Below are 115,029 nucleotides of genomic sequence, written 5' to 3'. Positions count from 1 at the left end.
AAAGCGGGTTGCCCGTCGGATCCAATCCCAGGAACCGGTGACCCACAGGCATACGTACGACCGTGCTTGGGGAATGCCCCATCCCGAGGCGCGGTTGCGCCTTATCGACCGTGGAATCGCCGCCGGATGCCCGACGAGCCCTTGTCGGGGGCAACGACGACGACACGCGGCGACCCCACGAGAAGGCGCGAGAACACGCCGCTCGGCAGGCCGATTTCGGCCGGCCTGCCGATGTCGGCTCTTCTCATGAGTGCCGGAGGAGGTTAAAACTGTCCGGTGTGACGGATGTTGTCATTGGGTTCTGCTGAGCACACCACTGACGTTGAGGACTTCATGGCACCCGGCCGCCTGCTGTCCCGTGGCGGGTGTCCCGGGCTTGGCGCAGGTCACGGCTGCCGTGACGGTCGCGTTCGCGGGAATCTGGATGGGGGTCACCCAGTGGTAGTCCTGATTGCGGAATGTCTCCAGTGCAATCGTGGTGATCTTCTGCTCGCCGAAGGAAATCGTCACCAGGCCCTCGTCGCCCTGGAAGTTCGAGACCACGATGTCCGTGATGGCAAAGACGTTTCCGTCCGGGACGCGGTATGTGCCCGCCTTGTCGGCTCCGCCGTCCGTCTGCACGTCGATGGTCGCCGAACTCTGCCGCCCGGCCCCGCCGCTCGTGCCCGTTCCGGTGCCCGAGCCGCCACTCGCGCCGGGTTTCGCCGGGCCGTTCGCGGGGGCCGTCGACTCGCCTTGGCCGACGCCCTGGCCCTCGGCGGCATTCGGCGCGGCGTTCGCCTGCTGCTCCCGGGCGTCTCGCGCCACCTCCTTCTCGGCGGCCTTGGTTCCGGCCTGTTTCGCGGTACTTCGCACCGAAGGCCGAACCAATGCGAACCAGGCGACCAGCAGGGCCAACAGCACCGCCAACAGGATCAACAGCCACTTCGGCAGCACCGGGAGCTGCACGAACTCCCCCGGCAGGGCCACCGGTTGCGCGGTGATCGCATCCCGGGAAGGCTGCTCGACGACGGCCACGCCCCCGGGCTTCGCGGCGGGCTCGGGGGAGGCTGCGGAGGCGGTTCCCGACGCGGTCGCGGACGTTCCGTCGGGGCCTGCCGGGCCGACGCCCGCCACCGCTTCGACAGCCTCGACGGTCCCGGCCTCGGCCTCGAACGCCCACGTGACCGACGCCCCGAACCAGATCAACTTCCGGGCCCGGACCCGCAATCGCGCCTCGGCGGACTCGCCGGGCGCCAACCGCAGTCGCTCTGGCGTACACGCGAGAGCGAGTTCCTCTCCGGCCTGTCGCCCCACCAGGGCGACGTCGACGGCGGTGTTCCCCTGGTTCCGCACCGCGACGCGATACCGCCCCTCGAGCCAGCCGCGCCGGCGCCGGGGATCCAGCTCCGCGCGCAATTCCCGGAACGCCTCGACGACGACGGTGGTCTCCGGTACCACCACCGACTCCGGGTGTTCCGCCGGCAGGACGCGGACGCCCAGAGGTATCTCCCCGGCCCGCACCTCGGGCGACCTGGGCGGCGCGAGGCGGATCGTCACCTCCTCGGACGTGCCCGGGTACAGCGAGACGCGCGCGGGTTCGACGGTGCTCCACGCGGCGCAGTCGCCGACCACCTCCAGCGCGTACGCCTCGACGATGTCGCTGTCGTTGCGCACGGTCAGGGTCGTCGTCGCCTCACCGCCGGGCGACACCGTCACCGGTGGGATTTCGATTTCGGCAGGTGTGGTCACGACCCGAACGTAGGTCGCCGACCCCTCCCCACCGCAGAGACGGGAGGGCAACGGGCGGGCAGACGCGCTGCCCCCGGCGCGCACGGCCGCACTGCGCCCACCTGTCCGGCACGCGCCCACGACCGCTGACCGACGGCAGTTCGACGGGACGCCCCAACGCCCCCCACCCAGCGGCAGAACTCCAACGAACGGACACCGAGCGATGACATTCCAGGCCTCGACGTCGGAGCCACAGACCCCTCGCCCACCGCACGGCCCCGCGACGACCACGAAGATCGTGCGCGACCCCGCGCCGGCCGAGGCGCCCGGCCGCGTCTCCGTCGCCGTGTACGCGGAGGACCTCATCCTGCACACCGGCGTCGTGCAACAGCTCCGCCGGCGCCCGGAGATCAAGCTGCTCACGGACGCCGAGGCGGAGGGGGCGCAGACCTCCATCGTCGTCGTGGACACCGTCGACGACGCCACCGTGCAGCTCCTGCGCCGTCTGCAACGCAACACCTCCACCCGCACCGGACTGGTGGTCGGCGTGTTCGAGACGAGCTCGCTGCAGACGATGATCGAGTGCGGAGTAGCCGCCGTCTTACGCCGCTCCGAGGCCGACCAGGACCGGCTGGTCCACCTGGTGACGGCCATGGCGAACGGGGAGGGAGTCCTGCCGGGCGACCTACTCGGCAAGCTCCTCGACTACGTCGGCAGCCTCCAGCGCACCGTGCTCGACCCCCGAGGACTCACCCTCTCCACCCTCACCGCCCGCGAGGCCGACATGCTCCGGCTGGTCTCGGAGGGCTACGACACCGCCGAGATAGCCCGCAAGACCTCGTACTCCGAGCGCACCGTCAAGAACGTGCTGCACGACGTCTCGACCCGCCTGCAATTGCGCAACCGGGCCCACGCCGTCGGCTACGCCATGCGCCAGGGACTGATCTGACCCCGCGTCGGTGAACGGGCCCCGGGGTCGGGAGCGAACCCCGGGGCTCGTACGACGACCGCACGAGCAGCACGACGACCCGGCGAGCAGGTCGACCGGCGCGAGCGAGACGAGCACCGGGGACGGGTGCAATGAGCCGGCGCGGGTGCGATGGCCGCAAAGGGCAGCGGTACTTCCCCCGCCCCGGGTACTCCCGGCCTGTTCCACACCGGCCCGCGACCGCAAGGCTGGCCTGCGCGGACCTGTGGACGCCGGCCCGCGCGAATCCATGAGGGCCCCGGCTCGGCCCGACTGTGAGGTGGAGCGTGATCGGCACCGTTGGCTCGACCCCCGGGCGCGGCCGATTGGGTGGACTGACCGGTGTCGCCCTGCTGTTGGTCCCGTTCGCGGTGCTGGGCGTCACCTCCGCCGCGCTGCTCGCGCCGAACGCGGCGCCCCCGCCCCGGGCCGCGCGGGCCGATCTCGCGGACCCGCCGGGCACCGGGCGAATCACCTTCGCCGGCACCGAACACCGCAGCATGGGCCGGGTATCGACCACGGAGCGCAGCGAGCCGCTCTTCGGCCCCGGCCCCGCGCACTTCGACGCGCAGTCCTCCGCACGCGGCGATCAGCTCGTCTTCACGAGCCTGCGCGACGAAGCCCGTCCGCAGGTGTACCTGCGCGACGCCGCGGGCGGCATCCGCAGGCTGACCACCGGACGCGACGCCGCACACCCCGAACTCGCCCCGGACGGACGGTCCGTGGTCTTCGAATCGGCGGAGCCCGGCGGCCCCGGCGGGGGCACCCAACACGATCTGTGGCTGGTGGGCACGGACGGAAACAACCTCCGCCGCCTCACCGACGGCCCCGCCGACGAGACCTCCCCGACCTTCTCCCCCGACGGCACCCGGCTCGCCTACTCCAGCAACGCCGACCCCGCCGCCGGCCGGCAGATCCTCGCCCGCGCCATAACCGGCGGCCCGGAGACCCGACTCAGCCACGCCCCGCCCGGCGACGCGACCGAACCGGCCTGGAATCCGGTGGACGACCCCGCGCATCGCGACCGAATCGTCTTCACCCTGGACACCGGACCGCAGACCGGACCACGCCTGTGGGAAACCACCGGAAACGGCACCGACCGCCCCCTCCTCACCGGCGGCCCGGCCGGCTGGCGCACCGAGTCGGCCGCGTGGCTGCCGGGGGGCGACGGCCTGCTCTTCCTCAGCCCCGACCAGACCTGCGGCTGCGACCCGTTCGCCAACGTCTACCGGGTCCAGGACGCCCCCGACGCCGTCCCGGACCTGGTCCTGAAGGAGAACCGCGCGGTCGACGCGCCGACCTGGCTCGGCTCGCCGACGAGCGGAACGGTCCTCGTCACCCGGACCACCGCCGACGCCTCGCACGTCGCGACCCTCCAGGACGCCAGGCCCGACGGCTCGGATCCGCGCGACCTCGGATTCGCCATCCTCGAGGAGGATCCGGAGGCCGACACCAACACCGACCCGGCGCGCGACCCGCTGTTCAACCCCCGAGCGGGCTTCGACCCCTGGACCGAACGGCAGAACTACACCCCCGACGGTCGGCGGATCGTGGCGACCCGCTTCGAGGACGGCGGCAACGGCCGACGGATCGAACGCATCTGGCTCACCGACGCCGACGGCGCGAACGCCGGCGCACTGCCGCTCGCCGGACGCGGCTCCGACGATTGGGACACCGACCCCACCTTCTCCCCCGACGGCACCCTGCTCGCGTTCACCCGCACCTCCCCCGGCGGTGTCGGACCGGCCTCCGGCCCCGGCCGGATCCTGGTGGCCAACGTCGCGACCGGCGCGATCGTCGCCCGGATCGACCCGCCCGCCGGACAACCGGCCGGCTCCGACGCCCAGCCCACCTGGTCCTCGGACGGCACGACGATCGCCTTCACCCGCACTGCCGTGATCGACGGCAACGGCGGCAACAAGCACATCTGGACCGTGCCGGTGGGCGCCCTGGACCGGCAGCGCGACCTGAGCGCGACCATCTGCCCCGCCGGTTGCCAGGTCATCGACGACAGCCCCGCCTTCTCCCCCGACGGCCGTTCTCTCGCGTTCAACCGCAAGGACGGCGGCGGCCGCGTCAACGAACGCGCCGGCATCCTCCTGACCACGCCGACCGGCGCCGACTGCCGTGTCGTACTCCCGCTCGGACTGCGCGAGGACCCCACCGCCTGCGGCCGGAACCTCCCCGACACCTCCGCCACCGGTCCCTTCCAACCCCGCGACGTCGCCTGGTCGCCCGACGCGAGCCGACTGGTCCTCAGCTCCCGCCGCGCCCTCGCACCCAACTCCCCCGAGGGCCTGTCCACCCTCGACCTCGCGTCCGGCGTGCTGACCCCGTTCGCCAACGGCCTGCCCGGCCGACAGAAGGAACCGGGCTACCAGCAGTCCGTCGACCTCACCGTCGGCGCCCCACCCACCGCCCCACCGGTCGAGATCGGCGCCACCGTCCCGCTGACCGTCACCGTGACCAACCACGGCCCCGCGGCCTCCCCGGGCACCGTCTTCACCGTCGACGCCCCACCCGGCCTCCGGCTGGACACCCTGACCTCCACGGCCGGCACCTGCGCCCCCGGCTCCCCCCAGTGCGACCTGGGCGTACTCGCGCCCGGCGCGAGCGTACGGGTGACCGCCCGACTGACCGGTGTGACCAGGGGCGACCAGCAGGTCGGCTGGTCCGTCGCCGGCGCGGTCGTGGACCCCAACCCGGGGGACAACGCGGCGCGGACCGTCGTCCCGGTGGTACCGGTGACCCCGCCCTCGTCACCACCCCCGTCCACGCCGCCCCCCTCCACCCCTCCACCCACCTCGCCGCCCCCCGCGTCTTCTCCGGCACCGCCGCCCACCACCCCGCCCGCCCCACGGCCGCCCGCGCCGCCGGCGCCCCTGGCCGGCCCCGGCGTCACGGTCACCGCGCAGCCGAATCCCGGCTTCGTCGGCGGCCGGGTCGTGGTCACCTACGTCGTGCGCAACGGAAGAAACGCCCTGGCAACCGGACTTCGGCTCACCCTCGGCCTCCCCGGCGACATCCCGACCGGTCCGCTGCCGGCCGGCTGCCGCGCCGGAGTGTGCGCCCTGGGCGACCTCGCGCCCGGCGCCTCCTCCGTCCTACGCGTGGTCCTGGCACCGGATCGGGCCCTGCACACCGTCATCGACACGACGCTGACCACCACCGGTACCGACGCCGACCGCGCCGACAACACCGCCCACCTTCCGCTGGACATCCTCCAGCCGCGCATCATCGCCGTACCCCGCATCGGGAAGCCGGGATTCGTCACCTCCGTCCGCGGCGTCGATTTCCCGCCCGGCGCACCGGTCACGCTCACCTGGAAACCCGGAATCACCGCCGCCGCGACACCCGCGGCCGCCGGGACCGACTTCAGGTTCATCGCCCAACTGCTGATCCTGCCCAAGGACTCCACCGGACCGCGCGTCATCACCGCCACCGGCCCCGGATTCTCCCCGGTCAGCACACCGTTCCTGGTGGTGGCCGGCAGCATCGGCCCGCCCGACGAAGTGAGCCGCCGATGATCCACGAAGTCGACGAGGCACTAAGGCTGTTGCTCGCCGAGGCCGGACTGGGCGAGAACGGCGTCGACCTCGTCTTCGACGCCCCGACCAGCGACTGGGCCGCCCGGCGCAACGCCCCGACGATCAGCGTTTTCCTGTACGACATCCGCGAGGACATCGGCCGGCGCAGGACCGGTGAGACGGAGGAACACGACGACGCCGGCCTGGTCGTCGGCCGACGTGCCCAGCCGCGCTGGTTCGACCTGACCTACCTGGTCACCGCCTGGACCAACCGCCCTCAGGACGAACACCGCCTGCTGTCCGAAGTGCTCCGCTGCCTGATCCACTCGGACATTCTGCCCACCCGCCTGCACACCGGCACCCTCGCCGAACTCGGCCTCGCCGTCCGCCTCGAGGCCGCCGGCCCCGGCGGCAACGGCCCCTCCGCCTCGGATCTGTGGTCCGCCCTCGGCGGCGACCTCAAGGCCTCCATCAACCTGCGCGTGTCCGCCCCGCTCGCCGGCGAACGTGTCCCGACGGGCCCACCGGTGACCGAGGGCCTGGTGGTGCGCACCGCCGCCGGCGCGCGGGACGTCGAGACGGGATCCGGCCGTCGGCTGCGCTACCAGGGCGTGTCCGACCCCGGCCCCGACGGCTTCACCGCCGAACGCGAACGGCCCCTGCCCGCGGCCCGCCGGCGTCGCGGCGGTACCAGCGGATGACCCCCGACCTGCACACCCGCCCCAACGACACCGACGTCGGCCTCCGCGACCTGTGGGAACGGCTGGCCCGCGTCGAGGACCGGGTCCGACACGCCGTGGCCGCCCGCCGGGCGGTCGACCCCGATCCGGACGACCCCTACCGAGGCCAGTACCTGACCCCCGAGGCGGTCGAACGTATCCTGGACGACCCGCCGGCCATCCTGCCCGCCGCCGGCAACGGTGCCCGGTCGTCGGCGCGGCATCGGCCCACCGGCGGTCGACTCGGCCGCCTCGCCGCCGACTTCGCCCTCACCGCGCTCGACGTCGAACTGCTCCTGGTGGCGATGGCGCCGGACATCGACCCGCGCTTCGAGCGCCTGTACGGCTACCTCAACGACGACCTCACCCGCCGCCGTCCGACCATCGGCCTTGCCCTGGAACTGTGCGACCTGCCGCTCGCGGGAGCGGGGCGCTTCCGCCTCTCCCCGTCCGCGCCCCTGGTCGCCGCCGGACTCGTGGAGATCGGCGACGCCGAATCACCGCTGCCGTCAAGGGTGTTGCGCGTTCCCGATCGCATCACCGCGCACCTGCTCGGCGACGACACGATCGACAGCCGACTCCTCGGCCTGGTCCACGTCGGGCGAGCCGGACCCGACCCCGATCCCGAACACACTCTCCGGGTCGGCCACGCCGTGGGCACCGGCAACGGGCTGGTCCACCTGCTCGACCGCGGCGGCGACCCGGGCCGCCTGGCCGTCGACGCGCTCGCCGCCGTCGGTCGACGCCCCTTGGTCGTGGACGTACTCGCCCTGGTCGCCACCCCGGCACCGGCACGGCTGGCCCGCGCCCTGGCCACCGAGGCCAGGCTCGACGGATCCGGCGTGGTACTGGGCCCGTTGGAAGCACTCGGCCTCGAACGAACCGGACACGGCCGACTCCTGCACGAGGTGTGCACGGCGTCCGGCGGAATGCCGCTGATCACCCACGGCAGCAAGGTCTGGGATCCCCTGTGGTCGCCGGAGAGCCCCCTGCAGTTCACCGTCACCCCGCCCTCGCCCGCACGCCGGGCCCGGCAGTGGCGGCGTGCCCTCGCCGACGCCACCGCAACCCCCGCCACTCCCGACGGACCCGACCCATCCGACCCATCCGACCCATCCAATCCGCCCGACCTGCCCGACGACGAACTCACCGATGCCGTGGTCTCGTACCGGCTCGACACCGACCAGGTCCGCAAGGCCGCCACCGTCGCCACCCGGATGGCCGAACTGGACGGACGTGCGATACGTTCGAACGATCTGCGCGCCGCCGTCCGGGCGCAGAACGGCGCGGGGCTGGAACGACTCGCCCGCCGCGTGCAACCCGCGGTCGGCTGGGACGATCTCGTCCTGCCGACCACCACCCGCCGCCAACTCGGCGAACTCGCGCTCCGCGCGCGGCACCGCGAACAGGTCCTCGGGCAATGGCGGATGCGCCCCGGCGGCGGCCGGGGGCGCGGCGTGATCGCGCTGTTCGCCGGCGAGTCCGGCACAGGCAAGACCATGTCCGCCGAGGTGGTCGCCGCCGCGCTCGGGATGGACCTGTACGTGGTGGACCTGTCCACCGTCGTGGACAAGTACATCGGCGAGACCGAGAAGAATCTCGAACGCATCTTCGTCGAGGCCGCCGAGGTGAACGGAATCCTGCTCTTCGACGAGGCGGATGCGATCTTCGGGAAACGCTCCCAGGTCAAGGACGCCCACGACCGCCACGCCAACGTCGAATCCGCCTATCTGCTACAGCGCATGGAGTCCTTCGACGGCATCGCGGTCCTGACCACCAATCTGCGCGCCAATCTCGACGAGGCGTTCACCCGACGACTCGACGTCGTCGCGGATTTCCCCATGCCCGACGCCCGGCAGCGACTCGCCCTGTGGGATCGCTGCCTGGGCCCGGAGCTGCCCCGCGACCCGGAACTCGACCTCGAATTCTGCGCGCGGCGCTTCGAGTTGGCGGGCGGTTCGATCCGCGCATGCGCGGTGACCGCCGCCTACTTGGCGGCGGAGACGGGCCGGCCGCTCACGATGGAACAGGTCGTGGCGGCGATCCTGCAGGAGTACCACAAGCTCGGCCGACTGGTCCTGGAAAGCGAGTTCGGCCCCTGGCTGGCCGGCGGTCCCGGCGGGCGGGATCCGGACGTCGCACACCGCGACGCGGGCGACCCCGTCCCGGGTCCGACCGGCCGCCCCCGCCGCTGAACCCACCCCCGGGCACGGCTCGGGCCCCCGCATGCCCCGGCCGAGTGCCCTGAAAGGCAGTGTGGTTGCCCCGGGTGCGGGACCTTGGGGCCTACGTGCAGCGGGACTTCGAGGGCAAGACTCGGCTTCGACCGAGATCCGACCCAGTGGGCCAGCCGAAGGAGCGAGCATGCCGACGTACCTCACCCCGGGCGTATACGTGGAGGAGGTGCAGTCCGGAGCGCGGCCCATCGAAGGCGTCGGAACCGCCGTGGCCGCCTTCGTAGGCTTCGCGGAGACCGGCCCCTTCCACCAGCCCACCCTGGTGACCAACTGGGACCAGTACGTCCAGACCTTCGGCACCTTCACCCCGGACACCTATCTGGCGCACGCCGTCTACGGCTACTTCGCCAACGGCGGCGGCACCGCCTACGTCGTCCGCGTCGGCGGCCCCGCCGAGGGGCCCGACAACGAACCCCAGGCCCTTCCGCCGGCACCCGTTCCCACCGCGATCGGCGGATTCCTCGTCTCGGCTCGCCCCGGAGCCGGCACCGACCTCTCCGTCGAAGTCGCCGACGTGGACGGCGAGAATCCCCCGGAGGACCGCTTCAAGCTGCTGGTCCGGCAGGACGGCACGGTGGTGGAGACCTACGAGGCCTCCACCCGCAAGAGCGTCCGGGGATACCTGGTCAACCAGGTCCGCGAGTCCAAGCTCATCGAGGTCACCGAACAGCCGGGCACGGCCCAGACCCGCCCGGAACGCCAGACCGTCGCCCTCCCGACCGCGCCCGCCGCCGCCCCGGACACCGGCGTGGCCCGCCACGACGCGGCCGAGTACGTCGGCGACGCGTCGGCCCGCACCGGATTCTCCGGCCTGGAGGCGATCGACGAGATCACCATGGTCGCCGTCCCGGATCTGATGAGCGCACACCGACGCGGCGACCTGGACGCCGAGGCCGTCAAGACCGTGCAGCTCGCGGTGATCTCGCACTGCGAGCAGATGGGCGACCGAGTCGCGATCCTGGACCCGCCGCCCGCGCTCAACGCGCAGCGGGTGCGCACGTGGCGCAACGACGACGCCGGCTTCGACTCGCGCTACGCCACCGTGTACTACCCCTGGATCAAAGTCTTCGACCCGGCCACCGGCCGCAACACACTGGTGCCGCCCAGCGGCCACGTCGCCGGCGTCTGGGCCCGCAGCGACGGCGAGCGTGGCGTGCACAAGGCCCCGGCCAACGAGGTCGTCCGCGGTGCGGTGGACCTGGAGATCCGCCTCAGCAAAGGCGAACAGGACCTGCTCAACCCGATCGGCGTCAACTGCGTCCGAGCCTTCCCCGGACGCGGCATCCGCATCTGGGGGGCACGTACCCTCTCCTCCGACCCGGCCTGGCGCTACCTCAACGTGCGGCGCCTGTTCAACTACCTGGAGGAGTCCATCCTCCTGGGCACCCAGTGGGTGGTCTTCGAACCGAACGACGACCGCCTCTGGTCGAGCATCCGACGCAACGTCACCGCGTTCCTCACCGAGGAATGGCGCCGGGGCGCGCTGTTCGGCCGCACGGCGGAGGAGGCCTTCTACGTCAGGTGCGACCGGCAGAACAACCCGCAGGAGTCGATCGACCTGGGCCGGGTCGTCTGCGAGATCGGCGTCGCACCCGTGAAACCCGCCGAGTTCGTGATCTTCCGCCTCGCCCAGTTCTCCGACAGCACCAGCCTCGTCGACGAGTGACCCGCACGACTTCCCCACCGGAAAGGTGACACAAGGCCATGGCAGAGGGCGATGCTCTTTCCACCCACGTCTTCGGCGTGCAACTGGGCGGCTATCTCGTCGAATCCATCCAGGAGATCAGCGGCTTGACCGTCGAGGAGGAGGTCGTCGAGGTCCGCCAGGTGACCGCCGAGGGCAAGCAGATCATCCGCAAACAGCCGGGCGCGCGCCAGGCCGGCGAGGTGACCATCACCCGCGGGCTCGACAAGAGCAGCGAATTCACCACCTGGATCAAGGAGACGCTGAACAACGGCGCCGTCGACACCGCCCGCCAGAACCTCACCATCGAGATCAAGGACTCCACGGGCGAGACGGTTCGACGCATCCAGCTCATGCAGGGATGGGCCAGCAAATGGGAGGGCCCCTCGCTCAAGGCGGGCGAATCCAGCGCCGCCACCGAGGCCGTCACCATCACCTTCGAGGAGATCGTGGTCGAATGAGGCGCAGAACGGTCACCGCCGGCGGCCTGGACGACATCCTCGAGGCCACCGCGCCCACCGAGTCGCATGCCGCGCCCGCACCCGTGCCGAGCCGCGAACGCCACGAACTGCGCACCGAGTTCGAGTTCGAGCTGCCGCGCGGCTACCTCGACGACGACGGCACGCTGCACCGGAACGGCTCGATGCGGCTGGCCACCGCACGGGACGAACTGCGCCCGCAGATCGACCTGCGGGTGAAGGAGAACCCGGCGTACCTGAGCGTTGTGCTGCTCAGCCAGGTGATCACCCGACTGGGCACGGTCACCGACGTGCACGCCGGCGTCGTAGAGCGCATGTACGCCACCGACGTGGCCTTCCTCCAGGACTTCTACCGACGGATCAACAGCGAGGGCCACACTCACGCGGCGGTGACCTGCCCGCTGTGCCACGGTTCGTTCGAGGTGGACCTCTCGGGTGGGCGCCTGGGGGAATCGTGACGTACGCGCTTCCTCGACTGCGAGAGGAAATCGCGTACATCGCCTACCACTTCCACTGGCAACGCGAGGACATCCTCGACCTCACCCACGGCGAACGACAGCAGTGGGTCCGGGAGATCGCGCGGATCAACACCCGCGTCAACGAAGGCGGGTGAACACGTGGGGTTGGCGGATCGACTCCGGCGGCGGGAACGCCGTGCGGCCCGGGCGGCTCTGCCGGACGCGGTCGGCGTCCCGACGGACGACGAACCGGTGGAAGGCCCGTCAGCGGAGCTGCACTCGGCCGCCGGCGACTGGGACGGTGGTTGGCGGCGGGTCACACCACCGGTGGTGACCACGGCGCGCTCCTCGATCGCGGTCAGCGACGGGCTCCGATTCCGGTCACGGCTCGCCTCCTGGCAGAACCCGGCGTCGGCCGGCGAACTGGGGCACGCGGTACTGCCGTCGGCACCGGCGGGGCTCATTCACGGGGTGGTCCGACCGGGCGTGGCATCGCGGACGATGTCCGAGGGTGGCCCCCTGCTGCTGCGGGTTGCCCGACCGGAGGCGGAAGCGGAGCCCGGGCCCAACACCGGGCCTGGGCCTGGGCATGGGCCTGGGCGGACGGCAACCGGCACGGGCGGCCGTAGGACCGAAGTCCCGCCAGGGTCCGTTCGGAAACCGACCTCCACCGCCTCGGGCGGCGGATCGCCCGTGCAGCGACTGGTCTTGGATCCCGCGACGCCGGAGAACGGCCCTGACGGGCCGAACAGCTCGAACGGTTCGAACGACGTTGAGGCAACCGGTGGGCTCTCGCCCGAGGTTTCCCCGCTCGCTCGGCCCGCCGCCGTACGCCCGCATCGGGTACGCCCGTCCTTGGTCGTGGCCCGGCGGCCGGCAATGACCCTGCGTCGGGTGGCGGCGATCCCCATGCAGGCCGGCAATACACCCGACGCAGGTGTGGCGGTGCCGGGAAAGGCGGACGTCGCGCCGCCGGCCACCCCGGACAGCGGAACGGCCACCAACGCGAGGGGCGACGGGTCGGGAGAATCACCCCGTCCGCCCGGACGCGCCTCCGCGCGACGGCCCGCGACCGTACGCCCGGCACTGGGCACACCGATGCACGAACTTCCCACCGGGGCCGCGCTGTTCCCAGCGGCGAGCGAACCGATCGGACCCCGCCCCGGGGCGTCCGGACAGGGTGGCGCCGCGATGCCCATGGTGCAGCGGCAGGCAACCCACGACGCCCCGACGCCAACCACTGCGCCAAAGCCGGCGCAGCACGCCCACCGGTCACGCGTACGTCCGCCACAGTCGTCACCGGATCGGGAACCGGCACCACATCAGCCGTCGGATAAGCCATCGCCATCGCCCGCCCTCACCCAGGACCGGAGCGGCGAATCAGCCCCCGTCCGACCCGCGGCCGGCTCGCGGCGGCCCGACACCGACGCGACCTCGCCCCGGTCCCGGACCCGAATGGGAATCGGCGCCCCGCTCACAGCACTTCCGCCTACGGCCGGATCCACACTGCCGGGGGCCGCGCCACTGCTCGGTGCCGGCCGAAGCGCACAGATCCCGGCGAAACCCGTCGGCCACCGGAATCCGGTACCTCCGCAGGAGTCGCACACCGCGGCCGGGCCGATGTCGACCCGGGCCGGCGCATCGCCGCCGATGCCGGTGCGTACGCCCGACATCGCCTCGGAGCCCGGGAAATCCACCTCGTCGGTCCCGAGCATGCAACGCGCCGTCGAATCGGGACCAGCGACCCGCAGCGCTCCCGCCGATCGTCTCCCGGCCGGCAGCACGACCGTCGCACCGCCACGCTCGGCCGGCGGAGCCCCCGGGCCAGGAACGGACCCGAAGGCGGGGGAAGGCGTCACGACTTCGCCCACCGCGTCACGACCGCCCGTGGTGGTCGCCCGTCGCCTCCCCTCGGCGCACCGCTCCCTCCCGAAGTCCGCGGCCGACAACGACAGCGGCCACGGCCGCGCTCACGGCTCCCCCTCGGTCACCGGCCGGCGCTTCCGGTCGCTGCTCTCCGGTCGACCCTTGAGCGTCAACACCGGTGCGGGCAGCGGCTTTTCCGCGCCTCAGCCGACGTCCGGCGGCGGCCGGCCGGCAGTGCCGGTCACCTGGCGACGCGACGTCGACGCCGTACCGACAACGACGTCGCGGCAACCGTCGTCCGAGCGCGGCGACACGGCCGGGAGCGGCGGCCTGTTCGCCGATGCCGAGTCGGGCCGACCGGCAGACGCGCGCAGGAACCCCGCGTCCGGAAGCAAACCGCGTCGACGCTTCGCAATCCGGCCACGGACGATCCCGACGCCGCCCGGCGCCTCCGACCCGACGTTCCGGGTGCTCCCGGCGGCTCGTACAGACACCGGCGGGCGCACCGGCCCCACCGCGCCGACGACGAACACAGACACCCGTACCGGCATGGCAGGCCGTCGATCCACACACACCGCCGGTGCAACAGGTCGCCCGCACACCACGCGCAACACACCGAGCACGCCACTCCCCACGGTTCAACGCGCGACCGATACCCGGGCGACCCATACCGCTTCGGACCCCTCCACCCACATCGTCCCGACCGTCCGTCCGCATCCCCCGGCCCTGCCGGGCCCGCTCACCGGCGCGCCCCTCTCGCCCCACCCCTCCCCGCCCCTGGCCGCCGACGTCGTGCGCCCGCCATCGACCGCGCCCACACCGTCCCTGTTCGCGCACCCGCAACCCTTGGCGGTCCGCACCGTCCAGCGCACCCCGCCCGCAGGCAACGCCGCGGTCCTGCCCACGACACCATCCCCGACGCCCGGCACCGCACCCACACCACGGTCCCTCGCCGAGCGAACCGCCGCCGAACCGGGCGTCACCGGTATCCCGGTCACCACCACCCCCGCCCGATCCCGAACCGCCTCCGCCACGACCACCTCCACCGGTACCCGGGCCTCGGCGGAGGAGGCAAAGCCCAAACCGCTCCCCACCCCGGATCTGGAGGACCTGGCCCGACGCCTCGTCGAACCGCTGAGCCGACTCCTCCGTGCCGACCTTCGCCGAGGGCGCGAACGCGCCGGGCGCCCCTACGACAACCGACGCTGACCTCACAGGGCACGAACGAACCCGGTTCCCGCGTCGCGAGAAAGGCATGGAAACGAACGCATGGCGGACAACATCTTCGCGACGAGCGTGTTCTTCAAGCTCGCCATCGGCGGCAACGACCTGGGCGCCTTCCACACCTGTTCGGGTCTGGGCGCCGAGGTGGAGATGGAGCAGTACGCCGAGGGCGGCAACAACGGCTTCGCGTGGCAACTACCGGGACGAATCACCTGGTCCAACATCACGCTGACCCGCCCGGTCACCACCGATACCACCAAGATCGCGCGGTGGTTGAGCGAGATCATCCAACGGGTGGAACCCAAGGATGGCGAGATCGTGGCGCTCAAACCGGACCTGGGGCGAATCATCAGCTGGCAGGTGCTGGGCATCGTGCCGGTGCGCTGGCAGGGTCCGTCGTTCGATCCGGCGAACTCCCAGGCGGCGGTGGAAACCCTGGAAATCGCCCATGAGGGTCTGCGCCCGTCCTGACCGAAAGAGGCCCGACCCCGACCGAGCAACCCGCTCCGACCGACATTGGGGGAAGACAGCGTGTCACCCGCTGCCCGTACCAGCCGGGCCCGCGCCCAGTTGACCATCATGGAGCCGCCGGCCACGGTGGGCGCCCGGCCCGGCGGCCGCATCGCCCGCATCACGCTGCAATTCAATCCCGCGAAGTTGTCGCTGACCAAGAGCACAGAGTGGCGGCGGTCGCCGTCGCGGATGGCCGAGCAGTCGTCCCTGCCGGAATTCGTCGGCAGCGGGCCGCGCTCGTTGTCCCTGGAGGTCTTCCTCGACGCGACGGCCACCCACGACAACTCGGTGGAGAAGGCCGTGGAGCAGCTCATGCTGGCGTGCGTGCCCACCCCCGCCAGCCTGGCCGCCAAGAAGCCGGCGAGTCCGTGGGTGCGGTTCGACTGGGGCACGGCGAAGACCACGTCCTTCGACGGGGTGCTGTCCAACTTCTCCGTGTCGTACACGCTGTTCGACGTCGACGGGAAACCGTTGCGCGCCACGTGCTCGTTGTCCATCGAGGAGGCCGGCTCCGCACCGGCGGGCCAAAACCCCACCTCGGGCTCGCCGGAGGCGCGCCGCACCCACCGCGTGGTGGCCGGGGACAGTCTGGCCCTGCTGGCCTGGCACGAGTACGGCGACGCCACGCTGTGGCGCACGATCGCGGAGGCCAACGACATCGACGATCCGATGACCCTCGCCCCCGGCACCGAACTGCTCGTCCCCGCCCTGGGCGAGCCGGAGCGGGACGAGCCGACGTGGAAGGACCCCGCATGACGCCCCCAGGCCGGTCGTTCGCGGCCGATCCGATCGTCGAGGCGCCCGGCGAGTTGCCCGCGGCGTGGGTGGCGCAGCTCGTCGCGTGCGAGGTCGACGAGAGCGTCGGCCTGCCCGACACCGCACTGTTGTCCTACCGCGACCCCGACCACCAATTGCTCTCCGCCACCGGGATCGGCATCGGCACGCCCGTGAAGATCTCCGTGGAGACGGCACGGGACCGCACCCGCGAGCGCCTGTTCACCGGCGAGGTGACCGCCATCGAGTTGGACTCGGACACCACCGGTTCGTTCACCGTGATCCGCGCCTCCTCCAAGGCGCACCGCCTGCAACGCGGCCGCAAGGTGGTCGCGTTCCGCAACATGCGCACCGCGGACATCGTGCGCAAGGTCGCCGCCGGCGCCGGGCTCGCCTGCGGCCGCATCGAGGCCGCGCCGATCATGCACAAGCAGCTGACCCAGGCCAACGTCTCGGACTGGGAATTCCTCCGCCACCTCGCCGCCGAGAGCGGTGCCCAGGTCGGCGTCGACGACAAGGGCCTGCTGCAATTCGTCAAACCCAGGGCCGCCTCGACGGCGCCACCCCCGTCCACACCGGCCGGCCGAAGTCCCGTCGTCCTTGAATACGGCCGCAACCTCCTCGCCTTGCGCGCCGTGCTCACCGGCGCCGACGGGGCGGCCGACGTCGAGGTACGGGGCTGGAACGTCACCACCAAGACCCCGCTCGTGGCCAAGAGCCCATCCGTGACCAGCACCACGGTCGCCCCGGGGATGAGCCCCAGGGTGGTCGGGCGCGTCTTCGGCACGGCCACCCGAACCACCATCGCGGACACCCCCTACCGCACCCAGGCCGAGACCCGCGCCGTGGCGAGCGCAACGGCGGCCACGGTGAGTTCCGGCTTCGGTGAGGTCGAGGCGGTCGCCGAGGGCAACCCCAAACTCCGCGCCGGCGAACCCGTCACGCTCGGCAACGTCGGGCCCGCCTTCTCCGGCCGCTACACCGCGACCGCCGCGCACCACGTCCTCGAACCACACCGTGGCTACCGCACCACCGTCGTGGTCAGCCCCGTCTCCGACCGCTCCCTCGCCGGACTGGCCACCGGGGCCAACGCACCCTCGCGCGGACCCCGCATGCCCGGATTGGCGATCGGCATCGTCACCGACGTCCGCGAGGAGGGCAACGCCCAACGCGGCTGGGTGCGGCTGAAGTTCCCCTGGCTCGACGACACCTACGTCACCGACTGGGTCCGCTCCGTGCAGTGGGGCGGCCGAGGCGGCGGTGGGGTGTTCGCCCCCGAGGTCAACGACGAAGTACTCGTCGGCTTCGAACAGGGCCTGCTGGACTGCCCGTACGTGCTGGGCGGTTTGTACAACGGCGTCGACAAGCCATCCCCGCACGACGTCCCGCTGATCGACCGCACCAGCGGCAAGGTCAACCGCCGTTCCCTCGTCTCGCGTTCGGGCCACCGACTCGAACTCCTGGACACCGCGCGCGGGCAGTCCGGCGTGCGGTTGGCCAGCGGCAACAAGCGTCTGGAGGTCCGCCTGAACGAACGGGCCAACACCATCGAACTGACCGTGTACGCGCCGACCGGCCGCCGCCCCGCAACGTCCGTGACCCTGTCCCCCACCGGCATCACCCTCGACGCGGGCACCGGCGACGTCACCATCAACGGCCGCTCGGTCGACATCAACGGCAAGACCGGCGTCACCATCGACGGCGGCCTGCTCGGCGTGCTCAAGGCCCGGCTCATCCGGATCAACTGAGCGCCGCATACCCGTGGTTCATCCACCCACAGCCAAGGAGCAGCGACGATGCCCCCCGCAGCCCGCACGGGCGACACCACCGACCACGGCGGCGCCCTGACCACCCCGCCACCGGGTGCCGCAGCCGCCGTCGCCACCGTCCTGATCGGCGGCCGCCCCGCCGCCGTCACCGGCACCCTGCACGTGTGCGTGGTCGTACCGCATGTCGCACTCGGCCCGGCCAACGTCGTCCTGCCCAACCCGGCCGCCGCCGGCACCGGCGCCGTCCTGATCGGCGGCCTGCCCGCGGCCCGCGTGCGCGACACCACCGCGTGCGGCGCGCACATCGTCACCGGCGCGCTCGACGTCCTGATCGGAGGGCCGATGTGAGCGGACGATTCATCGGCCGCGGCTGGGGGTTCCCGCTGCGGGTCGGCCCCACCGGCGGCATCGGCATGGTCGAGCGTGACCGGGAGATCGAGGAGGCGATCCGACTCGTCCTGGGCACCGCACCCGGCGAGCGACCGATGCGACCGGAATTCGGCTGCGGCATCCACGACTACGTCTTCGCCCCCGGCGACGGAGCCACCGCCGGACGGATCGCGCACGAGACCCGGATCGCGCTGGAGCGCTGGGAGCCGCGGATCGAGGTCGGCGACGTGCTGATCGCCTTCGACACGGTCGACGAAGGCGTGCTCTACATCGACATCCACTACACCGTGCGCGCGACCAACGACACCCGCAACCTGGTCTTCCCCTTCTACACCATCCCGTCGTCGGAGAGTCCGGCCGACCCACAGGCCGCACCGAACGCGGGGGGGCGCTGATGGCCCTGCCCTCACCCAACCTCGACGATCGGCGCTTCCAGCAACTGGTCGACGAGGCAAAACGATACGTGCAGCAACGCGCGCCCGAATGGACCGACCACAACGTCTCCGACCCCGGCGTCACCCTCATCGAGACGTTCGCCTACATGGTCGACCAACTCCTCTACCGCCTCAACCGCGTCCCGGAGAAGAACTACGCCGCGTTCCTCGACCTGCTCGGCATCACCCTGTTCCCACCCGCCGCGGCCACCGCCGACGTCGACTTCTGGCTGTCCGCGCCGCAACCGGAAACGGTGCACCTGCGTGCGGGCACCGAAGTGGCCACCACCGGCAACGAGACCCGCGAACCCGTGGTGTTCGCCACCACCGACGACCTGGCCATCGTGCCCAGCAGCCTGATCCGCCTGGTCACCGCGCCCGTCTCCGGCGGACAACACGACCGCACCACCGCGCTCGCCGCCGGCACCGACATCCCCTGCTTCCAACCCCGCCCCGCCCCCGGCGACGCCATGCTCCTCGGCCTGCCCACCGCCGTACCCCGATGCATCGTCGCGGTCCGCCTCGACAGCCGCGTCGAGGGCGTCGGCGTCGACCCCCGCCAACCACCCCTGGTCTGGGAGGCATGGGACGGAGCGCGCTGGATCGGCTGCCAGCTCGGCTCCGACAGCACCGGCGGACTCAACCGACCCGGCGAGATCATCCTCTTCGTCCCCGCCGTCCACACCGCCTCCGTCGTCGCCGGCACCCGCGCCGGATGGCTGCGCTGCCGCGTAGTCCCCGCCGAGGCCGGCCAACCCTTCTACGCCGAGACCCCCACCATCCGCGAAGCCGAGGTGTTCACCATCGGCGGCACCGCGGTCGTCGAACACGCGGAGACAGTCACCGACACCCACCTCGGCGTCTCCGAGGGCGTCGCCGGACAACGCTTCGCCCTCAGCCGGTCACCCCTGCTGCTCGACCGCGAACCGCCCGTCGTCGAGGAGTCCTCTCCCGACGGTTGGCGCACCTGGACGGCCGTCGAACACTTCGGCGCCTCCGCCCCCGACGACCGACACGTCCGCGTCGACGCCACCACCGGCGAGTTCGCCTTCCCGCCCGCCGTCCGCGAACCCGACGGCACGATGCGCCACTACGGCGCAGTCCCCGCTCAAGGCGCCCACCTGCGCGTGCCCCGCTACCGCACCGGCGGTGGCACCGCCGGCAACGTCGCCCGCGGCGCCATCCGCGTGCTGCGCAGCTCCGTTCCGTACGTCTCCGACGTCGACAACCGCGAAGCCGCGCACGGCGGCGTCGACGGCGAGACCGTGGACAACGCCAAGACCCGCGCCCCCACCGTCCTGCGCGTGCAGGAACGCGCGGTCACCGCCCGCGACTACGAGATCATCGCCTGCCAGGCGGCCCCCTCCGTACGCCGCGTGCGCTGCCTCCCGGCCGTCCCCGACGAACCCGGCGCCGTGCGCGTCCTGATCGTCCCCGACGCCGTCGCCGAGGAGGGCGACCGCCTGCGCTTCGAGCAACTGATCCCGTCCGAGCACGTCCTGTCCACGATCACCGAACGCCTGGACGAACGCCGCCTCGTCGGCACCCGCCTGATCGTCGAACCCCCCGCCTACCAGGGCGTCACCGTGGTCGCCCGGCTGATCGCCGCGCGCCCCGGCGACGTCGACCGGGTCCGCGAAGCCGCACTCGCCGCCCTGTTCCACCGGCTCGACCCCTTGCACGGCGGACCCGACGGAGACGGCTGGCCGTTCGGCCGACCCGTTCAGTACGGCGAGGTGTTCGCCGTCCTCCAACAAGTCGACGGTGCGGAACTCGTCGAAGAGGTACGCCTGTTCCCGGCCGACCCGATCACCGGACGCCGCGGCGGGGCCGCCGAGCGCATCGAAGTCGCGGCCAACGCCCTGGTGTTCTCCTACCAGCACCAGGTCGTCGTCACCGCCCGCCAAGCGGCCCGCAGCGACGGACCCGCATGACCAGAGCCGCCGTACCCGGCCTGCCCACCCCCCACCCCATCGGCGAACTGCTGCCCGCCCTCTACGCCGACGACGACCTGGCCCAACGTTTCACCGCTGGTCTCGACACCGTCCTCGCCCCCGTCTTCGCCACCCTCGACAACCTCCCCGCGTACCTCGACCCCACCCTCGCCCCCACCGACTTCCTGCCCTGGCTGGCCGGCTGGGTCGGCATCGACCTCACTCCCGCATGGCCCGACGGTCTGCGCCGGGCAGTCGTCGCCCGCGCGGTCGAACTGCACCGATGGCGCGGCACCCGCCGCGGCCTGACCGAACGCCTGTGGTTGTGCTGCGGCGTACACGCCGACATCACCGACGGCGGCGGCGCGACCTGGTCGGCCGAACCGAACTCCGCGCTACCGGCCGCCCCGACCGGCGAACTCCTCGTCCGCGTCCGGCCGGCCCGCACCCCCGACGTCGACGAGGCCCGCGTCCACGACGTCGTCCGGGCCTCCTGCCCCGTCCACCTCATCTACCGGATCGAAATCCTGCCCGGCCCACCCCACCCGAGTGAGGACTGAAGAACCCATGCGCTCATGTCCGACGTGCGGGGCAGCCAACGAAGAAAACGACGACTTCTGCGGCAACTGCGGGTCGTACCTGGGCTGGTCACAGGAGCCGAACGAACCACCGGCAACGCCGCCCGGCGACACCCCCGTGTCGATGCCACACACCGCCGAGAGTCCCGCACCGCCGGAGCCGACGACCGCGCCCCCCGCACCGCCGCCGGCGACGCCGCCCCCACCCACCACCGAGCCCTCGGCCGGTCCCGCGCCGGTCCGACCGACCGCCCCGCCAACGCCCCCCACAGCGCCCCCGTCCCCCACGCATCCCACCGCGCCGGCTCCCCGCACACCCCCCGAGCCGGCCCCGGTACTGCCGGTGCAGCCCGCGAAACCCGTGGCACCACGCCCCGTCGTCCGAGCGATCGGCACCGACGACGCCCAGGACGGCCCACCCTGCCCGGTCTGCGGCACCCGCAATCGCCCCGACCGTCGCTTCTGCCGCCGCTGCGCCGCCTCGCTCCACACGCCCCCACCCACACCGACCCTGCCCTGGTGGCGCACTGTTTGGCCGTTCCGCCGCCGCGTCCGCACGGGGTCGGGGCAGCTGGTGCGGCGCCTGATTGCCCTCCTGGTCGTCATCGCCCTGGTGATCGCCGGCTTCCTTCTCGTCCCGGCCGCCCGCTCGCTCTTCGAGGACACCAGAGACAAGCTCGGCAAGGCGGCGCAGATCACTCCGACCACCGTGACCGCCGACGCCGAAGCCCCCGGACATCCCGCCGGCAACGCCACCGACGGCCTCACCAACGAGTATTGGGGAGCCCCGGCCCTCGGCGACACCCTCACCTGCGCCTTCGCCGCCCCCTTCCGGCTGGTGGGCGTCGTGGTCAACAGTGGGGTCTCCACCGCAGCCGAGGAATTCCGCCGCGCGCCACGGCCGACCCGAGTCGACCTGCTCATCACCACCACGGACGGCCGAACGACCACCCGCGCCATGACCCTCGACGACCGGCCGGGCCCACAGACCCTCCGCATGGGCATCGGCAACGTGACGTCGGTCCGGGTGACCATCCGCGCCGCAACCGGCGCGACCCCCGAACAACCCATCGCCCTCGGCGAAATCGAGTTCTTCCGCCGCACCTGAGCCCCGGCCGGCCCTGATCGGGTCCCCGTTCTTTCGCGGGGCTCCTCGCTCCGAGGAGAAACGCACCGACCGAGCGACGAGCCGACGTTTTCGCCCCCTCCGCCAACGGCCGGTCGGCACGGTGAAGGGTTCACGCTCGACGCCGTCGGCCGGGCCGTGCCCACGCGGCCGTCCGCTCCCGCAAGGTGTCTGCCGCCGCCACGTTGCCCGGGTGTCGGGGCCCAGCGATCGCGCACGCACGTTCGTGGGCAGCTACGACCGGGTCATCGGCGTCGACAGCATGTCCAAGTCGTACGGGCTCTCGGGCCTGCGGATCGGTTGGGCGGTCGGCCCCTCGCAGGTGATCCGCGACCTGTGGCGGCGACACGAGTACGCCGCCATCGCCACCGGCCGACTCGACAACATCGTCGCGGGCATCGCGCTGGAGGAGGCCACGTCGACGCGGATCCTGGCCCGCAACAGGGCGGCGATGAGAGAGGGTTGGGCCCTGTTCGAGGACTGGCAGCGATCGCTCGGCGGGCTCGTCCGGGCCCATCGCCCGATGGCCACCCCACTGGTGTTCCTGCGCTTCGCCACCTCGCTCGACTCGGTGCGGGCCGGACACCGGATCCGTACGGGCGCGTCCACACTGATCTGCCCCGGCGAGTACTTCGGCTTCGACGGCTACCTGCGGATGAACTTCGGCTTCGGCCGGGACCCGGTTCGTCGGTCGACGGGCCGGGTTCCGCATCGCGTCTTCGCCGCAGGAGTCTGCGGGCGGGCGCGGCGCGACGTCGGGCGCGGATCGGCGACCGCGTCCACGCGGTGATCCGCGGCGTCGGAACCTCCTCCGACGGGGCATGTGATGATCGTCGGATGACAACGGGGCGGCGTGGCCGGTGGGCGTGGGGTTACGGGCTGCTCATGGCGGCGGTCGTGGCGGGTGTGAACGGGTGCGCGGACCAGTCGGGGTCGAGGACGCGCAATGCCGGCGGAAGCGGTTCGTCGTCCATACCCACGCTCTCCGAGGGCAGCGGAACGTCCTCCGCGCCCAGGGACCGCGACGCGTCGACGACGTCGAACACCGGGGCCCCGCCCGCCCGTTGCCCGGAATCCGGGCTTCGGATCACGGCGGAGGAGCCGGAGGCCGCGATGGGGCTGCGGGCGATGGGTCTGACGATGGTCAACTGCGGCGATACGACCCGCACCGTGACCGGGTATCCCGCCATTCGCGTCCTCGCCGCCGACGACACCGAACTCGACGTCGCGATCGAGCCGGGGGCTGCCTCGATCGCCACCATCGACACCCTCCGGGCCGAGCCGCGACCGGTGACGCTGCGTCCCGGCGAGCGGGCGATCTCCGGGGTGGCGTGGCGCAACACCGTCACGAGCGCGGCGGGCGCCGATCCGAGCGGGCACCGGCTCGACGTCGCGCCGTTGCCGGGGCAGGCCCGGCAGCGGCTACCGATCCCGGGTGGGATCGACCTCGGCGACACGCGACGCCTGGGCGTCGGCCCCTGGCACACCGCCGGTTGACCGGTCGGGCCCTGCCCCGCCCGCCCTCCCCGCGGCGAACGGGCGCGCTACGGCCGAAGGGAGTCGTCCGGATCGAAGTCGCCAGGCGCGGGAACGAAGTCGATCCGCACCGCCACCGGCGCGCCCGTGGCGTCGAGATCCACGAACAGCGGGAAGAACCCGTCCCCCCGACTCGTCATCGCGCACAGGATCCTGGCCCCGTCGACCTCCACCGTTCCGGCCTCGACGTCGGAGGCACGGAATGCCCGTCAACGCCGTTCAGGGCCCGGAGCCTCAGCCGTTGCCCAGGGTGCTTCCGAGGAGGGGCAGCAGGCGGTCCCAGTGGAGCTGCATCGCGGCGGGGTCGAAGGCGTCGGTGTCGGCCATGGTGAAGCCGTGGACGGTGCCGGGGTAGATCTCGGAGGTGTGGTCGACGCCCGCGGCGTCCAGGGCCTGGTTGAGCTCGCCCAGGGCCTCCGGCGTCAGGTCGGATTCGGCGTGGCCGAAGAGGACCCGGGCGGTGAGCTTGGCGAAGCTGTCGGGCCCGTCGGCACCCACGGGACCGTGGAATCCGGCGACGGCGGCCACCCGGCCGGGATGTGCCGCGGCGGTGCGTACCGCCAGGAGACCACCGATGCAGTAGCCGGTCACGGCGACCGGTCCGGCGCCGACCTCGGGTTGGGCGGCGAGGAACCCGAGGTAGGCGTCGGCGTCGCTCAGGACACGTTCGGTGGTGTGCGCCTGGATCAAGGGCATCAACCGGGCGATGATCGCGGGCCGGACCTCTTCGCCGATGTACTCGGGAAGTTCGACCACCGGTGCCGGGCCGTGCCGGTAGAAGAGGTTGGGCACGAGCACGTAGTACCCGTGCCCGGCCAGTTCGCGGGCGATCTCCCGCAGCACGGGCCGGATGCCGAACCCGTCCGCGTACATCAGCACCCCCGGGTGCCGCCCGCCACCTTCGGGGAAGGCGGCGAATGCGTCGGCTCGGCCGTCCGCGGTGGGGATCTGCACTGTCTTGATGGGCAAGGTCGTCCTTCCTTGGAGTTCGCTCCATTAACGTTAGTCTCACTATCGTTTTGGGCGTGAGCGAACCTATACCGTTAGTTGGACTAATGCAACGGGTAGCATGGGTGCCATGATCAGCGCCGAATCCGCAGACATGCCCGACGGCGGCGGGCTCAGGACACCCGACCGGCTGCGCCGGCGGGCGAGTCGGCTCCTGTCGCAGCTCGGCGTGCCGTCGGACCGGCTGATCACCGAGGGGCTGGCCCGGGTCGAAGCCCGCAAGTGGCACTATGCCGTGCTTGCCTCGCTACAGGATTACGGGCCGGGCAGCCAGGCGGAGCTGAGCACACGCTCCGGCATCTACCGCAGCGACATGGTCGGCGTGCTCAACGAACTGGCCGAGCGTGACCTCGTCGAGCGCGCACCGGACCCCGACGACCGGCGCCGCAACATCATCACCATCTCCGCCCGGGGCCGCCGCCGGCTACGCCTCCTCGACCAGGTCCTGGACGACCTGCAGGACGAACTGCTCGCCCCGCTGAGCCCGGCCGAACGCGACCAGTTCGTCCGGTTGCTCACCCGCCTGCTGGACCACCACACCCGCGACAGCCAGAGCGCGACCCGCACCGAACCCGCACGGAGGCCACATCCGGAACCTCCGGGCGGGGGCGCCCGCGCCAGGTGACCGGTGCTCGAATACGCCCGGAGGAATGGAACGGCCGGGCCGCCTCAAGAAGTTGTCATGGCCCACCACCAAATATTCCCGGCCAACCCGCAACATCCCGACCCACACCACGGCCCACCACCCACCGCCCCCGGAACCACCGCGGATTCCGCGCCCCGTCGGCCGGCAGGGGTCCGGGTGCTACGGGGTGTGCGGACGAGCGAATCCGGCCCGGTGACTCGGATCGTCCCGGACCTCCGGCCCACGCGCGGTGGTGGCCTCGCCCCGAGGTCGCCGGCGGCCTCGGGGCCGGGTGTCGGTGAGGAGGGCGTCGAGCGCGTCCCGGGACGCCTCCAACGCCGCCATCGACGCACTGATCCGCGCACGCTGTCGGTTGAGCTGCTCAACCAATCCCGGACAGCCCGAGGGGACGGGGTGTCCCCCGTCGTCGTGCACACAGTGCAGGACACGGCCTATGACCGCGGTCGGCAGGCCGGCCGCCAAGAGCAGGCGGATATGGCGCACCGCGGCGACGTCGGAGGCCGTGTACTCCCGGAAGCCGTTCGCCGACCGCAGCGGCCGCAGCAGGCCCTGTTCCTCGTAGTAGCGCAGCAACCTGCGACTCACACCGGCCTCTTCGGCCAGATCCCCGATACGCATGAGACTCCCCGACGCTGTCGATGACGCCACCACGCCCGCCCTCGCCATCGGGCGTCGCGGACGATGGGGAAACGGCCCGAAGCGCTTGCCGATTCCCGACCGCGCCGCCTCGACTCGGTCCGAGTCGCGCGCGCGTCCGACTCCGATGGGCCGGGACGCATTCGGGGTGGGCTGCCCGCACGCGGCGCGTCGACCCGGCGCACGACTTGACCCTCACATCGGTGTGACGATCTACCGTCCCGCGCTACGAACCCCCGCGATCGCGAGGGAACACGAAGGGAGACGGCAATGCCGGGAGTGATCATCATCGGGGCGGGACCGGGGATCGGTGCCGCCGTCGCACGGAGGTTCGCGGCCGAGGGGATGCCGATCGCGCTCGTCGCGCGCACGCACGCGTCACTGGACACGGTCGCCGCGTCGATCGCCGGTCACGACGTGCCCGTGACGCGGCTGTCGGCCGACAGCGCGGACGAGAGCGCGCTGCGCGCTGCACTCGACGCGGCGGTCGACGCCATGGGGACGCCCGATGTGGTCGTCTACAACGCCGCGATCGTCCGCTCGGACACACCCGGGCAACTCACGACGCTCGAACACGGCCGCACCTGGGCGGTCAACGTCCTCGGCGCGCTCACCGCCGCCTCCCACACCGCCTCCGCCCTCGCCGAACGCGGCGGTACCTTCATCGTCACCGGCGGCATGCCCGAACCCAAGGCCGACTACGTCAGTCTCTCCCTCGGCAAGGCCGGGCTGCGGGCCCTGGTCACGATGCTGGACCAGACCTACGGCCCCGACGGCGTACACGTCGCCGCCGTCACCGTCGCCGGACCGGTCGCCCCCGGCACCGACTTCGACCCCGACGACATCGCCGAACACTATTGGCGACTGCACCGCCAGCCCCGGTCCGCGTGGCAGCGCGAGGTCGTCCACGACGGACGCACCGGCGCGGACCAACGCGTCGGCGACGATCCGGCCGAAGGAACCGCCACCCCACCCGACACCGACCGCGACGCGCCCGCACAGGTCGTCGCCGACTGGCTGGACCGCTTCCGCACCGCCTTCGACGCACACCGCGTCGGCGACATCATCGACCTGTTCCATCCGCAAGCCCTGTTCCAAGGCATCGGCACCGAACCGGCTTCCGGCCGAGAGGCCATCGGTGCCTACTACACGGCCGTCGCCCCCGGGACCACGGCGACGACACGGCTCCTGCACGCGCGCCGCCTGGGCGACCGGACCGTGACGGCCCTGGCCGACGTGGACTTCTCCCCACCCACCGGGGACACAGTCCCGGTACGCGTGTCCATCGTCGCCCGCCGCGACTCCGACGGCTGGACCGCGCGGCATTACCACGCGGCCCGGCGGGTCACGCCGGAATCACATCCTTCCTGACACAGGCGCCCCCGACCGTCCTCGGACGCCAAGTCGGTCCACCCGGAGGTGTCGTCACGCTGCACTCCTCGGAGCCTCCGGCTCGCATCCCGCCCGGACGATGGCGCTGCATCGGGCAACCAGCGGCGCGACCGCGTCGGGATCGGTCCGGGGCCCGGGGAAGCGCGTGATGGCCAACCCGACACAGGCGAAAGGCAGCGGCCACACGCCGAGCGTGCAGAAACCCGCCATGGCCCACGGCAACCAGCCGCCGACCCCGCAGGCCACCGCGATCGCCCAGGCCGTCAACCCGGGAAACAGCGCCGCCGACGCCATGGCCAGGCGCAGCATGCGCCGGTGCCGGCCGCCGTGCGTCGGTGGGAGACGCGCCAACACCGGTGGCGCGTGCTCGTGCAGCACGGCCTTGAAAGCATCGCTGCGGTCGATCTCCTCGAAGGTGAGCCCCTCGTGGAAGTCTTCGACAAGCAACGCGTAGAGCGCGACCTGCACGGGATCGTCGGTCGGCCTGCGGTGTCGGTCCAAGGCCCGGACGACGCGTCGCCGCGAGACGAAGACCAGACCCGCCTCGCGGAGCCCGTCGACGGCAAGCTCGCGCGCCGACACCTTGGGAACCGCGAACTCCGCGGCCTGGTAGAGGTTGATCGGCAGCGCCGCAGCCGCTTTCGCCGCGGCGAACTCCGCAGGTGAGGCAGGCCGCTTGGACAACGCCCCCAGCACGAAGTAAACCGCCACCAACCCCACGGGCACCAGCAGCGCAAGATCGTTGTTCACGTACCCCCCACCCCGTCGCGACAGCTGCCTGAACTACGGACGGCACAGGCGACGGACGAGCCGTACACACCCGGCGGCGCGGCCACCTCCCCCATCCCCCATTCCCCGCTCCCTTGCCTCATGCCTCGCGCGGGCCGCCGCGAGCGCGGCGCGCCCGCCGCCGAACCGGGCCCGCGCAACAAGGAATTCGAGGGCTCGCCTGCCCCCTCCGCCGGCCGCGCCGTTGTGCGGGCGTGGCCTCGCACGCCGAAGGCGGCCACGTCACCACGCAAATGCTCGACCGCCGCCCCCGGGGCGCCGCCGACCGCGGCTCCGGCGCCGCCTGATGACGTTCAGCAGCGGGATCACGGCCACTTTCCCGGCGGTCGTCCATGCCGCAGCTTCTCTCTCCCGTCCGCGGCAAGCATCTCAACCGGCCGCTGCCCGGTCAGAGGGAGCTCCCTCCGGCCGGGTGCAGCGTGGCGGCGCGGGTGCGGTTCATCCGGTGCTGGAACGGATCGAACGTGAGAGCCGCCCGTCGGCCGCCCGCCGCCCGCCGCCTGCCGCCCGCCGCCTGCCGCTGTGCACGCCGGGGGCCGTTTCCGGACCGGGGTGTCCGTGTCGCAGACACACCGAAACTCGGCCCGAAAGTCCACGCCGGAGTCCTCCGCGCATCCACCTGTTTAGGCCATCCGGGTTGTCATCGGCAAAGAACCGTCTCCCCGGCGATCGGGCGGCCGATCGTGGAGGAGGACGGCCGACGGGTCGTCCAGGGGCGGGAAGGAGTGCGAATGTCTCCTGGAACGGTTGTGTTCGCGATATCCGAGGCGGTCGACGGCGACGGCGTCCGGGCCGAGCAACTACGACGCATCCGAGCGGTACTTCAGGCCGATGGCTTCGATGTGCGGTGTGTGACCCGAGCGCGGGACGCGGCGGGCGTACTGGGATCCGACCCACGTGTGGTGGCGGCCGTGATCGATTGGGAACTCGAAGCGGCGGACGCCCATTCGGACGCGGCCGCCGTGTTGCGCGCGGTCGCCGAGCGTTTTCGGGACCTGCCGACGTTTCTGGTTCTCGACCACCACGATCCGGCGGAACTGCCGTTGTTCGTCGCGGAGACCGTGGTCGGCTACGTGTGGTTGTCGGAGGACACGCCCGGCTTCATCGCGGGTCGGATCGCGCACGCCGCCCGCACGTATCGGGACGCGCTGCTCCCGCCGTTCTTCGCGGCGTTGCGTCGGTTCGACGACTCGTTCGAGTACTCGTGGCACACCCCGGCCCACGCGGGCGGGGTGGCGTTTCTGAAGTCCCCGATCGGCAGCGCGTTCCACGAATACTTCGGCGAGCAGCTCTTTCGTAGTGATCTGTCCGTGTCGGTCGCCGAGTTGGGATCGCTGTTCGAGCACACCGGGCCGATCGGCGCGGCGGAGCGCAACGCGGCGCGGGTGTTCGGCGCGGATCGCACCTACTTCGTACTCGGTGGCGACTCGGCCGCCGACCGCCTCGTGGGTCACGCCTCGATCGGGTTCGACGAGATCGCGTTGATCGATCGCAACTGCCACAAGTCGGTCCTGCACGGCCTGGTGATGTCCGGGGCGCGGCCGGTGTATCTGGTCCCGACCCGCAACGGCTACGGACTCGCCGGCCCGGTCCCGCCGAGCGCGCTCACCCCGCAGGCACTGCGGGCACGGATCGCGGATCATCCGTTGACCACGGACGCCGTCTCGCCCGTGCCGGTGTACTCCGTGTTGACCAACTCGACCTACGACGGCCTGTGTTACGACGCGGTACGAGCGGCCGGCACGCTCGGGCAGAGCGTCGCGCGGGTGCACTTCGACGAGGCGTGGTTCGCGTACGCGCGCTTTCACCCGCTGTACGCGCATCGCTTCGGGATGTCGGTGGGCCCGGAGACATTGCCCGGGCCGGAGCGGCCGACGGTCTTCTCGACCCAGTCCACGCACAAATTGCTGGCCGCGCTCTCGCTGAGCGCGATGGTGCATGTGCGGGACACCCCTCGGGCGCCGGTGACCCACGACCGATTCAACGAGGCGTACATGATGCACGGTTCGACCTCGCCGCTCTACCCGATGATCGCCTCACTCGACGTGGCCACCGCGATGATGGACGGCCCACAGGGTCGCTGCCTGATCGACGAGGCGGTGACCGAGGCGGTGCGCTTTCGCCGGGCGATGGTGCACCTGGGACGCAGAATCGCCGCCGCCGGGGACCGCCCCGCCTGGTTCTTCGGAGTGTGGCAGCCCGAGGAGGTGGTCGACCCGGCCACCGGCGAGGCCGTGCCGTTCGCGGACGCCCCACCGGATCTGCTGCGCACCGATCCCTCCTGCTGGCAACTCGCTCCCGGCGCCGCGTGGCACGGCTTCCCGGACCTGGAAGAGGGCTGGTGCCTCCTGGATCCGGTGAAGGTGACGATCACCTGCCCGGGCACCACGGCCGGCGGCACGATGACCGACTGGGGCATCCCCGCTCGTGTCCTGACCGCCTATCTGGAGACCCGGCGCGTCATGGTCGAGAAGACCGACACCTACAGCACGCTGATCCTGTTCTCCCTGGGCATCACCAAGGGCAAGTGGGGCACGCTGCTCGACGCGCTCACCGACTTCAAGGCCCGATACGACGAGGGCGCGCCCCTGGCGGAGGTGCTGCCCGAGATCGTGGCCGCACATCCGCACCGCTACCGGGACCTGACGCTGCGCGACCTGTGCACGTCGATGCACGAACACTTGCGTGACGCGGGCCTGGTCGGACTTCTCGACGACGCCTTCCGCATCCTGCCCCGGGCCGCCGCTCCGCCACAGGCGTCCTTCCGCCGGCTCATGCGGGGCGACACCGAACGCGTCCCGCTCACCGCCGCTGCCGACCGTGCCGCGGCGGCCATGGTGTGCGTCACCCCGCCCGGCATCCCGGTCCTGCTGCCGGGCGAGGAAATCGGCGCGGCCGACGGCCCGTTGCTGCGCTACCTGCGCGCGCTGGAAGCCTTCGACCGACGCTTCCCCGCCTTCGGCAGCGAAACCCACGGCGTGACCATCGACGACGACGGCAGCTACCTGATCGAGGTCGCGGGCCGCAGCCAACCCTCGAAGCGATGAACACCCGCCCGGTTCCCCGGCCTGGGTGTCGCCCGGGCCACGGTCTCACTACAGGCGGCCCTCCGGCGGTGGGAATCGCATGCGGGGAACCCCGGACGGCCGGCCGGGCGTTGCGTGTGTGAACCGACTCGTGCCCACATCGGCGTGGGAACGGCGCAGACCCAGGAGGGCGCGATGACCCGGCGACACGTCGCCGCCAGTCGTCGCTTCGTCGGCTCCGCGGCCACGCGCCGCCGCCACGCGGATCCCCGCACTCGCCGGGGTTTCCGGCGCGGCGGATGGCTCCGGGTGCTGATCGCGGTCGTCCTCGCGCTGCTCGGCGCGGTGACTTCCCCCGCGTCCGCGCGCGCGGTCGCGATACCCGATCCCGACCATGTCTCGGTCTCCGCGCACACCACCGCCGATCCGGGGCACGTGCGCGACATCGCCGACGAGGCGACCCGCGACGTGCGACGCGGCCCGCCGGCACCGTTCGCCACCCGCGACCTGCCCAACGAGCGGCACCACCTCCACCACTCCCACGACGCGGCGCTCGTGGGGCACGTTTTCGCGCTCCTGTGCCCCGCAGGGCATCGAACCGGCGCGCCGGCCGCCGACGCCGACCCTTCACCCCGCCGTTTCGCGCTCCCGACGGGTCGCGCTCCACCGTCTCCCCGGGCTCCAGAGCAGCGTCCCTGAGTCCGATCGCCGCGCGCCGACCACCGGCCGCGGCGTATCCGTGGAGACCATCCTTGCCACGTGCCACCAAGGTGCGGGCGTTTTTCGCCCTCGCCATCCTCGTCATGTCCACCTACATCGCCGCGACCGTACCGCCGCGCCTCGGCCTCGACCTGCGCGGCGGCACCCAGATCGTCCTGGAAACCCGGGACTCGCCCACCGCGAAGGCCGACCGCGACGCCACCGATCGAGCCCTGGAGGTGCTGCGTCGTCGAGTCGACGCGCTCGGCGTCTCCGAACCCGACCTGGTCCGCTCGGGCGACCGACGAATCATCGTCCAACTACCCGGCGTGCAGGAGCCGCGCCGGGCCGCCGAGGTGCTCGGCCGAACCGCACAACTCACCTTCCATCCCGTTCTCGAGGTCGCCGACACCACGGAAGCCACGACCTCACCCGACGCCGGCGGGCGACGGATACTGCCGGACGAGTCCGGCCGGATGCTGACGCTGGACGCGGCACGGATGACCGGAGCCGACGTAGACAGGGCCGAAGCCCTCCTGGAGCCGGCTGGCGGCGGCTGGCACGTGACGCTCGACCTGCGCGGTCGGGGCGAACGGGCCTGGGCCGAGTTGACCGGGGACGCCGCGTGCGCGCCTCCGGGCACGCCCGCGCGGCGCGTGGCGATCGTCCTGGACGGCAAGGTCGTCTCGTCGCCTCAGGTCGACCCGTCGGTGGGCTGCGACACCGGAATCCTCGGCGGATCCACCCGCATCACCGGCGACTTCGACAAACGCGAGGCCCGCGAGTTGGCGCTGCTGATCAACGGCGGCGCGCTGCCGGTCCCGGTCGAGACGGTCGAGCACCGCACCGTGGGACCCACGCTGGGCGAACAGGCCATCGAGGCCGGCATGTGGGCCGCGATCATCGGCGCCGCGCTGACCGCGCTGTTCATCGCGTGCGTGTACCGCCTGCTCGGCATCCTCGCCGCGGTGGCCCTGGCCGGCTACGGGCTGATCGCGTACGCCGCCCTGGTCGGCCTGGGCGCCACCCTCACACTGCCCGGACTCGCGGGATTCGTACTGGCCGTCGGCATGGCGGTCGACGCCAACGTGCTGGTGTTCGAACGGGCCCGCGAGGAGTACCTCGCGCGAACCGCACCGGCCCTGCGTCCGTCGCTGACCCGAGGCTTTCGCAACGCGTTCGGTGCCGTCGCCGACTCGAACGTCACCACCCTGATCGCGGCCGGCCTGCTGTTCTTCCTGGCCACCGGTCCGGTGCGCGGATTCGGGGTGACGCTGGGCATCGGCGTGCTCGCGTCGATGGTCAGCGCGCTGGTGGTCACCCGGGTCCTGGCCGAGTTCGCCGTGAGCCGGGCGGCGGTACGACGCCGGCCTCGGATCAGCGGCATCGCGCACGCGGGCCCGGTGCGCGAGTGGCTCGCCCGACGCGATCCGCACCTCATGCGGCACCGCCGGCGCGTGCTCGCCGTCTCCGGCGTGCTCGCGCTGGGCCTGGCGGTGTCCGGCGTGGCGGTACGCGGCGTCGACTTCGGCGTGGAGTTCACCGGCGGCCGGCTCGTGGAGTACTCGACCGCCCAGTCGGTCGATCCGGACCGGGCCCGGTCCGCACTCGCCGACGCCGGGTTCCCCAAGGCCGTCGTGCAGACCTCGGGCGATCGCGAACTCACCGTACGCACGGGAAAGCCGACCGATGCCGAGGAGGCGCGGATCACCGCGACGGTCGGCGAACTCGGCGGCGGAGCGGAGAAGGTGCGCGACGAGTTCATCGGTCCGAGTCTGGGCAAGGAATTGCGGCTCAAGGCCGTGATCGCCCTCGGAATCGCGCTCGCCGCGCAACTGGCATACCTCGCGGTGCGGTTCCGCTGGACCTTCGGGGTGGCCGCGGTCGTCTCCATGGCACACGACGTGCTGATCCTGGTGGGCGCCTTCGCGTGGCTGGGGCGCACCGTCGACGCGGTGTTCCTGGCCGCGCTGCTCACCGTGATCGGCTACTCGGTCAACGACTCCGTCGTCGTCTTCGACCGAATCCGCGAACTGCGCCGCACGCCCGCGCACGGCAAGCGCTCGCTCGCCCGGATCACCGACACCGCGGTGCTCCAGACCCTGCCGCGCACCGTCAACACCGGTTCCGGCGCGTTGTTCGTCCTGGTCACGCTGGCGGTGTTGGGCGGCGACTCACTGGCCGACTTCGCGCTGGCGTTGCTGATCGGTGTGGTGGCCGGCACCGCCTCCACGGTGAGCGTCGCCGCGCCTCTGGCCGTCGTGTTGGAGTCGCGCGCGGCCCCTTCGCCGCCACGCGCGGCCCGATCCCGAACCTTGCCCGACCATCGCGGCCACGGCCCCCGCCGTCCCGGTCGCGCGCCCCGCGACAACGGCGCACGCGTCTGATCCCACCCACCAACGCACCGACCGATCTCCTGAACAGGCCCGGCCCCTGCCGCCGAACCGGTTCGTTCGCCGACGAGGACCTCGGCCTCGTCACCCCGACAACAGTCCGCCCACTCCGCTCCACCACGGGGCACCGCCGTCGTGCACGCGCCGAGAGCAACGGGGAGCTCTCGGCCGACGTGCTGAGCACAGCCGCGAACTCGGCGTTCCGCCGAGCGATCGACATCGCCGAGTTCGCGGGCCCGGTCCGAGCAGGCGGCAGTTCCGCGTACTCACCGGCACAGCGCCGAGCTGCACCCCGCGGCGGGGGTTCGGGACGGCGGCTCGCCCACCCGGTTCTCACCAAGCGGGCGGAACGGGCTTACGACGGAACCTGCGCGACACAACGCCCATCATCACAATATGAATAAACTTCGCAACTGCCCTGTACTGCACCGAACTTGCGCACAATACGACCGCTCCGCCGTCGCAACGGGGCCACATTCGAAATTCGGAATTCGGAATTCCGATTGGCCCGAACCTCAGATGTTGCTCAAGTGCGATTCCCAGGCCACATTCGCCGCCGGTAGCTTCGCTCCCGAGCCGCAGGGCTGATCATTGGGATGTCCTGTGGGTGTCTACCCGCGATCCCCACTGATCGTTTCCCCGCACACATGGCGCGACGGCGGTCGAAGCAGAGGATTTCCGACAGCAGCCGAGTCCGTGGGCAAACGACCGGGTGGTCCCGACCTCGTTGTCGAAAGGACACCAATCATGGCATCTGGCATATCTGACAAAAATCCGAAGCGCCGACCCGTCAAAGGGACCCGGATCGCGGCCGGGCTCGTTTTGGCCGTGACCGGGGTCCAAGTGCTGGAGGCGGCCACCGCAGTGCGGGCCCACGCCGACGAACCGAACCTGCCGGAACCCGGTAACAACCGAGGGCCCAGTTTGTCCTGGCGCGTCATGGACGCGCTTCAGCGGAATGTCCCCATTACGCCGGACATGGTGCCACGTGATGCCAAGTTCTTCATGTCGAAGCTTTTCGTGGCTTCGATCATCCAAACGACCATCACCGAAGCCCGGCTCGGCGGTCCTTTCGTCAACCCACATCTGCACAGTTGGCTTGTTACCGCCAAGGACGTCGCCGCCGGTGTCAACTTGTTCATGGCAGAGCGCGCAAAGACCATTCAGGGGGCCGAGAACGAAGCCCGCACGATTCTCCGGGAGCGAAGCGCGGCGGTAGCGGACTACGTCGCCGAGCTGCGAAACGGACCGGTGAAAAACCCCGATGTCTTGCGGAATCTCGCCCTGACGGAGGCCGCCTACCAGGGGCTCGACGACAAGTACAAGCATGTGGAGATCAACGAATTCGCCAAGAACATCGTCGACGAGCGGGAGCGGGTGAAACTCAGCCCGATCCGCGACGTGCGGAGCGACCCGGTGCTCCGCAGCCTCGCCGAGGAGACTTCGCGAGGTCCAGGGTGGCCCCCGCGTTGACCGACGCATTGGAGTACGAGGCCATCAAGGCCGTCGAAGCCACGGACCCGAACAAGTCGGTGAAGGAGTTGCGGGGCCGGAGCTTCCTGGACTACCAACTCTCCAAGTACAGCGACCGACTTCCCAAGCCCGGAACCACCTCCGGCTACCCGGACGGACCCGAGAAGCCCGGCGGCGACCCGGCGGGCAAGGGAACGAACAACCCCAAACCGGTGACGAACGGGCCCTCGGGCGGAGCGGCCGAACTGCCGCGCGGGGAGACGCCGGAGGCGGGCAAACCCTCGACCGGCCAGGGCAACGGCACCCCTGAAACGGGTCGTGGAGGCGCGACCGAACCGTCCGGGCGCGGCGGTACCACGGGGAGTACGACAACCCGCCCCGGTGCGGGGAAGCCGGCGGCAGGCGAAGGCAAGTCGGCCGCGGGCGAGCCCGCGCGCGGGTCGGGCGGCACGCAGACCGACCCCCTCCGCGCACCCGGAGGAACCACCGCCGGCGAGCCCGAAGCCAAGCCCGCACCTGCCGCGGAGCCCAAGGCCAAGCCCGGGACCGCGGCGGAGCCCGAGGCCAAGCCCGCAGGCGAGCCCGAGGCCAAACCCGCGCCCGCGGCGGAGCCCGAGGCCAAGCCCGGGACCTGGGACGAGACGAGGCCGACCGTGCCGCGGGAGGCTCCCGTCGAACCCGCGGCGAAGCCTCGCACCGCCACGGCCGAGAAGCCGGCAGCACCGGAGTACACGCCGAAGACCGCCAGGTCGGCCACCGAGGACGCCTTCACCCGCAACGTCAACATCGCCGTGAAGCAGAACGCCGCGTTCGAGGTGGCGGCGTTCGCACTCGAGCAGGTTCAGGGCCGGCTGACGTCGGACTACCTCAACTGGATGGTGCGCCGAGCACAGCAGGACCCGCAGTTCGTGGACCGGTACCTGACCCAGTACGGGAACTGGCAAAGCATGAGCTGGGCCGAACGGCGCCGGTACGAGGTCGACCACTTCTTCGACGACGGCCTCGACTTCATCAACTCGGTGGCCTTCTTTCCGGAGATGGCGAAGTACATGCAGGCGATGCAGAACTTCTACCGGCCGGCTTCGCCGGGTGACCCGGGCATGACCTCGACCGAGGTGACCGTCGAGCCGTACACCGGCGGCGGGCAGACCACGGACGCGGCCAACCGCATAACCCTGGGCCCTGACGGCCAATGGCACGACCGGTCGCGCATCTACATGCTCACCGACCGCGACAAAAAGGCCGCGCCCCCGCCGGCCCGGACGCCCGCCGAAAAGCAGGCCCCACCGCAGACGCAGAGCCGGCCTCCGGCCAAGGCGCCTGCCAAGTCGGGTCCGCAAGCCAAGTCGGGGGCCCAGCAGAGCGTCGACGCCAAGATGCGCGAGAAGAGCAACCGCACACCGGGCAAGTCGGGCACCAGCGGCAACAGTGTCAACCCCGACCGCTCCAACGGCAGTTCGTCCGAGTCCCACAACAACCGGCTCGGAGAGGGCGGTGGCCACAAGCCTTCCGGTGGCGGCGCGCCGGGACCGTCCGGTGGCGGCTCGTCCGGGCCCTCCAACGGCGGGTCGGGTACGAGTCCCGGAACCGGTGGCAGCAGCAACAGCAGCGGCTACGGCGACAACGGCGGTGGCGGCAGCGGCAACGGCGGCGGTGGGGGACAGTCCAGCGACCCCGGCCCCGACTCCGGGAACAAGGGCCCCGGCTTCGGCGGCAAGTCCTCGGGAGGCGGCGGCTCGGACGCGTCCAAGCGCGTGTGACCGACGGTCCGCCGTCCGGCTCCGGCAGGCCGGACCGGGCGGCGGACCGTGACGGCCGAACGTACGAGAACGGGCGCCTGACCGTCGCCTGCGACGGCCGGCGACGCCCGACCGCCACCGGCCGACCCGGGCGAACCACCTGCTGCGTAAGGTGCGTTCGCGGAAAATGAAAACCCGGGCCCGGCTGCTCCCCAAGCCTTGGGGGCCGGGGTCGGGCGTTCCCGCCATCGGCAGGCGCGGACCGGATACTGCGGTCCTCCGGTGGTCTTCCGGTGGTCTTCCGGATCGTCCGACCTTCGAGGCTTTACGGGGAGCGCGGTATGTGGGCACCAGGGACGGTCTTCGGCGACCGATACACCTTGGCCGAACAATTGATCGACGGCAGCGCTGCGGAGGTGTGGTCGGCGGACGACGCCGTGCTCGGCCGGCGAGTCGTGATGAAGATCCTGCATCCGGAACTCGGCGCGCACGCCGTGGCCGTGGAACGGTTCCGCAGCGAGGCCCGCCTCGCGGCGACCCTGGATCCCCCCGGAGTCGTCGGCGTCCACCGCAGCGACGGGACCGAGGACTTCCCAGAAATACCCTACGTCGTGGTGCAGTTCGTGGACCGCAGTGCGCTGAGCGGAAGAGCCGCCGCGAACGGCTCGATAGCGTACGAACAAATCCCCGACGTCGTGGCGCAGACGCTGGAGGCGTTGCATGCGCAACATCGCCACGCGATCGTGCACCGCGACGTCGAGCAATCCGGCCCCACGCCCCGAACACTCAACCCTGCCGCGAGCCGGCCCGCCCGCAGGCGTAGCCGAAAACACCGCACGGCCGTCGCCGCGTTGCCGGCCGCCGCCGTCATTGCGGCGGTCGCCACCGCTCTGTTCGTGCTCCACTCGCCTGCGGACACCACCCCCGAGGCACGAAACGGCGGGCCGACGAACGCGCAGACGCCGGTCGCCCCGGGCACCGCATCACCGGAGGCGACACCGCAGGCCGACACCGGAGCACCGACAGGACCCGGCGCCGCACCGTCCAGCGCGCCCGGGGATCCGACGACCGCGCCGGCGACGGGCCCACTCTCCACCCCGGACGGGCCTGCTGTGACCGGGAGTTCGGCCCCGGTTGCGCCGCCCCCGGCGGATCCTGTCAGGCCGACACCGGCCGGAGCGACAAAGCGAACCGCCGCCGGAAGTAGCTCCACGCAGGCCGGCGGCACCTCCGCGAACAGCGGCGCGCGGCAACCGAGCCGCCCTGTCGCCAAGCCCGCCGCCGCGGCCCCGGCAGCCGCGCCCGCGGTGCCCGCCGGATGCGGCGGCTCGGGCTGGGCAGCCATCACCAACGTCGGCGACGGCACGAGGGTCGGCATCGACACCGCGAGCCCCGGCGTCGGCAGCAGGCTGGTCATGGGGGGACACACCGAATACGGCTGGGTCACCGCGCAGGTCGGCCCCTGGAAGAACATCCGGGCCTGCAACACGAGCGGCCTGACGATCGTCCCGACGTCCGGTGGCGGGTCCCCGTCCCTCGGCACCGCCGTCTTCACCGACGGACTGCTGAACATCAGCGCGGCGCCCACGTCGGGCGCTTCCCTGATCACCGGTTTCACGGGCACGCAGTGCCTGACCGACAACGGCCCGGGTCGCCAACTGACCTTCGCCTACTGCGTTCCGGGAAACAAGGCCCAGCAGTGGTACATCCGGTAGTCGGCGTGCCGACGTGGATTCGAACCCGGTGCGTCCGCGACCTGGTTGCGCGTCCAGGACTTGGCCGAACACGACCTGCACGACGTGTTCTCGAACGGCGCGGGGTCGCCGTTCGTCCTCCCGCCGCGCGGGTCGCCGGCCGCCCTTCCCGGGACGGCGGCCTCGGTATCGACGTACCGTTGCGCCCATGACTTGCGCGACGCGCTGAACGAGGTGGACCCGGCACCCACCGATGCGCGAAATCCCCGCAACCGGAAGCACGTCGAGGCCGACGTCCGGTCCACGCCGTGACCGGACGCCTCGGCGCTACATCCCCTGGTCGCGGGAGGCGGCGGATCGCCTCCCGTTTTGTGATCCGAGGTTGTGCACCGGAGTCTTGGCTGTAGGCACCATGAAGTCGACGCCGACTGCGGGCCCGAACGAAAGGCTCGCCGGCGACCTTGCCACCGTCATCTTCCCCCCGATGATCCCGGAGTGGCGGGTGGGGGCGGCCTTGGCGGTACGGGACCTCTGGGGGGCGGGAGCCGCGCGGATGATCTTGGCTTCCGCCTCTTGCTTCGCCTTGTCGAAGGCCGCCCAGGTGTCCGCTTCATTGTGCGGGACGGGCCTCATGTCCTCGGCGAGCGATTGGAGAAAATCACCGTTGCTCTTCGCGCGATCCAGCCTCTCTCTCCTATCCATCAGCTTGTCGTGCGAAGGAACATCGTTCATGTCGTCCGCTATGCGCGCGTCCCACAAGGCCTGGTCGCGTTCTCGCTCCCGGGCCTGTTCTCGCTCGGCCTCCACGGATCGGGCAGCCCAGCGTTCCGCGGCGCGTTCCGGGGCGTTGCGAATCGCCTCGACTCCTCGCCTGACCGCGGTTCGCAAGCCGGGAGCGCGTGGCCCGACGCTCGGCGCGACCGTGGGCATTGGGGGTATGACCATGGGTGCGGGTGCGGGTGCGGGCGCGGGCGCGTGTGTCGGTTTCGGCGGCATCTCCTTCGCGCTCTCCCGCGTCGATCCGGACGGTCGCGCAGGCGGTTCGAGGGGCTGGGACATGTCGGACCTCCAAGGGATCGTCGGTCGAAGGACGCGACCCACAGGCGCTCGATCAAACGCCCTGGCGCGACGCGGACCTGATCATTTAAGCACTTTGCCTCGATCGGGGATCCGGTCAAGACCCGTGCTGCGGAATTCGGATGATCCACGAGGCGAACACAAAGCCCTCGTCGCCGCTGCCGCACGAGTGCGATGGCGTCGCGCAGTTCCTCACCATTCGCGCTGTGTTGGGGCGCGCCGGGGCCCACGTCACCGGAGCCTCGTTCACAGCTGCGAGGGCACGCGTCTGCCTAGTTCCCGATGGCGGGGATGATCGACGCGGTCGAGGCGCTCGCCAGTCCGATCACCAGGAACAGGGCGATCAGACCCCGCCCGAGCCCGCTGATCAGCAGCGGGCGCGTCGCGGAGCGATCCGTGCCCGCCTCCCACGTAGCGGCGTCGCCGAACAGACCCTTCGGGTAGGCCGACGTCACGAGCAGGCCGTACGCCATGAAACGCATCCGATAGCGCACGATCGCCGCGGTGGCCTCGAACAGCGGATCCGGCATCCGGCCGGCGATCAACACGATCAACCACAGCACGAAGGACACCGCGAACCACCCTGCCCACGCCAGGGCCTGGACGACGAGGGCGGGAATGATCAGGATGATGCGGAAGAACACGGCGAGCCGGTTCAACCGCCCCGGCCGCAGCCCCACCCGAACCGGATAGTCGGCCGGGGTCGTCAGGGCGAAGGGCGGATACCGGTCGACCAGCAGCATCTGACTCGCCGTCACCCGCGTTTCGTAGCCGATGAACCCGCACAGGTACGACGCGATCGGCCCGGGCAGTCGACCCATGACGAGCGCGGCGAACCAGCCCACGAACACCAGGACGGTCGCCACCAGGCCCAACACCCACACGACGATGAACTGCGGGATCAGCAGGAGGTAGCGGAACAGCACGGTGAGCCGGCGTTGCCGCCCGGGAGCGGGCATGTCGAGAACGGGCAACCACTCCCCCCGCTCGGCCACCGATGTGCTGCCCCAGGTCCCGGTCGTCATGGTGTGCTCCAGACTCGGCCGACGGTCACCGTCCCCACGCTGACAGCGGGTGACCGGGAGGGCATCCGGGCCGACCCGGACGAGTGAACCCCTCACCCATCCGCCGGCACTCACGCCGAGGCCAGGCACAACACCGGCACCGCGGCGGCCATCAAGCCGAGGACCACTGCCGGTGCCACGGCGTGGTCCGGCGGATCGGTTGACCTCGCGGTGGCGGTCGGGGGGCGGCAGAGCGGGTCGGTAGAAGCCGCCCGCCGATGTGTGGCGCCATCGTCCTCGGCAGTCGCCGGGGGCGCGGTCGCCGTCGCATTCTTCCGCACCGGTTCCGTGGGCCGCCGGAGGTGTTACCCGAGTACCGGGCGCCCGGTCAGCGTTTCGGGCGGCGTCTGCGTGTCGTGGTTTCGGGCTCGGACTTGCGGGGCCAGTCGGCGCCGAGGTCTTCGGTGGTCCAGTCCCAGAGGCGGAGCATCTTGTCCAGGTCGGAAAGCGGGCGGGGCCACGTCCGCGGCGCGTCCGGATCGTAGCCTTCCAGCCGGGCGGGAACAGGAGGCGGCGCCGGTTTCGGACCACGCGACCACTTCCACCTCTCCTCGTGGACCATGCGCCGGCCCACGTAGAGCGCGCTCATGTCGCCGCCGATCAGATCGGCGTGCAGGGGCTCGATCATGGCCGGCCACTTCTCCGGCCGCTCCAGCCAGAACGTCATTTCGCTGTCCTCGCCGAAGCGGCGGATGGTGACCACCACGGTTTCGCCCTCGATACGCGACGTGACCGCGCTCCCGTACCCCTTCTCGTCCTCGTCCTCTGTGACGTACGGCTTCACCTGCTCGGCGAGTCCGGCGGGGAGTCGAAACGACACGGACATCTGCCCGTCGCCGCGAAAATAGAACAGACGATCGAACATGGGCGAGAGTTCGTCGAACTCGATATGGGTGTTCGATTCGGCGTCGAAGACGTAGTCGGCGTGGAACCACGTCGAGCCGACCTCTACGAACGGGCCCAATGCCCGTAACTCGGCTATCTGTTCCTCGGTCAGCTCACGGCCGACGGTGTGCCCCGCGTGGTGGATCCGAATCGGAATCTCGTTGTGCCGGCCCATCGTGCGCCCCCAGCGTCGACCGCTTCACCTTGTCGGGGCCTTCCTACCAGGCTCGTCCGGCTCGGCACCGGCACTTTGCCCTGACGACACAGCGCTGCATGTCGCCTGCATCCCACCGGATCCACACCCTCGCTGTTCGGCACGCCGGCTCACGGAATGTCTGTCGAGTCGACGTGCCGAGAATTTGGCCGAGGTTGTGTCGATCGCCACGAGGAGCCTTCGCGGCCTCGGGCGGGTCCGTCCGGACCTCGTCGTCGCGGCCCGGCACGAGACCGGTGGTGTTTTCCTTGTCGAGGCTGTCCTCCGCACCGGACCCCGGGACAAGGAATCATGTTTGTGGAGGCTCTCGGTGCCGAACTTCGGGCTGAGGAGGCCGCCGCGGCACCGCCATCGATCGTGTCCCCGGTTGCATAATTCTCCGGGACCTCTCCACACATCTGCCGTAGGCGTGCAAATATGAGGCCATGAGTAGTGCGCATCCCGAATCCGGCCCGGCTGCCGAAGTCGACTGGACGGACGGCATTCCCGTTCCGCCTCTCGACTACGTGCCCGCGGACGAGTTCGAGCAGGCTCTCCAGAGGGCCCTGGACGAACTCCTTCCCCTGTTCGAGGATGCGGGCCTGTAACCCGTGTACGCACTTTCGGATGACGATCTGCGCCGGATCAACGCTCGCGTCGGGGGTACCGGACGGGAAAGAGACCCTCGTCTGTTGGGTTCCCTCCAAGCAGCCGTCTACGGCCGCGGCTTCAAAAGGGCGCTCAACCCGACGCTGCCGCAGAAGGCCGCCGCGTTGATGAGCTACATCACGCAGGTCGCGGTCTTCGAGAACGCCAACGAACGCACCGCGCTGACGGCCGGAACCGTCCTGTGTGTGGTCAACGGCCACCGCATTGTCTGGGCGGACCCGAAGGAAGCCGATGCCTTCATCCGGGCCGTGGGTTATGCGCACCCCACGGTGTCGTGGATAGCCGACCGTATCGAAGCGCGGCTGCAACCGATTCCGTCGCCGTAGCGCCCGCCCCTGTACCGCCCCGCCCCTATACCGCCCCAGTACCGCCCCGCGTGGTGCCCGACGCCGCATGACTGGTCGAGTCGGCAAAGCCTGGGCCATGGACCGCAGTCTCCGGGTCGGCGTCGGCCCGAACCGCATCCCGGGGGCGCTCACGTCGGTCGCGATCGGTGTGGCGCCGAGCTGCGCAACCGCTTACGGCACCGGCCACGGCCGCTTGGCCGCCTCCACAGGCCCGGGCACGTCCGGCACGCGCGCTCGACCCAAGGTGCGAGCCCCGGGTACGGCACGTGTCTCGGACGGCTGAGGGGACGAACCGTTCGTCGCACCGGGCGGTCGGCCATGCGTGCAAAATGATTGGACGGGATGATGTTCGGGCTTGTAGCTTCCAGTTGCCCGTGACACCGCCCGAGGAGGTGAGACCCATGAACGCTGTATCGATGTGGGTGCTCCCCCTTGCCGTCACGGTCGGGCGATTGATGTAGGTATCGCCGGGAGCGCCTCGCCAACAAGGCACTCCTGAGAGGCAATACCTATGCATTCTCCGCATTTCAGCGTCGAGCCGTCGTCGAACGATACGGTCGAGCGCGACTTCACCGCGGGCAACACCCCCGGACTCCGGTCGCGGGCCTCCCACTCCGATCGCGCGCCCCTCATGTTCGACGTGATCATTGCCGGGTGCGGGCCGACCGGCGCGATGCTGGCCGCCGAACTGCGGCTGCACGACGTGCGGGTACTCGTCCTGGAGAAGGAAACCGAGCCCGTGTCGTTCGTCCGGATCGTCGGTCTGCACATTCGCAGTATCGAACTGATGGCAATGCGCGGACTGCTGGAGCGCATCCTCGAACACGGAAGACGACGTCCGGCCGCCGGATTCTTCGCCGCCATCGCCAAACCCGCACCCCAGGGCCTGGATTCCGCGCACGCCTACCTGCTGGGCATCCCGCAACCGGTCGTCGTCCACCTGCTCGAGGAACACGCGATGCAACTGGGTGCGCAGATCCGGCGCGGTTGCGCGGTCGCCGACTTCGAGCAGGACGACGAGGGTGTGACCGTCGAGCTGGCCGACGGCCAACAGCTGCGTTCGCGCTATCTCGTCGGTTGTGACGGCGCGCGCAGCACGGTGCGCAAACTGCTCGGCGTCGGCTTCCCCGGTGAGCCCTCACGGACCGAGACGCTGATGGGCGAGATGGAAGTGGGCGTCCCACAGGAGGAGATCACCGCCAAGGTGAGCGAAATCCACACAACCGACAAGCGATTCAGCATCGGGCCCTTCGGCCAAGGGGTATATCGCGTCGTGGTCCCCGCCGCGGGAGTCACCGATCGCGCGGAGCCGCCCACCCTCGAGGATTTCAAACAACAGCTGCGCGCCGTCGCCGGAACCGATTTCGGCGTGCACTCCCCGCGCTGGTTGTCCCGCTTCGGGGATGCCACCCGGCTGGCCGAACGGTATCGGGTCGGGCGGGTGCTGCTGGCCGGCGACGCGGCACACATCCACCCGCCCACCGGCGGACAGGGCCTCAACCTGGGCGTTCAGGACGCATTCAACCTCGGCTGGAAACTGGCCGCACAAATCCGCGGCTGGGCGCCGGAAACACTCCTGGACACCTACCAGACCGAACGCCATCCGGTTGCCGAGGACGTGCTGGACAACACCCGCGCCCAGATGGAACTGCACTCCACCGAACCGGGTCCGCAGGCCCTGCGCAGGTTGCTCACCGAACTGATGGACTTCGACGACGTGAACCGCTATCTCATCGAGAAGATCACCGCGATCGACATCCGCTACGACTTCGGCGCAGGCCCCGACCTGCTCGGCCGCCGCCTGCGCGACATCGACACGAAACACGGCCGCCTCTACGATCTGCTGCATCGCGGGCGCGGCCTGCTGCTGGACCGCACCGAACGCCTGACCGTCGGCGGCTGGTCGGACCGGGTCGACCACCTCGCGGATCCCACCGCGGTACTGGACGTTCCGTGCGTCCTGCTACGCCCCGACGGCCATGTCGCCTGGATCGGCGACGATCAACAGGACCTGGACGACCATCTCTCCCGCTGGTTCGGCAAGCCCGCCCACTGATCTCGCCCGAGCAACCGACAGGGCCCACGAGAACGACCGGAACAGCCGGTAGCGACTGACCACCGCAAGGCGGGAGCCGGCATCAGCCGTGGTGCTCCGACGCCAGGGTCGACCCGCGAGGAGGATGGCCTCCGAGCGACGACCGGAAGACAGCGGAGGAGCACCACGGGGTGGATCGGCGCAGACGTCCGACGAACACCGGCAGCGGACCGGCTCCGAGGAACCCCGGCACAGTTGAAGGGAGTTCGTTTGGAGCGTGCGGCCACCAGCAGCCGACCGGGGCCAGGCCCGGACGCCAGTCCTCGGGGCGTGGCACGACTGTGGGACCGACGCCCGGCACACCCTTCGCCTCGGGGCAAATCCGGTAAGCGCAGGGCTATTTCACGCCCCTGCGTTCTCAGCCCACACCGCCATCCGGAACCACGAACGACCAGTCACCCGATCCCTCGACCATCCGTCGCGGCGCGCGTGGTCTGTGGCAGCGGCGTTCGGGCTCCGAAGGGGTGCGCCGGTTGCTGATCTTTCCCCAATTGGGCGCGTGTGGGTGGCGGTTGCGCGTGCATCTGCCGACGGCGCACTACGTCCACAGCACTGTGCAGTGGTTTGAAGCCCGCCGTTGACGGGGTACGGGGAGCCGCGCGGGCCGGTTGTGGTGCGGGGCCGCCCGCCGGTGCGCGCGTCTTGCCGGTGCGGGGGGTCGCCCGTGTCGAGTCGGTCTGTACGGGACCTGCCGCCGCGTCCGCGTTTCGGCCGCCGCGGGGCGGCCGGAGTTCGGGCGACGCGGCAACGCGGCGCGGCGTCTCTGGCCCGGCCGACAGCCACAGGTTGCGACTCGAGGAACCGGGCGGTTCGGCCGGCGCGGACACGGGTGAGTCGACTGCGGCGCGGGTGGCGTCGACAGGCCGCGCTTGCGCTGCCGAGGGTTCCGGGTTCACCGGCTCGGCGCCGTGCGGCATCCGGGAAGTTGCCGCGGCCGGGGATGGGTCGGGCGATCCGGGCGCCAGAAGGGCCATCGTCGCTGCCAGCGCGCTCCGATTTTCGGGTGCCAGTGTCTCGATGGCCTCGCGCATCTCCTCGATCTGCTGCAAGTGTGCTGGATCACTGGTCAGTTCGTGGGTCGCCTTGGCCAAATCCTGCGCGATCTTGCGCCGGTGTTGGAGCAGCGGATCGGCCCGGTCGGCGGCGATTTCCGCGCGGCGTCCTCGCGAGTCTGCTCGAAGCCCCGACCCGGGGTCGAGGTTCTCTCGCAGGTGCTCGGCGTCGCGCGAAACTCGGCCGCGGCGGCCAGGAACGCGTCGTAGGACGGGTACAGGGCGGCGATTGCCCGGGTGGCACCGTCCGCCAATTCTCCGGCGACCGTGAACTTCGCCCGCGCCTCCGGCCCCAACTCGCCCTTGTCGCCGCTTCCGTACGCACTGACGAATGCCGCCGCCACGCGGTCGTTCAGCAGTCGCAGCCGCGGATCGGCGACGACTGCCGGGTGCTCGCCGAACTTCTCGTTGGCCCATCGCTTCCGCACCTTCGGACGCAGCAGGTCGCCGTAGATCGCGAAGGCCGCGCTCGTAAGCGTCCCTTGATCCACGGCCCGCTGCCAGGCGGCCCGCTGGTCCATTTCGAAGAAGTCCGGCAGGAACTCGACATCGAACGCGGTTCCACCGGCCGACTCCACATGGGCGGTCTCGTGGAGGGTGGTCAGTATCCCCGTGTACTCAGGGACATCGTCGATGACATGCACGAGTCCGAGCTTGGCTGCCTCCAAGTGCCTCCGCCTGGTGGGCGCCGTCCCGAAATACGCGGAATTCAGGGTGACTTCGCCCCGAGCATTCGTGAGGCCGAGGGCATTCACGCGCTTCCCGGTCAGCTTGGCATAGCCGAACGACGTAAGCCGGTTGCTGCGTTCGCTGATGCGCGCCCAATGCTCCAAGGCGAGAGCGTTGAACTTGGAGAGGTACAGGTCCCCGTTGCGATAGTCGATCTCCGGCTCCAACCCGTCCCCGGGCCAGGGCGACGACCCCTGCGACAGGTCGGACAGGTCGCCCGTCGTCGCCACCTCGATGAGATCGCGCACGAAAGGATCACCCCGGCTGACGCCCTTGCGGCTCGCGGACCCGTCGTCGGTCACGTCCTCCCCCGTCTGCATGCACCCCGGATGCCGGGGCGGTCGGACACGGCACCACGGCCGTCCCACCCGCGATCGGGAAGCTCCCGACAGGCGAGAACTCCGAGGCTAGCGGTCGCAGTTCGGGCCGGTGAAGCAAGAAACGATATCGCGACCGCGGGCGGCACCGATCGCTTTGGCGATGGGGCCGGCGAGCTCGCCGCCGCCGATGTCGTCGCGCGTCTCGGGGCGCCCCCGCTCGCCCGGCCCGGACGAGATCACCGCCTCCGTGACGCGCCGCCACTATCCGGAGCTGGACTTGCTGTCCAAATTGGACGTAGAGTCCACATCATGAACGTGGAAGAGAGCCGGGACCCCCGTGTGCGAACGTGGGCGCCGGTGTGTCGGGCGGTCGCGCTGTTGCTCGGCCCGTACGCCGAGGTCGTCCTGCACGACCCGGAGACCGACCGGGTCCTGGAGATCTGGAATCCGATGACCTCCCGCCGCGCCGGCGATCCTTCGCTGCTCGGCGAGTTGGACGAGCTCGACCCGTCCACACAGGAGGTGTACGGGCCGTACGAGAAACTGCTCGCGGACGGCCGCCGGCTGTCCTCGGTCAGCGCGATCCTCCGGGACAACCGGGACCGGCCGTCGGCGGTGCTGTGCATAAACCTCGACCGCACGCCGCTGGAACGGGCCGCGGCGGTCCTGTCCGCCTTCGGCGCCCCGACCGTGGGGCGCCCCGAGCCATTGTTCGAGCAGGACTGGTCCGAGCGCATCCAGCACATCGTCGGCAGCCACGTCCGCGAAACGGGTCGCCCCATCGACCGCATGACCCGCCAGGACCGCCTGGTCGTCCTCGGCCGGCTGGACGAGGCCCGGGTGTTCGCGGTCCGCCGCGCCGCACCGGTCGTCGCCGAGGCCCTGCGGGTGTCCCGCTCCACCGTCTACGGCCTGCTGGCCGAGCTCCGAGCCCAGAGCGCGAAGGACTGACGCACATGACCCGGCTGCCCGACTTCCGCCTGGAAACGTACTTCTCCCGCTGGGAGTTCACCGCCCGCCACCATCTGACCGCCTCCGACGCCCAGACGATGACACTCCGCGAGTTGCTCGCACTGGCCGACGACAAGGACCGCGACGCCTTCGACAATCTGTCCCTGGGCTACACGGAGACCTTCGGCGACCCGGCCCTGCGTGCGGTGATCGCCTCGACGTACGAGCACGCCGACACGGACGACGTCATCTGTTTCGCCGGCGCCGAGGAAGCCCTCTACCTGGCGATGAACGTCCTGCTCGACGCCGGTGACCACGCCGTCGTGGTGACCCCCAACTACCAGGCCGCCGAGACCGTGCCGCTGGCGCTGTGCGAGGTCACCGGCGTGGCTCTCGCCGCGGACCGGGACTGGGCCCTGGACCTCGACGCGGTTGCCGCGGCCATCCGGCCGAACACCCGGGTCGTCTCGGTGAACTTCCCCAACAACCCCACCGGCAAGGTCATCGACAGCGCCGACTTCGTCGCCCTGGCCCGACTGTGTGACGAGCGCGGCATCCACCTGTTCAGCGACGAGGTCTACCGCGGCCTCGAACGCGACCCCGCCCGCACCCTGCCGCAGGCCGCCGACCTGTCCCGAAGCGCGCTGTCGTTGAACGTGACCTCGAAGGCCCTGGGGCTGCCCGGACTGCGCATCGGCTGGATCACCTGCCGCGACCGCGCGCTGCGCTCGCGCCTGGAGCGCGCCAAGCACTACACCACCATCTGCAACTCCGCGCCCGGCGAGGTCCTGGCCCGCATCGCGCTCAAGGCCCGCGAGACGATCCTGGACCGCAACCGCGCACTGATCACCGCCAATCTGCCGGTTTTCGACGCGTTCTTCACCGAGTTCGCGGACGACTTCCAGTGGCGGGCGCCGGACGGCGGATGCGTCGCCTACCCCCGATACCTCGGCGCCGACGGGGTGGAGGAATTCTGCACCCGTCTCGTGGAAGAGGCCGGCGTCCTGCTGCTGCCCGCGAGCATCTACCGCTCCGAACTCACCGCCACCCCCACCGACCGGTTCCGCATCGGCATCGGCCGCCGCGACCCGGAGGAAGGACTCGCCGCCTTCGCCCGGTGGATGCGAGCGCGCCGATGACTCCCCCCTCTTCGACACTGCCGCCATCGCGAAGGCCGCCACCAGGCGGCTGGTCCTGGATACCGTCCGGGACGCGCTGATCGCGCACGCCGAGGGCCGCACCAGCGTGCCGCCGCCACTGCACATGGACTTCCCTGAAGCCGACGGGGACTGCCACGTCAAAGCCGGTCGGATCATCGGCGCCGCCGACTTCACCGTCAAGATCGCGACCGGCTTCTACGGCAACCCCGACCTCGGCCTCCCCTCGAACCACGGTCTGGTCTGCGTGTTCAACGCCCGCACCGGACAGCTGCGCGCGCTCCTCGACGACGGCGGCGCGCTGACCGCCTGGCGCACCGCGGCCGCAGGTGCGCCGATCACCCACGCCCTGGCCCGGCCCGACGCCGTGACACTGGCCGTCTTCGGCACCGGTGAACAGGCCCGCCTCCAGGCCTCCTGGCTGGCCGAACTCCGCCCGGTCGGCATGGTGTTGGTACACGGTCGCAACCCGCGCAAGGCCACCGCCCTGTGCGACGAGCTCAACGCGAACGGCCTGCCCGCCCGGCCCGCTTCGGCGCGAGAGGCGACCGCCGCCGACATGCTCATCACCACCACCCCGGCAACCGCACCCGTCCTGGACGCCGCCCACGTGCGCGAGGGCGCGCACGTGACCGGCATCGGCACGGACATGCCGCACAAGAACGAGCTGCCGCCGGCGCTCTTTCACCGCGCGGGGCTCATCGCCACCGACGACCACGACCAGTGTCTCGACCACGGCGACTTCGGCCACGCCGTCCGCGCCGGGGCCGCCGCCCGTGACGACGACATCGCGGCCGGCCTGTTGCTCAAGGAACCCGTCGACCGCTCCCACAGCGCGATCACGGTCGCCGACCTCACCGGCGTCGGAGCACTGGACGCGGCAGTCGCCTCGGCCGTCCTCGGCCGACTCCCGCTCTGAACACCGAAGCCGCCCGGGCGAAGCCGGTCGTCGATACCGAAGCCGACGATGGCCCTCGGCAGCGGAAGGCGGCCCCAGGCAGCGGATGGCGTCATGGAGCGCCGTGCAGGCGGCAGCAGAGCGAAGACGAACGCGGAGGCGGGCTCGGGGAGGGACGCCCGGGGCTCTGTCGGTCAAAGCTTCGTGCACATGCCCTCGTCAGATCTCCGGAAGGCCCAACCCGTGCATGTTCGGCGCGTGGTCGCTCTCCCCCCTCAGCCACACCATGTGGACCAGATCCTCCAGGCGTACGTCCTGCGCGCGCAGGGCGTGCACCAATGCCCGGGCCGCGGGCTCGGCGTCACCCGGCCCGGGGTTCGGCACGCGAATCTCGGGGAGCCGCACCGGCCCGGTACCGAACTGCCAGCCCGTCCCCGACTCCAACAGCGCCTTGCGGGCCCCGTCGGCCGCCTCCAGGTGCAGTTCTTCGGCGGAGCAGGAGAACTGCACGAACCGTGAGTCGTCGTCGTCCGAGGTTCGGATCACCATGTCCAGGCTGTCGTCCAGCCGGCCCATGTCCGTCACCAGCGCCTTCAGCGTCTCGCCCAGCCACCGGCCGAACTCGTCCCAGGTCTCGGCCTGGCGGACTCCGGGTGTGAACGCCTTCCGCAGCGCGGCATGGCGATAGAGGTAGCCCTGCCACACCCCGAGCTCGGCAACGCTGTCGTCGCGTTCACCCCATTCGGCGAGTTGGTACTCGTGGTGCTCGACCACCTTCGTGGCGAGCAACCGCAACCGCACCCGGTCCCTGGTCCATTCGATCTCCAGAAGGGTCTCCTCGCGGCGCCAACGCAGCACAGGACCGGGTCCGCGCCGGATGGGCGCCGGCCCCATCCGCGCCTCGGCCGCCCCGTTCGCCGCCTTGAACACCGCTCCCAGAACGCCGTCATCGTCCGTACGCGCCAGGTCGCACTCCAGCGAGGTGAAACAGCCCTCACCCGGCGACCCCAGGACATGGCCCCGGTGGGCGTAATTCCATCCACCCGGCAACGGCCCGACAAACGTCAACCCATGCCTGACCTCGGAGCGCAACGTCCACCCCAGATCGGCGGTCACGCGCTCCACCGCGCCCCGATCCCACTCCCCCATGGACATCACGTCGAACCGGGCAACCAGGTCATCGATCTCGGCATCGGTCAATCTGACGGTCATATCCGGGATGCTATCGAGGCCCTCCGACGCCTTGGAGAGCACAGCGGCGACATACACGGGGATCGTCTCGCCCGGGCAGCCTCGGAGGGCACGACGCCCGAGCCGAACGTCGCGGCGGCTACTCCTACGCCCGTTCGGCGCAGAGCTGGGTGGTCAGGGTCGCGCGGGCCCACTCCTCCCAGGCATCGGGGGACCAGCCCCGGTCGCGAACGAAAATCAGGTACAGCTCGGGACTGAGCAGTCCGTACAACAGGTCGGCGGCGCGGGCGGTGTCGATGTCGGGCCGGGCGTCGGGCTTGGCGGTCAATGCCGTTGCCGCGGCGTGCTGGACGGTATAGCGCGGGTCCGGGCCGGCGGGCCACTGGGCGGCGATCTCCGGGTCGGTGGCCGCCGCGGCCGCGATCAGCGGCACGACCGGGGCGACTCGGCCGAGGATGTCGCGTACGCCCCGTACGTGGGCGCGCAGTTGCCCGGCCGCGGTGGGCTCGGCGCACGCGGCGCGGAACCAGTCGCGGTCCATCGTGGCGACCGGTTCGTCGTCGCCGGCGATGGACGTGTCGACGACGTCCTTGAACAGCGCGCGCTTGTTGCGGAACACGAAGTACACGGTCTGGACGGCCACTCCCGCGCGGTCGGCGACCTCCTGAAGGCTTGTCGCGCCGTATCCCTGCGCGACGAACAGTTCGCGCGCCGCGGCGACGATCCTCTCGCGGGTGAGCCGCGAGCGCTCGGCCCGCTTGTCGGGGCGTTTGGCGTTCTGCTTGTCGGATCCCTTGACCGCGTCCATACCCGAAGTCTATATCTAGAGTCGGTCACTAGAGTTCAACTACAACTTCTTGGAGGAACCGGCGATGAGCGAGACTCGGACGGCCGCGGAGCTCGACCAGGAGGCGGCCGTGCGCCGCGCATTGGAGGACTACTACCGGGACGGCCGGCCGCCGTGGGACAGCGGCGTCACGCCGCCCGAGCTGGTGACCCTGGTGGAAGGGCCCGGTGCGCTCACCCCCGGCCGGGTCCTCGAACTCGGCTGCGGCACCGGGACCAACGCGGTGTACCTGGCCCGACACGGCTGGCGAGTGGAGGCTGTCGATCTGGTGGACCGCGCGGTTCTACAGGCGCGGGAGAAGGCCGACGCGGCGCAGGCGGACGTCACGGTGCTGTGTGGGGACGCCACCCGCCTCGACGAGGTGGGCGTGCGCGGCCCCTACGACCTGTTCTTCGACCTGAGCTGTTACTGCGGGATACCGCCGCACCGCCGCGACGCCTACGCCGCCGGCCTCACCGACCGCGCCGCTCCCGGCGCACGGCTGTCGATGTTCGGGTACGGGCCCGAGGCGTTCGACGACCCGATCTCCGGCGTCACCGCGGACGAACTCCGCGCCAGGTTCACCGGGTGGCAATTGGTCGACGTGGCACCCGGTACCAACCCGGTCCCGACCTTCTGGTTCACACTGCACCACATCGCCACCGCGACATGAGGCCCGCCTGTCCCGTTCGGGTGAACTGCGCACACCGGGGCTCGGGTTGAGGTAACCGCGAAGCTCGACGCGCCGGCCGTCCCGGGCCTTCTGTTCGCGAGCCCGGGCCGGCTCGAACAGGGCGAGAACCCACTACTGCCCTTCGGGGAAGGGCGGATCCATGGTGGCGAGCAGGGCGTCGAGGTTCTCCCGGAGTGAGATCGCCCGGGCGGAGAGGAGGTCGGCCTCGGCCAGTCGCTCGGCGTCGCGCAGGTTGAACGGCGCCCAGTCGTGGCTCCCGCCCACCAGGTGGTCGCGCCTCCAGCGCGAGAGTCCGCGGTCGAGGAAGGCTCGGGCGTCGTCGGCGGTGTCGAGCGGGATGATGCGCTGAACGAAGCGGGCGTGCTCGTGGTCCCATCCTGCGGCGATCAGCATGCGCGCGGCCTCCGCGCCCGCGCCGGTCGTGCGAGCCCACACGCTCGCCTCGTACTCGACGCGCAGGTCCCGGATCACCCGTGCGCGCTCGGGCGTGAGCGGAAAGCGGCGTACGACGTAGAACTCGTGCGATCGGGTGGTGCGTTCGAGGACCCACACCGCGCACTCGCAGTCCTCGTCCACGTACATCAGGTCCTCGTCGACGTGCCGCGTATCGGCGGTGTCGTCGAACGCGACGGCGCGGCGATCGTTGCGATCCGGCGGGCCCGGGTCGTGCATGGACACGGTGGCGCCGTCCGTGGTGTCGGTCCCACCCGAGCGCAGCAGCCGCCAGACACGCTCGCGCAACTCGGCGCGGCGTCGGACCCGTTCGCGATCACCCTCGGGGACGGACGGGCCCGGCGGCGGTTCCGGAGGTTCCCCGTCGGCGGGTAGCCCACGCCACAGCGCGGCGGGGCATCGGACGACGTCGGGGGTATCCGACGCGGGAGCGTGCAGCACGGTGGGGTGGTCGGGCGGCCCGGTCCAGGTGGGATGCGCCGCGATCGCGTCGCGCACGACATCACCCCACGGCCCGGAGACGGACGCGGCCCGGTGGTCGTGGAGGACGATCAGGGCGCCCGAGGCGGAAACCTGCCAGAGCCGCTCGCGGTGGATCACGCCGGCGTCCGGGGTCTGTTCCGTGTCGTAGCCGACGAGCAAGACCCCCGCGGGCAGCATGAGCAGCACGCCGGCGGCGACGTCGAATCCCGGCACCGGCCTCACCTCGGTGGAGACGCCGGTGACGCCGGTGACGCCGGTGACGCCGGTGACGCCGGTGACGACGACCCTCCCGTAGTGGGTAGCGGCCGTCGACGGAGGCGGAACACTCACAGGGCGCAAGGGGGTTCCTCCGTAGGAGCGCGGGTGGCGGCAGGAGCCCGGCACGACGCTGGGTCGTTCCGGTCGACCCGATCGCCACGCTCGAACCTACGTGGTCACGGCACCGGCTGTCTCAACTCGGCGCCGCGCCTTGGGCATTGCGCAGGCGGGCCGGTTCGACTTCGGTCACGGCCGTCTTCGCGTCCAGCTCGCAACCCTTCGCGTACGCCGCGGCGAAGGCTTCCTCCCCAGTGCGGCCCGCCCTCGGCGAGTGAGGTCACGAACCTGCCGATCGGTGCGGTCGTGAGCGCCGCGCAGCCGGAAGGCGGCACAGGAGCACTGGAGCGGACGTGCTGCCGACTTCGATCATCTGCTGCTCGGCGCCATCGACGGCGGGACACATGGCGACGGTCTCCCACCGATGCAGGTTCCGCGTACCGCATCCTCGCGTCGCGGACGGCAAACCTGGTTCGTACCAAGGCGACGAGGGTGTGTGCTCATGCTCCACCTCGGCCGCCGCGACAGCGCCTCGCTCGCACAGGTTGCCGCCGGAGTCAGTTCGCGTAGCGACTCACGGTCTCCGGGTGGATGACGAGACGAACCTGGTCCGCGGCCAGCATCTCGGCGAGTTGGTCGGCGCGGGCCGGGTCGTCGACGTCCCAATAGCGGGCGGCCAGACGGGTGCACAAGTCGTGTGCTCCGTCGGGTTCCACCGTGACACGGCCCGCGACCGCCACCCAGCGCTCGCTTTCACCCACCGGGGCGGCGACTACGATCGAGGCACGGGAGTCGCGGCGTAGGCGCCGCACCTTGGGCGAGTCCGGACCCGTGAAGAGTTGGATCGTGCCTTCGGCAGTGGCCTCGAACCACACCGGCCGGGGCTGGGGCGGGATCGGCCCCCCGGCCACGGACAGGAATCCGTGCAGGGGGCGTTGGAGGAATTCGAGATCCTGGGGAGTCAGCGAACCGGCGTCGATGCTCATCACAGTCCTTCCGGTAGGCGAGGAAGACCGTCCGAGCCTATGTGAACCAGGCATCGCCGCGCGGCCGGTCGGTGGCCTGTTCCGTGACCTCGATCTCCCGGGAGCGCCGAGCGCACCGGCCACGGCGGACAGCATCGATTGGGCGGCCGGGAGTCTCGGCCTCCGGCGGCCACACGGGCCGAGGAGTACGACCGAGAAGCACCGACCGACGCCGACGACGTAGTCGCGAAAAGCGCCTGTCACCCGCCATCGCAACAACCTGACCCTCATCGAGTGGGCCGCCTCTCGGACGGCCACCACATCTTCCCCGGTGTCACGGCCCGCGCGCTCCGGCGTCGGATCATCCCCGCAGACGCGGGGAGCGGAATCCGCGCCGTGGCTTTCGGCGTGACAAGGACGAATCGAATGGCCCAAACGAACGTCCGGCCCTGTTTGAGGGATTGTCCATCGGACGACTCTCCCCCCGTACCGCATTGGTCTCAAGGGGTTGTCATGTCGCGTCGGGTCGTGTCTGTCTGCATCGTGGTCACCGCTCTTCTTTCGTTGGCCGGTTGCGGCGACGACGACGGGAAGAGTGGTTCGGGTGCCGCGTCGGCGTCGCCGTCGGTGAGCTGTGATCCTCCCGGCCTGCCGCAGGACGAGTGGTTGCGGTTGTGCGGGCCCGGATCCGGTCGCGACACCGGGTCGGCGAACACCGCGCCAGTCGGGGGCTGGGTGGCGATGCCCAACGGCGTCGTCGTGTCGGTGGCGCGCGTGGAGCCCGCGCCCGCGGCTGCGAGCGCCGCGCCCGGTTCCTTCCCGGCGCTGGTCACGATCACCGTGACCAACCGGTCGCAAACCCCGTACGACGTCTCCGGAGTGCATGTCAGCGAAATGAGCCGCGTCGGCGGAGCCCGCGCCGAACGCATCGCGCACGGGAGTCTGCCGCAGCAGGACTTCACCGGCACGGTGGCACCGGGACAGTCGGTCTTCGCCCAGCAGCTCTTCGACGTTCCCGACGCCCTCCGTCCCGGTTTCCGCATCATCGTCGCCATGACCCCGCTCCCCTCGGCGCTGCCGGACGCCACGTTCACCGGCACCCTGCCGCAGAGCGCCGGCACCACACCGACACCCGCCCCGTCCGGGTCGACCCCGTAACGCACGGCGTCGGAGACGGCGCGGCGACGGGACACCGTCCCCGTCCACCACAGCAGGACCTGCGTGGTCGTACCAGCCCTTCCCGTAGGCAACGGCCAATCCGGGGTACTTCGCGACAGACGCGGCAGGTTGCTCCCGCGGGATGCCGGTGAGGTCCCGGAATCGATTCCGGACGGGTGAAGCGGGTTGCGGTCATCGGCCCCCGTGTCAGGGCGTGCGTCCGGCCACATCAACCCCGAAGCCGCCGGCGACCGAGACCACGGTGCCGCTTTGGCGGCAGCAGGCGGCCGTCGTCTTCGCCGGCCAGGGTGCCCGTTCCGCCCTGCTCGATGCCGTCCGTGGGTCGCCGACCGGGTTCGGTCAGGCCCGCCTCGTGCGCGGCTATCGCGGCTTCGACCCGATTGCGTGCGCCGATCTTGCCGAGGATCGAGCTGACATGCGCCTTCACCGTACCTTCGACCAGGCACAGGTGGACGCCGATCTCCGCGTTGGACAGCCCGGTGCCGAGCAGGGCCAGAACCTCGTGCTCGCGATCGGTGAGTCGGTCCATCCGATGCCGGGGCCGCGTTTCACTCGCCGGCGCGTCGGACCGCAGGCGCGCGACGACCCGGGCCGCGACCCTCGGTGAGAGGTACGCGCCGCCCGCCGCCAGAGGTGGAAGAACTCGTCGCCCGGGTCGGTGAGTCCGGTGTCGCGGTGGACCTGCGCCGGAACGGCTCGGCCCCGGCGCTCTCGCCGCTGGTCGAGCACGCGGTGTACCGCGTGGTGCAGGAGTCGTTGACCAACACCATCAAGCACGCAAGGGGCAGTAAGGTCCGGATACGCATCACCCATCGGAACGAGCGCACCACCGTACGGGTGACCAACTCCGCGCCGCCCGCAGCCTCGTCGGCGGGCCCGACGTACGGCACGGTCGTGCCCCCCGGTTCGGGCAACCGGGGGCTGATCGGGCTGCGGGAGCGGGTGCTGCTGATCGGTGGAACACTCCGTGCCGCTCCCCGTGACGGCGGCTTCGAGGTCGTCGCCGGCTTCCCGGATCGGGTACGGTCCGAACGGGCCGAGACCACCGATCGGCCCTCGGTGAAGGCCGGTTCGGACTCGGTGCGTGAACTCGCGGCCGCCCGGCGCAGCGCCCGATTCCGCTTCGCCGCCGCGTTCGCGCTACCGGCGGGGGTAGGGCTCGTGATGGTCGCGTCGGCCGCGTATCTGGCGCTTCGACTGTCGGGATGCGTCCTTGCCCCCGCGGACTACGCGGCGCTGCGCGTGGGCGGCGAGCGCGCCGAATTGGCAAACTCGCTGCCGTTGCGACAGTTCCCCTTCGTGCCGGACGAGATGCGGACGCTGCCTCGACCCGCCGGTGCCGTCTGCGAGTTCTACCGATCCAACGGCAACCTCCTGGAGCAGGTGGATGTGTACCGGCTCTGCTTCTCGGGATCCCGACTGATCAGCAAGGACGTGTTGCCGGCGAACGGCCCCTCCCACAGGGACACGCCGGCGCCCCGCACGCCGGAACCCCGGTGAGTGCGGGGCGATTCCTCGTGCGGTCGATCCCCGGGCCCATCCCCCCGGTTCGACCCTTCGGTCCTTCCTCACCCGCTCGGGAGGAAAGCCGGGCCGAGGCGGTCGGGGTCGGGGCCGTCCGCATCACCCGGCCCCGGATCACCGAGGCGCACTGCCTCACCTGCCGACCAACGGGGCGCCGGGCAGGCGGCGTGGGGGACTCATTTCGTACCGGTGGCGCCCGAGTGGGTCATCACGTAGTTCAGCGACGAGGCCAGAGCGGTATGGGCGAACACAGCCGCGAGCCGGTCCCAGCCCGCAAGCGTGAAGTGACCCAGCAGCCACCACACCTGGATACGGTCGTCACACTCCCAGAGCGGCCGAGGGCCTTTCAGCGTCGCGAACAGCCGTGCCCGCGGCGCCTTGCCGTCGGCCAGGCGCGCTGCGTCCTCGGCGCAGCACAGAACCGGCCGGGGCAGCAGTTCCGGCGACGGCTGCCACAACGCACCGACCTTCGCCGGCCCGTGGTGTGGATCGAACAGACACGGCGCCGTGTACAGGCCCGTGGCGTCCGGGCCGAAGCCTTCTCCCGGTCCTGCGGGCAGGCACACGCGGGCCTGGGCGAGTTGAGCGGTGAACCAGCCGACCGGCGATGCGTCCAGGAAGAGGTCGGTCGGGTCGGGTGCGGCACGCAACGCGTCCCGAATGCGCGCGGCGTCCGCGGTACGAGCCACAGCCTGGGAAGGCGAACCGCAATCGACCACTCGCGCTTCGACCGCGGCCAATTCGGTGTCGAACTCGTCGAACATGCGCAGCAGCACCGCACGGGTCTGCGCTATTTCTCGGTCATACGCGGACAAGAGTGCTCCTCGGGCATTCAGCGGACCGGCGCGGGCGTGCCGGAAACCCGAACCGATCATGCCGTGCCTGCGTGACACCCGCCGAGACTTCGCCCCACCTGTCGAAGATCGCGCGATTCCCACGCGCGCATTCGGGCGATTTTTCGGGTCAGCCGGAGATCCCGTCGGCGTCGGCCGGTGATCGGAGCCGGCCGACCTCGGCGACGACCACCGTGACCGTGCGGTCGTCGGCCTCCGCGAGGAGCGCGCCGCCCGGGGCCCACAGGGCTGCGCCGCCGCAGCCGGTCCACGGTCCCGACGGGCCGACGTGGTTGGCCATCACGACGTACAGGCCGGTGTCCTCGGCGATTCCCGGGTAGACGGCCGCCCGCTCCGCGATCCCCTTGCCCGTGCCGTACAGCGAGCTGGCGAGGTGCACTTGGCAGCCGTCGGCGGCGCCGCGGGCGGTCAGCTCGGGGAAGTGGTTGTCGTAACACGTGGCCAGCGCGAAACGCAGGCCACCCAGCTCGAAGCGCCCGTCCCGATCGCCGGCCGCGAAGACGCCCCGCTCCTCCTCGTAGAGGTACTGCTTCCGGTATGTGGTCACCGGTTCACCGTCGGCGTCATAGACCAGTGTCCCGATGGCGGGCAGCGATCCGCCCGTGGTCACGGCGCAGTTGACGACGGTGGCGATCCCCGCCGCCCGGATCGGATCCAGTCGCGGATCGTCCGCACTCACCCACAGGCCGGGATCCTCGGCCAGGGATCCGAGTTCGTACCCGGTCAGCGCGAGTTCGGGAAACACGACGAGTTCGGCGCCCCGTGCGCGCGCCTGCTCGGCGAGAGCCACAAGCTGTCGAACGTTGGCGGGGATGTCCGCGGGAACACACGTGAGCTGCGCGGCAGCGATCTTCATACCGCCGAGCATGCCAGGCCATGCCGCGACGGTGAGAGCCGTGTCCGGGAATCTTGGCACCACGACTCGGTCGAACCTGCCCGACACGACACGAACGGCACGGTCCGGCAGAGTCGGCGAGCGCCCGCGGCGGGGAGGTCGGTGCCTGGATGGCAGGGCGTGTGATGGTCTCCCGCGCCCCACGATTCACTCGTAGGAGTGATCTTTCTTCAGGAGCGTCGCAGCGTCGGAGAGATTGCCGCTAGACAGGCAATCCACTCACCATGGCCGAAGGTTGCACATGCCGCCTATGGTTGCCGGCTGGTTGCCTCAGGTTGGCTTGCCTCAGGTCGTGGAGATGCACTCATCGGTCCGTCGTCCAGAGGGAGCCGTCCATGGCCAGCGTGTTCCAGCAGCGCAAGATCCAGGAAATGTTCGTCGCGTTCGATGTCGACGGGGACGGCTACCTGCAACGGGACGACTTCGAGGCCCTGGTGGACCGCTGGGGCCGGCTGCCGGGCGTGGAGCCCGGGACGGAACTGCGCGCCCGCGTCGAGGCGCTCCTCATGGGCTGGTGGGACGAGCTGTCGGCGGCCGACACCGACAACGACGGCAGGGTCGACGTTTACGAGGTCCACGCCCTCATGGACCGGCTGCACTCCATGCCGGAGGCCGTCACGGCCACCGCCCGGACCATCTTCGACGCCATCGACGAGAACCGGGACGGCCGGATCTCTCGCACCGAACACCGCCGACTCGTCGAGACCTGGCACGGCCGCAGCGTCGACACGGACGCGGTCTTCGACCTGCTCGACCTCGACGGCGACGGCTACCTGAGCCGGCCGGAATTCGCCCGACTGTGGTCCCAGTTCTGGATGAGCGACGACCCCACCGAGCCCGGAAACCTGCTCTGCGGACGCATCCCCGAACCGGGGCCGGCGAGCCGGAAGGCGTGATCCGTCAGCCCATCCGACCGACGGTTCCCGGTACTCCGAGGTCCGGATCACCCGCTCCCCCGCCGTCCGGGGATCATGCGCCGTGTCACCGTCAGGGCTGCGCGGTTCCGGCGCGGGAACGTCGATCGAGCACCCCGGTCCTGCCCGCGATACACAGCCGCGCCGGGTCGGGGCCGATCACCACCGCCCGGGTCGGGCACGGACACCCCCGTCGGCATGCCCGCAATCGGCCGGCCCGGTGTCGAAACCGTTGACAGCTCCGGGCCGTTGCGGTTTGGGTGGGCGCGTTGCTGTCCGTTTCGTGAGCGACCGTGGGTCGTTCGGGGGAGGGGATCGGTCATGGCGCGTTTTCGTGAGGGGTATCGCGGCGAGGGGCCAGGGGCGTTCACGCCGGATGGGTGCGCCGTGGACATGTACGACCGCCTGCCGGCGCGTGAGGAGCCGGAGATGATCGCGCTCGGCGCCCGTGAAGGGGCACGCACTCTGCTCGAACTCGGTTGTGGGGCCGGGCGGGTGACCCATGCCTTGGTCGAGCGCGGGTGGGAGGTCACGGCGGTGGACGAGTCGCCGGAGATGCTCGATCGGGTGCGCGGGGCAAAGACCGTACTGTCCACGATCGAGGACCTGCGGCTCGAGGAGCGCTTCGACGTGGTGTTGTTGGCGTCCTATCTGGTGCACACGGTCGAGCCCGAATTCCGCCGGGCGATGCTCGACGCCTGTCGGGCACACGTCGCCGACGACGGGGTGGTGCTGATCCAGCGCGAAGGAATCGGCTGGCACGACCAGTTGCCCCGGATCAGCCAACACCCCGACGGTTCCGTGAACATCCTCAGCTCCGAGCCGATCGGAGACGGGGTGCGCGCGGTGCGCATCGAATACGAATTCCAGGACGCTCACTGGGTACACGAGTTCCGCTGCCGCCCGCTGACAGACGCTGAGTTCGAGGCGATATTGGCGGAGTCGAACCTGGTGGTGGACGGCCACCTGGACGAACTCCGCACCTGGGCACGGGTGTTGCCCACCAACTGAGCGCGCTTCCGACGAGCCGGTCCACGAACCGCTCGGCAGATATCCCACCGTCGACGCGTAGCCGGTGGGTGAGGTGGCTGCCGATTCTCGGCCACCCGCCCCCGGCTTCCCGCAGCGCCGGCGACTGCTCTCGCCTCAGGCTCGCGACCAGAGCGGGTCACGACAAAGCGCCCGCCCCGGCCGAGGCCAAGCGCGAGCGCGAGCGCGGATCGGAATCGCGATGCGGGGTGCGCGGAGATGCGGGGTGCGCGGATAAAAACCTACGAGGTGGGCTCCCTGCGCCGGCATTGTCCGGATCAGGTGCTAGGGGTCGCCTTCCGGTCCTTTCGACCTTCCGGCCTCTCAGCCTGGCCCTGCGACCTTGGCCCGAGCAGTGCTCCTTGCTCCAAAGCCGTCGGTCAAGCTCCCTCGCTCGCCCCGTAGGCTGATTCCATGATATTCACACATTAATCGGACAACAAGGGGTTTGCCTGATGAATCTCGGATGACCCGGAAGCGGACCGCAGGTCGGGCGGTAGGAGCGGGCCGCTCGTACCCTTGATCGTCACCCCGCAATCCGTCGAATTCCGGTTCCACACAGCGCAGTTCACCGCTCCCCTGCCCCATCCCGGCGTTCCGTCGCCGCCGCTCCGCACACCTGAAGCCGACCGCCCGCCAGGGTGATTTTCTTCGGATCGGCCGCCCCGGCCGCACACCGTGGGCGTGGGCCACAGCCACGTCGTAGCGGCCGATGCCGCGAATATCCTCGACGTACGGGGACGTCAGGGTCCCGAAACGCCTTCTCGCGGGAGGGGGAGCGAGCCGCGCGGGCGCGGCGGTCCCGGCGCGGCCCTCGTCGGACGCGAGGAGGTCCGCGGGCCACGCGTCACGGGATCGTGGGGCCTCCACCGGGTGCGCGGTTGCGGATGCCGGTGAAGTGCACCGTGACCGCCCGGCGCGCTCGCTCGGCGTCGCGAGACGCGACCGCCTCGTACACCTCGCGGTGCTGGGCCGCGACGTCGGACGCCGACTCGCCGATCGGCGGCAGGTCGGCGGCGAGCCGGTCGTAGGCGTCCCAGAACGCGGCGAGCAGACGCAGCATCAGGTCGTTGCCGAGCGGTCGGTACAGCGTCTCGTGGAACTGCCGGTCCGTCAGGGGGGAGACCTCGCCCGCCTCCGCCTCCCGGGCCATGCGTTCGGCGACCGCGCGCAGGTCCGCGAGGTCGCCGGCGTCGGCGATCTCGACGACCTGTCCGATCAGACCGGACTCGAGGGCCTGGCGCACCTCGATCAGCTCGGTGATGCTGCGGCTGTCTCCCGTCGGCGCCAGGCGGCCGTGGAAGGACAACTCGTCGACGAGGGCGCCGAGCGACATGCGTCCGACGTAGGTGCCGAAGCCGTGCCGGATCTCCACGATGCCGACCGCCTGGAGGGCCTTGAGCGCCTCGCGCACGGAGTTTCGGCTGATCCCCAGAAGTTCCATCAGCTCGGTCTCGGTGGGCATGGAGTCCCCCGCGCCCAGCCCGCGCTCCAGGATGAGTTCCTTGATCTGCTCCTGTACGCCGTTCTTGCGCTTGCCGCGCACCGTCATCGTGTCCCCCATCGCCGGGTCCGCCGTTGCGGAAGTCACCGTATCCACCGCCAGACGGCCGCGTGCCGCCCGGCGCCGTCACCGCGAGTGATCGGGACGAACCCTTGACCGCGTCGCGGATGACCTCCTACTGTCACCCCCAGCCTAGACGTAGGACGTCCCTCATCCCACGTCGGCTGTCCCATTGTCCTACGGTTGTTCCCGCGTTTCTCGCGAACCGACGGAGAAACCCGGCACATCAGACACGAACAGGAGGCGTCGTGGCCGAGTCCCGCTCACCCGCCCGGGCCCTGGACCGCCGGCAGTTCCTCAGGCTCTCCGGAGCCCTGGGAGCCGCGACCGCCCTGGCCGGCACCCTCGCCGCGTGCGGCCCCGCGTCGACCAACACCGGCAACGCCGACAAGGGCGGCGGCAAGGGAGGCGGCAAGGGGACCATCGACGCCGGGCTCTCGTACACCCTGAGCACCGGCTTCGACCCGATGACCGCCTCCGGCGCGCTGCCGGTAGCCGCCAACCTGCACGTCTTCGAGGGCCTGGTCGACCTCGACCCGGTCACCCGCAGCCCCTACGCCGCGCTGGCCGCCGCGATGCCGCGTCAGATCGACGCGACCACCTGGCAGGTCACGCTGCGTCAGGGGGCGACCTTCCACGACAGCTCCCCGGTGACCGCCGACGACGTCGTGTTCAGCTTCACCCGGATCCTGGACCCGGCGAACAACTCGCTGATCAGTCAGTTCCTGCCGTTCCTTCGGGAGGTGCGGGCGGTCGACGCGAACACCGTCGAGTTCCGGCTCTCCTTCGCGTTCGCCCTGTTCGGCGAGCGCATATCGGTCGTCAAGATCGTGCCCAGGGCCGCCGTGCTCGCCGACCGGCAGCGCTTCGACGCGCTGCCGGTGGGATCGGGCCCGTACCGCATGGTCTCGGCCACCAAGGACGACCGGATCGTCTTCGCCGAGCACACCGCGTACAACGGACCCAAACCCGCGCGAGCCGCCGGGATGAACTGGCTGCTGCTCGCCGACGCCTCGGCTCGGGTGACCGCCCTCGACTCGAACCGGGTGCGGGTGATCGAGGACGTTCCGTACATCAACTACGCCCAGGTCAAGAAGGCCCACCGAGCCGACTCGGTGCAGAGCTTCGGGCTGCTGTTCCTGATGTTCAACCTCCGCCGCAAGCCGTTCGACGACGTGCGGGTGCGCCAGGCCCTGCATTGGGGGCTGGACAAGGACAAGATGATCGCCACCGGGCTGCTCGGCAACGCCACCCCCGCGAGCAGCTTCCTCCAGGAGAGCCATCCCGACTACCGGCGCGCGGCCGGCGTCTACGGCTACGACCCGGACCGGGCCAAGAGGTTGCTCGCCGAGGCGGGCGTGAGCGGACTCGACGTCACGCTCGTGCTCACCGACACCGCGTGGGTCAAGGACGTCGCGCCGCTGATCAAGGAGAGCTGGGACGGAATCGGCGTGCGCACCACACTCGACATCGGCCAGTCCGGCGGTCAGTACAAGAACAAGATCGACAACGGCGAGTACCAGGTCATGGCCGCGCCCGGCGACCCCTCGGTATTCGGCAACGACGTCGACCTGCTGATGCGCTGGTGGTACGTGGGCCTGTGGGCCGACAAACGCCACATGTGGTCCCAGACCCCCGAGGGCCGGCAGGCCAGGACCCTCCTGGACGCCGCCGCCGCGGAGTCCGACACGGTCAAGCGCAAGGAACTGTGGGGGCAGGCGATCGACCTGGCATCCGTGCAGGTCCCGCTCTACCCGGTCTTCCACCGCAAACTCGCCACCGCCTGGAACGACAAGGCCCTGACCGGATTCCGGCCGCTGCCCACGACCGGCCTGTCCTTCCTGGACAGCGCCCCCGCGTAGCGCCCGGTCCGCGTCGCGGCCCCGCGATGCCGTGCCGCCTCCCCGAGCCGACCGTGGCCGCCCGAACGGGCGGCCACCCTCCCAGCCCATCGAGAGCCCCATGACCACGATCCTGCGCCTGGCCGGCAGACGGCTGCTCACCCTTCCACCCCTGCTCCTGGGGATCACGCTGTTCGTCTTCGTGGTCCTGCGGTTCTCGCCCACCGACCCCGCGTACAACGCGCTGGGCGAGGGCTCCTCCGACGCGGCACGCGCCGCGTACGCCGCCGAGCACGGGCTCGACGACCCACTCGTGGTCCGCTACTTCGCCTTCCTCGGCGATCTCCTGCACGGCGACCTGGGCGTAACCTCGCCGCCGAGCAAGCCGGTCGCCGACGCGATCTTCACCGCGCTGCCGCTGACCCTGCAATTGACCTTCCTGGGCATGTTGTTCGCGTCGGTGGGCGCGCTGCTCCTGGGTGTGGTCGCGGCGCTGTACCGCGACCGTTGGCCCGACCAGGTGATCCGGGTGTTGTCCATGGCCGGCGTGGCCACACCCTCGTTCTGGCTCGGTATCCTGCTCATCCAACAGTTCGCGCTGCGGCTCGGCTGGTTTCCCACCGGCGGCTACGTCAACCCCGTCGACGGCGTCGGGGCCTGGTTCCAGAGCCTGTTCCTGCCCGCCGTCGCGATCGCGATCCCGGTCGGCGCGTCGCTGACCCGGATCGTGCGCACCTCGATGGTCGAGGAACTCGATCGCGACTACGTACGCACCGCCGCCGGCAACGGCCTTCCCCCGCTGGTGATCGTCGGCCGCAACGTCCTGCGCAACGCCTTGGTCACCCCGCTGACCGTGCTCGGACTGCGCGCCGGCTACGCGTTGGGCGGCGCCGTCGTGATCGAGACCATCTTCGGCCTCCCCGGCCTGGGCACGCTCATCCTCAACGGCGTCACCTCCGGCGACGTGGCCGTGGTGCAGGGCACCGTGCTCGTGATCGCCGTCGTCTTCGTCCTGGTCAACCTGACCGTCGACCTCGCCTGTCTGTTCGCCAACCCTCGTACCAGGGAGGCCTGATGATGCGTCAGGAGCTGGTCGCCCGACTCACCGGCCCCGGGATCCGCCTACGCCGGCTGCGCCGCCTGCCGCTGCCCGCGCGTATCTGCTCGATCGCGCTCGTCCTGCTGTGCCTGGTGGCACTGCTCGCACCGTGGATCGCCCCGCACGACCCGCTCGCCACCGGCACCCCGGCGCAGGGCCCGTCGGGCGAGCACTGGTTCGGAACGGACCGAGCCGGCCGCGACGTCTTCTCCCGACTGCTGGTCGGCGCCCGCTGGTCACTGGCCATCGGACTGGGCGCAACCGCACTGGCCCTGGTCCTCGGCGGCCTGATCGGCGCACTCGCCGCGACCTCGCGACGGTTCGTCGACGAAGGCGCCATGCGCGTGCTCGACGTGGTGATGGCCTTCCCCAACGTGGCCCTGGCCGCCGTGTTCGTCGCGGTCTTCGGCAGCTCGCTGACCGTGCTCGTGTGCTCGATCGCCTTCCTCTACACACCCTCACTGGCCCGGGTGGTGCGCGCCAACGTGCTCGCCCAGTACGGCGAGGACTACGTCGCGGCCGAGCGCGTGATCGGCGCCCGTCGCCCGCACATCCTGATCCGCCACGTCGCGGTCAACTGCGCGGCACCGATCCTGGTCTTCGCCACCGTCCTGGTCGCCGACGCCATCGTCTTCGAGGCCAGCCTGTCGTTCATCGGCGCGGGCGTGCCCGACCCGGACCCCTCGTGGGGTTCGGTGATCGCCTACGGCCGCACCCTGGTGCTCACCGGCGGCTGGTGGGCCACGTTCTTCCCCGGCCTGCTGATCCTGCTGACCGTGCTGGCGCTCAACGTGCTCGCCGAGGGCATCTCCGACGCGTGGGCCGCACCCTCCGGCCCGGCCGGTTCCGACCCCGTCGACGCCGAGCGCCGGACCGCCCGGATCGAACCCCTCGACCCGCGCGCCCGCGCCGATCTCGACGCGCGCCTGGCCGAGGCCGCCGCACACCGGCCGGCCCGCACCATCCCCGACGCGGAACCCCTGCTGTCGGTACGCGGGCTGTCGGTGCGCTTCCCCGACCGACACGGCGGCGTACGGATCGTCGACGGCGTCGACTTCGACGTACGCCCCGGCGAGACCGTGGGCCTGGTCGGCGAGAGCGGCTGCGGCAAGAGCCTGACCAGCCTGGCCGTGATGGGCCTGCTGCCCAAGGGCGCCGAATCCGGCGGCGAGATCCGCTTCGCCGGCCACGACCTGTCCACGATGTCACCGCGCCGACGCCGCCCGCTCCTGGGCCACGAGATCGCGATGGTCTACCAGGACGCCCTCAGCTCGCTCAACCCCGCGCTGACCATCCGCACCCAACTCACCCAGCTCACCCGCCGGGGCGGCACCCGTACGCCCGCCCAACTCCTGGAACTGGTCGGCCTCGACGCCGCACGCGTCCTGCGCAGCCACCCCCACCAGCTCTCCGGAGGCCAACGCCAACGCGTGCTGATCGCGATGGCGCTGTCCCGCGACCCGCGCCTGATCCTCGCGGACGAGCCCACCACCGCGCTCGACGTCACCGTGCAGGCCCAGATCGTGGACCTGCTCGTGCGCCTGCGCGACGAACTGGGCTTCGCCCTGGTGCTGGTCTCGCACGACCTGGCCCTGGTGTCCTCCCTCGCGGACCGCATCGTCGTCATGTACGGCGGACACGTCGTGGAGACCGGCCGCACCGGGGAACTGCTGCGCGCACCCGAACACCACTACGCGCGCGGCCTGCTCGGCTCGGTGTTGTCCCTGGAAGCCGGCGAGGAACGCCTGCACCAGATCCCGGGCGTGGTCCCGCCCCCGGCCGAGTTCGGCCCGGGCTGCCGCTTCGCCGACCGCTGCCCGGCGGCGAGCGACCTGTGCCACGACACCCGCCCGGCGCTCACCGGCGCCGTCCACGAACACGCCGCGGCCTGCCACCACCCCGCCACGCCGCTGACCGGAGCCGCCCGATGAGCGACACGACACTCGTCCCCACCCCCGCGAGCGGATCCGCCCCACCCGCGCCGATCGTGCTCTCCGCCCACGACGTGGCCGTAATCCACCGCGTGAACAGCGGCAGACTGTTCACCCCGGCACACCTGCACGCCCTCGCCGGCGCCGACATCCAGGTGCGCCGCGGCGAAGTCCTCGGCATCGTCGGCGAGTCCGGCTGCGGCAAGTCCACCCTCGCCCGGGTCCTGGTCGGCCTCCAGAAACCGACCACCGGCAGCGTGCGCTTCCACGACCGGGACCTGTGGGAGCTGCCCGCCCGACGCCGCGCATCCGAATTCGGCAGCGCCATCGGCATGGTCTTCCAGGACGCCTCCACCGCCCTGAACCGACGACTGAGCGTACGCCGAGTGCTCCGCGACCCACTGGACGTGCACGGGCGCGGCACCCGGGCACAACGCGAGGCCCGGGTCGCCGAGGTGATGGACCTGGTGGGCCTGCCGCCCAGTGCCGCCGACGTGCTGCCGGGACAACTCTCCGGCGGCCAACGTCAGCGAGTGGCCATCGCCCGTGCTCTCGTCCTGGAACCGGAGGTGATCGTCGCCGACGAGCCCACCTCCGCGCTGGACGTGTCGGTACGGGCACAGATCCTCAACCTGCTGCGCGACCTCAAGGACCGCCTCGGCCTGGGTCTGGTCTTCATCTCGCACGACATCCAGACCGTGCGCTACCTCGCCGACCGGATCGCCGTCATGTACCTGGGTCACGTGGTCGAGGAGGGCCCCGCGAAGCACGTCGCCGGCGCGCCGCGCCATCCCTACACCGTCGCCCTGTTCTCCGCGACGCCCAGCCTGCTCACCGAGACGCGACGCGTCCCGCTGACCGGGCCGCTGCCCTCGGCGGTCGACCCGCCGAGCGGATGCCCGTTCCGGACCAGGTGTTGGAAGGTGTCCGACACGTGCGCGCGCTCACTGCCCGAGCCGCGCGAGGACCGGACCGGACACCTCTTCCGCTGCCACCACCCCATGTGACCCACTCGCTCCCCCGATCCCGCGCTCGTCGTGGAATCTCGCGTCGGACCCGCGTCCCTCGCGGCCCCGCCATGCCCGAAATCCCCCGCGCCCACTCCGCACCTCCAGGAGCTCTGACCGCATGACCCCGTCGCCGACCGCACTTCGCGGCGTCGTACCCCCCGTCTGCACGCCCCTCACCGCCGAACTCGAAGTCGACACCACCTCGTTGGAGCGGCTGATCGCCCATCTGCTCGACGCCGGCGTGGACGGCCTGTTCGTCCTCGGCTCCACCAGCGAGGTCGCCTTCCTGCCCGACGCCCACCGTGCCCGCGTCCTGGAGGTCGCCGTGGGCACCGTCGCCGGCCGCGTCCCCGTGGTGACCGGCGTGATCGACACCGCCACGCTCCGAGTGGCCGACCACGTGCGGGTCGCCGAGAAGCTCGGCGCGGACGGCGTCGTCGCCACCGCACCCTTCTACACCCGCACCCACTCGGCCGAGATCGACGCGCACTTTCGCATGTTGCGTGCCGTCACCGACCTTCCGGTGATCGCCTACGACCTGCCGGTGTCGGTCCACAGCAAGCTCGGCACCACGCACCTGGCGACGTTGGCCCGCGACGGCGTCATCCAGGCGGTCAAGGACTCGAGCGGCGACGAGGGCGGCTTCCGCAGGCTGCTCCTGGAGACCGCCGACGTCTCGGGCTTCACCCTGCTCACCGGCTCCGAACTGACCGTCGACACCGCGTTTCGTATGGGCGCGCACGGCGTGGTCCCGGGCCTGGGCAACGTCGACCCGCACGGATACACCCGACTGCGAGACCTCGCCGCGGCCGGCGACTGGGACGCCGCGCAAGCCGAACAGGAGCGCCTGATCGCCCTGTTCGGCCTGGTCGACGCCGGCTCACCGGACCGCATGGGCCGAGGTTCGTCGGCGCTGGGCGCGTTCAAGGCAGCCCTGCACGCGCTCGGGGTCATCGACTGCCCCGTGACCGCGGCCCCGCAGATCCCGCTGAACACGGCGGAGATCGCCGTCGTACGCGGGCATCTGGTCCGGGCCGGTCTGCTCGCGGCATGACCGTGCCCGGATGGCCCCGAGTCGGGGTCGACATCGGCGGCACCAAGATCGCCGCCGCCCGGGTCGAACGCGACGGGACCGTGACCGACCGACGTGTGCGCGCGACGCCGGCCACCTCGGGAGCCGACCGCGTGCTCGCGTCGGTACTCGACCTCGTGCGCGAACTCGCCCCGGGGACAACCTTCGTGGGCATCGGCGCACCGGGCACCGTGGACGTGCGGACCGGGATCGTCCGCTCCGCGACCGACCTGCTCCCCGGCTGGGCGGGCACCGCGATCGCGACCGGGGTCCAGGCCGCGACGGGCCTTCCGGCGTTGGTCGACAACGACGTCAACGTGGCCGCCCTGGGCGAGCTCCGCCGCGGCGCGGCGGCCGGTCACGCCGCCATCCTGTACGTGTCGGTCGGCACCGGCGTCGGCGGCGCCCTCGCCCTCGACGGCCGCGTCGTACGCGGCGCGCGCGGAGCGGCCGGTGAGGTGGGCCACCTGAGCGTGGCCGGCCCGGCGAGCACTCGGCGCTGCGCCTGCGGGCGGATCGCACACGTGGAGGCGGTCGCCTCGGGGCCGGCCATCGAGGCCGCCTATCGCGGCCACTCCACCGGGCCCGGGCCGGAGCTGCGCGAGATCGCGCGCCGCGCGGCCGCGGGCGAGGCACGGGCGCGGGAGGTGATCGGGCACGCCGCCGCCGTACTGGGCCGCACCCTCGCCGGACTCGTCTGCGTCCTGGATCCGGACCTGTTGGTCCTGGGCGGCGGCGTGACCGGGATCGGCGATGACTTCATCGGGCCGCTCACCGACGCGCTGCGCGCCGAGGTGCTGCCACCGCTGCGCGAACTTCCCGTGCGGACCGCGACGCTGGGTCTGGACGCACCGCTGATCGGCGCCGCACTGTTGCCCGAAGACCTGGCATTTCCCCTGAACAGCAAGAAATCGGAACGGACTTGACAGTGCATCACATCCTCGAACGGCTGCGCGGCGGCCTGATCGTCTCGGTCCAGGTCCACCGGCCGGACGACCCACTGCGCGATCCGGCGATCATGGCGGCCATCGCCCGCGCCGGGGTGGAAGGCGGCGCGGCGGCGATCCGCTGCGGCGGCATCGGTGGCGTCCCGGACGTCGCGGCGGTGTGCGCGGCCGTCGACGTGCCCGTGATCGGGCTGTGGAAGGACGGCACCGAGGGCGTGTACATCACGCCGACCACGGCACACGCGAGAGCGGTCGTCGCGGCGGGCGCGCACATCGTCGCGATCGACGGCACCGACCGGGCCCGCCCGGACGGCGGCACGTTCGCCGATGCGGTGCGCGCCGTCCACGAAGTCGGCGCGCTCGTCTTGGCGGACGTGGCCACCGAGGCGGAGGCCCAAGCCGCGGAGCACGCCGGCGCGGACGCGGTGGCGACCACACTGGCGGGCTACACCCCCCACCGTGCGCGCACCGAGGGCCCGGACCTGGCCCTGGTGGAGGCCGTGGCCGCCCGGGTGTCCGTCCCGGTGATCGCCGAGGGCCGCTACCACCGCCCCGTCGACGCGGCCGCCGCGATCACGGCGGGCGCCCACGCGGTCGTCGTCGGCACCGCGATCACGGTGCCGGCCTGGCTCACCGCGACCTTCCGACGGGCGCTCCCCGCACGCTGACCGGTTGCACGCTGCCCGGCCGCATGACGAGGCGGCCGACGCGCGGCCCGGCACACGCCGCGGTCCGCGCGCCGGTCCGGGATACGGCCGACACCTCAACGCGCGCGCTGTCGCCGGAGGTCGAGGGCGTCGACCCCACCGGGGCAGGCCGCGCCGGAAACGGCCGAGCGACATGTGGGGTGCCTCCTCGTCCCGGCTCGCCCGCCGCGGCACTTCGGTCGGCGGACCTCCATGTCCGAGGGCCGGGGGCTGAGTCCGGACACTCGAGGCGCTGTTAGGGTTCCTGAGTTCCGATTGCTCGGGCCGGGTTCGATCCGGTCGTCCTTTGGCTCCGGGAGGCGGATTCACGGTGCCCGCGTGGTCGTTGGAGTTCGGGTGGGGACTCGCGCAGGTCGTGTTCGCCTGGGTGTTCGCGTTCGTGGGCATGTCCTTGGCGGTGAAGGCGCGTTGGTCGCGGTGGACCTGGTACGGCGTGGTCCGCTCGGTGGTCACCACCGCAACGACCCTGTTCCTGGCCTGGCGCTATGGCTTCGAGCCGCACGGGGCGCGCGAGTTCCTGATGCTCGTGGCGAACAAGTACGCGGCGATGGCACTGGTCGCCGCATCGCTCGTGCCGCTGCTCGGCGTCGTGATCGTGTCCCTGGCCCGGCCCGGCGAACGGTGGAATCGTGCGCGTCGGCTGGTGTGGAGCAACGAGGGGATCGGCCCGGTGGCCACGGTGCCCGCTCTGGTCCTGGCCGCCGCCGGCGTGTTGCTCGCCTGGACGCAGGTGGTGGCGGACCTGGGCGGAAACAGCCCGCTCCGGATCCCGGTGATCATGATCCTCGTGCCGCCGACGGTCGGATTCGCCTTGACGGTGCCGGTATTCGCGGTCGGCTCGGTGTTCAACGCGGGCAACGCGCATCCGATCCTGCCCCCGCTGGCAGCCCCGTTCATGATGATCGCGGCAGTCGTGGCGGGGCGTGTCTCGGACGGCATCATCGCGACCCCCGAAGCCGTCCAGGACGTCGTCTCGATCGCGGCCGTCGGCGGCGTGAGTGCTTTGAGCATGTTGGAGATTCAACGTCTACGCGGCGCCGGCCGCGGCTTCCGCAGCAGCGTGGTCTAGGCCGGAACCGAACGAAGTCCACAGCGTCGACGTCTGCGGTGGGACCACGCGGCGGGGCTGCGTCGCTCAGCCCTGGGGCGCGAGGCGTTCCAGGAGTCGGTCGCGCTGCTGGGCCCCGAGGCCGCGGACCCGGCGGCTCTCGGAGATCTGCAGTTCGGCGAGGAGTCGGTCGGCGCGTACCTTCCCGATGTCGGGGAGCGATTCGAGCAGCGCGCGGACCGGCATCTTGCGAACGGCCGGTGAGTCGGTGGCCAACACCTCGCGCAGCGACACGCGGCCGCGCTTGAGCGCCTCCTTCACCTCGGCTCGTTCCCTGCGGGCGGCGGTGGCCGCCTCCAGCGCGGCCCGGCGCTGATCGGGACTGAGTTCGGGCACGGCCATCGCAATCTCCTCGTGTCGTGTACCGGAATGAGCCCATCATGGCGGCACATCCACAGCATTGACCAGCGCCTTTCCGAACGACAACGCGGTCTTGGCCCTCGGCCGCCCGATGCCCTCGACGCGCACCACCGATCGCGTGTGTCGCCGGTGCCCGAACGGGGCCATCCTGTGGTTCTCTCAGGCAGCCGATCATCGGGACCAGCCCGTCGGAGCAGCCGGCCCGATCACCGGGACGGTTCGAAGACAGCTCTCCAGGCCCCTCGCGGAGGATCCGACCGGCTTCATGACGGCGACACGGACGAACACCGACGGTAACTCGCGGGCAGTTTGGCGCCCAAGCGGTCCTCCAGCGCGTCGACCTCCCGAGGAGCGGCCCCATCCACCCCCAGCCACCGGGCTCGGCGGATCTCGTCAGGGAACGGCTCGACCCGCTCCTGCTCGTGCAACACCGGGTCGAGCCACTCGTCGCTCCAGCGCCGCAAGAGATCGCGCCACGCACAGGAGGCCCCGTCATCGCGGCTTCGAACGTCCTCCACGCCGCAATCGTGGTAACGGACGGAGACACCCACCGCGGATCGGCTTCTCCCACTCAACGGACCCCTCACCAAACGGGGTTGAGACTCGAACCGAGCAGCCGCGCGGAAAGCCACCCCACATCGAGCACGACGAAGCGGTGGCCGGTGAGCTCGGATCCGTCGCAGCCCGGCCCGGTCGGGGGCGGCCCGGTCGGGGGCGGCCCGGTCGGGGGCGGCCCGGTCGGGGGCGGCCCGGTCGGGGGCGGCCCGGTCGGGGGCGGCCCGGTCGGGGGCGGCGGTTTCGCGCGTGGTGTCAGACGATTTCAGCTACGGACGCGAGGGGCGGTGTTCCCCCTCGGCATCGCTGCTCCCTGTGCTCGTCAGAATCGCGCTCGCGACAACGTCGAAGAGGTGGTCGGCGCGTGGCGCGAGCGGGGGTTGATCGCCGAGCCACGCGAGCGCCGCTACCAGCGCGAACAAATCGGCGCCGTCGATATCGCTCCGTGCCATACCCGCGGCCTGGGCGCGGGTGAGGAGTCGTGCACCGGCTGCGCGCAGCGTGACGCACGAAGCATGGAGCGCGGATTCGGTGTCCCCGATGGCGGCTGCCATCAGCACGGTCACGCCCCGATACTCGGTTGCCCACGCCACGCAGTCGCGCAGCCACGAAACGAGAGCGTCTTCGGGTGAGTTCGACGTCTCGAGTTCGGCCGCTTTTGCCGTCAGTTCGTCGAACCTCGTGCGGAGCAGGACCTCGAGCAGCGCCTCGCGCGTCGGGAAGTGCCGCAGCAGTGTCGCGAGCCCGACATCGGCCCTGCGTGCGATGTCGCGCAGGGAGACGTCGACGCCCTGCTCGGCGATGGCGGTGCCCGCTACTGCGAGCAGGTGGTCGCGGTTCTTCCTGGCGTCGGCCCGCATCTGCCCCTCTTGACTATCCGGATCAGTGGTCCATATATTCGGATCAGTGGTCCACTTATCTGGATCGCTGATCCGAATGAGCCTATACCGCAGCGCGGGCAGGAGAAACGATGCCGACACACACGATGAGGGCGGTCCGGCTCCACGAGCACGGCGGCCCTGAAGTTCTGCGCTACGACGAGGTGCCGATTCCCGAGCCGGGGCCGGGCGAGGTACTCGTTCGCGTGCACGCGGTCGGCATCAACCCCCCTGACTGGTACCTGCGCGACGGGATGTCCAACCTGCCTCCGGAGACGAGGCCGAAGATCAGCTTGCCCGTGATTCCCGGAACGGACCTGTCGGGCGTCGTCGAGGCCGTCGCCGCGGATGTGGACGGCCTCTCCGTCGGCGATGAAGTCTTCGGCCTCCTGCGCTTCCCGAGCTTCGATGGCAGCACATATGCCGAGTACGCGGTAGCGCCTGCATCGGACCTCGCGCTCAAGCCGGCGGGCATCGATCACACGCAAGCCGCCGCGACGCCCATGGCCGGGCTGACGGCGTGGCAGTTCCTGATCGAGCTAGGACACGATCACCCGTCGCCCTTCCAGGCGGCGAGACATCGTCCGGTGCCACTCGACGCCGACGTGAGGGTGCTCATCAACGGCGCCGCGGGGGGCGTGGGGCACTTCGCGCTACAGCTGGCGAAATGGAAGGGGGCCCATGTCATCGCGGTGGCATCCGGCGCGCACGAGTCGTTCCTGAGCGACCTCGGCGCAGACGAGTTCATCGACTACACCAAGAGTCGTCCCGAGGAACTCGTACGCGACGTCGACCTGGTTCTCGACACCGTCGGCGGCCCCGACAGCAAGCGCTTCCTGCGCACACTCAAGCGCGGCGGCTCCCAGTTCCCCGTGTTCTTCGGCGAGTTCGACGAAGAGGAGACCGCAAAGCTGGGCGTCACGGTCACAGGTACCCAGGTCCGCTCGAACGGCGCGCAGCTCGCCGAACTGGGACGCCTGCTCGACACGGGCACGGTCCGCGTCGCGATCGACAGCACGTTTGCGCTCGCGGACGCGCGAGCAGCGCACGAACGCGCCGCCCGAGGGCACATCCGGGGCAAGATCGTACTCACGGTCGCTTAGGAACAGGCCATTTCACGGTCACATCCGACGCTTGCCATCGGGGCACCGGAGCCGTCGAGACGCCGACGCGGAAACGTTGGGCGCTTTGGCGACCAGGCTTCGGCGACCAGGCTTCGGCGACCAGGCGGCGGCGATGCTCGCTGTGGCGAACCGAGCGAACCCGTGCGGTCGCTCGGTTCGCCACAGGAGGCGGGGCCGCGTACATCACCGCCCGGCCGGCACACAGCGGGCCGGCCGTGCGAGCACGAGCGACCCTTCGGCTCAGGTCCAGGTGCTGAACCACATGCGGTCCAGCCACGCGCTTCGACCGATCGTCTCGCCGGTGAGGATCGGATGGAAGTACAGGAAGTTCCACGCGATCAGCGCGATGATCGCGACCACGCCGGCGGCGCCCCACGCGCGTCGCCGTTCGCCGGTCCCGGGTGGGCCGAGCAGCGCGCCGAGCATCATGGTCACCGCCAGGCACAGGAACGGGACGAACACGACGGCGTAGAACAGGAAGATCGTGCGCTCTTGGAATGGCATTCACGGCAGGTAGACCGCGCCCAGTCCGCACACAGGATCGCGCCCGCGCGCCAGTCCCGGCGGCCGGCCCAGCGGAAGAGCAGGTAGCCGACCGCGATCAGGCCGGTCCACCACAGCAGCGGCGTGCCGATGCCCGGCACGGTCTGGTAGCAGTCCTGCTCGGCGCAGCCGGCCGTGCCCCGGTGCACCGTCTCGTTGTACCGAATCGAGCCAGTGACCAGGCCCACCCGCGCGGCTCGGGACGTGCGGCCCTGGGAGTGTCGGGGAACTCCGCATCCCCCTGCGGTAGTTGCTTGCGGGTCGGCTGACCGGTCGCCACGTCACTCGTCACCCGGGCATCGTATTGATGTACGAACCAGCCGATTGCCCCTGCACAACGTCCTGATCCGCGGAGAAGCAATGTCGGGCGAGACGCCCGCGCCATGAAGTTGCGGTTGCCGCTGCCGTTGCCGTTGCCGTTGGCGCTGCCGCGCCGTTTGCCGCGCCGTTGCCGTTGTCGACTGGCGGCCGGCCACGAATGCGCCGCCGACGAGGTCCTCGCCTCCCCCGTGCACCGCGTCCCCGGCATCGCAGAGCCGTCGGATGACCCGCCCGAGGGCGGTGTTTCAGCCCCCTTCGAGTTCCCGGCGCACGGTGGCAGCGATGCGGGTGAGTGCGGTCTCGAGGTGGCGGCGTTGCGCGGCGGTGAGCGGATCGAACACGAGTCGTTTCACCTGGGCGACGTGTTCCGGTGCGCTCTCGACGAGTTTCTGCCGGCCGGCGTCGGTCAGGGTGGCGAGGGTGTAGCGGCCGTCGCCGGGGTCGGGCCGGCGGGCGACCCAGTCGCGGGCCTCGAAGCGGTCCATCGCCTTCGACAGGCGGGGCAGGGTGCTGTCGCAGAGGCGGGCCAGGTCACCGAGCCGCATCGTGGCCTCGCCGGCCGCGGACAGCCGGGCCAGGACCCCGTACTCGAAATTGGAGATGCCCGCGTCCCGCTGCAACTGGCGATCCAGGGCCGCCGGGAGGGCGATGACGACCGTCAGCAGCGCCTGCCACAGGTCCCGCTGATCGTCGTCGAGCCAGGGCGACTGAGCTTCCATGAGCCTCATCATACTTGCCCAAGCAAGCCACATCGCTTGCCTGGGCAATTGATATCACTTGCCCAGGCAACTCTTCATGAGCTACTTTCGAACTTGCCCAGGCAAGTGAAAATACTTGCCGGGGCAAGTGAAGGAGCTGATTCCGATGACCCCCACGAGCAGCACGGCCTCCCCGGAGGGCCCGACTTCTCCCCACCCGTCGCGCACACCGGCCGCGGCGTACGACGATCTTCTTGCCCGGGTCCTGCCACAGGCGCGCGAGCAGCTGAAGTGGAACCCCTCCGACGGGCCCCTGCCCAGCCTCTTCGTCAGCCACGGCGCCCCGTTCACCCTCGACGATCCGCAGTGGCTCGGAGATCTCTTCGATTGGGCCCGGTCACTGCCCAAACCTCGGGCCATCGTCGTCGTCTCGGCCCACTGGGAACGCGCACCGGTCGCGATATCCGGAGCCGCGGCCGGCACCCCGCTCCACTACGACTTCAGCGGCTTCCACCCCCGCTACAAGACCCTTCCCTACGCGACCCCCGACGCCGGCGATCTGGCTCGACGGCTCACCGGCCTGCTCGGCCGGACGCCGGTGCACGAGTTCGTCGACCGCGGCCTCGACCACGGCGCGTTCATCCCGCTCATGGCCATGTACCCCGCGGCCGACGTCCCGGTCGTGCAACTGTCGATGCCCAGCCTCGACCCCGGCGCCCTGCTCCAACTCGGGGCACGCCTGCGGCCGCTGCGCGACGAAGGCATCCTCGTTCTCGGCTCGGGCTTCATGACGCACAGCTTCGCCGTCTTCCGTCGGCCGGAACTCGCCGCCGACACCGCGGCCTTCGACCAATGGGCCGTCGACGCCCTCGCCCGGGGCGACGCCGACGCCCTCACCGACTACCGCAACAAGGCGCCGGGCGCCGCGGTCGCCCACCCGACGGCCGACCACTTCGTACCGCTGCTGCTCACCGTCGGCGCCGCCGACGACCCCGGCAGCGCCGTGAGCGCCATCGACCGCATCGTGATGGGCAACTCCACCCGGTCGATACAGCTGACCTGATCGCCCCGACGTGACCCACCTTCCCGCCCGATCGCCGCACCCGTCGGCGACGACATCAGCACACCCCGAAGGAAGTGCCATGAAGGCAATACGTTTCCACGAGTTCGGCGGCAGCGAGGTCCTACGCCACGAGAACGTCGACCGCCCCGTCCCCGGCACCGGACAGGTCCTGGTACGGGTGGCCGCCACCTCGTTCAACCCCGTCGACGACCACATCCGCGCCGGCGCCCTGGCCGAGATGATCCCGATCACTCTCCCGTACGTGCCGGGGATCGACCTCGCGGGCACCGTCGCCGAACTCGGCCCGGACGTCACCGGCCCACAGGTCGGCGACCCCGTCATGGCCATGCTGCCCCTCGACACCGCAGGCGCCGCCGCCGAATACGTCCTCGCCCCCGCCGAATCCCTGGCCCCCGCACCCCGCACGATCGAACTCGTCGACGCCGCGGCACTGCCACTGACCGGCCTGGCCGCCTGGCAGACCACCTTCGAACTCGCCGAACTCGAGCCCGGCCACAGCGTCCTGATCAACGGAGCCGGCGGCGCGGTGGGCAGCCTCGTCGTCCAACTCGCCGTCGACGCGGGAGCACACGTCACCGCGATCGACGCCCCGCAACACGCCGACCGCCTCCGCGGCTACGGCGCACACCGCGTCCTCGCCCCCCTCGACCTCGCCACGGACCCGGCCCCCGCAGGCGGCCCCTTCCAGGTCGTGATCAACCACGTGCGCCTCTCCCCGGAGGAACTCGCGCACCTGACACACCACGTCGCCGACGGCGGGGTCGCCGCAAGCACGGCCGGCCCCATACCCGAGGACCCCGCCCGGAAGGTGCGCAGCGCGAGCCTGTGGGTCCGCAGCGACGCAGCCCAACTCGCCGAACTGGCCGCCAAGATCGACGCCGGCACACTCCGCCTCCACATCGCCGCCCACCGACCGGCCACCGACCTGGCCACCGTCCACAACGACGCCCGCGCCGGACGACTGCCCGGCAAGACGGTGATACTCGCCCCCTGAACACACCCCCGACCACACCCGACCGGGCCGCCCGCCGTCCGCTCGCCCCACCGGCGGGCGGCCCGCAACCCCGACAGCAACCACACCCGCAACCCGTCGGCACCGGCGAAGCCACGCAGGCAGGCGCCTCGCACACGAGCCCGGCGCTGCCGCTCAAGCACGTTGCCAGGGGCGCTTCGGCGTCCCGGGCAACATCGCCTTCACTCGGGCTCCGGCCGCCCCGGAGTCCGAGTCATCTCGAGCGGCGCAGGTGCGGAGACGACCCCGGCGTTTCCCGGGTGGATCGCATAGCGGCCTTCGTCGCCGCACTGTTGGAACGGTAGACCGGCGACGCACCGCCCACGCACGCCCCGAATCCACCCGACCCCACTGAAACCCACAACCAAAAACCGGCCACATCACCAGATCCAAGCCACCGCCCCGGCCACCACCGGGGCCGCAACGAGAGCGCCGTGGGCGAGCGCCTGCCGCGCCCGTACCTTCGCCTTGCGGCTCTTGGCGGTACCCCACATGGCGGAGAACGCCGCAATCTGGCCGGCCGCCAGGAGCCACGTGACCGCTTTGGCTCTGAGCTTCCCGGCTTCGGTGTATGGGCCGTCGCAAGAGTTGTCGTCGTGCTCGCAGTTCCCGAACCACAGGTCCGCCAGGATGTGCCAGTCGGCGAAGAGCAGGACCGGCAGTCCGATGAGCGTCACCGCCAGCGGAACGCACCACCACCACTGCGGCCGACTCGCCGCAAAGCCCGCACCGTTCCGTTCGTCCAAGGCAGGCATGCTCGTTCAACTCCCCCGAGTCCGGGACACCCCCCAGCGCCCCTCGTGCCCCGACGGTACCGAACCGCGCCCACGAGCAACGAAGTCATGCACGAGTCAGTCAAGAATGACTCTGGCCCACATCCGGCAGCGACGACGTGTCAGGACACGGGCCTTGACCGCACCGAGCAAACGCATGGGCAGATAGGGGACCACATCGGCCTCGGACCTGGTCGAAAGGATCAAGGTCGACGAACTCGCCTTGCACCTTCGGACTTAGGCAGCCAGAGTTCGAACCCGGAACAGGCGCTCCAGACGGGTTCCCGACCGACGACCCGAAGTCCGTGCTCGGGTGGAGACCGAATCGGCCGAAGTGGTCCGGGTCATCGAGTACGACGACCATCGGGGCCGGAACGACCCGACAAGCGGGCGTACCTGCCCTGGCTCGGCGTCGGACAACCCAAGTCCACCCATTTCCTTGGCCCTCCCGGTGCAGGGTGACCCGAAAGAGGCGGCCTGGCTGTCCATCGGGTACGCGTCCTCGTCCTGCTCCGCCAACAGGCCCGACTCGGCGGGAACTTCGTACCGGAGCAACCCCTTCGGCCGCCGCACCTCCACTGGGCCCGGCCACTTGTCGATCACAACGCCAAGCTCTCATCATCCGAAACGTGTTGGGGTGATCGCGTGATCAGGCCCGGGACTGCTCGGCGGCCCCAGTCAGCCGAACCGGAATCCCGAAAGCCCGCACGACCCGGGTTCGATAAGGTCGCGTGCGCGAATCGACCAGGCTCGGAAATGGGTTCGCGCAGCGGTCATCGGCGTCCCGATCCCGAGCAGCGGGTCTCGCCCGCGCCGCCGAGGCGTCGCGGCCGCGTGGGATGGTACAGGGGGTTCGTCGATGTGCAACGTGGATCACGAAGCTGCCGCGATGGACGCGATCGCGAAGCTGGTGGCGGCATATCCGCACCTGACACAGGGGCCCTGTTCGCACCTCGCGTTGGCGGGGTGTCAGGACGTGGTGTGGTCGACGATCCCCGGCTGCCCGGAAAACGTCCCGGTCGTGCTGCGCGGTCTGTTGGACCCCGACGCGGCCGAGGAAGCCGAACGGGCACTGGGCTGGGTGGTGATGTCGGGTCCACTGAGCATGAGCAGGGCGATGCCGGCCGTCCTGCCGTTCCTGTTGCGCTTGGCGGCCGATCCCGAAGCGCCACGCCGGGACGAGCTGTTCGGCTTGGTGGTGGTGGCCGCCGCGCTGTGCGAGCCGACCGACCCCGACAACGCGAGGGCCGTGGCGATCGACGGCCGTGAGGAGGACCACCCCGAACGCGCCCTGTGCCGGGCCGCCTTCGTCACCGACGCGACGTGGGTGCGCCGACTCCTCGACGACGACACACTCCTGACGAGTGCCCCGCTGCACGACGACGAACGCGCGCACCTGCACACAGCCGCCGGGCTGTGACGGTCGGCCGCCCGGCCGCCACACCCGCGATCATTATCATCGATAGCTCGCGTTCTCGCCCACTGCGGCGGCGGCCGGGTTGCACGAGCATCGCACCCGAATGACCGGAGGACGGGAGCAGCGCCTGCATATCGACGACACGCGCGCATGGTGCCGACGAAAGCCGAGCTGACGAAACACATGCCACAGCATGCGGGCCAAGTTGTCCGCTTGTATCTGCGGACGAACCTGACGGCGCGGCAACCCGGGCCGTTGTTCGCTGCCTTGCACGCCGCCGCGCACCGCATCGCCGACCGCCACGGCTCGTTCCTCGCACTGGACTCGCCGCAGGCGAAACCGCGGGCCGGGGACGTGGTGCTCGTGGATGCAACGCTGATCCCGACACCCGACCGGTAGTTCTCGGCGTCGTCGAAGAATTACCACTTCTCGACGCACCTGCGGGTCCCGGTCCACGAGCAGGTCTTCGCCCGCATGAAGAACCGGAAAGCCCTCCGCGACTGCGGCCGCACGGGCGACGGGTCTTCTGCGCGGTCAGCGCGTCGCGCGCATGCACAACATCGCTCTCGCAGGCTGATCGGCCGTCAGGAAACCATCGCCATCGGGCACTCAACGAGTTTACGAGACAGCCTTTAGGCTCCGGCCATGCGAGAGAATGGGACAGGCCTGGTCTTGAGAGGCATCAACTACGACACCGGCACCAACTACTCCGGCAGCGGTCTGTCCCGTAAGCCGCTACCCGAGCACGTGGTCCGGCAGCACATGGCAGTCATCCGGGACGATCTGCACTGCACCTCTGTCAGCCTCTTCGGCACCGACATCGACCGGCTGACCGAAGCCGCCGGCGCAGCCCTGGCGCTCGGGCTGCACGTCTGGCTGCAGCCCCGCCTCGTCGAGGCTGGGCCGCAGGAGACGCTGGAGCACCTCGAGGCCGCCGCCAGGGCTGCGGAACAGTTGCGGCGGCAGTACGGTCGAGTAGACCTCAACGTGGGCTGCGAGCTGACGATCTTCGGCTCCGGCATCATTCCCGGGGACACTCACGCGGACAGATCTGCCAAGTTGGCCTCGGCGGAATGGTGGCCTCGTTTCTCCGAGTTCAATGAGCAACTCGACGACGTGCTCGGTCGTGCTCGCGAGGTCGCCCGGGCACAGTTCGGCGGCCGCCTGACCTATGGCGCCGGTCTGTGGGAGGAAGTGGACTGGACCCACTTCGACATGGTCGGACTGAACTACTACCGAATGGCCTACAACGACGCCGACTACGTCACCAACCTCAGGCGATTCCACAGCAGCGGCAAGCCCATCGTGATAACCGAGTTCGGCTGCTGTGCCTTCGATGGCGCTGCCGAGATGGGCCCGGCCGGTTACGGCATCATCGACTGGGCGGCGGATCCTCCCGCGCTGTCAGGCACGTTCACCCGCAATGAGCAGGTGCAGGCGGACTACCTGTCACAACAACTGGGAGTGTTCGCAGCGGAAGGCGTTTATGGCGCCTACGTGTTCGAGTTCATGGCGCCGAAGCCCCACTCTCTCGATCCTCGCTACGACTTGGACATGGCGAGCTTCGGCGTGGTCAAGGTCGTCGACGACGGCTGGGAACCAAAGACCGCGTTCGATGAACTGGCCAGGCTCTACAGCGCCCACTGACACCCTGAAGCACGGCGGCTGGGGGAAATGCTGCGCGGTCGGAACAAGCCCTCCCCCCGGTAGTGCCGGAAGCCGGTGATGTCAGCGAACCGCAAGATCCGTACGCACCCGCAGGATCCGTACGCACCCGGAGGATCCGTACGTACGCCGAGAACGGCAAGGCGTCGGTGCATCCCATGTGTGCCGCTCGACACCACCGCCGGGACACGTAACGCCTCACGCGGCTCCACGGATCGCCACTTCCTCCGACGAGCCCACGTCTTCGTTCACCGCCACGATCGCCCCGCCGTACGACCCGTCACCAACCTCCGTGGGCCATACACCTAGCCGTCAAGGAACCGGCCCCACGGCACCCGAGCGTGGACGAAACCGTCCCCAACCTCCACTATAACCGCTCCGGCCGGTCCCACGGGCGCACGGGCGCCGGGCGCACGGGCGATCCGGCTGCACGAGGAGGCGCACAAGCCAGTCGACGTCATGGGCGCGCGAGGGCAACCGACCGGCCACCCGCCGCCATGGCGAACACGCGATGATTCGGTCATCGGAGGGCTCGGCTTGTGGCCGCGTACCTCCGCGGCCCATTCAGTGCCACTCGTGGCACGAGACGAGGAGAGCTTTTGCTCACGGTGGCAACCTGGAATGTCCTACACCGCGTTCATGCGGAGAACTGGGGCGAAGACACGGCGGCAACGTGGCCGGACGAATCGCAACGGATCGCTGCGATCACGGCATTGTTGGTCGAACGCACTGAACCGGTCACCGCCCTACAGGAGGTAAGCGGCGACCAACTGACCGGCCTCCGCCGCGCCTTGCCCGACCACACGGTCCACGCGATGCGATATCCACGAGTCCCGGCACCACGCCACGGAACGAAACCGCTCGACGACCCGGGTGAGTACCTCGTGCTCTTGGTGCGCGGCCCGTCGCGGCAGTTGGCCGCCGAAGCCTTCAACGACGACTCGGGGAAGGGATTGCTCGCCGTACGAACCCACGGGGCGCTCGTGGTCGCCACGCACGTAAGCTTCGGTCGGCGACGACCTCGGCAACTGGCGCGCCTGGCTGAACTGGCCGCAGACTCGACAGACCCCGTGATCCTGCTCGGCGACTTCAACGCCGACCGCGTCACCGTAGCGGACGGTCTCGGCCCGGAGTTCATCGTTGCCGAACTCCCGCCGGACGCGCCGCCGACACGACCGGACGGCCGGAGCGCCGGGTCGCAGCACATCGACCATGTGGTCGTGCGCGGCGGCGATGTGCGCGACGTGATGGTCGAAGACGTCCACGGACTGTCGGACCACAATCTCCTACGCGCGAACGTGACCGGGATCGCCGCACGTTCGGCCTCCGAGTGAGACCTCGTCCCTCGCATGCGGTCGGCATTGCGAGCGGGCGGTTGCGATGTTCGGGGTGGGCAACGGGCCGTCGATTCGGAGTGCGAGAAATGCTCAAGACCTGTGGATCGGTCTCGGGTTGTACGCGAGGGCGTACCTTCCCGAATGATCCTGTGATGGTCACCGAGTACGCCCGCGTTCACAGCGCGGGGCAGGAAGGCACACCCGCGTGTTCGGCGCAGTGGACGCGGACGGCTCCATCGAGTCCGGCTCCTGATCGACGCAATCGTCCGCGCGGGCGCCCGGCGGATGCTCGCCGCCGCGTTGGAGGCCGAAGTCAAGCTCCGCGCCAAGGTCACCCGCGGCCCCGGCAGTCCGGCCGCAGCCCTCGCGACGGTGTTCGAGCTCGTCGAAAACGAGTAGGCGTCCCGGAACCGGCCTGGAACCATGGCGGCTATGAAGCGAGTCGTGATCCTGGGGCGTGGCGGTGCAGGGAAGTCAGTCCTCGCGGTCCGCCTGGGCGCAATCACCGGGCTTCCCGTCATCGAGCTGGACACGCACTTCTGGCGACCCGGCCTTGAAGCGACCACCCCCGACCAGTGGGCCGCCGTCCAACGTGAACTCGTCCGAGGCGAGGCTTGGATCATGGATGGCGACCTCGGGCCCTACGACGTCCCCGACGTCCGGCTCCAAGCGGCGGACACCGTCATCCTGCTGGACTTTTCGTTCTCGCGCTGCGCCTGGCGAGCGATCCGACGCTCTCGGGAACGCGCCGACTTCTGGCGGTGGGTATGGGCCTATCGACGCCGGAGCCGACCGCTCCTCCTCGCGGCGATCACGACCGACGCCGGTAACGCGAACCTGCACGTAATTCGGAATCCGCGCGCACTGAGACGCTTCGTAGCGCAAGTCACGACCGGCCGGATCCCCGGCCGACCGTAATTCCACGCATGGCAGCGACACCGCGCAACTTCGTGCGATCCACAGGATTTGACAATTACTTCGGAGTGCCGACGGCGGGACGCGAAGCCCGCTCGCGACACACCGAGTTCCCACCGAGGACGCGTCGCCGTTCGCGGGAAGCGATCGCCCGCCGCGGTGCGCCCCGGGTCGGCCGGCACCATCCTCGGCGGGAGAAATACGTTGCCCCGCAGGCGCTTCGGTCGGGATCCTCACGGATGTGACCACCACCCAAGGCACCGCCGGCCCCACCGTCGTCGTACCCGTCAGGGTGCGAGACCTTCGGCTGCGGGATCTGCCCGCGTGCACCTGGTCGGGCTCCGCCACCCATCTGCGGTACGTGGAGCGGGAGTTGATACGCGCGGCGGCCGGGGAGGTGGACTACCTGGCCGTGTGTGCCGGGGGCGATCTGCCGGTGGCGATCGGCGGCATCGACTACCGGGTTCGCGAAAAGGCCGGAACTCTGTGGCAGTTCGCCGTGCACCCGGCACTTCGGTCTTGTGGCCTGGGGACGTTGCTGATCCGATCCTCCGAACAAAGGATCGAAAGCCGTGGCCTGCGCAGGGCCGAACTCGCGGTGGAAGAGGACAACCCGCGGGCTCGTGCCCTGTATGAGCGGTTGGGCTATGTCGCGTACGGCCGCGCCCCGGACGCCTGGGACGAGGAGGGCCCCGAAGGGTCGATCCGTCGCCACGAGACGATGTGCGTCCTGATGCGAAGGGAGCTTTGAGCCCCCGTTCGTCGACGGATGCCCGGGGCCACCGGTCCACCGGGCCACCGGGCGTGCGGCCCGAGCACCGGTGCACGCCCTGCGCACACGAACGTGCACTCGGGCGATCCGGGCTGCATGGCCTGGCCGAGGCAAATCGACTGCACGCCGAACCTGCACGGGCCGGCTCTTACGGAACTGTGCGGCGACTGTGGCCGTGTCGTCACCGACCGGCGCCGCCGGGGCCGCGCCCCGCATCCATGCGGCGCCTGCCTCGGCGACGCCGTCCGTCGATGACGCCACGCTTCGTGCCGACCGCGCGGAAACCGAGCACCGGACCGGTCCGGCCCAACCGTGTCGAGTTCACCTCCTAACGGAAGTCCTCCGCCCGATCCCGCGCCCATTGCGCGAAGGTCCGTGCCGGCCTGCCCGTCACGGACTCCGCCGTGGGCAGTGGGCCCAGCACCGACGGATCGAAGTCCGCGTTGTCCGACGGATCCACGGGATTGCCGTCATAGTCGGTGAAACCCAACAGGAAGTCCGCGGCTTCCGCGGCGAACCCGCCCATCGCCCGATAGACCTCGCGGGCCTGAAGCGGGGTCAGCTCCTCGAACCGGATCTCCTCGCCGAGCGCGTCGGCGATTGCCTTCACCTGGTCACGCAGGCTGATCAGGCCGGGACCGTTGATGTCGTAGGCCTTTCCGGCGTGGCCGTCCTCCAGCAACGCCTGGATCACCACATCGGCGATGTCCTGCTCGTGCACCGGAAACCACCCGCTGTCCGGGTTGATGTCCCGCACCACGCGTTCGGCGCGGATGGACGGGCCCCAGAGCGCGAGTTTGTTCGCCGCGAACTCGCCGGGTCGGATGTGTGTCCACTCCAGACCCGACCGTTCGACGGCCTGTTCCACGGGCGGGTGGAATGTCGTGTCGAAGCCGCCGGTCACCGCGCCGGACGAGAGCACGACGATCCTTCGGACGCCCGCTCGCTTCGCCGCCTCGACCACCTTCTCGGCCGTGGACGGTTCCGGGAAGAGGAACATCCTGTCCACCCCGGCCAGCACCGGCCCGAGTTCCTCGGGCCGGGTGAGGTCGCCCCGCATCACGTCCACTCCGGCGGGCGCTTTTCGGGGATCCCTCGTCATCACCCTGACCTGGACGTCCCGCAGTCCGGCCGTGACCAGCCGGCCCACGGTGCCCGTCGCGCCCGTCACCAGTACCCGCACCTTCCACCCCTTTTCCGTATGACCTACGGATAAAGATTACCATACACTCTACGGAAAATAAGGGGACACGATGGAACACAGCGGCGGAGGCGATCCCCGCGAGACCCTGCGCCTGTTGTGGCGGCAAGAGAAGGCCAGGTCGGGCCGTGGCAGGCCACCCAAGATCACGCTGTCCGGAATCATCGCCGCGGCGATCTCGGTGGCCGACAGGGACGGCATCGACGCCATGACCATGGACAGGGTCGCCGCCGCCCTGGGCGTCGGGACGATGACGCCGTACACGCACGTCCCCGGCAAGGCCGAACTGATCGACCTCATGGTCGACGCGGCCTGGCAGTCCCTGGACCTCTCCGATTCCGGCTCGTGGCGCGTCCAGGTCACGCACTACGCCCACCAGACCGTCGCCCTGTACGCCCGGCACCCGTGGCTGCGCACCGTATCCACCGTCCGTCCGCCCCTGGGCCCGGGCCTGTTCGCCCGGCAGAACCACCTGCTGGCCGCACTCTCCCAAACGGACCTGTCGCCGCCCCAGGTCCCGGCCGCGGTCGACGCGATCGTCACCTTCGTCGACGCCGCCGCGGCAGCCCAAGCCGAACACGCGCGGGCCTCCGCCGTGAGCGGCGAGTCCGAGGACGACTGGTGGTCCGCCCGCCAGGTCTTCTGGGACGAGGTCTTCGACCCGGCACGCTACCCCGCCATCGCCCGTTCGTGGGCCGACGGCGGCTTCGACCGCAACGCCGCGCAGGCCAGGGCGAACGCCTTCGACTTCGGCCTGCGCGCCCTGCTCGACGGCATCACCGCCATGGCCTCCGCCGACGAACGCCGGTAATACGACCGTCGGCATTGAAGGCGCGACTGACCCGATCGAGGACAACGCCGTCCGCGGTGCGGAGGCAGCGGCGCGGGCAGGCCGGAGCCTTCGTCCGCAGGCTCACCATCCACGGAGCCGGTGCCGCCCGCCTTCGCGGAATGGCTGCGGATCCGCGAGAAGTGGGTCGGCGGCCATTTCGGGCCGCTGCGCGTGCGATGTCAGGCACGGGAGCCCGGCGGTGAGGTCGGTGGTCGGGTGGGCTTGGGTGGGCCGCCAGCCGAGCAGGCGGACGGCGCGGTCGCCGGAGACGGTCTGGTCGAGCGCAAGGGCTTGGGCGAACTGGTCGAGCGCAAGGGCTCGGGCGAACGGGAGGCCGAGGTTTCGGCGGCCTGTTCGAGCGGCCAGGGTTCGGCGCGGCCGATGCCGCCCGCGGCGAGGTCGGCGGCGGCGAGTGGGGGGTGCCGACGGAGTCGACGGCGACGCCGTGCCAGAGGGTGCCGGCGTCGGCTTTGGTGAGGAGGACGAGGCTGTAGAGGGCGGCGAGCGCCGTCGCGCTGCCTGCCGATCATCGCCTCGCCGAACGCGATCGGGTCACTCTCGTCGACCTCGCCGACCTCGCCGACCTCGCCGACGAACCCGTCGTGTGCCCCGACATGTTCACCTCCCCGGAGGCCGAACGCCACCGGATCGTCGACCCGCGACCCGACGGCACACCGGCGCCGCGCAGCCCCAGGGTCGCCCAGATCGAGGAGTGCCTCCGGATGGTCGCCCCCGGCCGCGGCATCTGGCCGGCCCCGGAACCGCTCGCCCACTCGGTCCCGGCCATGAACATCCGCTGGGTCCCCATTTCCGACGCCGAGCCCGTCGAACTGGCCGTCGTCTGGACCGACCGCGGTCCCGAGGAACTGATCGCCACCATGGTGGCCGAAGTCCCCGCCCTCGTCACGGAACCCACCCACGCCATGTTCCGTGCCAGCAGGTCGAATTCACCACGACATTGACGTCCGCGGCCTCCGGCGAACGCCGCGGGAGAGACGTCGAGGGTCGGGATCATCCCTGCGGGCGGGCCGTGGGTGGCTTCGCCGTGGGCGGCTTCAGCGCCCGGCGGGTGCGGTGTCCTCGCCCTTGCCGTGCCGTCGGCGCGCCCGGAACTCGTCGCCCTTGCGCGCGCTCCAGGCGTTGAGCGCGGTTCTGGCCGGCAGAAGCACGCTACAGGCGGGAAAGATGAGCGCCGGGAACAGCCACACCTCGACGCCGCTCCCGCCCATCACCGACCGGACGATCACCGTCACCACGTAAGCGGCGACTCCCGCACCGAGCCACCACTTCCACGCCCTCCCACTGGGGCCCTCGGTGGGCCGATTCGAATCCTCGTCCTCCCGGGTACTGACCGGCTGCCCGTTCCTCTTGCGCCACAGGGCGCGAATCAGAAAAGCCCCACCGAACACGGCGAGAACCACCCCCAGCAGCCCCCACTCCATCGGCGACTCCGGTACCCCTCGGGCGTACTCGTTCACGTCCCCACCTCCGCGATCGATCCTGTGACGCAGGTCGGCCGAACATCTGCCCGGGGCACCAAAAGCCACACCCACTACGGGAGTTGTACGCGATCGACAAGCACCTACCGCAGGCGGAATCCACCGACGAAGCGACTGCCGACGGCGTGGGACGGCGCGTGACCCGGTCCGTGGACAGTGTGCGAAGCCCGCGCGCGCGGCCACCCGCTCGACGTCGTGTGGAGGCCGGGTGCGGGATACCGGGGCCTGATTCCGCGATCACACCGCAGACCCGAATGTGCTCGGGTGGGTGCGTCACGGTGCCGCACACAAGGGGAATGTCCGATCGAACTCGGGGCAGGAACAGTCCACTTGCGACCGGCAACGATCGATTCGGGGCGAAGATGACCATCCACACGAAGTACCGCGCCACCACGGTGACCACCGGCGCCCTCGCGGCCCTGCTGCTCCTGGCCGGATGCGGCGACAACGACAAGGACGACGACCGCCGAACCCCCGCGGGCGACACCGCTCCCCCGCCCCCGGGCGACGCGGCCACCTCCGCCCCCGACTCGGGCCGGGACAACACCAAACTCGACGACGCAACGCTGCGCACCAAGGTCCAGACAGCCGCCGCACAGGTCAAGACCGTGCACACGGTCGGCGCCCTGCGCGGTCCCAACGGCGAGACCTCCTTCGACCTGCGCGTGGACAACACCACCCGCAACTACACCGGCACCCTGATCGAAGCAGGCCAGACCGCGCAGATCATGCGCATCGGCCCGGATATGTACCTCAAGGCCGGCGCCGACTACTGGACCAAGGCCGCGAAGGTCACCGACCCCACCGCCATCGCCCTGATCCAGGACAAGCACGTCAAACTCAAGGTCGAGGACCCCCGCTTCAAGGGCATCAGCGCCGCCGCCGAACTCGGCGACATCAACAAGGCCGTCGCCGACTGGGGACCCACCGTCCAACGCCGCCCCGACACCGACATCGCCGGCACCCGCGCCATCGTGTTCGGCGAGACCGACCCCCAAGAAGGCGAAACACTGCTCTACGTCCCCGCCAAGGGCGAGACCTTCCCCATCAAATTGGAGAACAAGAACCCCGCCAACGGCGGCACCATCGACTGGAACGAACACAACAAACCCGTCACCGTCACGCCCCCGGCCCCCGACACCGTCGTCAACCTCCCCGCACTCACCGGGGAAACCCCCACCACCGGCTGACCCCAAACCAGGCACCTCACGGCACCGATCGGGCGGTGACGGCTCCGACCCCAAGGGACGCGGTCGGTGAATGAGTGCCTTGCTTCGCCCCGTCGATGCGCCCCGCCGGCGGGCGGGTTCGGCGGCGCGTGCGTCGGCTGCGGCCTCGCCCTCGGACCCGCCGCTCCGTGCCCGCGAGGAGCCCCTCGGTTCCGGTCGCGATTGGCGGCCGAGATGAAACGGCGCGGGAACCGGCCCGTGCGCGCCGCTGGATCCGCGCCGCCGTGGAGACAACCGTCTTGGGCGCCTTCGCGCGGTGGGTCCGGGGGTACGACCGCCCAGCCGGCTCGGGGACGTCTCCGGGTTCGCTGCGAGGAACGGGCCGTAGATGTCGTGCCGAGGTGTTCCACGAACATCGATGTCGACGCAGGGGAGGCCACCCCCTTCCGGATGGTGGTGGCCTCCCCTGCCGGGTGTCAGCGTCCGGGTTCGGTCAGGCGTTGTCGGCTTCGGCCGACTTCGGGCCGTACGTGGTGGGGTCGGTCCGGGCCAGGTCGACGTACGGGCCGATCGCCTCGCGCACCAGCGGGATCGCGCTCGGCTTCCGGTTGGTTTCGGCCACGAACGCGGCGGCGGGCGACACGAGCCAGACGGCCAACTTCGTTCGGTAGGTGGGGTTCCGGGCGACGATCGGTCGCAGGTTGTCGACGGCTTGCAGGGCCGACTCGGTGGCCTTGGTCTGCGACGCGGGGTTACCCCACAGGTGGACGGCGATCTCGATGATCGCCGCCGGAGCCGAGCCGAGGGCGCGGCGGAGAATACGTTCGAATGGGTGCTTTCGACGGTCATCGCGTCGCGTGGGAGGCGCGCCACTCGACCCACCCGGAGGCCGTGCGGCCGGCCCGGTAGGGGCTTTCGAGCGGTTTCGAGACGACCCCTTCGATGCCTCCGCCGAACGCCCCGACCCAGGCGAGGGCCTCGGTCGGGTCGGTGGTCATGGGTACCGGCTGGATCGGCGTGGGCCGGGGCGCGTTCTCCAGCAGGTCCAGCAGTTGTTCGCGTCGTTCCCGATAGGGCCGCCGGCGAAGGTCGACGTCGTCGATCGAGAGCACGTCGAAGGCCACCAGGACGACTTGATAGTCCGCGCCGCGCCGGAGCCCTTTCGCGCTGCGTGTGTGCAGGCGGCCGAACGCAACGCTCCCGTCGTCCAGGACCGCGACGAGTTCGCCGTCGAGCACCGCGGTGTCCAGCGACCGGGCCGCGTCGGCGACGTCGGCGAAAGGCTCGGTGAGATCGGTGCCGTGCCGACCGAACACGCGCGGTCGTGGGCCGGTGCGCAGGGTTGCCCGCCATCCGTCCATCTTGGCCTCGTGGGCCCAGCCGGAGTCGGTGGGGACCCGGTCGACACGGGTGGCGAGGGCGACATCGACGGGGAGCACGATTGCGGGCATCCCCGCCCGTACCCCGCACCCGGCCCCGCCACCCGGAGCCGGGATCCCGCGCCGCGGTTCACCGGTTGGCGGCTTCCGACGGCCCGGGGCGCCGGAGGGACGCCGACGTGGAGTCGAAATCGCCTCCCAGCGACCGACGTTCGATGGCCTCGCGTTCCGGGGGCGGGAGGTCGAGATGCGCGGCGAACAGTTCCAGCGTCTCGACCGAAACGGGCCCGGACCCACAGCCATGGATCCGTGCGACGCCGTGATCGCGCAACCGCTGGAGCGCGGTCTCGCGCCGCAACCACTCGTCGGGGTCGGTGGGAAACGGATCGGGATCGGTCAGTCCCATGCCACATCCTCGATGTCCGGAAGCAGTGGGCACAACACGCTACGACACCACGCCGACACGACCCCGGGAGATGGGGTGCCGTTGGCGGACGTGTCATGAGCCACGGATGGGTTGGGATCAGCCCGGCCGACCGCACCCGTACGGCGATGAAGTGCACCACGCCGCACGGGTGCGGTTCGGGAGAGCGAAGTCGGCCCGCGGGAAAGCGGCTTCGCCCGGATGTTGTCCGGGTGGCCCGGCCGATGTGTGGCGTTCGGGTGAATTTCCGGCATGCGCGCTGCCTGCGCCGGTCCGGGTCGTTGAGTCGGGAGAGGGCGCACCGGGATCGGCCGGTGTCCCTGTGGATAAGGGAGAGTTCGTGAGTTCGTTCAGGAAGATCACTGTCCTGATGGCCGGCACTGCCGCGGTCGTGATGGCGGGCGCGGGGGCAGCCCACGCCGAGGCCGAGGCGGACGGCGCCGCGGTCGGTTCCCCGGGCGTGGCCTCCGGCAACAACATCCAGGTCCCGGTGCACGTGCCGGTCAACCTGTGCGGCAACACCGTCAACATCGTCGGCGTGCTCAACCCGGCCATCGGCAACACCTGCCTGAACGTCGACGACGTCGAGCACGACGGCGGCCACAAGCAGAGTGACCACCACCAGGCACCCCAGCACGGCGGACACCAGGGCTGACCCCAAGTACCGGGTCGCCGAACAGCGGCCGGGCACACCTCGGTCCCGACCGATGACACACGCCGATTCGGCCGACTCCTCCACGGACCGAATCGCGTGGCACCTCCGGCCCTCGCGCCTGCATCCCGCGAGGGCCGGAGTTCCGGGACCGAACGCGTCCGCGAGCCGAGGACCCGACCCGACGCGGACAACCTCGAATCCGAACCACCCATCCATCCATCCGGACGAGCAATTCCCCGGGCACGGCGCGGGCCATGGCCCGAGTCGCCACGCCCTGGGCACGCAACGTGGCCGAAGTACCGCCGTCGGTCGTCTGCCAGGAAACACCGACGTAGCGGCTGAGCCTGGAGTGCCCGTCCACACCGGCGGAATCTCGGAGACGGTGTTGGCCGTACACCGCCACGACCGCGCACGAGAAACCTGCCGAGAAGCCCCGGAACGAGAGCGCCGCCGGCCGCGTCGACGCCGACAACCGCGGTTGCACCCCTCCGCGAACGCCACGGGGTCCGTGCACGCCACCAGGGCGCCGGCGACTCGTTCGCGCACATGACCGTGGAACAGGACGCACGCCACCCCCGCCTCCGCCTCCGCTGACCCCGCCGCGAAACGGTCGAGCCGACCCCGGCCTCCCGACCCGCTCGCGAGCGAGTGCCCGAGCGCCCGCGTGCCCGAACACCCGAGCGCTCGGAAGTCCTCGCCGAGCCGCCGAGTCGCCCCGGGTGACGACGGTCATCCGACCCGTTCTTGTGCCCGACCCCGCCGGGCACAGGCCCCGAGTGGCGCCGTTTGCCGAGCCATTCCCTTGGACGAAAGCAGTCCGGTTCCGTGCGAAATGGCCGGCCCGCGCTCCCGCCCCCGGGGATCCCCGCCCCGCGTTCGTGGAACGTCTCCACTCACAGGCCCGAGACGCGAGGCTGCGTGGGATCGTCACGACAGCGTCGACCCGTTCGGTTGCATTTCCGGCCCCACGCCGTCGACATCCTCCGATCCCGGGTACGCTCCGCCCAAGCGTCCGGCGAGCGAGGGACACAGACGTGGGTGTTGACTACGACGACGGTGTGCTTCGTGTCGAACGGAGCTCGCCGCAGCCCGGAGTTCGACTCCTGGGGGAGGTCGATCTCGACAACTGCGCGCACGTGCGGTCCGCGCTGGAAGCGCAACGGGGCGCCGAGCCGGGGGACGTCCTGGTCGACGTGTCGGCATTGGGGTTCATCGACATCGCCGGCGTCCGCACCCTCGTAGAGACCGCCCGCGCCCTGGAAGAGGGGCGGCGGCTGGTCCTGCACCGCGCCTCGGAGGAGTTGTGCGACCTGGTGGAGCTCGCGGGGTGGGGACACCTGCCCGGTCTGGCATTGGAGAGGGTGACGACCGGATGAACGCGGTCACAGAATTCCGTCATGACGCCCTGCTCTACGCGGGTTTGGACGACTTCGTCGAGCGCACGGCGGGATTCGTACGCGAGGGATTGGCCGCGGACGAGGCGGTCGCGGTCGCGGTGATCCACCCCCGAGCGGGCGCCTTGCGCGAAGAACTGGCCGGCGACGCGAATCAGGTCACCTGGATCGACATGGAACGCGTCGGCCGCAACCCGGCGCGCATCATCCCGACCTGGCAACAGTGGACCCGGGAACAGGGGACTCGGACCTTCCGCGGAATCGGCGAGCCGATCTGGGCCGGCCGCGACGAAGCCGAACTCGTCGAATGCCGCCACCACGAGACCCTCCTCAACCTCGCCTTCGACGGCGTGCCCTGGCAACTCCTTTGCCCCTACGACACCACCACGCTCGAACCGGACACCATCGAGGCGGTTCGTCACTCCCACCCGCAGGTCCTGGACGGCGCGTCCCGCATCGACCACCCCCACCCCGGGCCCGATCACTACGCCGCCACCCTGCTCGGTCCCGCCCTGCCCCCGGCGCCCGACCACGCGCAAAGGCTCGCGTTCCGTTCCGGTGAACTCGCCGCCGTCCGAACGCTGGTCCGCCGGGAACTGTCGGATGTCCCCCGTCCGCTGGTCAACCAGGCGCTGTTGGCGATCGGCGAGATCGCGGGCAACAGCATCGTGCACGGAGGGGGCGGCGGCAGCCTCACCCTGTGGCGGCAGGACACGTTCGTGATCTGCGACGTCCAGGACAAGGGCCACGTCCTCGACCCACTCGCGGGGCGGCATCGCCCCACCGCCGACCAGGACGGCGGACGCGGACTGTGGATCGCCAACCAGATCTGCGACCTGTTCCAGATCCGCTCGACCGAGACCGGAACCACCACACGCCTGCGGGTTGACATCTCCGGGTAATCACGGCAGGGAGGCGCTGGACCTTGGCGCCGACCGCGCCGGTTGCTCCAATAATGAGCAGCCGAGCGTCCGGTGGCAGGTCCGGCAGCTCCGGCAGCTCCGGCAGTTCCGGGGCTTGCAAAGCGTCCGAGCGGCCGGGCTCGGGAGCGGCAGCGCAGCCGCTTCGGGAAGGATGCACGTCTCGAGCGGAGCGCGGCCGCCGTCCCTCACTGTCCTCATGGCGGACACCAGCACACCGACGGGCCGGCTCGTCGTAGCCTGTCTCCATGATCGACGTCGCCGCTTTGACCCCGTCCGAAGCCGTCGAGCTGCTGCTGGCCGGCAACCGGCGCTTCGTGGACGGCACTCCGCAGCATCCGAACCAGGACGCCGCGCGCCGTGCGCAGACCGCACCCGGCCAGCGACCGTTCGCGGTGCTCTTCGGCTGTTCCGACTCGCGCCTGGCCGCCGAGATCATCTTCGACCGAGGCCTGGGTGACCTGTTCGTCGTACGCACCGCGGGCCACGTGGCGGGCCCGGAGGTCCTGGGCAGCATCGAATACGGTGTGAGCGTCCTGGACTGCCCGCTGGTCGTGGTCCTCGGACACGACTCGTGCGGCGCCGTCGCGGCCGCCCGTGCCGCCGTGACCGACGGTGTCGCCGCCACCGGGTACGTACGCGACGTCATCGAACGCGTCACCCCCAGCATCCTGGCCGCCCGCGCGGCCGGGCTCACCCGTGACGACGACATCATCGCCGAGCACATACGGCACAGCGTCGACCTCCTCATGGATCGCTCCCGGGTGCTCGCCGAGCGCGTCGCCGCCGGGCAGACGGCCGTGGTGGGCCTGTCCTACCGACTGGCCGACGGCAGCGCCCGACTCGTCACGGCCCACGGCCTGTCCGCCGAAACGACGGTCCCGAGCCCGGAGGCCTGAACGGCACCCCACACGTACGGCGATACCGATACCCGCGGGTCGGCGAGAACGCAGCCGGCATGCCGTCCCGTGCGGTCCAAGACAGGGGGCGTGTGGACTGGGACATACGGTCAACCGCCCGCGGAGCGTGGGCGGCCCGGCGCGCGCTCGACGGAGGGCAGGCGTCAATAGCGGAAGGTGCGGGCCCGCATCATCTGCCGCAGGCGCTCGTTGCGTGTGCGTCGAGGTCGCACACGTGCCCGCAGCGCACGGGCTTCGGCCAGTTCGCGTAGGAATACCGCCCGCCTCCGGCGTCGTTCCGCTTGGTCCTGCCGGCGTTGAGCCGCCGACGTTCGGCGTTCCGGTGGTGTCCGGCGTGCCGGGCTGTCCATCGCTCACACTCCAGGATCTCGCTGGGGCGTCGTGGGCTGTCCGGATTCCACCTCGGATGCGCCGGGCACAGCCCACACCAACATCGCTGTCCTGCCCGAAAATCCGACGATCAGTCGCCCCGGCGAACCGGGTCGACTCCGCTTCGCTCAGGATCCGGAACCCCGGATCCGTCTGCTCGCGCTCGACAACCACGCGTCGGATAGAGGTTCCTATAGGTTCGATCATCTCCCGTCGGAGGACGGGCTCGGACCCACGCGTGAGGGAGTTCGCATGGCCTCGATCCACCACACCACCATGACGCCCGGCAAGCTGGATCTGCTCACCGCCTGGCTGCCGAGGCAGAGCTGGTACGTGGGCGACGGACGAACGCCGGAACTGGTCAATGCCGGTGGGTTCCGTCTGGACGATCCGCAGGGCGCGGTCGGGATCGAGTTCATGATCGTGGTGGACACGACCGCGCAGGATCCGGTGGCGTACGCGGTGCCGATGGGCTACCGCGGCGCGGCCCTGGAAGGCGTCCCCGACGAGGCGCTGATCGGGATTGCCGAGCACGGGGTGCTCGGCACGCGGTGGATCTACGACGGCTTCCACGACCCCGTGGTGACGGCGCAGTTGCGCGCGCTCCTGCGCGGCGAGGCGACGGCGCAGCACCAGAGCGACAGTGACACCCCCGATCCGACCGTCACCGTGCACGGAACCGGCCCGGACGACGGGTTCGACGTTCGGGTCGACCGCGTCCCGCGCCCCGTCGAGGCCACGCGGAGCTCGTCCGGACACCTGGTCGCCGGATGGACCCGGCCGAACGGAACGGCCGCACGAGGCGTCGTCGCGACCGTTGTGCCGAGCGACGCGCTTCGCCCCGGGTCCGACCGATGACGCGGTTCGAGCGCGCCCCGACCCGGTCGGCGAACAGCGCCTACGGGGACGGGGATGTGCGCGCTCCCCGAGCCTTTATCGCGGGTGGGCGATCCGATGGGAGAGCCATGCGAGTGCGGGCGGCATCCGGTACTCCACGGCGTGGTGTCCCGCGTCGAACAACTCGAAGCGTATGACGTCCCCATCCACTCCGGCCTCGGCGAGGGCATCGCGGAACGCCTGTGCCCCCAAGTCGAGGAACCATTCGTCGCGGGTGCCCGCGTCGATCCAGATCGCCCGCTGGGATCGCAGTGCCTCGCCGTGCAGTGGCGCCATCCTCACCGGGTCCCAGTCCAGCCAGCGCTGCCAGATCTCCGGCCGGAGTGCGCCTGTGCGCGGGTCGAAGGGCAACTGTGGCGTGCCGTCCGGAGCGGGCGAGAAGCAGGCCGAGACGCCGAGCAGTTCGAGCAGCCTCAGGTCCTCGTCCTTGGTGAAGGCCACTCGCGCGCGGAAGTCGTCCCACCAGCGGAGGATGTCGCCGTCGTACGTTCTCAACTGGCGTGCCGCCATGAGGAAATGAGGGATGTACTGGGCCTCCGACAACGAATCGCCCGAGTGTGTCGCGAACGCGCCGAAGAGGTCGGGCCGGAGCATCGATGTGATCATCGCGCCGAGCCCGCCGCTCGACTTCCCTGCCAGCGCCCGGTGATCGCGGTCGGCGAGCGACCGGTAGTGGGCATCGACCCACGGCACGATCTCCTCGCACAGATACGAGTGGTAGCGGCCGGTCCCCGGCGAGTCGATGTACTGGCTGCCGCCGTAGGTGGTCCAGGCGTCGACGAACACCAGAATCATCGGCGGTGCCTCGCCGCGGGCGAAGATCCCGTCGATGAGTTCGGGCACCGGCCGGCGGTAGGGGGTGTGGTTGCGCCATACCGGGAGGGTGCCGGCGTAGCCGAGCAGCAGATAGGTGACGGGGTAGCGGCGCCCGGCATCGGCGTCGTAGCCGGGTGGGGTGTAGACCCACAACGGCCTCTGTGTGGCGTCTCCCAGGGGATTGCCGCGCAACAGGACGCTGTCGATGACGTGCTCGTCGATGCGGCCTGTGAGCGGGGTGGGCCATGGGGTCATCGGAACCTCCTCGGGGCGGGGGCTTCGACGTTACTACGATTTCAAATTATATGAATCGGTAGTACTTGCCTTATGCTGGCGCCATGGACACGACGCACGGCCAGGTCCCCTCCGCCGACTCGGTCGACCGGCACATCGCTCACTGGAAGCACGAGGTGCCCGATCTGGACCCGATGGTCGAGGGCGTCGTCACCCGGATGCAGATGCTGGTGCGCCATCTCCAGCGTCGAAAGGAAGCCGGGCTCACCCAACGCGAGTTGAAGATGTGGGAATACGAGATCCTCTGGCGGCTGCGCTCCGCCGGCGAGCCGTACCGGATGACGCCGACACGGCTCGCCGAAGGTCTGGACATCCATCCGGCGACACTCACGAGCCGGCTGGACCGCCTGGCAAAGTCCGGCTACGTGACCCGGGAGCACACCCCGGAAGACCGCCGGAGCCTGCTCGTGACGCTGACCGACAAGGGACACGAGGCGTGGTCGTCCACGATCGGCGATCAGATGGCGACCGAGAACGCGCTACTGGCTCCGCTGAGCGAAGCGGAACGGGAGCAACTCGTGGCACTGCTGCGAAAGATCACCTTGATGGCGGAGTCGGGCGGCCCACCGCTGATGCCGACTCTCGACTGAACACACCCGCGGACTCGACAAGCTGCTTTCCGGCGGCTTCCGCGTCCCGTCGGTCACTGCTCGTCACCCGGCCATGGGGTCGCAGGACGGCCGTGGCACGTCCTCGTTCCCGATGCTTCCGCCTTCCGGCTTCCGGCTTCCGGCTTCCGGCTTCCGTTGACATCTCCCGATGCGTCGACAACTATCAAGGGAATCCTTCATAAAATTCGGCGGGAGCCACGATGGCACCGGAAGCACGCAGGCGGATCGGGGACGCGGACACCCTTCGGGCACTGGCCGGCCCGGTCCGGCAACGCCTGCTGACCCACCTGATGACCTTCGGCCCGCAGACCGCGACCCAGTGCGCGAGCGTGGTCGAGGCGACCCCCTCCAACTGCAGCTACCACCTCCGGGAACTCGCCAGATACGGTCTGGTCGAGCGGGTCGAGGCAAGCGCGGGAGACGCCCGCGAACGGCTGTGGCGGGCGACCGTGACCGGATTGATCTACGATCCACCGGCCGACGCCGACGCCGATCCGGTGGTCGCGCTGGCCCGACGGGAGGTCGCCCACGTACGGATCGACAACGACGCGGCACTCGCCCACGCGGCCGTCGACCGGCACGAGGAACTCCCGCCGCACTGGCGGGACGCGGAGACCATGGCCGGCTACGGTCTGCGCGTCACCGCGGCCGAACTGGCCGAACTCACCGCGGCGATCGACGCCCTGCTCCGCCCCTACATCGCGCCCACCCGAGAGGACGCGCCCGAGGACGCCCGGGTCGTTCATCTGGGCCTGACCGCGCTGCGCACCCCGGAACCACCGACGTGAGCGCCCGATCGCCGCTGCGCGAAAGGGACTTCGCGCTGCTGTGGAGCGGCGGTCTGATCGGCGATCTCGGCGACTGGATGTTGTTGGCGAGCCTGCCGGTGCACGTGTACACGCAAACCGGTTCGGCGACCGCGACCTCCACGGTCTTCCTCGCCGAATTGCTCCCCGCCCTGCTTGTCGCCCCGTTCGCCGGCGTCCTGGTCGACCGTTGGGACCGACGGCGGCTCCTGGTCCGGCTGGGACTGCTCCAGGCGCTCCTGCTCCTGCCCCTGCTCGCGGCCGGCGGCGCCGACCGGCTGTGGATCGTGTACGCGGTCGCCGCAGCGCAATCGTGCCTGGCCGGACTGGGCACGCCGGCCAAGGCCGCCCTGGTCCCGATGCTCGTCGGCCGGGACCGCATCGCCGCCGCCAACTCGCTGAACGCCGTCAGCGACAACCTCGCCCGGCTGGTCGGCGCGCCCCTGGGCGGTGTGGCGATCCAACTCCTGGGCCTGCCCGGAGTGGTCGCCGTCAACGCGGTGACGTTCGTGCTCGCCGCCGCGCTCACGGCCGGCATCCGCGGCCGCGGCCGTCCCGAGCTTCCCCCCGTCGCACGCCCGGGAATGCTCGGCGAATGGCTCGACGGGCTCCGGGTGGTCCGACGAAACCGCCCGCTGCCCGCCGCGATCGCGATCGCCGCGCTCGGACAACTCGCCCAGGGCATCTTCATGGTGCTGTTCGTCGTCTTCGTCCTGGACCACCTGCACGGCGACGGCACCGACGTGGGTCTGCTGCGCGGTGTCCAGGCGATCGGCGGCGTACTGGGCGGCCTCGTACTCGGCGCACTCGGCGGTCGGATGCGCCCGCACATCCTCGTCGGCTCCGGCCTCATCGCGTTCGGCCTCATCTCCCTGACCATCTGGACCGCGCCCACCGTGAGCACCGCGATCGGCCTGTACGCCGGGCTGTTCGTCGCCGCGGGAGTCCCCGGCGTGGCGGCCTCGGCCGGCCTGCTCACGATCACTCAGACCCATACGCCGCCGACCCACATCGGCCGCGTTCTCGCCGCCGGGAACGCCTCGGCCGGCGCCGCGCAGTTGGTCGGCGTCCTGATCGCGGGCACCCTCGCCGACCGCTACGGCACCCTGGCGCTGCTCGACGCCCAAGCCGGCCTGTACCTCCTCACCGGACTCCTCGCCCTCACCACCCTGCGCCCACGCAACCCGTCCGTCCCGTCTGCCGCCCACACCACCCGGCGCCGCGATCGCGGCCCGCACCATGGCCGACCCCCCGACCTGCGATCCCCGATCGAGCACCGCAACCTCAACGTGCTCGGCCGGTCCGGCTTCGGCACCTCCACCCCGGCCGCCGGCAGCCTGCGACCACCGCGCGACCCGAACGCCGCCGGGCCCGATGACGATGACGACAGCACGAGGAAATGAGCACCGCCGCCGGCTCCCGCCAGGCTCAGAGGTCCGAACGACGCCGTGTCCACGCCGCCCCGGCTAGGGAGTCCGGTCACCGGGGCTGTCGGGGGAACGCGGGGTCGCCGTGCCCTGTTCCGCGAGGTGGGTGTCCATGGTGGAGTTGAGGTCGGTCATGAACGACTCGATCTGTTCCAGGAGTTGCGGCGGGTAGTGCGACATCGCGGTGTCGAGGCGGCGGGCGAGCGGGCCGAAGAACTCGTCCGCCCGTTCCTGGATGTGCCCGCCGCTGCGCAGGGTGATGATGCGCCGGTCGGAGTGTTCGCGGAAGCGGGTGATGTGCCCGGCCGCTTCGAGACGGTTCAGGAGTGCGGTGGTCGCCCCCGTGGACAGGGAGATCCGCTCGCTCAGCCGTGCCGGTGACAAGGGGGTGCCGCGCTCTTCGGCAGCGGCGATCTCCAGTACCGCGGTCGCGTCCGTGGAGTGCAGGCCCAGCCAGGCGGCGAAGCGCCGGCTGAGCTCGGCGTAGTGGCCGCCGTAGATCCTCAGCGATTCCATCAGCCGCTCACGCTGCGCCGCGACACCGTCGCGGGTCGCTTCCTCCATGGAACCCCTCCACCTTTCTCTCCTGCCGTGCGGTCCACGCCGGCGGCCCGCTTTGACAACCTACCGTCGCCACTTTACCTTCATGATGGAATTACTTCACCATGGAGGTATTACGCGTGCGCAATCCGCCTCTTGCCCCCGAGGAGACCACCGCGCCCTACCGTTGGCGGTGGCTGATCCTGGTGGTGATGATCGCCGCGGAGATCATGGATCTCCTGGACGCCTCGATCGTCAACGTCGCCGGACCCGCGCTGGAGGAGTCTCTCGGCGCCGGTTCCGTCGGACTGCAGTGGGTGATCGGCGGCTACGCTCTGACCCTGGGCGCCGGTCTCGTTCTGGGTGGCCGGCTCGGCGACCGTTACGGGCGGCGCCGGATGTTCCTGATCGGCCTGGCGGCCTTCACCGCATGCTCGCTGCTGTGCGCGATCGCGCCGACCATCGAGTCGTTGATCGTCTTCCGTCTGCTGCAGGGCACCGCCGGGGCGATGCTGCTTCCGCAGGGCCTGGGCCTGCTGCGGGAGAACTTCTCCGGCCCGGAACTCACCAAGGTCTTCGCGATCTTCGGTCCCGTCCTCGGTCTGGGCGGCATCATCGGCCCGATCCTGGGCGGCTTCCTCATCGAGGGCGACTTCTTCGGCCTGGGCTGGCGCTCGGTGTTCCTGATCAACCTGCCCGTCGGCCTCGCGGCGTTGATCATCGCCGCGAAGTTCGTGCCCAGGAAAGCGGGCGACCGCGCGGTGCGGATCGACACGGTCGGCGCGGTCCTGGTGGCAGCCTCCTGCGCCCTCCTGGTGCTGCCGCTGAACCAGGGACAGGAGGACGACTGGCCACTGTGGACATGGCTGTGCATGTCCGCCTCGGTGATCGGGTTCGCCCTGTTCGCCGTGCAGCAGCGCCGTACGGCCGCCGCAGGTCGTGAGCCGTTGATGAGGGCGGGCCTGCTGCGCAAGTCCGCCTTCACCGTCGGGCTCGGCGGCATCGCCTTGTTCTTCGGCGGGCTGATCGGCACGCAACTCGTGCTGACCCTCTACCTCCAGATCGGCCGGCACTTCACCGCCGGTGACGCGGGACTCGGCAACCTGCCGCTCGCGGTGGGCACCGCGATCGGGGGAGCCGTCAGCGGCGCCTTCCTCGCGGACCGGATCGGGCGCAGGGTGCTGCAGATCGGTCCACTGGTCCAGTTGCTCGGAACCACCGTGTTGTGGTTCGAACTCGACGGCCTCGACACCGCCTCGTTCTCGATCTGGGACATCGCTCCCGGTGTGGCGGTGGCGGGCATCGGCGCCGGCATGGTGATCGCCGCCCTGTTCAGCTTCATCCTGGCCGCGGTCGACGACGACGAGATCGGTTCCGCCTCCGGCGTCCTGTCGGCGGTCCAAGCGGTCGGCGGTTCCATCGGCGTCGCGATCTTCGGATCGGTGTTCTTCGCCCAGGCCGAGACCGGTGACTTCACCGGCGGCTTCCATCGCGCGCTGATCGTCCAGGCGTGCCTGCTGGCGGCCTTTTTCGCCGTCACCTTCCTCCTCCCCAGGAAGGGCCGCCCCGAGGAGGAGCAGCACGGCGTCACCCCCGAGGCCACCACCTGCGACTCCGACACCAAGCAGCACCTCACCACGTAAGAGCCCCCACCCTCGGGTCGCCTCGCGGACCGACGGCCCGCTGGACAACCACCGAGCGAGCTACTTAGACTTGCTGTCCAACAGTAGACAATAAATATAATCAAGCTGGGAGGACCTCATGGAACCCATCGACGGTCCGGAGACGGGCGAGCGCACGGACATGGTCGCCGCGGCCCCCACCGAGGCGGACGAGCATCTCATCCGTGAGGTCGAAAGGATCGCTGTCGCGCTGGGCCGGATGTTTCCGGGACTGTGCGAAGTGGTTCTGCACGATCTGCGGAATCCGCGGCATGCGATCCGGGCGATCGAGAACAACCTTTCCGGCCGCAAGGTCGGGGATTCGGTCACAGAGCTGGGCCTGGCCCGGATCGAGGACCCGAGCTACCCCAGTGTCATCCAGAACTACCCCAATCAATTCCCCGACGGCCGCCCGGTCAAGAGCACGTCCATCGGGATCAGGAACGCCACCGGCGAGTACGTCGCCGCCCTCTGCCTGAACCTGGACGTGTCGGTGCTGTCGCCGGTGACCCTCGCGCTGTCGAACCTCGTGGCCACCGACACCGAGCACCGCGACCAGTCCCTGGAATCCCTCCGGGACCGCAACGCCCGCGAGCTGCGCCGGGCGGTGGAGGAACTGGCCGCGGAGCGCGCGGCGGCCCCTCGGTCGCTGAGCAGGGAGAGCAAGAGGGCCCTCGTGCGGCAACTGCACCAGGAGGGCCACTTCGACTCGCGCGATGCCGCGCAGACCATCGCGGACCTGCTCGGCGTGTCCCGGGCGACCGTCTACAACTACACCAAGTGAAGGGCGCCTCGTGACCGCCGCCGGCTCGACCACTCGCCCCGTTCCCGCATCCGCCTCCGGCCGGCCACCGACCGCGCGCCGCCTGGGCGAAAGCCGGCACTCCCCCGCGCGGACGGTCCTCACCCCGCTCGGCGAGGTCCTCACCGGTCACCCCACGGGACGCATCGACGACAACGACATCACGGCCTTCGACAGCTCCGGAATCGGAGTGCAGGACCTGTATCCGGGCCTGGCCCTCCTGAAGAAGACGGACATCTCCCTGTGAGCACCCCCGCAAGCGCCACCGGCCCCGAGGCCACCCGGACACTGGCCGACCCCGACACCCCGTTCGCCGTCGTCGACGTCCACAAGGCCCGGCGCAACATCGAAGGACTGGCGGCCCGGGCCGACCGGCTCGGGGTCGCCCTACGCCCGCACGTGAAGACGGCCAAGAGCCTCGACGTCGCCGGCCTCACGCACGACACGCCCTGTCCGGTCACCGTCTCCACCCTGGCCGAGGCCGAGGCGTTCGCCGACGGCGGTTACATCGACATCACCTACGCCGTCGGGATCGACCCCCACAAACTCACGCGCGTCCTCGCGCTGCTGCGCCGCGGTGTCACTCTGCGGATCCTGCTGGACAGTGTCGAGCAGGCGGCATTCGTCGCCGAAGCCTCTCGCCGGGCCGGCGTTCCCATCCCCACTCAGATCGAGATCGACTGCGACGGCCACCGAGGCGGCGTCGAGCCCGACGCCCCCGCGCTCACCGAGATCGGCCGCGTCCTGCACGACGCGGGATGTCTGGACGGCGTACTGGCCCACGCGGGTGAGTCCTACTTCACCTACACCGCCGAGGAACGGCGCCTGGCGGCGAAGAACGAACGCGACACCGCCGTCGCCGCGGCCGAGCGGCTGCGCGCGGCCGGAATGCCCGTGGCCACCGTCAGTGTCGGCTCCACCCCCACGGCCCACGCGGCCGAGAACCTCGACGGAGTCACCGAACTGCGCGCGGGGAACTACGTCTTCTTCGACCTGGTGATGGCCGGCATCGGCATCTGCCGGATCGAGGATCTCGCCCTGTCGGTCGTCGTCACCGTCATCGGCCACCGCCGCGAATACGGGTGGATCGTCACCGACGGCGGCTGGATGGCCATGTCCCGCGACCGAGGCACCGCCGCCCAGTCGCAGGACCAGGGCTACGGCCTGGTCACCGACCTGGACGGCAACCTCATATCGGGCCTGCTCATGACGGCCGCAAGCCAGGAACACGGCACCCTCACCGCCCGCGACGGCGCCCACCTGCCCGACCTGCCCGTCGGCACCCGACTGCGCATCCTGCCCAACCACGCCTGCGCCACCGCCGCCCAACACCGCGGCTATCACGTCGTCGACGGCGCACCGACCACGAACACGGCACCGACGATTCAGACCTTCTGGGAACGCGTCTCCGGCTGGTGACCAACCGGGCGACGAAGGAGCCGCCGTTCCTCATCCGCCTCCACCCGACGCGGCAGTATCCGCAGGGATGTCGACCCCTCGCCATACACACCCGCACGACGGAACCGAACTCCCGCCCGGAGCGCGCGCCCGCGTCGCCGGCTTCGTCCGAGCGTCGTCGCGTGCCGCGCCGAGTGCTCGATGACGACGCCCCGCCGGCGGTTGATCCGTCACGAGGGCGCGAGGCGGGCCGGGCACGCCGGGCCGTCTCCGAGAGCTCAAGTCGGCGACCTGAGCCATAAGTTCCGGTTCCCCACTCCCCTCGTTGCATATTCATGCGGAGTGCAGCATACTCTTTCCATGTCCAAGGTTCTTACCTCACTGCCCATCGGCGAACGTGTCGGCATCGCCTTCTCCGGTGGGCTCGACACCTCCGTCGCGGTCGCGTGGATGCGCGACAAGGGGGCCGTCCCGTGCACCTACACCGCTGACATCGGCCAGTACGACGAGCCGGACATCGCCTCGGTGCCCAGCCGCGCGTCGGCGTACGGCGCCGAGATCGCGCGCCTGGTCGACTGCCGTGCGGCGCTGGTCGAGGAGGGCTTGGCCGCACTCGCCTGCGGCGCGTTCCACATCCGCTCGGGCGGGCGGGCCTACTTCAACACGACGCCGCTCGGCCGCGCCGTCACCGGGACCCTGCTGGTCCGGGCGATGCTCGCCGACGACGTGCAGATCTGGGGCGACGGCTCGACGTTCAAGGGCAACGACATCGAGCGGTTCTACCGTTACGGTCTGCTCACCAACCCGAACCTGCGCATCTACAAGCCATGGCTCGACGCGGACTTCGTCTCCGAACTCGGCGGACGCAAGGAGATGTCGGAGTGGCTGCTCGCCCACGACCTCCCCTACCGCGACAGCACCGAGAAGGCCTACTCCACCGACGCCAACATCTGGGGCGCCACCCACGAGGCCAAGACCCTGGAACGCCTCGACACCGGCGTCGAGACCGTCGACCCGATCATGGGCGTGCGGTTCTGGGACCCCGAGGTCGAGATCACGACCGAGGACGTGACGATCACCTTCGCCCAAGGCCGCCCGGTGGCGATCAACGGCAAGGAGTTCGCCACCCCGGTCGACCTGGTGATGGAGGCGAACACCATCGGCGGACGCCACGGCATGGGCATGTCCGACCAGATCGAGAACCGGATCATCGAGGCCAAGAGCCGCGGCATCTACGAGGCCCCGGGCATGGCGCTGCTGCACGCCGCGTACGAGCGCCTGGTCAACGCGATCCACAACGAGGACACCCTCGCGCAGTACCACAACGAAGGCCGGCGCCTCGGTCGCCTCATGTACGAAGGCCGCTGGCTCGACCCCCAGGCGCTGATGATCCGGGAGTCCCTGCAGCGCTGGGTGGGTACGGCGGTCACCGGTGAAGTGACGCTGCGGCTGCGGCGCGGCGAGGACTACTCGGTCATGGACACCTCCGGCCCGACGTTCAGCTACCACCCGGACAAGCTGTCCATGGAACGCACCGAAGACTCGGCGTTCGGCCCGGTGGACCGGATCGGCCAACTCACCATGCGCAACCTCGACATCGCCGACTCCCGCGCCAAACTGGAGCAGTACGCCCTGCTCGGCATCGTCGGTCACACCCATGCGGCCCTCATCAGTGCCGCCCAGGACACCTCCACCGAGCTGATCGGTGCGATGCCGCAGGGCGGCGCCGAGGTCATCGCCTCCCGCGGCAGGGTCGAGAGCGACGGCGATCTCATGCTCGACCGTGCCGCCATGGAGTCGGGCACCGACTGACCGGCACGACAGTCGGCACACCACCCGGGCGCCGGTGCGCGCACTCGCGGCCTCACGGCACCGGCCGACGCGCCCGCCGGCATCGGCGCCCGGGCCGATGCGCGCACCGCCCTTGGCATCGCTTGGCACGCACACACCCGGCCCGGCCCTGACAGTCCGGGCCGGGCCGAGGTTGTTCGTCGATCAGTCGGTTGTACCGGCGAACCATCCGAGCGAGCCGGCCCCGATCCGGGGCCGGCGTGGCTCCGCAGCGGATGCCCGGGCTCGGGCCGAAGCGCACCATGGAATCAATGAACCATCGCATGGGCGACATCAGCTCCCCGGGACGAATCGCCGGTCCTGACGAGGAGATCAGCCCGGAGGAACTGGCGCTCGCGGCGCGCAACCACGGCCTGCCCCTGGAGGCTCTGCGCCACGATGTGACCCCACCCGGACTGCACTACCTGCTCACCCACTACGACATCCCCGCGGCCCGCGTCGACGACTGGCGGCTCGTGGTGGGTGGTCGGGTGCGCACACCACTGACCCTGGACATGCGGACGCTGCGATCCTTCCCGGCCGTGACCCATCGCGTGACGATGGAGTGTGCCGGCAACGGCCGGGCACGGCTGACGCCCCGACCGGTCAGTCAGCCGTGGCTGGTCGAGGCGGTCGGCACCGCCGAGTGGACCGGGGTCCCGCTGCGCCTGCTGCTTGCCGAAGCCGGGGTGGAGGCGGACGCCGTCGAGGCGGTCTTCCGCGGGGTCGACCACGGCGTGGAGCGCGGCGTCGAGCAGGATTACCGGCGCAGTCTGCCCACGGCGGTGTGCACCGGAAGCGATCCGGAGCCGGAAGTGCTGGTGGCCTACGACATGAACGGAATGCCGCTGCCCCCGCAACACGGCTGCCCGCTACGCCTGGTGGTGCCGGGCTGGTACGGGATGGCGCAGGTGAAATGGCTACGCGAGATCACACTGGTCGACGCGCCTTTCGCGGGCTTCCAACAGGCGGTGGCCTATCGGTATCGACAAAGGCAGGACGAACCGGGTGAGCCGGTGACGCGGATCGCCCCGCGGGCGTTGATGATTCCGCCCGGTTTTCCGGACTTCATGTCGAGGGCGCGGGTGGTACGGCCAGGCCCGGTGCTGTTGGAGGGGCGGGCATGGTCCGGGTTCGGAGCGGTTGCCCGGGTCGAGGTCAGCGCGGATGACGGGCGCACCTGGACAATGGCGGACCTCGCCCCGGCAGACCATCATCGGTGGGCCTGGCGGGGGTGGAGCGCGAGGTGGCAGGCCACGGTCGGCTGCCACGTACTGAGTGTGCGGGCGACGGATGCGCTGGGTAACGACCAGCCGCTCACCCAGTCCTGGAATCGCGGCGGATTCGGGAACAACGCGGTGCAGCGGATTCCCGTCTCGTGCGTTTCACCCTGACCCGAGGAGCACACGCGGCCCCCGGGTGGGCTCGGCGGCGGTGGATCACCAGGTGACGGTCATGGTCCGCGGTCCACTCCGCCGGGCCGAACCATGACGTCGACGAACCGCGACGTCGGAGCCGGGCTCGCCGATCCGGTCGCGGCGAGCCCGGCTGCCGAGCCCAAGGTGTCGCGTCCACACGACCGCAATCGTGTGGACCGTGTTGTCGACCTGACGAACCATTCGATCGGGTGACGCGTAGCCGCCGGGTCGCCGGGCAGGCGTGCGACACGACGGCGTCGACCGCGGGGAAGGATCGCCGATGGGTACGAGCGGGCAGGTCACCTCATTCCGGGAGGGTTCGCGCTCTCCCGTTCGAATGCCGCGCTCATCGGCCGTCCGGACGAGAGCAGCGGCAGGACTCCCGGTCTCGGCGGGCCCGTATGCCGAAAGTCGACCCGGAGTATCGTCCGCTGTCCACCACGTGCCTGTGAGGAAGGTCATGCCTCGACTCCGACGTTCCCTCGTCCGATGGCGCGTGCCACGACAGACCGGGGCTTGCGGTCGAGCCCGGAAAGCGATGCGGACCACTCTCACCGACTGGGGCTGGGACAAGGACCGCGTCGCGGCGGTCGTCCTGGTCGCCTCGGAATTGCTGACGAACGCGCAACTGCACACCGATGGGGACGTGCGACTGGCCCTGCGCCGGACCCGGCGCGGCGTACGGTTGTCCGTCTCCGACACCGATCCCCGAACGCCGACGCGCCGCGACACCGGTGCCGAACACGAAGGCGGCTTCGGACTGCACATCCTCGACACCATCACCACCGACTGGGGCGTTCGGACACACCGGGCCGGCAAGACCGTCTGGGCCGACCTCGACGCCCACCGCCCTGAGGCGAAACGGCGCCCGGGACCGGTGCGTGCCGCACGAACGAGCGCCGCCTGGGTCCGAGCGGCCCTTCGCCCGCTACGCCAAGCGGGCCCGGCGGCCGCCCTCCGAGGAGCGCGACTGTCTCGATCGGCGGTGCGGGTGTGGCGGCGGGCCGGCTCGATCGGCGGGTCGGCGCGCGGCTGGGCACCATCGGTGACGCAACGGATGCGACGGTTGTGGCGCGGGAGTCCGCGCCTGGTGCCCACGGATGGGATGTCCTCGCCGTGGTCCGACCCGCGGCATGAGCCGGACGGGCCGGGAGCGGGATGTTCCCCGGCTCGCCGCGATCAGGAGCCGGCGCCGTGCCATTGCAGGAGCAGGATGGTGGCATCGTCCCGGAGACGGTCGTGGTGGTATTCGCGGATCGCTCGGATGAGCCGGCGCAGGGTTTCGGGGGCGGGGAGGCCGTCAGCTATGTGGCGGATGACGAAGTCGACGAAGCGGTCCAGTCCGAAGATCTCGCCCTGGGGATTGCGGGCGTCGGTGACGCCGTCGGTGTAGAGCAGGAGCCAGTCGCCGGGTTCGAGCTGCTCGTCGTACAACGTGACGGGCAGGCCCATGTCCGTGCCCATCGGGTGAGCGGGCGGGCGTTCCAGGGTGGCGACCCATTGGCCGTTGCGGATCACGATCGGTGGGTGGTGGCCGCGGTTGACCCAGGTCAAGGCGCCGGTGAGCAGGTCGAGTTCGGCGATGATCGCGGTGGCGTAGCGGCTGCGGCCGAACTGTTCCACGAGCGCGGTCTCGATCGCCTCGCTGGTTTCGACCAGGCCCACGCCGTGGCGGCGGCTGCTGCGGCAGCCGGCCAGGGCGAGGGCGACGGTGAGGCCGGCGGAGGTGTCGTGGCCCATGGCGTCGAAGACGGCCAGGTGGGCGGTGTCGCCGTCGACGGCGTACTCGTACGCGTCGCCGCCCATCTCGTACGCCGGTTCCATGGCCGCGCTGACGGTGGCCTGTGCGCCGGCGAAGGAACCGGGCGGCATCAGGGTCCACTGCATCTCGGCGGCCAGGCCCATCGGGCGGGTGCGCACCAGGCGTTCGTAGGTGTCGCTGTAGGCGCGTTTGCTCACCAGGAGCAAGCCCACCAGGAGCGCGAGGTCGAGCGCCCTGTCGAGGACGGTGTCGTCGGTCTCGTCGGTTTCCAGGCCCAGGACACCCAGGCGTTCGGCGCCGTCCACGAGGGGCAGCCACAAACGCCTGGTGGGCGCTTCGCCGGAGTCGACGTCGTCGGCGCCTGCCGGCGACTCGACGAGTTCGACGCTCTGGAAGGCGCGGCCGGCGAGCGTGGCATCGATGCGCAGCTCCGCCTCGGGGACCACGTCCGCTGCCCGCGTGTGCTCCCCTCTGCCGGGGACCAGGCGGAGCAGTTGTTGTTGCACGTCCACTAGGTAGACCAGCGGGCGGGCCAGACCCAGCGGTCGGGCATGCGCGGCGATCAGGTCCGGAAGATCCTCCAGGACGGCGTGGCGACTTGCCCGGAGCAGACCGACCGTCGTGGCCGCACCGTTCGAGAGAGGCTTCACACGGCATCCTGTCCTGATTCGAGACCCGCGTCTCCAACGGTCGATCACGACGACGTCGGTCGACTCGCTCCGCTCCGGCAACATCCGAAGGTAACAGAAACGGCCTCCGGGACTGTCACGGAGCCCACACCCGGCTCGGTCGGGTGGCCCGGCCGGCGCTTGCCCGTACAGCACCCGACATGTCGAGTCGACCGGTAGGTCCCGAAGGCGATTCCTGTCGCAGGGGTCCTGCCGTATGTCAGCGCGCGGGGCCGCCCGCGTCGTTGCGGGAACCGGGTCGGCCCTGGAGAGCGGCGATCCGCGTGGCGCTGCTGCTGAGGCAACTCGCGACGTCGCGCAGGTGGGACCTGCTGTACGAGTCCGTCGACCAACCGAGGTCGTCCATGCCCTTGACGGCCAGGAGCAACTGCTCCGCCGCCGCGGCCAATCGCTTCGCCAGGGCGGCCATGTCCCCCGCGTCTTGCTCCATCGCCTGCCTCCGATCGTCGACCGGGTCCACGGCCCGGGGGTCCGTCTCGCGGGCTCCGCCGGGTTCGGGATGCGGGTCGACGCTCATGACGAGGACCCCGGTGCCGTGGCACCGGGGTCCGGGTTGGGGTTTGTCTCACCATCCACCGGCTTGCCGAGCCCGGTGTCGTATCCGCACGGCTGCCGCACGCGGCAGGGGGGTGTGCGGGGATCGCTGATGCGTGACCGAAGACCACCTTCCGTTCGGATGGACCGCGGTGCCCGTTCGGCGGAAGTCACCGCCTGCGGGCGACCCGATGGCGCCTGGACCCTTCCCTTTCTCCTCTGACCGACAACTGCACTGCGATCTACTGCGATTGCCTGCCTCTGCCTGCTCCCGTCGTCGGCCGAAACCCCTACTACCGCTCGGTCCCGACCTGCCGACGGGTCCTGCTTCCTTCGGCCGTCGGAGCCCTTCGCACACACCGGCCCCGACGATCCCTCAACCAACTTGTGCCGCTGCACGGGCAGTTCGTCATCTGCCACGTCCGTTTGACGTTTCCTTCGATTCCGACACAGAGAACGTTAGCTACGTTGTATGCGAATGTCTACCATGAACATGACAGATTTTCTGAAGCGTCGAAGACCCACAACCTTGCGTCGGCGCCGATCAAGGCGGCCGCGCGGCCCATCGGGTAGGCGCGGTAGTCGTCGTCGAGCCGGTCGGCCCTGGTCGGGGTGGAGCGGGAGTCGGGGCCATCGGCGCCTGTCTTGGGTTCACATTCGTCCGGGTTCACGTTGGTCAAAGTCGACAGGGAACCGCGTCGAGGGGCCCTGGCGCCGTTACGGCACCAGGGCCCCGAAAGAAATCCACACCATCCACCGACACCGACGTGTCGGTCTACCTGTTCCGCATCCGCCTCACGTGGCGGGGCTGCGGGGATCGCAATTGCGTGACCGCGGACCACCTTTCGTACCGGTGTCTCAACGGATCCCGCTCGGCCGAACAACCTCACCGCACCGAGCGGGCGATCCGGATGGCGTTCACTCCTTCCTTCCTACCTCGTGCAACGTGTAATGCCACCGCGGGTACAACCGAACTGCAGGTACTGCCGGGTTACTGCTCGTCCCGCACGGCGGCCCGGTGGGCCGCCCTCAGTTTCTCCTCGGCCCGACAACCAGCCTCCGGAACCCTTCACCGAACAACACACGGCCCCGGGACTCTGCTGTCGAACCCTCAACAACGCGCGCCAGTTCGTCTCTGTCGCGCCTCACTGATTCGCTTGGCTACGAGAGAAAACATACCCACCGACTTCCACGATGTCTACTCCCGCCGCGATAGATTTTCGAGCTTCATCGGAGGTGGAAACCCTCTCCCGTCGCGAGCGGACGACGCGCCACAGCGCGGGGCCGGCGAACGAGTTGAGCATCGGCGGCATCTCCACGATCACGTCCTCCGTGAGCAGCCGCTCGAGACCCTCGACATCGGCCCGCACAAACGCCTTCATGTCGGATGGTCGTCAACCACGAGGGTGCGTGGGCGGCTCGGTGCGGCGGACCGGCGCAGTGCGAGAACGGGGCGTCGAAGCAACCCCCCGTCGCCCGATTCCAGGTGCTGAAACCGTCGTGAAACCAGGCTGAATGCGTCCTGCCGCAACCTCTGCGGCATGACGACAACGACATCGCCCTCGCCCGCCATCGCGGCCGAGGGCCTGCGCAAGGCATACGGGGGCAGGACGGTCCTCGACGGCATCGACCTGGCCGTGCCGACCGGCACCGTCTTCTCCCTGCTCGGCCCGAACGGCGCCGGCAAGACCACCGCGGTCAAGATCCTCTCCACGCTCATCCGCGCCGACGGCGGACAGGCCCAGGTCGCGGGTCACGACGTCGCCGCCTCACCCGACGGAGTCCGCGCCGCGATCGGCGTCACCGGGCAGTTCTCCGCCGTCGACGGGCTGATCACCGGCGAGGAGAACATGCACCTCATGGCCGACCT

Annotated in this window: 108 protein-coding genes, 1 pseudogene and 1 riboswitch; of the genes and pseudogenes, 75 read left to right on the top strand and 34 right to left on the bottom strand. The window is 70.6% G+C overall.

What is annotated here, in order from left to right:
• Window positions 1–291: 291 nt before the first annotated feature.
• Entirely contained in the window at window positions 292–1,731 is a 1,440-nt protein-coding gene (locus tag ACIRL2_RS30555) for a hydrolytic protein (protein WP_402236273.1), read from the bottom strand.
• A 202-nt stretch (window positions 1,732–1,933) separates the two neighbouring features.
• Here ACIRL2_RS30555 and ACIRL2_RS30550 point away from each other — a divergent pair, with 202 nt between their 5' ends.
• The 18 genes from ACIRL2_RS30550 (at window position 1,934) to ACIRL2_RS30465 (ending at window position 23,179) form a co-directional block, all read left to right on the top strand.
• Complete coding sequence (locus tag ACIRL2_RS30550; protein WP_395861167.1) at window positions 1,934–2,659, top strand: response regulator transcription factor; 726 nt, start codon at window positions 1,934–1,936, stop codon at window positions 2,657–2,659.
• Window positions 2,660–2,964: 305 nt separating this feature from the next.
• Window positions 2,965–6,204: a hypothetical protein gene (locus ACIRL2_RS30545; RefSeq protein WP_402236271.1), complete on the top strand. Its 3,240-nt coding sequence runs from the start codon at window positions 2,965–2,967 to the stop codon at window positions 6,202–6,204.
• A complete protein-coding gene (locus tag ACIRL2_RS30540; protein ID WP_402236268.1) occupies window positions 6,201–6,905 on the top strand; it encodes a DUF4255 domain-containing protein in 705 nt (234 codons plus the stop codon). The genes ACIRL2_RS30545 and ACIRL2_RS30540 overlap by 4 nt, the downstream gene beginning before the upstream one ends.
• Entirely contained in the window at window positions 6,902–9,118 is a 2,217-nt protein-coding gene (locus tag ACIRL2_RS30535; RefSeq protein ID WP_402236265.1) for an ATP-binding protein, read from the top strand. The genes ACIRL2_RS30540 and ACIRL2_RS30535 overlap by 4 nt, the downstream gene beginning before the upstream one ends.
• A 169-nt stretch (window positions 9,119–9,287) precedes the next feature.
• On the top strand, window positions 9,288–10,826 hold the full coding sequence (locus tag ACIRL2_RS30530) for a phage tail sheath family protein (protein ID WP_395861159.1): 1,539 nt from the start codon (window positions 9,288–9,290) through the stop codon (window positions 10,824–10,826).
• A 38-nt stretch (window positions 10,827–10,864) separates the two neighbouring features.
• Window positions 10,865–11,305 (top strand): phage tail protein, encoded by a 441-nt coding sequence (locus ACIRL2_RS30525; RefSeq protein WP_395861157.1) that lies wholly within the window; start codon window positions 10,865–10,867, stop codon window positions 11,303–11,305.
• Window positions 11,302–11,781 carry a hypothetical protein gene (locus ACIRL2_RS30520; RefSeq protein WP_395861155.1) on the top strand — a complete coding sequence of 160 codons (480 nt, stop codon included), beginning with the start codon at window positions 11,302–11,304 and terminating at the stop codon, window positions 11,779–11,781. The genes ACIRL2_RS30525 and ACIRL2_RS30520 overlap by 4 nt, the downstream gene beginning before the upstream one ends.
• Window positions 11,778–11,936 (top strand): DUF6760 family protein, encoded by a 159-nt coding sequence (locus ACIRL2_RS30515; protein WP_228387052.1) that lies wholly within the window; start codon window positions 11,778–11,780, stop codon window positions 11,934–11,936. The genes ACIRL2_RS30520 and ACIRL2_RS30515 overlap by 4 nt, the downstream gene beginning before the upstream one ends.
• 2,557 nt (window positions 11,937–14,493) lie before the next feature.
• On the top strand, window positions 14,494–14,856 hold the full coding sequence (locus ACIRL2_RS30510; RefSeq protein WP_395861153.1) for a hypothetical protein: 363 nt from the start codon (window positions 14,494–14,496) through the stop codon (window positions 14,854–14,856).
• A gap of 60 nt (window positions 14,857–14,916) precedes the next feature.
• Window positions 14,917–15,342, top strand: coding sequence for a phage tail protein (locus tag ACIRL2_RS30505; RefSeq protein ID WP_395861151.1), 426 nt, complete (start codon window positions 14,917–14,919; stop codon window positions 15,340–15,342).
• Window positions 15,343–15,402: 60 nt separating this feature from the next.
• Window positions 15,403–16,140 carry a LysM peptidoglycan-binding domain-containing protein gene (locus tag ACIRL2_RS30500; RefSeq protein ID WP_395861149.1) on the top strand — a complete coding sequence of 246 codons (738 nt, stop codon included), beginning with the start codon at window positions 15,403–15,405 and terminating at the stop codon, window positions 16,138–16,140.
• Window positions 16,137–17,906: a VgrG-related protein gene (locus tag ACIRL2_RS30495; protein WP_402236261.1), complete on the top strand. Its 1,770-nt coding sequence runs from the start codon at window positions 16,137–16,139 to the stop codon at window positions 17,904–17,906. The genes ACIRL2_RS30500 and ACIRL2_RS30495 overlap by 4 nt, the downstream gene beginning before the upstream one ends.
• A gap of 48 nt (window positions 17,907–17,954) precedes the next feature.
• A complete protein-coding gene (locus tag ACIRL2_RS30490) occupies window positions 17,955–18,275 on the top strand; it encodes a PAAR domain-containing protein (RefSeq protein ID WP_395861145.1) in 321 nt (106 codons plus the stop codon).
• Entirely contained in the window at window positions 18,272–18,712 is a 441-nt protein-coding gene (locus ACIRL2_RS30485; RefSeq protein ID WP_395861143.1) for a GPW/gp25 family protein, read from the top strand. Before ACIRL2_RS30490 ends, ACIRL2_RS30485 begins: the two co-directional genes overlap by 4 nt.
• Window positions 18,712–20,685, top strand: coding sequence for a putative baseplate assembly protein (locus ACIRL2_RS30480; RefSeq protein ID WP_402236257.1), 1,974 nt, complete (start codon window positions 18,712–18,714; stop codon window positions 20,683–20,685). Before ACIRL2_RS30485 ends, ACIRL2_RS30480 begins: the two co-directional genes overlap by 1 nt.
• A complete protein-coding gene (locus ACIRL2_RS30475; protein ID WP_395861139.1) occupies window positions 20,682–21,245 on the top strand; it encodes a phage tail protein in 564 nt (187 codons plus the stop codon). The genes ACIRL2_RS30480 and ACIRL2_RS30475 overlap by 4 nt, the downstream gene beginning before the upstream one ends.
• 592 nt (window positions 21,246–21,837) lie before the next feature.
• Entirely contained in the window at window positions 21,838–22,371 is a 534-nt protein-coding gene (locus tag ACIRL2_RS30470; RefSeq protein ID WP_395861137.1) for an NADase-type glycan-binding domain-containing protein, read from the top strand.
• Window positions 22,372–22,582: 211 nt separating this feature from the next.
• The gene (locus ACIRL2_RS30465) at window positions 22,583–23,179 is read left to right on the top strand and encodes an aminotransferase class I/II-fold pyridoxal phosphate-dependent enzyme (RefSeq protein ID WP_402236253.1); all 597 of its coding nucleotides are present in this window, start codon (window positions 22,583–22,585) and stop codon (window positions 23,177–23,179) included.
• An 82-nt stretch (window positions 23,180–23,261) separates the two neighbouring features.
• On the opposite strand, the gene ACIRL2_RS30460 is transcribed toward ACIRL2_RS30465, so the two are convergent.
• On the bottom strand, window positions 23,262–23,558 hold the full coding sequence (locus ACIRL2_RS30460) for a hypothetical protein (protein ID WP_402236447.1): 297 nt from the start codon (window positions 23,556–23,558) through the stop codon (window positions 23,262–23,264).
• Between ACIRL2_RS30460 and ACIRL2_RS30455 the strand changes: the two genes are divergently transcribed.
• Window positions 23,503–23,886 (top strand): DUF4232 domain-containing protein, encoded by a 384-nt coding sequence (locus ACIRL2_RS30455; RefSeq protein WP_395861133.1) that lies wholly within the window; start codon window positions 23,503–23,505, stop codon window positions 23,884–23,886. The two genes, ACIRL2_RS30460 and ACIRL2_RS30455, sit on opposite strands and share 56 nt — an antisense overlap.
• Window positions 23,887–23,933: 47 nt before the next feature.
• Here ACIRL2_RS30455 and ACIRL2_RS30450 read toward each other — a convergent pair whose 3' ends face one another.
• Both ACIRL2_RS30450 and ACIRL2_RS30445 read right to left on the bottom strand, forming a co-directional pair.
• On the bottom strand, window positions 23,934–24,065 hold the full coding sequence (locus ACIRL2_RS30450; protein ID WP_395861131.1) for a hypothetical protein: 132 nt from the start codon (window positions 24,063–24,065) through the stop codon (window positions 23,934–23,936).
• Between the two features lie 94 nt (window positions 24,066–24,159).
• A complete protein-coding gene (locus tag ACIRL2_RS30445) occupies window positions 24,160–24,894 on the bottom strand; it encodes a dienelactone hydrolase family protein (RefSeq protein WP_395861129.1) in 735 nt (244 codons plus the stop codon).
• Between the two features lie 109 nt (window positions 24,895–25,003).
• Here ACIRL2_RS30445 and ACIRL2_RS30440 point away from each other — a divergent pair, with 109 nt between their 5' ends.
• Window positions 25,004–25,558: a MarR family winged helix-turn-helix transcriptional regulator gene (locus tag ACIRL2_RS30440; RefSeq protein WP_395861127.1), complete on the top strand. Its 555-nt coding sequence runs from the start codon at window positions 25,004–25,006 to the stop codon at window positions 25,556–25,558.
• A 180-nt stretch (window positions 25,559–25,738) separates the two neighbouring features.
• On the opposite strand, the gene ACIRL2_RS30435 is transcribed toward ACIRL2_RS30440, so the two are convergent.
• Window positions 25,739–26,197 (bottom strand): MerR family transcriptional regulator, encoded by a 459-nt coding sequence (locus ACIRL2_RS30435; protein WP_402236251.1) that lies wholly within the window; start codon window positions 26,195–26,197, stop codon window positions 25,739–25,741.
• A gap of 288 nt (window positions 26,198–26,485) precedes the next feature.
• Between ACIRL2_RS30435 and ACIRL2_RS30430 the strand changes: the two genes are divergently transcribed.
• Entirely contained in the window at window positions 26,486–27,586 is a 1,101-nt protein-coding gene (locus ACIRL2_RS30430) for an SDR family NAD(P)-dependent oxidoreductase (RefSeq protein WP_402236248.1), read from the top strand.
• A 54-nt stretch (window positions 27,587–27,640) separates the two neighbouring features.
• Here ACIRL2_RS30430 and ACIRL2_RS30425 read toward each other — a convergent pair whose 3' ends face one another.
• Window positions 27,641–28,357 carry a hypothetical protein gene (locus ACIRL2_RS30425; protein ID WP_402236245.1) on the bottom strand — a complete coding sequence of 239 codons (717 nt, stop codon included), beginning with the start codon at window positions 28,355–28,357 and terminating at the stop codon, window positions 27,641–27,643.
• Window positions 28,358–29,127: 770 nt separating this feature from the next.
• Between ACIRL2_RS30425 and ACIRL2_RS30420 the strand changes: the two genes are divergently transcribed.
• From ACIRL2_RS30420 to ACIRL2_RS30390, 7 genes are all read left to right on the top strand, one after another.
• Window positions 29,128–31,443, top strand: coding sequence for an Orn/Lys/Arg decarboxylase N-terminal domain-containing protein (locus ACIRL2_RS30420; protein WP_402236244.1), 2,316 nt, complete (start codon window positions 29,128–29,130; stop codon window positions 31,441–31,443).
• A gap of 174 nt (window positions 31,444–31,617) precedes the next feature.
• Complete coding sequence (locus ACIRL2_RS30415) at window positions 31,618–32,121, top strand: hypothetical protein (protein WP_402236242.1); 504 nt, start codon at window positions 31,618–31,620, stop codon at window positions 32,119–32,121.
• Window positions 32,122–32,174: 53 nt separating this feature from the next.
• Window positions 32,175–34,508 (top strand): protein translocase subunit SecD, encoded by a 2,334-nt coding sequence (secD, locus tag ACIRL2_RS30410; protein WP_402236240.1) that lies wholly within the window; start codon window positions 32,175–32,177, stop codon window positions 34,506–34,508.
• 753 nt (window positions 34,509–35,261) lie between these two features.
• Window positions 35,262–35,987, top strand: a complete 726-nt coding sequence (locus ACIRL2_RS30405) for a hypothetical protein (protein ID WP_402236239.1) — start codon at window positions 35,262–35,264, stop codon at window positions 35,985–35,987.
• A complete protein-coding gene (locus tag ACIRL2_RS30400; protein WP_402236237.1) occupies window positions 35,984–37,747 on the top strand; it encodes a hypothetical protein in 1,764 nt (587 codons plus the stop codon). Before ACIRL2_RS30405 ends, ACIRL2_RS30400 begins: the two co-directional genes overlap by 4 nt.
• 320 nt (window positions 37,748–38,067) lie before the next feature.
• Complete coding sequence (locus ACIRL2_RS30395; protein WP_402236235.1) at window positions 38,068–39,441, top strand: hypothetical protein; 1,374 nt, start codon at window positions 38,068–38,070, stop codon at window positions 39,439–39,441.
• A 60-nt stretch (window positions 39,442–39,501) separates the two neighbouring features.
• The gene (locus tag ACIRL2_RS30390; RefSeq protein ID WP_402236234.1) at window positions 39,502–39,732 is read left to right on the top strand and encodes a hypothetical protein; all 231 of its coding nucleotides are present in this window, start codon (window positions 39,502–39,504) and stop codon (window positions 39,730–39,732) included.
• Between the two features lie 15 nt (window positions 39,733–39,747).
• Here ACIRL2_RS30390 and ACIRL2_RS30385 read toward each other — a convergent pair whose 3' ends face one another.
• The 3 genes from ACIRL2_RS30385 to ACIRL2_RS30375 form a co-directional block, all read right to left on the bottom strand.
• Window positions 39,748–40,350 carry a hypothetical protein gene (locus ACIRL2_RS30385; RefSeq protein ID WP_402236231.1) on the bottom strand — a complete coding sequence of 201 codons (603 nt, stop codon included), beginning with the start codon at window positions 40,348–40,350 and terminating at the stop codon, window positions 39,748–39,750.
• Between the two features lie 419 nt (window positions 40,351–40,769).
• Window positions 40,770–41,522: a DUF4389 domain-containing protein gene (locus ACIRL2_RS30380; RefSeq protein WP_402236228.1), complete on the bottom strand. Its 753-nt coding sequence runs from the start codon at window positions 41,520–41,522 to the stop codon at window positions 40,770–40,772.
• Between the two features lie 367 nt (window positions 41,523–41,889).
• Window positions 41,890–42,621 carry a hypothetical protein gene (locus tag ACIRL2_RS30375; RefSeq protein ID WP_395861106.1) on the bottom strand — a complete coding sequence of 244 codons (732 nt, stop codon included), beginning with the start codon at window positions 42,619–42,621 and terminating at the stop codon, window positions 41,890–41,892.
• A 464-nt stretch (window positions 42,622–43,085) separates the two neighbouring features.
• Here ACIRL2_RS30375 and ACIRL2_RS30370 point away from each other — a divergent pair, with 464 nt between their 5' ends.
• The 3 genes from ACIRL2_RS30370 (at window position 43,086) to rox (ending at window position 45,711) form a co-directional block, all read left to right on the top strand.
• Window positions 43,086–43,247, top strand: a complete 162-nt coding sequence (locus tag ACIRL2_RS30370) for a hypothetical protein (RefSeq protein ID WP_395861104.1) — start codon at window positions 43,086–43,088, stop codon at window positions 43,245–43,247.
• An 84-nt stretch (window positions 43,248–43,331) separates the two neighbouring features.
• A complete protein-coding gene (locus tag ACIRL2_RS30365; protein WP_331772540.1) occupies window positions 43,332–43,634 on the top strand; it encodes a hypothetical protein in 303 nt (100 codons plus the stop codon).
• 532 nt (window positions 43,635–44,166) lie between these two features.
• Window positions 44,167–45,711, top strand: coding sequence for a rifampin monooxygenase (gene rox / locus ACIRL2_RS30360; protein WP_402236224.1), 1,545 nt, complete (start codon window positions 44,167–44,169; stop codon window positions 45,709–45,711).
• 1,105 nt (window positions 45,712–46,816) lie between these two features.
• Here the strand turns inward: rox and ACIRL2_RS30355 are convergent.
• Window positions 46,817–47,833: a hypothetical protein gene (locus ACIRL2_RS30355; protein WP_402236222.1), complete on the bottom strand. Its 1,017-nt coding sequence runs from the start codon at window positions 47,831–47,833 to the stop codon at window positions 46,817–46,819.
• Between the two features lie 327 nt (window positions 47,834–48,160).
• On the opposite strand from ACIRL2_RS30355, the gene ACIRL2_RS30350 reads away from it, so the two are divergent.
• From ACIRL2_RS30350 to ACIRL2_RS30340, 3 genes are read left to right on the top strand one after another with little or no spacing between them, the layout of a single operon-like run.
• A complete protein-coding gene (locus ACIRL2_RS30350; RefSeq protein ID WP_402236219.1) occupies window positions 48,161–48,802 on the top strand; it encodes a transcriptional regulator in 642 nt (213 codons plus the stop codon).
• Between the two features lie 5 nt (window positions 48,803–48,807).
• The gene (locus tag ACIRL2_RS30345) at window positions 48,808–49,941 is read left to right on the top strand and encodes an aminotransferase class I/II-fold pyridoxal phosphate-dependent enzyme (protein WP_395861096.1); all 1,134 of its coding nucleotides are present in this window, start codon (window positions 48,808–48,810) and stop codon (window positions 49,939–49,941) included.
• Between the two features lie 25 nt (window positions 49,942–49,966).
• Window positions 49,967–50,878, top strand: coding sequence for an ornithine cyclodeaminase family protein (locus ACIRL2_RS30340; protein ID WP_402236442.1), 912 nt, complete (start codon window positions 49,967–49,969; stop codon window positions 50,876–50,878).
• 198 nt (window positions 50,879–51,076) lie between these two features.
• On the opposite strand, the gene ACIRL2_RS30335 is transcribed toward ACIRL2_RS30340, so the two are convergent.
• On the bottom strand, window positions 51,077–52,069 hold the full coding sequence (locus ACIRL2_RS30335) for a hypothetical protein (protein ID WP_395861092.1): 993 nt from the start codon (window positions 52,067–52,069) through the stop codon (window positions 51,077–51,079).
• 124 nt (window positions 52,070–52,193) lie between these two features.
• Window positions 52,194–52,856 (bottom strand): TetR/AcrR family transcriptional regulator, encoded by a 663-nt coding sequence (locus ACIRL2_RS30330; RefSeq protein WP_395861090.1) that lies wholly within the window; start codon window positions 52,854–52,856, stop codon window positions 52,194–52,196.
• A gap of 64 nt (window positions 52,857–52,920) precedes the next feature.
• Here ACIRL2_RS30330 and ACIRL2_RS30325 point away from each other — a divergent pair, with 64 nt between their 5' ends.
• A complete protein-coding gene (locus ACIRL2_RS30325) occupies window positions 52,921–53,547 on the top strand; it encodes a class I SAM-dependent methyltransferase (RefSeq protein WP_402236215.1) in 627 nt (208 codons plus the stop codon).
• A gap of 132 nt (window positions 53,548–53,679) precedes the next feature.
• Here the strand turns inward: ACIRL2_RS30325 and ACIRL2_RS30320 are convergent, their stop codons facing one another.
• Window positions 53,680–54,834: a hypothetical protein gene (locus ACIRL2_RS30320; protein WP_402236213.1), complete on the bottom strand. Its 1,155-nt coding sequence runs from the start codon at window positions 54,832–54,834 to the stop codon at window positions 53,680–53,682.
• Window positions 54,835–55,376: 542 nt separating this feature from the next.
• Window positions 55,377–55,805 (bottom strand): pyridoxamine 5'-phosphate oxidase family protein, encoded by a 429-nt coding sequence (locus tag ACIRL2_RS30315; protein ID WP_395861084.1) that lies wholly within the window; start codon window positions 55,803–55,805, stop codon window positions 55,377–55,379.
• A gap of 507 nt (window positions 55,806–56,312) precedes the next feature.
• Here ACIRL2_RS30315 and ACIRL2_RS30310 point away from each other — a divergent pair.
• On the top strand, window positions 56,313–56,942 hold the full coding sequence (locus tag ACIRL2_RS30310) for a hypothetical protein (protein ID WP_395861083.1): 630 nt from the start codon (window positions 56,313–56,315) through the stop codon (window positions 56,940–56,942).
• 229 nt (window positions 56,943–57,171) lie between these two features.
• Here the strand turns inward: ACIRL2_RS30310 and ACIRL2_RS30305 are convergent, their stop codons facing one another.
• Window positions 57,172–57,492 carry a response regulator transcription factor gene (locus ACIRL2_RS30305; RefSeq protein WP_402236210.1) on the bottom strand — a complete coding sequence of 107 codons (321 nt, stop codon included), beginning with the start codon at window positions 57,490–57,492 and terminating at the stop codon, window positions 57,172–57,174.
• Window positions 57,493–57,596: 104 nt separating this feature from the next.
• On the opposite strand from ACIRL2_RS30305, the gene ACIRL2_RS30300 reads away from it, so the two are divergent.
• Complete coding sequence (locus ACIRL2_RS30300) at window positions 57,597–58,463, top strand: sensor histidine kinase (RefSeq protein WP_395861079.1); 867 nt, start codon at window positions 57,597–57,599, stop codon at window positions 58,461–58,463.
• Between the two features lie 200 nt (window positions 58,464–58,663).
• Here ACIRL2_RS30300 and ACIRL2_RS30295 read toward each other — a convergent pair whose 3' ends face one another.
• Window positions 58,664–59,302, bottom strand: coding sequence for a hypothetical protein (locus ACIRL2_RS30295; RefSeq protein WP_402236207.1), 639 nt, complete (start codon window positions 59,300–59,302; stop codon window positions 58,664–58,666).
• A 148-nt stretch (window positions 59,303–59,450) separates the two neighbouring features.
• Window positions 59,451–60,197 (bottom strand): carbon-nitrogen hydrolase family protein, encoded by a 747-nt coding sequence (locus ACIRL2_RS30290; RefSeq protein ID WP_395861076.1) that lies wholly within the window; start codon window positions 60,195–60,197, stop codon window positions 59,451–59,453.
• Window positions 60,198–60,571: 374 nt separating this feature from the next.
• Between ACIRL2_RS30290 and ACIRL2_RS30285 the strand changes: the two genes are divergently transcribed.
• Both ACIRL2_RS30285 and ACIRL2_RS30280 read left to right on the top strand, forming a co-directional pair.
• The gene (locus ACIRL2_RS30285; RefSeq protein ID WP_402236204.1) at window positions 60,572–61,132 is read left to right on the top strand and encodes an EF-hand domain-containing protein; all 561 of its coding nucleotides are present in this window, start codon (window positions 60,572–60,574) and stop codon (window positions 61,130–61,132) included.
• A gap of 339 nt (window positions 61,133–61,471) precedes the next feature.
• Complete coding sequence (locus ACIRL2_RS30280) at window positions 61,472–62,161, top strand: class I SAM-dependent methyltransferase (RefSeq protein WP_395861073.1); 690 nt, start codon at window positions 61,472–61,474, stop codon at window positions 62,159–62,161.
• 256 nt (window positions 62,162–62,417) lie between these two features.
• Window positions 62,418–62,581, bottom strand: a riboswitch (TPP riboswitch).
• Window positions 62,582–63,026: 445 nt separating this feature from the next.
• Here ACIRL2_RS30280 and ACIRL2_RS30275 read toward each other — a convergent pair.
• Entirely contained in the window at window positions 63,027–63,770 is a 744-nt protein-coding gene (locus ACIRL2_RS30275) for a FadR/GntR family transcriptional regulator (RefSeq protein ID WP_395861071.1), read from the bottom strand.
• 221 nt (window positions 63,771–63,991) lie between these two features.
• On the opposite strand from ACIRL2_RS30275, the gene ACIRL2_RS30270 reads away from it, so the two are divergent.
• The 8 genes from ACIRL2_RS30270 to ACIRL2_RS30235 all read left to right on the top strand — a co-directional run bounded on the left by ACIRL2_RS30270 (window position 63,992) and on the right by ACIRL2_RS30235 (window position 73,419).
• A complete protein-coding gene (locus ACIRL2_RS30270; RefSeq protein WP_402236201.1) occupies window positions 63,992–65,605 on the top strand; it encodes an ABC transporter substrate-binding protein in 1,614 nt (537 codons plus the stop codon).
• A gap of 100 nt (window positions 65,606–65,705) precedes the next feature.
• Window positions 65,706–66,659: an ABC transporter permease gene (locus ACIRL2_RS30265; protein ID WP_395861067.1), complete on the top strand. Its 954-nt coding sequence runs from the start codon at window positions 65,706–65,708 to the stop codon at window positions 66,657–66,659.
• Window positions 66,659–68,614, top strand: coding sequence for a dipeptide/oligopeptide/nickel ABC transporter permease/ATP-binding protein (locus ACIRL2_RS30260; RefSeq protein ID WP_402236199.1), 1,956 nt, complete (start codon window positions 66,659–66,661; stop codon window positions 68,612–68,614). Before ACIRL2_RS30265 ends, ACIRL2_RS30260 begins: the two co-directional genes overlap by 1 nt.
• Window positions 68,615–68,670: 56 nt before the next feature.
• Window positions 68,671–69,621, top strand: coding sequence for an oligopeptide/dipeptide ABC transporter ATP-binding protein (locus ACIRL2_RS30255; protein ID WP_402236439.1), 951 nt, complete (start codon window positions 68,671–68,673; stop codon window positions 69,619–69,621).
• 121 nt (window positions 69,622–69,742) lie between these two features.
• Window positions 69,743–70,678 carry a dihydrodipicolinate synthase family protein gene (locus tag ACIRL2_RS30250; RefSeq protein WP_402236196.1) on the top strand — a complete coding sequence of 312 codons (936 nt, stop codon included), beginning with the start codon at window positions 69,743–69,745 and terminating at the stop codon, window positions 70,676–70,678.
• Window positions 70,675–71,622 carry an ROK family protein gene (locus ACIRL2_RS30245; protein ID WP_402236193.1) on the top strand — a complete coding sequence of 316 codons (948 nt, stop codon included), beginning with the start codon at window positions 70,675–70,677 and terminating at the stop codon, window positions 71,620–71,622. The genes ACIRL2_RS30250 and ACIRL2_RS30245 overlap by 4 nt, the downstream gene beginning before the upstream one ends.
• Before the next feature lie 2 nt (window positions 71,623–71,624).
• Window positions 71,625–72,311, top strand: coding sequence for an N-acetylmannosamine-6-phosphate 2-epimerase (locus tag ACIRL2_RS30240; RefSeq protein ID WP_402236437.1), 687 nt, complete (start codon window positions 71,625–71,627; stop codon window positions 72,309–72,311).
• 349 nt (window positions 72,312–72,660) lie between these two features.
• Complete coding sequence (locus ACIRL2_RS30235) at window positions 72,661–73,419, top strand: hypothetical protein (protein WP_402236191.1); 759 nt, start codon at window positions 72,661–72,663, stop codon at window positions 73,417–73,419.
• Window positions 73,420–73,485: 66 nt separating this feature from the next.
• Here ACIRL2_RS30235 and mihF read toward each other — a convergent pair whose 3' ends face one another.
• Window positions 73,486–73,800, bottom strand: coding sequence for an integration host factor, actinobacterial type (mihF, locus tag ACIRL2_RS30230; protein ID WP_402236189.1), 315 nt, complete (start codon window positions 73,798–73,800; stop codon window positions 73,486–73,488).
• Window positions 73,801–74,642: 842 nt separating this feature from the next.
• Window positions 74,643–75,233, bottom strand: a complete 591-nt coding sequence (locus ACIRL2_RS30225; protein WP_402236186.1) for a TetR/AcrR family transcriptional regulator — start codon at window positions 75,231–75,233, stop codon at window positions 74,643–74,645.
• A gap of 110 nt (window positions 75,234–75,343) precedes the next feature.
• Here ACIRL2_RS30225 and ACIRL2_RS30220 point away from each other — a divergent pair, with 110 nt between their 5' ends.
• Window positions 75,344–76,354 (top strand): NADP-dependent oxidoreductase, encoded by a 1,011-nt coding sequence (locus ACIRL2_RS30220; protein ID WP_402236183.1) that lies wholly within the window; start codon window positions 75,344–75,346, stop codon window positions 76,352–76,354.
• A 261-nt stretch (window positions 76,355–76,615) separates the two neighbouring features.
• Here the strand turns inward: ACIRL2_RS30220 and ACIRL2_RS30215 are convergent, their stop codons facing one another.
• On the bottom strand, window positions 76,616–76,879 hold the full coding sequence (locus tag ACIRL2_RS30215) for a hypothetical protein (protein ID WP_402236180.1): 264 nt from the start codon (window positions 76,877–76,879) through the stop codon (window positions 76,616–76,618).
• A 605-nt stretch (window positions 76,880–77,484) separates the two neighbouring features.
• Entirely contained in the window at window positions 77,485–77,958 is a 474-nt protein-coding gene (locus tag ACIRL2_RS30210) for a MarR family winged helix-turn-helix transcriptional regulator (RefSeq protein WP_402236177.1), read from the bottom strand.
• Between the two features lie 145 nt (window positions 77,959–78,103).
• Here ACIRL2_RS30210 and ACIRL2_RS30205 point away from each other — a divergent pair, with 145 nt between their 5' ends.
• A complete protein-coding gene (locus ACIRL2_RS30205; protein ID WP_402236175.1) occupies window positions 78,104–79,000 on the top strand; it encodes a DODA-type extradiol aromatic ring-opening family dioxygenase in 897 nt (298 codons plus the stop codon).
• 79 nt (window positions 79,001–79,079) lie between these two features.
• Window positions 79,080–80,015: an NADP-dependent oxidoreductase gene (locus ACIRL2_RS30200; RefSeq protein WP_402236172.1), complete on the top strand. Its 936-nt coding sequence runs from the start codon at window positions 79,080–79,082 to the stop codon at window positions 80,013–80,015.
• A 398-nt stretch (window positions 80,016–80,413) separates the two neighbouring features.
• Here ACIRL2_RS30200 and ACIRL2_RS30195 read toward each other — a convergent pair whose 3' ends face one another.
• Window positions 80,414–80,779, bottom strand: coding sequence for a hypothetical protein (locus ACIRL2_RS30195; RefSeq protein ID WP_402236170.1), 366 nt, complete (start codon window positions 80,777–80,779; stop codon window positions 80,414–80,416).
• A 916-nt stretch (window positions 80,780–81,695) separates the two neighbouring features.
• On the opposite strand from ACIRL2_RS30195, the gene ACIRL2_RS30190 reads away from it, so the two are divergent.
• From ACIRL2_RS30190 to ACIRL2_RS30165, 6 genes are all read left to right on the top strand, one after another.
• A complete protein-coding gene (locus ACIRL2_RS30190; protein ID WP_402236168.1) occupies window positions 81,696–82,226 on the top strand; it encodes a hypothetical protein in 531 nt (176 codons plus the stop codon).
• Window positions 82,227–82,373: 147 nt separating this feature from the next.
• Window positions 82,374–82,622 (top strand): hypothetical protein, encoded by a 249-nt coding sequence (locus tag ACIRL2_RS30185; RefSeq protein ID WP_402236165.1) that lies wholly within the window; start codon window positions 82,374–82,376, stop codon window positions 82,620–82,622.
• Window positions 82,623–82,868: 246 nt separating this feature from the next.
• Window positions 82,869–83,870 carry a hypothetical protein gene (locus tag ACIRL2_RS30180; protein WP_402236162.1) on the top strand — a complete coding sequence of 334 codons (1,002 nt, stop codon included), beginning with the start codon at window positions 82,869–82,871 and terminating at the stop codon, window positions 83,868–83,870.
• 557 nt (window positions 83,871–84,427) lie between these two features.
• On the top strand, window positions 84,428–85,222 hold the full coding sequence (locus tag ACIRL2_RS30175; RefSeq protein ID WP_402236159.1) for an endonuclease/exonuclease/phosphatase family protein: 795 nt from the start codon (window positions 84,428–84,430) through the stop codon (window positions 85,220–85,222).
• 435 nt (window positions 85,223–85,657) lie between these two features.
• On the top strand, window positions 85,658–86,143 hold the full coding sequence (locus tag ACIRL2_RS30170) for a hypothetical protein (RefSeq protein ID WP_402236157.1): 486 nt from the start codon (window positions 85,658–85,660) through the stop codon (window positions 86,141–86,143).
• A gap of 238 nt (window positions 86,144–86,381) precedes the next feature.
• Entirely contained in the window at window positions 86,382–86,891 is a 510-nt protein-coding gene (locus ACIRL2_RS30165) for a GNAT family N-acetyltransferase (protein WP_402236154.1), read from the top strand.
• 349 nt (window positions 86,892–87,240) lie between these two features.
• Here ACIRL2_RS30165 and ACIRL2_RS30160 read toward each other — a convergent pair whose 3' ends face one another.
• Window positions 87,241–88,083, bottom strand: a complete 843-nt coding sequence (locus ACIRL2_RS30160) for an NAD(P)H-binding protein (protein ID WP_402236151.1) — start codon at window positions 88,081–88,083, stop codon at window positions 87,241–87,243.
• A gap of 82 nt (window positions 88,084–88,165) precedes the next feature.
• Between ACIRL2_RS30160 and ACIRL2_RS30155 the strand changes: the two genes are divergently transcribed.
• Together ACIRL2_RS30155 and ACIRL2_RS30150 are read left to right on the top strand one after the other, a co-directional pair.
• The gene (locus ACIRL2_RS30155; RefSeq protein ID WP_402236148.1) at window positions 88,166–88,924 is read left to right on the top strand and encodes a TetR/AcrR family transcriptional regulator; all 759 of its coding nucleotides are present in this window, start codon (window positions 88,166–88,168) and stop codon (window positions 88,922–88,924) included.
• 536 nt (window positions 88,925–89,460) lie between these two features.
• Window positions 89,461–89,907, top strand: a complete 447-nt coding sequence (locus ACIRL2_RS30150; RefSeq protein WP_402236434.1) for a LysR substrate-binding domain-containing protein — start codon at window positions 89,461–89,463, stop codon at window positions 89,905–89,907.
• A gap of 93 nt (window positions 89,908–90,000) precedes the next feature.
• Here the strand turns inward: ACIRL2_RS30150 and ACIRL2_RS30145 are convergent, their stop codons facing one another.
• Window positions 90,001–90,423 (bottom strand): hypothetical protein, encoded by a 423-nt coding sequence (locus tag ACIRL2_RS30145; protein WP_402236146.1) that lies wholly within the window; start codon window positions 90,421–90,423, stop codon window positions 90,001–90,003.
• Window positions 90,424–90,806: 383 nt separating this feature from the next.
• Between ACIRL2_RS30145 and ACIRL2_RS30140 the strand changes: the two genes are divergently transcribed.
• Complete coding sequence (locus ACIRL2_RS30140) at window positions 90,807–91,634, top strand: hypothetical protein (RefSeq protein WP_402236143.1); 828 nt, start codon at window positions 90,807–90,809, stop codon at window positions 91,632–91,634.
• A gap of 472 nt (window positions 91,635–92,106) precedes the next feature.
• On the opposite strand, the gene ACIRL2_RS30135 is transcribed toward ACIRL2_RS30140, so the two are convergent.
• The 3 genes from ACIRL2_RS30135 to ACIRL2_RS30125 form a co-directional block, all read right to left on the bottom strand.
• Window positions 92,107–92,271 carry a hypothetical protein gene (locus ACIRL2_RS30135; RefSeq protein ID WP_402236140.1) on the bottom strand — a complete coding sequence of 55 codons (165 nt, stop codon included), beginning with the start codon at window positions 92,269–92,271 and terminating at the stop codon, window positions 92,107–92,109.
• A gap of 187 nt (window positions 92,272–92,458) precedes the next feature.
• Window positions 92,459–93,064 carry a hypothetical protein gene (locus tag ACIRL2_RS30130; RefSeq protein ID WP_402236137.1) on the bottom strand — a complete coding sequence of 202 codons (606 nt, stop codon included), beginning with the start codon at window positions 93,062–93,064 and terminating at the stop codon, window positions 92,459–92,461.
• A gap of 58 nt (window positions 93,065–93,122) precedes the next feature.
• Window positions 93,123–93,398: a hypothetical protein gene (locus tag ACIRL2_RS30125; protein WP_395861054.1), complete on the bottom strand. Its 276-nt coding sequence runs from the start codon at window positions 93,396–93,398 to the stop codon at window positions 93,123–93,125.
• A 358-nt stretch (window positions 93,399–93,756) separates the two neighbouring features.
• Between ACIRL2_RS30125 and ACIRL2_RS30120 the strand changes: the two genes are divergently transcribed.
• The 5 genes from ACIRL2_RS30120 (at window position 93,757) to ACIRL2_RS30100 (ending at window position 98,532) form a co-directional block, all read left to right on the top strand.
• Complete coding sequence (locus ACIRL2_RS30120; protein ID WP_395861052.1) at window positions 93,757–94,071, top strand: chaplin; 315 nt, start codon at window positions 93,757–93,759, stop codon at window positions 94,069–94,071.
• A gap of 1,034 nt (window positions 94,072–95,105) precedes the next feature.
• Window positions 95,106–95,447 carry an STAS domain-containing protein gene (locus ACIRL2_RS30115; RefSeq protein WP_402236133.1) on the top strand — a complete coding sequence of 114 codons (342 nt, stop codon included), beginning with the start codon at window positions 95,106–95,108 and terminating at the stop codon, window positions 95,445–95,447.
• Window positions 95,444–96,367: an anti-sigma factor RsbA family regulatory protein gene (locus tag ACIRL2_RS30110; protein ID WP_395861048.1), complete on the top strand. Its 924-nt coding sequence runs from the start codon at window positions 95,444–95,446 to the stop codon at window positions 96,365–96,367. The genes ACIRL2_RS30115 and ACIRL2_RS30110 overlap by 4 nt, the downstream gene beginning before the upstream one ends.
• A gap of 266 nt (window positions 96,368–96,633) precedes the next feature.
• On the top strand, window positions 96,634–97,284 hold the full coding sequence (locus ACIRL2_RS30105; RefSeq protein ID WP_402236129.1) for a carbonic anhydrase: 651 nt from the start codon (window positions 96,634–96,636) through the stop codon (window positions 97,282–97,284).
• 642 nt (window positions 97,285–97,926) lie between these two features.
• Window positions 97,927–98,532 carry a maltokinase N-terminal cap-like domain-containing protein gene (locus ACIRL2_RS30100; protein WP_395861044.1) on the top strand — a complete coding sequence of 202 codons (606 nt, stop codon included), beginning with the start codon at window positions 97,927–97,929 and terminating at the stop codon, window positions 98,530–98,532.
• A 75-nt stretch (window positions 98,533–98,607) separates the two neighbouring features.
• Here the strand turns inward: ACIRL2_RS30100 and ACIRL2_RS30095 are convergent, their stop codons facing one another.
• A complete protein-coding gene (locus ACIRL2_RS30095) occupies window positions 98,608–99,642 on the bottom strand; it encodes an alpha/beta hydrolase (protein WP_395861043.1) in 1,035 nt (344 codons plus the stop codon).
• Window positions 99,643–99,725: 83 nt separating this feature from the next.
• Here ACIRL2_RS30095 and ACIRL2_RS30090 point away from each other — a divergent pair, with 83 nt between their 5' ends.
• From ACIRL2_RS30090 to ACIRL2_RS30080, 3 genes are all read left to right on the top strand, one after another.
• Window positions 99,726–100,271: a MarR family winged helix-turn-helix transcriptional regulator gene (locus tag ACIRL2_RS30090; RefSeq protein WP_395861041.1), complete on the top strand. Its 546-nt coding sequence runs from the start codon at window positions 99,726–99,728 to the stop codon at window positions 100,269–100,271.
• 221 nt (window positions 100,272–100,492) lie between these two features.
• Window positions 100,493–101,080 (top strand): ArsR/SmtB family transcription factor, encoded by a 588-nt coding sequence (locus ACIRL2_RS30085; protein ID WP_402236125.1) that lies wholly within the window; start codon window positions 100,493–100,495, stop codon window positions 101,078–101,080.
• Window positions 101,077–102,501: an MFS transporter gene (locus ACIRL2_RS30080; RefSeq protein ID WP_402236123.1), complete on the top strand. Its 1,425-nt coding sequence runs from the start codon at window positions 101,077–101,079 to the stop codon at window positions 102,499–102,501. Before ACIRL2_RS30085 ends, ACIRL2_RS30080 begins: the two co-directional genes overlap by 4 nt.
• Window positions 102,502–102,564: 63 nt before the next feature.
• Here ACIRL2_RS30080 and ACIRL2_RS30075 read toward each other — a convergent pair whose 3' ends face one another.
• Complete coding sequence (locus tag ACIRL2_RS30075; RefSeq protein WP_402236120.1) at window positions 102,565–103,089, bottom strand: MarR family winged helix-turn-helix transcriptional regulator; 525 nt, start codon at window positions 103,087–103,089, stop codon at window positions 102,565–102,567.
• A 101-nt stretch (window positions 103,090–103,190) separates the two neighbouring features.
• Here ACIRL2_RS30075 and ACIRL2_RS30070 point away from each other — a divergent pair, with 101 nt between their 5' ends.
• The 7 genes and pseudogenes from ACIRL2_RS30070 to ACIRL2_RS30040 form a co-directional block, all read left to right on the top strand.
• Entirely contained in the window at window positions 103,191–104,708 is a 1,518-nt protein-coding gene (locus tag ACIRL2_RS30070) for an MFS transporter (RefSeq protein ID WP_402236119.1), read from the top strand.
• 160 nt (window positions 104,709–104,868) lie between these two features.
• Window positions 104,869–105,510: a transcriptional regulator gene (locus tag ACIRL2_RS30065; protein WP_402236432.1), complete on the top strand. Its 642-nt coding sequence runs from the start codon at window positions 104,869–104,871 to the stop codon at window positions 105,508–105,510.
• Window positions 105,511–105,520: 10 nt separating this feature from the next.
• Complete coding sequence (locus ACIRL2_RS30060; RefSeq protein WP_402236116.1) at window positions 105,521–105,775, top strand: hypothetical protein; 255 nt, start codon at window positions 105,521–105,523, stop codon at window positions 105,773–105,775.
• On the top strand, window positions 105,772–106,947 hold the full coding sequence (locus tag ACIRL2_RS30055; RefSeq protein ID WP_402236113.1) for a DSD1 family PLP-dependent enzyme: 1,176 nt from the start codon (window positions 105,772–105,774) through the stop codon (window positions 106,945–106,947). Before ACIRL2_RS30060 ends, ACIRL2_RS30055 begins: the two co-directional genes overlap by 4 nt.
• A gap of 339 nt (window positions 106,948–107,286) precedes the next feature.
• Window positions 107,287–108,738, top strand: a complete 1,452-nt coding sequence (gene argG / locus ACIRL2_RS30050; RefSeq protein WP_395861027.1) for an argininosuccinate synthase — start codon at window positions 107,287–107,289, stop codon at window positions 108,736–108,738.
• Between the two features lie 290 nt (window positions 108,739–109,028).
• On the top strand, window positions 109,029–110,150 hold the full coding sequence (locus ACIRL2_RS30045; RefSeq protein WP_395861025.1) for a sulfite oxidase: 1,122 nt from the start codon (window positions 109,029–109,031) through the stop codon (window positions 110,148–110,150).
• Window positions 110,151–110,454: 304 nt separating this feature from the next.
• Window positions 110,455–110,994, top strand: a pseudogene (locus ACIRL2_RS30040) (ATP-binding protein); the annotation flags it as partial.
• 359 nt (window positions 110,995–111,353) lie between these two features.
• On the opposite strand, the gene ACIRL2_RS30035 reads toward ACIRL2_RS30040, so the two are convergent.
• From ACIRL2_RS30035 to ACIRL2_RS30020, 4 genes are all read right to left on the bottom strand, one after another.
• The gene (locus tag ACIRL2_RS30035) at window positions 111,354–112,586 is read right to left on the bottom strand and encodes a PP2C family protein-serine/threonine phosphatase (RefSeq protein WP_395861023.1); all 1,233 of its coding nucleotides are present in this window, start codon (window positions 112,584–112,586) and stop codon (window positions 111,354–111,356) included.
• A 238-nt stretch (window positions 112,587–112,824) separates the two neighbouring features.
• Window positions 112,825–113,142, bottom strand: coding sequence for a hypothetical protein (locus ACIRL2_RS30030; RefSeq protein WP_402236110.1), 318 nt, complete (start codon window positions 113,140–113,142; stop codon window positions 112,825–112,827).
• Between the two features lie 499 nt (window positions 113,143–113,641).
• The gene (locus ACIRL2_RS30025; protein WP_402236107.1) at window positions 113,642–113,839 is read right to left on the bottom strand and encodes a hypothetical protein; all 198 of its coding nucleotides are present in this window, start codon (window positions 113,837–113,839) and stop codon (window positions 113,642–113,644) included.
• A gap of 465 nt (window positions 113,840–114,304) precedes the next feature.
• Entirely contained in the window at window positions 114,305–114,541 is a 237-nt protein-coding gene (locus tag ACIRL2_RS30020) for a hypothetical protein (protein WP_395861019.1), read from the bottom strand.
• A 159-nt stretch (window positions 114,542–114,700) separates the two neighbouring features.
• Here ACIRL2_RS30020 and ACIRL2_RS30015 point away from each other — a divergent pair.
• On the top strand, window positions 114,701–115,029 hold a 329-nt coding region (locus ACIRL2_RS30015; RefSeq protein ID WP_402236104.1), incomplete at its 3' end, for an ATP-binding cassette domain-containing protein.

This window comes from Embleya sp. NPDC127516, from assembly GCF_044765325.1.
GTDB lineage: Bacteria > Actinomycetota > Actinomycetes > Streptomycetales > Streptomycetaceae > Embleya.
Note: the sequence above shows the minus strand (reverse complement) of the source record. Positions and strands in the feature narration are given on the sequence as shown.

Bases quoted from the DNA above. Each gene is read 5' to 3' on its own strand.
- ACIRL2_RS30550 (WP_395861167.1), top strand. From the start codon at position 1,934: ATGACATTCCAGGCCTCGACGTCGGAGCCACAGACCCCTCGCCCACCG.
- ACIRL2_RS30540 (WP_402236268.1), top strand. From the start codon at position 6,201: ATGATCCACGAAGTCGACGAGGCACTAAGGCTGTTGCTCGCCGAGGCC.
- ACIRL2_RS30535 (WP_402236265.1), top strand. From the start codon at position 6,902: ATGACCCCCGACCTGCACACCCGCCCCAACGACACCGACGTCGGCCTC.
- ACIRL2_RS30530 (WP_395861159.1), top strand. From the start codon at position 9,288: ATGCCGACGTACCTCACCCCGGGCGTATACGTGGAGGAGGTGCAGTCC.
- ACIRL2_RS30525 (WP_395861157.1), top strand. From the start codon at position 10,865: ATGGCAGAGGGCGATGCTCTTTCCACCCACGTCTTCGGCGTGCAACTG.
- ACIRL2_RS30520 (WP_395861155.1), top strand. From the start codon at position 11,302: ATGAGGCGCAGAACGGTCACCGCCGGCGGCCTGGACGACATCCTCGAG.
- ACIRL2_RS30505 (WP_395861151.1), top strand. From the start codon at position 14,917: ATGGCGGACAACATCTTCGCGACGAGCGTGTTCTTCAAGCTCGCCATC.
- ACIRL2_RS30495 (WP_402236261.1), top strand. From the start codon at position 16,137: ATGACGCCCCCAGGCCGGTCGTTCGCGGCCGATCCGATCGTCGAGGCG.
- ACIRL2_RS30490 (WP_395861145.1), top strand. From the start codon at position 17,955: ATGCCCCCCGCAGCCCGCACGGGCGACACCACCGACCACGGCGGCGCC.
- ACIRL2_RS30480 (WP_402236257.1), top strand. From the start codon at position 18,712: ATGGCCCTGCCCTCACCCAACCTCGACGATCGGCGCTTCCAGCAACTG.
- ACIRL2_RS30475 (WP_395861139.1), top strand. From the start codon at position 20,682: ATGACCAGAGCCGCCGTACCCGGCCTGCCCACCCCCCACCCCATCGGC.
- ACIRL2_RS30455 (WP_395861133.1), top strand. From the start codon at position 23,503: ATGGGGCTGCGGGCGATGGGTCTGACGATGGTCAACTGCGGCGATACG.
- ACIRL2_RS30450 (WP_395861131.1), bottom strand. From the start codon at position 24,065: ATGACGAGTCGGGGGGACGGGTTCTTCCCGCTGTTCGTGGATCTCGAC.
- ACIRL2_RS30440 (WP_395861127.1), top strand. From the start codon at position 25,004: ATGATCAGCGCCGAATCCGCAGACATGCCCGACGGCGGCGGGCTCAGG.
- ACIRL2_RS30435 (WP_402236251.1), bottom strand. From the start codon at position 26,197: ATGCGTATCGGGGATCTGGCCGAAGAGGCCGGTGTGAGTCGCAGGTTG.
- ACIRL2_RS30430 (WP_402236248.1), top strand. From the start codon at position 26,486: ATGCCGGGAGTGATCATCATCGGGGCGGGACCGGGGATCGGTGCCGCC.
- ACIRL2_RS30420 (WP_402236244.1), top strand. From the start codon at position 29,128: ATGTCTCCTGGAACGGTTGTGTTCGCGATATCCGAGGCGGTCGACGGC.
- ACIRL2_RS30415 (WP_402236242.1), top strand. From the start codon at position 31,618: ATGACCCGGCGACACGTCGCCGCCAGTCGTCGCTTCGTCGGCTCCGCG.
- ACIRL2_RS30405 (WP_402236239.1), top strand. From the start codon at position 35,262: ATGGCATCTGGCATATCTGACAAAAATCCGAAGCGCCGACCCGTCAAA.
- ACIRL2_RS30395 (WP_402236235.1), top strand. From the start codon at position 38,068: ATGTGGGCACCAGGGACGGTCTTCGGCGACCGATACACCTTGGCCGAA.
- ACIRL2_RS30385 (WP_402236231.1), bottom strand. From the start codon at position 40,350: ATGCCCACGGTCGCGCCGAGCGTCGGGCCACGCGCTCCCGGCTTGCGA.
- ACIRL2_RS30380 (WP_402236228.1), bottom strand. From the start codon at position 41,522: ATGACGACCGGGACCTGGGGCAGCACATCGGTGGCCGAGCGGGGGGAG.
- ACIRL2_RS30375 (WP_395861106.1), bottom strand. From the start codon at position 42,621: ATGGGCCGGCACAACGAGATTCCGATTCGGATCCACCACGCGGGGCAC.
- ACIRL2_RS30370 (WP_395861104.1), top strand. From the start codon at position 43,086: ATGAGTAGTGCGCATCCCGAATCCGGCCCGGCTGCCGAAGTCGACTGG.
- rox (WP_402236224.1), top strand. From the start codon at position 44,167: ATGCATTCTCCGCATTTCAGCGTCGAGCCGTCGTCGAACGATACGGTC.
- ACIRL2_RS30350 (WP_402236219.1), top strand. From the start codon at position 48,161: ATGAACGTGGAAGAGAGCCGGGACCCCCGTGTGCGAACGTGGGCGCCG.
- ACIRL2_RS30345 (WP_395861096.1), top strand. From the start codon at position 48,808: ATGACCCGGCTGCCCGACTTCCGCCTGGAAACGTACTTCTCCCGCTGG.
- ACIRL2_RS30335 (WP_395861092.1), bottom strand. From the start codon at position 52,069: ATGACCGTCAGATTGACCGATGCCGAGATCGATGACCTGGTTGCCCGG.
- ACIRL2_RS30330 (WP_395861090.1), bottom strand. From the start codon at position 52,856: ATGGACGCGGTCAAGGGATCCGACAAGCAGAACGCCAAACGCCCCGAC.
- ACIRL2_RS30325 (WP_402236215.1), top strand. From the start codon at position 52,921: ATGAGCGAGACTCGGACGGCCGCGGAGCTCGACCAGGAGGCGGCCGTG.
- ACIRL2_RS30315 (WP_395861084.1), bottom strand. From the start codon at position 55,805: ATGAGCATCGACGCCGGTTCGCTGACTCCCCAGGATCTCGAATTCCTC.
- ACIRL2_RS30305 (WP_402236210.1), bottom strand. From the start codon at position 57,492: ATGGACCGACTCACCGATCGCGAGCACGAGGTTCTGGCCCTGCTCGGC.
- ACIRL2_RS30290 (WP_395861076.1), bottom strand. From the start codon at position 60,197: ATGAAGATCGCTGCCGCGCAGCTCACGTGTGTTCCCGCGGACATCCCC.
- ACIRL2_RS30285 (WP_402236204.1), top strand. From the start codon at position 60,572: ATGGCCAGCGTGTTCCAGCAGCGCAAGATCCAGGAAATGTTCGTCGCG.
- ACIRL2_RS30280 (WP_395861073.1), top strand. From the start codon at position 61,472: ATGGCGCGTTTTCGTGAGGGGTATCGCGGCGAGGGGCCAGGGGCGTTC.
- ACIRL2_RS30265 (WP_395861067.1), top strand. From the start codon at position 65,706: ATGACCACGATCCTGCGCCTGGCCGGCAGACGGCTGCTCACCCTTCCA.
- ACIRL2_RS30260 (WP_402236199.1), top strand. From the start codon at position 66,659: ATGATGCGTCAGGAGCTGGTCGCCCGACTCACCGGCCCCGGGATCCGC.
- ACIRL2_RS30250 (WP_402236196.1), top strand. From the start codon at position 69,743: ATGACCCCGTCGCCGACCGCACTTCGCGGCGTCGTACCCCCCGTCTGC.
- ACIRL2_RS30245 (WP_402236193.1), top strand. From the start codon at position 70,675: ATGACCGTGCCCGGATGGCCCCGAGTCGGGGTCGACATCGGCGGCACC.
- mihF (WP_402236189.1), bottom strand. From the start codon at position 73,800: ATGGCCGTGCCCGAACTCAGTCCCGATCAGCGCCGGGCCGCGCTGGAG.
- ACIRL2_RS30225 (WP_402236186.1), bottom strand. From the start codon at position 75,233: ATGCGGGCCGACGCCAGGAAGAACCGCGACCACCTGCTCGCAGTAGCG.
- ACIRL2_RS30220 (WP_402236183.1), top strand. From the start codon at position 75,344: ATGCCGACACACACGATGAGGGCGGTCCGGCTCCACGAGCACGGCGGC.
- ACIRL2_RS30215 (WP_402236180.1), bottom strand. From the start codon at position 76,879: ATGCCATTCCAAGAGCGCACGATCTTCCTGTTCTACGCCGTCGTGTTC.
- ACIRL2_RS30210 (WP_402236177.1), bottom strand. From the start codon at position 77,958: ATGGAAGCTCAGTCGCCCTGGCTCGACGACGATCAGCGGGACCTGTGG.
- ACIRL2_RS30205 (WP_402236175.1), top strand. From the start codon at position 78,104: ATGACCCCCACGAGCAGCACGGCCTCCCCGGAGGGCCCGACTTCTCCC.
- ACIRL2_RS30200 (WP_402236172.1), top strand. From the start codon at position 79,080: ATGAAGGCAATACGTTTCCACGAGTTCGGCGGCAGCGAGGTCCTACGC.
- ACIRL2_RS30190 (WP_402236168.1), top strand. From the start codon at position 81,696: ATGGACGCGATCGCGAAGCTGGTGGCGGCATATCCGCACCTGACACAG.
- ACIRL2_RS30185 (WP_402236165.1), top strand. From the start codon at position 82,374: ATGGTGCCGACGAAAGCCGAGCTGACGAAACACATGCCACAGCATGCG.
- ACIRL2_RS30180 (WP_402236162.1), top strand. From the start codon at position 82,869: ATGCGAGAGAATGGGACAGGCCTGGTCTTGAGAGGCATCAACTACGAC.
- ACIRL2_RS30170 (WP_402236157.1), top strand. From the start codon at position 85,658: ATGAAGCGAGTCGTGATCCTGGGGCGTGGCGGTGCAGGGAAGTCAGTC.
- ACIRL2_RS30155 (WP_402236148.1), top strand. From the start codon at position 88,166: ATGGAACACAGCGGCGGAGGCGATCCCCGCGAGACCCTGCGCCTGTTG.
- ACIRL2_RS30140 (WP_402236143.1), top strand. From the start codon at position 90,807: ATGACCATCCACACGAAGTACCGCGCCACCACGGTGACCACCGGCGCC.
- ACIRL2_RS30130 (WP_402236137.1), bottom strand. From the start codon at position 93,064: ATGCCCGCAATCGTGCTCCCCGTCGATGTCGCCCTCGCCACCCGTGTC.
- ACIRL2_RS30125 (WP_395861054.1), bottom strand. From the start codon at position 93,398: ATGGGACTGACCGATCCCGATCCGTTTCCCACCGACCCCGACGAGTGG.
- ACIRL2_RS30110 (WP_395861048.1), top strand. From the start codon at position 95,444: ATGAACGCGGTCACAGAATTCCGTCATGACGCCCTGCTCTACGCGGGT.
- ACIRL2_RS30105 (WP_402236129.1), top strand. From the start codon at position 96,634: ATGATCGACGTCGCCGCTTTGACCCCGTCCGAAGCCGTCGAGCTGCTG.
- ACIRL2_RS30100 (WP_395861044.1), top strand. From the start codon at position 97,927: ATGGCCTCGATCCACCACACCACCATGACGCCCGGCAAGCTGGATCTG.
- ACIRL2_RS30095 (WP_395861043.1), bottom strand. From the start codon at position 99,642: ATGACCCCATGGCCCACCCCGCTCACAGGCCGCATCGACGAGCACGTC.
- ACIRL2_RS30090 (WP_395861041.1), top strand. From the start codon at position 99,726: ATGGACACGACGCACGGCCAGGTCCCCTCCGCCGACTCGGTCGACCGG.
- ACIRL2_RS30085 (WP_402236125.1), top strand. From the start codon at position 100,493: ATGGCACCGGAAGCACGCAGGCGGATCGGGGACGCGGACACCCTTCGG.
- ACIRL2_RS30075 (WP_402236120.1), bottom strand. From the start codon at position 103,089: ATGGAGGAAGCGACCCGCGACGGTGTCGCGGCGCAGCGTGAGCGGCTG.
- ACIRL2_RS30070 (WP_402236119.1), top strand. From the start codon at position 103,191: ATGGAGGTATTACGCGTGCGCAATCCGCCTCTTGCCCCCGAGGAGACC.
- ACIRL2_RS30065 (WP_402236432.1), top strand. From the start codon at position 104,869: ATGGTCGCCGCGGCCCCCACCGAGGCGGACGAGCATCTCATCCGTGAG.
- argG (WP_395861027.1), top strand. From the start codon at position 107,287: ATGTCCAAGGTTCTTACCTCACTGCCCATCGGCGAACGTGTCGGCATC.
- ACIRL2_RS30045 (WP_395861025.1), top strand. From the start codon at position 109,029: ATGAACCATCGCATGGGCGACATCAGCTCCCCGGGACGAATCGCCGGT.
- ACIRL2_RS30030 (WP_402236110.1), bottom strand. From the start codon at position 113,142: ATGAGCGTCGACCCGCATCCCGAACCCGGCGGAGCCCGCGAGACGGAC.
- ACIRL2_RS30020 (WP_395861019.1), bottom strand. From the start codon at position 114,541: ATGAAGGCGTTTGTGCGGGCCGATGTCGAGGGTCTCGAGCGGCTGCTC.